Raw genomic sequence first — 115343 nt, forward strand, 5'->3', positions numbered from 1 at the left:
CGACATGGCCCATGCGATCTTCAGCGACGCGACCACGACCGCTCAGGAGCTCCAGAAAGCGGTAGACGCCTTCCTCGCCAACCCAAGTGCAGAAACCCAGGATGCCGCCAAGAAGGCGTGGCTGGCCGCTCGCGTTCCCTACATGCAGACCGAAGTGTTCCGTTTCGGCAACACCATCGTGGATGACTGGGAAGGCCAAGTGAACGCCTGGCCTCTGGACGAAGGCTTGATCGATTACGTCGACGCCGACTACCAGCATGCCCTGGGTAACCCGGCCGCCAGCGCCAACATCATCGCCAATACTGAAATCCAGGTTGGCGAAGACAAGGTCGACGTATCGGAAATCACCGGCGAACTGCTCGCGAGCTTGAATGAACTGGGCGGCTCGGAAGCAAACGTCGCCACGGGTTACCACGCGATCGAGTTCCTGCTTTGGGGCCAGGACCTCAACGGCACCGGACCAGGCGCGGGTGAGCGTCCATACACTGATTATGTCGAGGGTGACGGTTGCACCGGCGACCATTGCGACCGTCGTCGTACCTACCTCAAAGCAGTGACCGACTTGCTGGTCAGCGACCTGGAAGAAATGCAGGCCAACTGGGCACCGAACGTCAGTGACAATTACCGCGCTACGCTGGAAGGCGAGCCGGTCGAAAACGGCCTGCGCAAGATGCTTTTCGGCATGGGTAGCCTGTCCCTGGGCGAATTGGCAGGCGAGCGGATGAAGGTCGCGCTAGAAGCCAACTCGACCGAAGACGAGCACGATTGCTTCAGCGACAACACTCACAACTCGCACTACTACAACGGGCTGGGCATTCGTAACGTCTACCTCGGTGAGTACAAGAAAGTGGACGGCACCACATTGAGCGGTGCGAGCCTGTCCGAGCTGGTCGCGAAGGTTGACGCCGAGACAGACAAGACGCTGAAAGCGGACCTGGACGATACCCAGGCCAAGCTGCAGAAAATGGTCGACGCGGCAAACAATGGTCAGCATTTCGACCAGCTGATTGCAGCCGACAATACCGAAGGCCAGCAGCTGGTCCGTGACTCGATCGCCGCGCTGGTGAAGCAGACCGGTGCAATCGAGCAAGCGGCGGCCAAGTTGACCGTCAACGACTTGAGCCCAGACAGCGCTGATCACGAATTCTGATCATGCGCGACGGGAGCAGCATACTGCTCCCGTCCACGTTTTCGAACACATCCAGCAGGGCTTCCAATCCGGCGGCCTGTTATCCTCTCCCGCCTTTCTATGCCCGGTTTCACCCATGCGCTCCCTGATCCACTGCCTCGTACCCGCCCTCGCCTTGCTGCTGAGCGCCTGCGACCAGTCGGTCCACACGATGAGCGTAGAGCCCGGCGAAGTTAAATCCGGCGGCGAAGCCACATCACAACGAACGGACCGGCGCGCGTTTCTCATGCCTTCCGCGAATTTGTCTCCCGAAGGACGACTGGACTTCGCTGTTGGTAATAGTTTCTTCCGTAGCCCTTGGGTCATCGCTCCATCGACGACGACAGCCCGCGACGGCCTCGGTCCGCTGTTCAATACCAATGCCTGTGTGAACTGCCACATCAACGATGGCCGCGGGCATCCTCCTGGCGTGGACGCCGACAACGCCGTTTCGATGCTGGTACGCCTGTCGATACCGGCAACCGACGGTGACGAGCGCACGCTGCAAACCCTCGGTGTCGTTCCTGAGCCTACCTATGGCACACAGCTCCAGGATATGGCTGTGCCGGGCATCACGCCCGAAGGCCGCGTACGCTTCGATTGGAGCACTCGAACGATGCGCTTTGCCGATGGCCATGAAGTCGAGTTGCACGCGCCGACGTTACGAATCGATCGGCTTGGCTACGGCCCCATGCACCCAGAGACCCAATTTTCCGCCCGTATCGCGCCCCCCATGATCGGCCTCGGATTGCTGGAAGCGATTCCTGAAGAAGCCATCCTCGCCAACGCCGATCCGGAAGATCGCAATGGTGACGGTATATCGGGCAAACCCAATAGGGTTTGGGATTTCGCCGAGCAGCGTACGGTGCTCGGACGTTTTGGCTGGAAGGCAGGACAGCCGAGTCTCAATCAACAGAACGCTCATGCATTCGCCGGCGACATGGGCCTGACCACCAACCTGCTGCCAACCGATGACTGCACCGTGAATCAGCCAGACTGTCGCAAAGCCCCAAATGGCGGCGAACCGGAAGTCGCGGACAACATCCTAGCCAGCGTATTGTTCTACACGCGCAATGTGGCGGTGCCGCAGCGCCGTAACGTCAGCGAACCCCGAGTGCTGGCCGGCAAGACGCTTTTCCATGAGGCAGGTTGCGCCAGCTGCCACACGCCAAGCTTTACCACCGATAAGGACGCTGCCGTACCCGAACTTGCCAACCAAGTCATCTGGCCGTATACCGACCTGCTGTTGCATGACATGGGCGAAGCCCTCGCCGATGGCCGCAGCGAGTTTCAGGCGAGCGGTCGCGAATGGCGAACCCCGCCACTTTGGGGCATTGGCTTGACCGACACGGTCAGCGGCCGCACCGATTTTCTCCACGACGGCCGCGCGCGTACGTTGCTGGAAGCGATTTTATGGCACGACGGCGAAGCCAAATCCGCCCGTGACCACGTCCTCACTTTCGACGCTGAACAGCGCGCTGCGCTGCTTGCGTTTCTGAACTCGCTTTAAGGAGCCCACGAGATGTTCCGTCCCAAACTGCTACTGACCAGCATTGCCATTGCCCTAGGCGCTTGCTCGCCTCAGCCTCAGGACCCGCAAGCGGTCACCAGCGCCGCACTCGCCGAACAAGTCATCCTGCCGAGCTATAGCCGCTGGGTCGAAGCAGACCAAGACCTCGCACGAAGTGCTCTGGAGTACTGCTCGGGCAAACAGGATCTGGAAAGCGCGCGCAACGCGTTCCTGACCGCTCAACGTGCTTGGGCTGAATTGCAGCCATTACTGATTGGCCCTATCGCCGAAGGCAACCGCGCTTGGCAGGTGCAGTTCTGGCCGGACAAGAAAAACCTGGTCGCCCGTCAGGTCGAACAGCTGATACGCTCGGACAAGCCGATTACCGAAGCCTCGCTCGCCGACTCCAGCGTGGTCGTCCAAGGGCTCAGTGCATACGAGTACATCCTGTTCGACAGCAACGTCGAGCTGGCAAATGCCGAGACCAAAGCCAAGTATTGCCCACTGATCGAAGCTGTGGCCGCGCACCAGCGCAACCTCGCGGACGAGATCGTCGCAAATTGGAAGGCGAAGGACGGCATGCTCCATCAGATGAGTCACTTCCCGAACGAGCGTTATGCGGAATCGAGCGAGGCGATCTCCGACCTGTTCCGCGCCCAAGTGACAGCGCTGGATACGCTCAAGAAAAAGCTTGGTGCGCCTTTGGGGCGGCAGAGCAAGGGAATCCCGCAGCCCTATCAGGCAGAGGCATGGCGCAGTCATGCATCGCTTTCGAACATTGCTGGTAGCCTGGAAAGCTCGCGCCGGCTCTGGAGCGGCGTCGATGGCAAAGACCTGAAAAGCCTTCTCGGCGACGACAACAAAGCCCTCGCCGACCGAATCGACGCTGCTTACGCTGACGCCCAGAAAAAGCTGGACGCGCTCGACCCGCCATTGGACGCGCTGCTCAAGACGGATGCCGGTCGCGCAAAGCTCAATGAGTTCTACGACAGCCTGAATGTCGTCCATCGCCTTCACCAGCTGGAGCTGGCCAAGTCGCTGAACGTCCAGATCGGTTTCAACGCAAACGACGGTGACTAAACCATGAAGAAGCCCCCTCTCACTCGCTTGTTCGACATGCTGCTCGGTCGCCACAAAAAGCGCGGTCGGGCTTCTTCCATTCTGCTCTCCGCACGGGACGACGCCGACGGGAACCATTACGCCGTGGGCTTCCATCTCGATGGCAGCGAAGCGTTCTCTACGCAGGTACCGCTGCGCTGCCACGCCATCATCGAACATCCGACCGAACCGGTAGCCTTGTATTTCGCCCGGCGTCCGGGTCGTGAGAGCTACCTTATCGACCTTGTGAGCGGCGAACTCCTGCAAACGATCGCGAGTGAGCCGTACCGCCACTTCTATGGCCACGGTGTATTCCATGCCAGTGGCAATCACCTCTACGCGACGGAAAACGACACCAGCGACCCAGGTCGCGGCTTGCTAGGCGTGTATCGCTACGAAAATCGGCGTCTGACCCGTGAAGGCGAGATATCCACCCACGGTCTAGGCCCGCATGAAGTGTGCTGGATGCCGGATGGCGAAACGCTTGTGGTCGCCAATGGCGGTATACGCACCGAGGCCGAAAGCCGTATAGAGATGAATCTGGATGCTATGGAGCCGAGTCTCGTGCTAATGCGTCGGGACGGCGCGCTGGTCAGCAAGGAAACGCTGTCTCAAACCATGAACAGCATCCGCCACCTGGACGTCGCCGCCGACGGGACCATCGCGGCGTGTCAGCAATATATGGGTAATTCGGAAGACGTTGCTCCGTTGCTAGCACTCAAACGTCCTGGCGAAGCGTTCGCGCCCTTCCCTATCGCTGAGGAACAGCGCCGTACCATGGGCCAATACACGGCCAGCGTGGCGATCCATGGGGAACTTCGCCTGGTGGCTCTGACCGCGCCTCGGGGCAATCGCTTCTTTATCTGGGATATGGATAGCCACGCGTTGAAACTGGACGTTCACATGCCGGATTGCGCGGGCGTGGGTGCGGTGGACGACGGGTTTGTCGTCACTTCCGGACAAGGTCGTTGCCGTTTCTATGACTGTCGCCAAGAGAACCTCACCAGCCAACCTCTGCAATTACCTACCGGCTGGTGGGATAACCATCTGCGCTTGATCGCGCATTAGTGCGAGGCGGACCCCTGCGTCAGGCCGAAAACCAATAGCAGGAAATCCGCGCGGGGCACCTCGGCTACCGAAGGCGCCTTCACTGCGGCGGGCGGGCAAAGGCTTTCCCCAGGAGCCGCGCAGCTGACCACGGAAGGAAGCGGTTGCCGCCAAACCGCAGCCGCTAAGAGTGCGACAGCCAGTGCCATGACAACGAAAAGAGTTCTGGTCGTGATGCCGGTCATACCGCAGCCCGTGTACGTGGTGGATTGGTAAAAGTAGCTCAACCGTTCAGGTTCGCCAGCCAGGCTCGACAGGTGGTTTCTCGTCGGGTCGATATGGATATCTGCCAATCTGGAAACCACTCGAATCGCGCGTCAGCATGCAGGACGTTCATTGCAGTTTTACTGACGAGGCGCGCGATCGCTCACAGCGAACTAGCGCGCGTCACCCTATTCCATACCATGTGAAAAATAAGTCGTAGCGCAGCAGGACAATCACGAAATGGCAGGTCGTTCGTCGGCCAGTTCCACTCGGAATAAGCAGCCACCCGCGTCACTGGAGGTCAGCATCACGTGCCAGTTCTGGTTTTCACAGATGCGTTGCACCAATGAAAGCCCCAGGCCCAATCCTTCACCCCTGCGCTGATCACTGGCCCGCACGAAAGGTTGGAAAATCACCTCTCGTTGTCCCTCGGGGATGCCCGCGCCGCTGTCTTCGACGGAAAAGCCCGACGCGGAGACGACCAATCGTATGTGACCATGCTCGGTATAGTGCCACGCGTTACGCAGCAAATTGCCCATTACCGCACGCAGAAATGGCGCGTTATAGAACTCGCCCTGGGCCGCATAGCTTTCGTAGATGAACGTGAGCCCTTTGTTCTCGATAGGCTCTCGCCACTGTGCTGCCAGATCGTCCGCCAATGCGGACAACGTGACCTGAGGGGAGAGTTTCACGTTGTCGTGCTCGGTCCGCGCAAGCATGAGGAACGTCTGAACGAGCACCCGCATTTCTTCGCACGCACGCGCCATACGGACGATCTGTGCTTTTCCGCGAGCATCAAGAGATGGGTTTTCCAGCAATAGCTCGCAGGAGCTGGCCATTACCATCAAAGGTGTACGAAGCTCATGACTGACATCGCTGGTAAACAGCCGCTCGCGGATGAGAACGTTGCGCAAGCGCCCGAATGAATCGTCGAACGCAGCTGCCAGCTGCCCCACTTCATCCTGGGCATAATCCTTCGCGAGCGGCGGCGCTGGCGTCTGCAACTGATCCCGGTGAAGCACCTGCCCGGCGAGCCGGACTACAGGTGCCATGACATGGCGCGCGACCAGCCATCCCAATATCGCGGAAAGCGCCAGGCTGGCGATGAACCCGCAGAGCACAACGGCGAACAAGACCTGCTCGCGCTCTTCGTAGCCACTCTGATCCTGCATGAGCACATACTGACGACCGTCGACCCGATCGACAATCGCGTGGAACGCGCGGCCTTCCCGGAAGACCTCATGGAAGCCGGGCGAGAGACCTTTGACGTCATCAGGCAAGGCAAAATCGCCTTTGCCCCCATCGAAGTAAAAGATCTGGTCCATTTGCGGACGCGTCCGCCACTCGTCCATGTTGTCCATACGCAAGAGGCGATTGAGGTCACCGCCCAGCTCAGTAGTGATCAACCGTTCTTCGATGAGATGGACGATGTTGACGATGCCTACGGCAAACGAGCCCGCGACCAGTGCTGTGAGTAGTACGAACGCAATGACGATCCGGCGAGCAAGGCTTTGCTTAAACTCCACCGTCACTCTCCACCATGCGGTAGCCAAGCCCGTGAACGGTATGCAGGAGCGCGGTCGGGAACGGTTTGTCGATCACCTGACGAAGCTGATGCACGTGGCTGCGCAGGCTGTCGCTATCCGGGCAGTCATCACCCCATAACGCTTCTTCCAGCACTTCACGACGCACCACGTGCGGACTTTTCTGCATGAGAACGGCCAGTAATTTCAGCCCAACCGGGTTCAGCTTCAGGTGCTTCCCTGCGCGCGACACTTCCAACGTGTCCAGATCATAAGAAAGATCACCAAGTGCCAGAATGCGCTTACCACCGCCTTGCGCACGCCGTAAAACCGCCTCGATCCGCGCGGCAAGTTCAGATAATGCAAAGGGTTTGATCAGGTAATCGTCGGCACCGCTGCGAAACCCCTGTAGGCGGTCATCGAGCTGATCCCGTGCGGTAAGCATGATGACAGGTGTGTCACGGCGCGCCTCTTGGCGCAGTCGCTGACAAAGGGTGTACCCGTCGAGGCCAGGAAGCATGATATCCAGAACCAGCAGATCGTAATGCTCCGTAGCCGCCAAATGCAGGCCGGACAACCCGTCCTGGGCACAATCCACGCTGTAACCCTTGATGCTCAGGTAATCGAGCATGTTGGCCAGGATGTCCTTGTTGTCTTCAACCAGAAGAATGCGCATGTCTGTTTCTCCAACCGCTGCAAAATGATGGCACGCGGACGTATGGCTGCCGATCCTTTTGACGATTTTTTCATACCGCGTTCAACGGCGATCGCGTCACTAGGTATTTTCATCGCCCAAAAACGCAAGCGACGGGCGTCGACTTACATCATGCCGCCCATACCACCCATGCCGCCCATGTCAGGCATTGCAGGAGCCGGCTTGTCTTCAACGATCTCGGCGATCATCGCCTCGGTGGTGATCATCAGACCGCCAATCGAGGAAGCAGCTTGCAGAGCCGAACGGGTGACCTTGGCTGGGTCGAGAATACCCATCTCGATCATGTCGCCGTACTCGTCGGTCGAAGCGTTGAAGCCGTAGTTACCGGAACCTTGCTTGACCTTGTCGACGACGACGCTTGGCTCGCCACCAGCGTTGGCTACGATCTGGCGCAGAGGCGCTTCGACCGCACGGCGCAGCAGCGCGATACCGACGTTCTGGTCTTCGTTGACGCCCTTGAGGCCTTCGATCGCCTGCAGAGCACGAACCAGTGCAACGCCACCGCCAGGAACCACGCCTTCTTCGACCGCAGCACGGGTCGCGTGCAGGGCGTCTTCAACGCGGGCTTTCTTCTCTTTCATCTCGACTTCGGTGCCAGCACCGACCTTGATGACCGCAACGCCGCCAGCCAGTTTGGCCAGACGCTCTTGCAGCTTCTCACGGTCGTAGTCCGAAGAGGTCTCTTCGATCTGCTTGCGGATCTGGGCAACGCGCGACTCGATGTCGATCTGCTGGCCAGCGCCGTCGATGACGGTGGTGTTTTCCTTGTTCAGGACAACACGCTTGGCTTGACCCAGGTGCTCCAGAGTGGTGCTTTCCAGGCTCAGGCCGATCTCTTCGGAGATCACGGTACCGCCAGTCAGAACAGCGATGTCCTGCAGCATGGCTTTGCGGCGATCGCCGAAGCCAGGCGCCTTGACCGCAGCGACCTTGACGATGCCGCGCATGTTGTTGACGACCAGCGTAGCCAGCGCTTCGCCTTCGACGTCTTCAGCCACGATCAGCAGCGGACGGCCAGCCTTGGCAACGGCTTCCAGAACGGGCAGCAGTTCGCGGATGTTGGAGATCTTTTTGTCGACCAGCAACAGCAGCGGGCTGTCGAGCTCAGCAACCATGGTGTCAGGCTTGTTGATGAAGTAAGGGGACAGGTAGCCACGGTCGAACTGCATGCCTTCAACGACAGCCAGTTCGTTGTCCAGGCCGGTGCCTTCTTCAACGGTGATGACGCCTTCTTTGCCGACCTTTTCCATCGCTTCCGCGATGATCTGGCCGATGGACTCGTCGGAGTTGGCGGAGATGGTGCCAACCTGGGCGATAGCACGGCTGTCAGCGCAAGGCTTGGACAGGTTCTTCAGCTCGGCAACGACGGCGACGGTGGCCTTGTCGATACCGCGCTTCAGATCCATCGGGTTCATGCCGGCAGCGACGGCCTTCAGGCCTTCGTTGACGATGGCTTGAGCCAGAACGGTAGCAGTAGTGGTGCCGTCACCAGCGGCGTCGTTGGCCTTGGACGCAACGTCCTTGACCAGCTGCGCGCCCATGTTCTCGAAGCGATCTTTCAGCTCGATCTCTTTGGCAACGGAAACGCCGTCTTTGGTGATGGTCGGTGCGCCGAAGCTCTTTTCCAGAACGACGTTGCGGCCTTTCGGGCCGAGGGTCGCTTTGACCGCGTCAGCAAGAACGTTGACGCCGACAAGCATTTTCTTGCGAGCGGAATCGCCGAATTTGACTTCTTTAGATGCCATGTTGATAGATCCTCAATTCTTGAGATTAAACGGAGATTCGCGAGATCAGGCTTCGATGACAGCGAGGATTTCGTTCTCGCTCATCACCAGCAGGTCTTCGCCATCGACCTTGACGGTGTTGCTGCCCGAGTAAGGGCCAAACACGACCTGATCACCAACCTTGACCGCCAGTGCACGGACTTCACCGTTGTCCAGCACACGGCCGGTACCGACAGCAACGATTTCACCACGGTTAGGCTTTTCGGCAGCCGAACCTGGCAGAACGATACCGCCGGCGGTTTTGGTCTCTTCTTCGCTGCGACGAATGACGACGCGGTCATGCAGAGGACGAAGCTTCATTATCGGTCTCTCCCAACTTGAGTGTTCTACAGCCGGTGTGGCACCGGCGAGTGGTTGTTTCCGGCTGGGCCGGGTACGGCGCGCAATGCGAGCCGCGAAAATACAGCCTGTCGTATGACAGTAACCTTGCGGTGTCCGCTACATAAGGGCTGGACAAGCCATTTCAAGGGCACGGTTCAAAGTTTTTTTTACTTGCAAACGGCCTGCACGCGTCAGTTATCGCGCTTTTCATACTCGCCTTCGATAACGTTTGGTCGAGCGGGCCCGGAACGCATCTGCGCCTCGGGATCGTCACTGAAAGCACGCTGCCGGGCAGCCTGCTCGTGCACCCGCGAGCGCAAACGGTCGATGACGAGACCGCGGGTAATGGGCAGCAGACAGAACAAGCCGATGACATCGCTGATGAAGCCGGGCAGCATCAACAGCACGCCGCCGACTGCGACCATCAGCCCTTCGAGCATTTCACGGTCTGGGGTTTCGCCGCGTGCGAGTCGCTCACGCGCACGGAGCGCCGTGGTGACGCCAGCGACACGCAGGAGCATCGCCCCAAGAATGGCACTGCCAACGATGAGAAGCAGCGTCGCCAGAACGCCGATCATGCTGCCCACCTTGATGAGAACGGCCAGTTCGATCACCGGGAACAGCAGGAGAAGAATTAGGAATACACGCATCGAGGTTTCCTTCGGGAAACGGGAGTAGTGGAATTCCCTAGGTGACGGCGATGACCGCACAATTCAACCCCGCAGCGAAAGCAAGGCTGTAAATGAATGATTCCGTGCGGCGCGCGACAGATTGATAAATCTACGGCAAAAGCCCCGGCCGAACCGCTATCGGTTATGCCGAGGCAATACGCAGAAATCCGAGGGGAAGGACACGCCGCCAAGCGCCGCACCGCATATCGCAAGTGGGCGCTGGTAATTGAAGGCGGATTACCAGCCGACGCCGAACCCAATCAGATAGCGGGTCTCATCAAGCTCCCCATCAGATCCACCTTTCACCAAATCTCTCTCGGCGCGCATATTGAGCGAGGCCCAATCGGTAACCTTGTAGCGCAGCCCTGCCTCGGCATCGAGTGAGTAGTCGGCGGTGTTATCCAGTGGACGACCCAGTTCGCCATTAGTAAAGAACTCGAAGGTTTTACCTACCAGGAATCGGTTGTACTTCCACTTGCCAGCAACGGAATAGAAGTTGGACGCCTCACCATTGGAAAACTCGTATTTGTTCTGGTTAACGAGACCGGTGAGCGAGAAAGCGCCAAGCTCATTGTCCCAGAACTGATAACCCGGACCGGTACCCAGCGTCCGCTGTTTAGCGACGTCCTCGATTTTGTCGCGCTTGTAGTCAGCGCGGCCCTGCCAGAACCATTGCTCGGTAATGAAGCGGTCCAGCGCATAACCCAACGTGTAGTTGTCCGTTGTGGTTACGGTATCCGTGGATTCGCGGTTGTAGTCGAGGTTGCCGTTGTGGCGCCACAAGCCGTGACGGGCTTCGGTCATGAATTTGACGTTGTAATCATCCGTATCGGTATCAGCGCGCTTGTAGTCCAGCGCTACATCGACGTTACCTTTCCATAAGAAATCCTGCACCAAAGGACGCGGGCGCATGATCTGGGAAATGCTCGCCAACTCTACCGTTTGTGGCTCGGCGCCATTATGTAGGACGACCTTACCTTCATCGGCTTTGCCTAGCGTCTTCGTAACTTCGCCGCTACCGGGATGGTCACCGTTCTTGACCAGCAGTTCCTTATCCGTCTCGAGCGTCGCGACTTTGCCCCAGTCCACTGGAATAGAGCCGCCGTACTCGGTTTTGATCATCAGCTTACCGCCGTCGAGCAGGGTAACTTCGCCCGTCAAGCGGTCACCATTCTTCAGCCAAACCGTATCTGCGTAGGAATAGGAGATGGAAGATGCGGCGCACACGGCCGCGCAAAAAAGGGTTCTGGACAACGACATGCGTAGGACTCGTTCTCTTTCGCGGAAAAGAAGGCGACTCATTATCCGGGTCGCGCCGGGACTGACAATCGTTGACCGGTGTCCAAGTGCCAGGTTCAATAAACTGAACCTCAGCTGAACAGGTGATCGGTCTCCGGTCCTCTCCAAAACCGTGGCATTGCGCATGAAACAAGACGCTCACGCATCAGAGTCCCATTCGTCGGATACCGGCGAGATACGGCGTCAGGCGCTCTATTTGGCCCTCGCTGCAATCCCACTTGGAAAGGTCACCAGCTATGGCGAACTCGCTGATATAGCGGGGCTTGGTCGAGCCGCACGTTGGGTTGGACGCGAATTATCGCGGTTACCGGATGGTAGCAAGCTGCCTTGGCACCGTGTGGTCAGCGCCAGCGGTAGGCCAAGCCTTGCAGCTGGAACCCTTTCAGGTACCGAGCAGCGGGCGCGCCTGAGAGCGGAAGGTGTCACGTTTCGCAACGATCGACTCGACATGCGCCTGCACGGCTGGCGCCCAGGTGACCGCAGCGGTTAGAGTGCGCGCTTTGCTTGCCACCGCGTAACGTTCATGTCTCGTAAAACCTGGCGCGAAGCACTCGACGCTTATGCCAGCCCCGCAACACTGGCTTTGCTCTTGCTGGGCTTCGCGGCAGGGCTGCCTTACATGTTGGTCTTTTCCACGCTGTCCGTTTGGCTTCGCGAAGCGGGTGTTGCGCGCGATACGATCGGCTTCGCGAGCCTCATCGGATTGGCTTACGCCTTCAAATGGGTGTGGGCACCGATGCTCGATCAATGGCGCCTTCCCCTGCTAGGAAAACTCGGGCGTCGCCGTTCATGGCTCGTGCTTTCACAGCTTTGCGTCGCAGCGGGCCTGGTCGGCATGGCAACGATGGACCCGCACACCCACTTGACGTGGCTGATTGCGTTCGCCGTATTGGTGGCCTTCGCATCGGCAACGCAAGACATCGCAGTAGATGCGTACCGTCTGGAAATTGCAGACGATCGCCGCCAGGCAGCCCTAGCGGCGAGTTACATGAGCGGCTACCGGGTTGCAGCGTTATTGGCCACAGCGGGTGCGTTGTACTCAGCCGAATGGTTCGGCTCCACTTCGCAGACTTACGTGCCAGAAGCATGGGCGAATACCTATGTCGGCTTTGCCCTGCTGATGCTGCCAGGACTCATCACCACTTTATGGATGCGTGAGCCCCCCTCCCCGTCCCTCCCGCCTGCCATACCTCAACGATACGGCTTTCTCGTTCAGCTGCTTTCGGTGCTCGCGGTCATCACCTTGTTGGTATCGATTCCAACGATGATCATCCAGTACTACCAAAGCGACTTGATGCTCATGCTGCGAGGCGACCTCCCGCCCTACAGCCTGCTTTACAACGATCGGGCGTTTCTTCGAGCCTTGCTCTACACGACGCTTTGCTGCCTTTCCATCTCGGCACTGGCATGGGGCGGGCTTGGGCCGGTGCTTAAGACAGCAACCGCGAAGTATGGGCTGTTTCACCAGCTTCTTTCGGTCCTGTTGCTGATCATATTGCTGATATCGCTGCCAGCGATGGCCGCGCAGTTCTACGAAAGTGATCTGTTGCTGATGCTACAGGGGCAAGCGGCGTTCACCGACTTGCTCTACCACGACCGCGCCTTCCTCCGCGCTTTGCTCTATACGGTGCTCACCGCACTGTCCGTCTCGAGCTTGTTCTGGGGCGGGATGGCACCCGTGCTGACCCCCATCAACGATTTCATCGCGCGCTATCGCTGGCAGGCGCTGGTCCTGCTGGGACTGGTCGCAACCTATCGCATGTCCGATACGGTCATGGGTGTGATGGCGAACGTTTTCTATCTGGACATGGGGTTCACGAAAGACCAGATCGCAAGCGTAAGCAAGTTGTTCGGACTGGTCGTAACATTGCTCGGCGCCGGTGCCGGCGGACTCTTGATCGTGCGCTTCGGGATCATGCCGATTTTGTTCATCGGTGGCGTTGCGTCCGCGGCGACCAACTTGCTGTTCATGGTTTTGGCCGGCATGGGCACCAATCTCAGCATGCTGATCGTGACCATTTCTGCAGACAACTTCAGTTCAGGTTTGGCCACTTCGGCGTTCGTGGCGTACCTATCGAGCCTTACCAACTTGAAGTTTTCCGCAACGCAGTACGCCCTCCTCAGCTCGATCATGTTACTGCTGCCGCGGCTACTTGGTGGATACTCCGGCGTCATGGTCGAAAAGCTGGGATATGGGCCGTTCTTTCTCGTCACGGCCTTGCTGGGAATTCCCACATTGATCTTGATCCTCTGGCAGTGGCGCAACGACCGCGCCATGCCAGCGCCTGTTTCAGTCACCGAAGAAACAGGGCCTGCCGCGATCAGCGAGAGTCGTTGACCGACCCTCGCGACCATGCGGGTATTACTGCTGCTGGGCGCCCGGTAGCGGCTTGAGATTAACCTCTACGCGGCGGTTCTGTGCACGACCATCAGCTGTCGAATTGCTGGCAATCGGCTGGTCAGGACCGGCACCCCGGGTGCTCAAGCGCGTTCCATCCACGCCTTGCGCGGTCAGATAATTCGCAACGCTCTGCGCGCGACGCTGCGACAGATCCATATTGAGCTGACGCGAACCCGTGCTGTCTGTATAGCCGACGATCTCGATGCTGTTCTGGTTGAACTGCTTGAAGGACGTCGCAAGGTTGTTCAGCGGCGTATAGAAATTACCGGCGATATCAGCGGAGTTCGTGGCGAAGGTAATGTTGCCCGGCATGATCAGTTTGATGTCGTCGCCCTGGCGCTGCACTTCGACCCCGGTCCCCTCCATCTGCCGACGCAGTTCGGCTTCCTGACGGTCTGCGTAATAGCCGTAACCCGCACCCGCTGCACCTGCGACGGCAGCGCCGATCAGCGCACCTTTGCCACGGTTATTATGATCGATCGCGGCACCCGCGACAGCGCCCGCCAAAGCGCCAATTCCGCCGTACATGGCGGTGCGATTGCCTCCCTGGCTCTGTTGCGATTCGTACGGGTTGCCGCTGGATGCGCAACCAGCCATCAGCGCGGCCATGGTGCCAGTAAGGATCAGGCGGGAAAAAGTCTTCATTTACAGCTCCTGTCTATGCCCATCGGACGGGACTTTTTAAGTGGCGCGAGACCAAAATTCGGGCCTACGCGCCTGCACGCACAAACGGATTCTCGCGCATCTCATCACCCAGACGAGTCTCGGGACCATGCCCGGTGATGACCACGGCGTCCTCATCGAGGATATAAAGCCGCTTCTTGATGGACCGCTCGATCGTCGCATAGTCACCGCCCCAAAGATCGGTGCGGCCAATTCCACGACGGAACAGCGTATCCCCGGCGATCAGCAAACGCGCTTCGGGAAACCAGAAACTCATCGAACCCGGCGTATGGCCAGGCGTATGCAGCGCGACGCCGCAGCCGCATGCCAGCGCTTCGTCGTCTGCCAGTGGCAGATCCGGCGCTGGCACCGGTGTATAGGGGACGCCGAACATCTGGCATTGGGTTTCCAGGCCGTCCCAAAGGAAACGGTCCTCGGGATGCAGATGCAGACTTGCGCCGGTGAGCTCTTTGAGTCGACCCGACGCGAGAAAGTGATCGAGGTGCGCATGCGTGTGGATGATGCTCACCAACTTCAGGCCTAACGCCTCCAGCCTGGCGACGATCATCTCAGGCTCGCCGCCCGGGTCCACCACGATCGCCTTCTTGCTGATCGGGTCGCCAATCAATGTGCAATTGCACTGCAACGGTCCGACGGGGAACGTTTCACGGATCAGTTGGGAGGACGTCTGGTCCATCGGTAGGCCTTGCGGTAATGAGCAGAGCCGCCATGATGGACAGCGTGGTTCGCAGGATCAAGCCGGCTAAGAGCTTGTTCACGATCTAGCGAGCTAGAGCCAAAGGGTGGCGAAATGAGCTGAGGACGCGGAGTTTACGAGTGGTAAATGAGCAGTCCGAAGGTCATTTCAACCCCGTTTGGCCGACGCATAGCAGATCGTGAACAGGCTCTAGGGCCTGCTGGCGCTCCAACCAGCATTCGGCTGGGAATCATTACTCAAGACGATACGCCCACAGTTAGCGTCAGCCCATTGCTGAGCGGCCGCACGTAACGCCTCATTAGGCAGCGACGCGATTTCACCTCGAAGCATTAGCGGATACTCCGGCGCGAAGCCAGCCTGCACTGCCGCCCAGGCATCCTCCGCCTGACGCTGCCATCCCATGTCTGCCTGCATGCGCTCTTTCAGAGGCGCCACTCGTGTGGTCAGGTGTTCATCATCTACGCTCATGAACGTCGCCAGCTGAGCCTGGATGAATGCTTCCACATGGGCCAGCATCTGGTGACCGCCTGCTGATGGCGCCTGAATCGCAAACAGTATTCCGCCAAGCTGCCCAAAGCGACGATAGCCGCTGAACACCGCATACCCCAACTGCAACTCGATACGCATCCGATGATAGAAGTCTCCCTCTATCATTCTCGCGAGTAAGCGAAACGCAGCCTCGGATTGCGCACTTGCGTGATGGGGGCAGAACAGAAGGAGCGTGCTGTCTTCGTTTTCTCTAAGTCGAGACGTATACCAGCGCCGACCTCGCCCGGCCGGCGACGCCACGGGAGCAGGATCACCGTGGAAAGGGAATGCCGCCAGGCTGTCGAGCAAGCCCGAATGAGCGGTATCGGCGCTGCACAACAACATCGTCCAAGCGCCGTGCTCGGACGATGTTATCGCCCTGCTTTTGCCCTTTAGGATCTGAGGTAAATCAGCCAACAGACGACGAATGGGCATAGCGTCAACAGAGTCCGTCGTCTGCACGCTCATCCCCGTCTGAACAAGGCCAAGCGTCGCCTCCAGGATAGGCGGCAGCATTCGCGACCTTCCGATCAGGCGAAACTCCACTTCACCCGCCACCTCGCGCCGCTCAAGACGTACGCCGTGATACGCGGCACGCCAAGCCAACCGTTCGAAGTCACGCTCAGCATCTTCACTAGACCAGTTGACCGCCCCCTTCAGGAATAACACCGAGTGGTGCGGTGGCATATCCAGAGAAAGAGCCGGTGTCGGAGTGTTCGTCCGTATTAGTGAGCGAGCCTGACCGCTCACAACGGGGTAACTTCGATCTGACGGCAGCGCAGTGTGAAACCCGCTCGCCATGGCGCTTACCGTTGAAATCTTCGCGGCAAATGGAAAGCCTGCCGACGGCCAATCGGGCAGCGTTTCAGAGGAGCCCACCAACGTCAGCATCTGAGAGCATCTAGCCGACAGCGTCCGAGGGACCGCGGCATGCGCACTATCGTCCGAGCTCCAACCACTCTCCAGTGCCCGTCGAATGCGCAAAAGCGGCTCTTCGGTTATCTGCAAACGGCATGTTTTGGTCCTGTAATCCCGCAACGCTTGTTGTACGTCCTCGGATGAAAGCGCCTCGAACCACGTACGCACGACACTGGCGACATGCTCGGTACGTGTTTTCTCGGCATCAGGCGTCGGCATTTCGATGATTAAGATCGCCTGATCCAACCCACAATGCTGCCAGCGCACGTCCAGGCTCGAAATGAGTGCCCGACTACGCAAGTACTCGAGCAATCCGCCCATAAGAGGGCTCCTCAGGCGGTGTTCCAACGCACAGACCACTTGATGACTGGCGTTGGCGATGCCGTCGAACAAAATACCCACTGAGATACTCGGCGACGGTTGCTGTACCTGAAGACAAGGAATGCGCAGTGGCGTCAGTCTGGCCTTGCTCGATTTTGGCCTCGCTCCGTCGCCTGAGAAGTGCGCAAAGAACTCCCTCGCCAACTGTTTCTGCTCGTCCAAAGATTGCGGCCCAGCCATCACGAGTTCGATCATCGCTCGCGCTTGTCCGTCTCTTCGATAAAGGTGCAAAGCCTCCTGAAACATCGCCTGCTCGACGGGCAAGGTGTCACGATGCCCAGCATGAAAACGCGATGAAGGGTGGGGCTCACCCAACATTTCCGCCAATGCTGCGTCACGTTGCGTCATCGGGTCGGCCGACCTCGCCAGAAACTCAGCGTGCAGAACCTCACGCTCACCGCGCTGTGCATCGATCGATGGCAGCGCCCTGGTCAACAGATCTCGCAGGCGATCAAACGCTCCGATGAAAAACGCCGTAGGCACTTGGAAGAAGTAGTCGGTGTATGTCGCAGCGGTCGACGCGTTCACTTGACCGCCACAACGCTGGACATAGCGCATCAAGCCTTCTTCGCCTACGAAGCGGCCGCCGTCGAGAAACAACAGATGCTCCAGGAAATGCGCAAGGCCTGGGTATTCAGCCGGCTCGTCATTCGATCCTTGGTGGACTCGGACCCACGCAGCAGCGAGCGCCTCTCCAGGCAGATTCAGCAATCTGGCTCGAGCGTCTGGATAAGGTTCGAAAGCTAAAAATGCCATGAAGACACTTACGCCTTTTTTAAAAGTCGATCCCGACGCTCAACGTCAGGAAATCGCGATCAGCCCAGGTGTTGTAGCGTCCGCCAAAGAAGTTCGTGTAGGCCAGCGCCGCGCGGTAAGTGTTTTGATAACTCGCGTCCAAACCAATGGTCGCGGCCTTTGCCCCTTCGTTGAAGGAGCCGTTCGGACCAAAGCCTTTTACGTCGTGCGACCAGGCAACATTCGGTTTTAGCAGGACACGATCAACAATATCCGGGTAGTCCCACACGGCCTTTAGCCGGTATCCCCACGCATTGTCCGTAACGAAGCCTTCGTCTTCGCAGTAGCGCCCTGATGTCAGGCCAGGCTGGCAACCGCCGGAGGGAGCGGGCCCAGCGCCATAAACCGGGTCTCGACCATAGCGTGCATCGCCACCGAGCCCGCCGGTATGCACCCAAGCTACCTCGCCCTGAACCGTCAAGCGCTCGGCACCCATGACGTTGTCGAGTATCTGCTCGATGCCCGTCTGTACCTGCGTGGTCTCCTTACGGCGGTATCCTTTCAGCTCAGAGGCGACCTCGGCATCAAGTGGCGTAAGGCTACGGTCCGATAGCACCAACGCTGCATTCATGAGATCGGAAGCATTGAGCGCGACAGGAGCATTGGGTCGGTAGCTCAATTCACCGCGCCAGGTTGTTCCAGTTGCCATCTGCTTGCTGAAGCTCAGCCCGTACAGGCGAATATCTTCTGGATAATCGAGGTAATAACGGCTATCCGCTGCCACGGCTTCGACGCCTGCAGCATAGGCCGCGGCACCCGCAGTACGACCACCGATCACAGGGGAACGGCTATGGTAGTTGGCGACATAGGCACCGATGTCCATGTCCAACGGCGCAACGTAGTAGTGAAGCGCCCCGCCCCACTGTCCACTGTCACGAGCATTGCGAGACCCCGCCCGGGGAACGACGACACCGTCGCCGCCATCAACGGATGAAAGAACCCTCAGGTTCGAATCGCAACCGTCGGCGAGCAAATCCGATTGCGCGAAGAACGTGCCGCAGTTCTCCTGCACGGACTTGTCCCATTCCAGTTGATAGAAATACTCAACGGCCAGATTGTCCGAGAGATTCTGCGCGACATGGAAAAGATTGACCGGCAGCAGGCCGTCTTTTAGCGGCGTACCCGGGCGGCGATACGCCGACATGTCTAGCGGGTTGACGATGTTCAGCCCTCCGCCGATGAACATGCCCTCGCCCCAGTTGAGTACCTGTTTACCCAACCGAACCGAGCCGGGCTGATCACGCCATTGGTAGTTGTGATAGACGTAGGCATCTAACAACGCCACACCCGATGCCTGAGCTAGACGCTGCCGGCCCCTGTCGTCGATATCCGCGAACCGTCGGCTTTCATCCTTCTGCTCGAAGTCGTACCAGTACTTGCCCCGCACATAGAGGCCACTGTCGAGGTACCGGAGTTCTAACCCATGAATGCCGGTGAACCGCTTGGTAAAAGGCTCGCCCTGCTTGAAGTTGAGCCGACCATCATCGTTGGTGTCGGTGAATCCACGACCACCGTTGCTCGCGCCAATCAAGTCTTGATCAGGACGGGCTGTTCCCCAGCCAGACTCGATCGTAAGTGATGAGTCCAACTGCGCTTCGACAGCGCCGATGTTGAAGACGACAGCGTGCGCTTGGGGCATGAAGCTCACGGCCCCAATAGCCAGCGGTAGCAAGGCATATATCGAACGCCCGAGACGCCCAGCCTGACCGAAACGACTACCCTGCCCCATCTACACTCCTGGTCTGCAATGACCGCCTAGCGCAAGCGGCCTGGATTCTCAAAAGGTGTAGAGGATAGGGCTAAAGCGGCTGGGAGCAAAATTGGTGGAGCGTGAGTAGAGCTCGAGCTTTGGGAGGGTAGATCATCGGACCGGCAAGCCAGACAGAAATAAAGATTATTGGCCACGCTTCAACTGCGAAAATCAGAAGAAAAAAATCTCTAATTTTTTATTTTTTTCGTCAGCGACCACCGCCAAGCATCTATGCGAACAGCCTTCTAATTTCTCCGCATCAAAACTGCAAGACTTCGACTTTCTCCTCCACGCACGGCGTGTCTGGAAGATAGGATTTGATCAGTTCAAGGTTGGAAGCATATTCCTTCCTCTGACAAAACACATAGGTCCACCACGGAAGTATCTTTTTCTGATTCTCGTTGAACCATTCATACTCAAGGCTTATCAGGTGACGTGAGCGGTCGGCATATACTTTCTTTATCTCGCTCCAGTCATAAACGTTATGCCTATATAGGCTATGCATTTCTTGAAATTCCTTTGAGTTAGCCAGGCTCAGATAAAGCAGCCCCATACCACCAGGCCCGATCAATGCAAAAATAAAATTTGACGGGTCAAGAGCGATAAGAAACACGACTGCGATAGCGGCAATCACGGTCACGATTTTCAATAGAATCAGCCATCCCCTAGCCGGGGACTTCCATTCACATGTTTCAATTCCCTTCTCAGTCAAACGGTAGGCAAACTTTGTTTTTTGGTGCGTCGTTCCATAAAGGGCGGCGAAAAATATCGAGCAGAAGATGGAGCTCCAAGAGAGTTTTTCAAACAAAGGAGAACCATCATTTCTGAAAAACATAAGATAGCAAGCAAGAAACGCCACGACTGTCATGAATACGAACATGCCGTTGGCAATGGTCGTATTGTAAGACCTCGCTTTAATTTTCCACTCTAACAATGCCGGAAGACTGGAGTGCCGCCATCGGTGATGTGCAGGAAGATCGATAGCTTTATTCTTAGTAAAGAATCTAAGCGGCCTACGATAACTACTACTCATAAGAGTCATTACCCGAACTGGGGATATAAAGATCAAGAAACCGCGTACTTTTTGAAGAAAGTACCATATCTATATTTGGCTCCTTGCTGAAGGCGTTGCTTTTCAAATCAGCCTCGCCTGAAAAAGAATCTATATCGAGGCGAAACATATAACCGCGACCGTTTCCGCTCGCCAATACTGGCTCTGGATACTGAATCTCAAGCTCCAACATAGGCTGGCGTTGGTAAGCAATCCAGGTTTGCCACAAACGTTGCTGCGTCTGCGACTCATAGGAAACGTCTCCAGGAAGCGTACCGTTCGGGCGCTGAGTTGGAGGTTGGCCGAACTGTTCCGGCGGCACCCAATGGCCTTCAAGGAACTGGTTGTAGAAACCTTCCTCAATACCGCGCATCAGACCGTCCGAAAACCAGCCACTATCTACCATCGCTGGCTGCAACCTCACGACCGTACCGGAAAGCTCTGATGGCAACAGAAGCTGCAACCAAAAACCCGTATAGATGCGGGGGCCTCGATCGTAGTAGGGCAGACTGGTTGCTTTGGCCACCAAGCTGGGACGTAGACAGATCTCGCTTAGGGTACGTAGTTCGTCTTTGTGGTCGTCATCGCTATGCGTCCACGAAGGAGATTTTCCCCAACTACAGCGATACAACCAAAGACGCAATCCCTCACGCTTGTATTGGTTGGCAATCATGCTGGAGATGAGATAAATCACGCCGAGCAAGGCGATAATTATGGTGATGGGGTTAGACATAACCCAGGCGAAGCCGAACCAGAAACCTAAAGCACTTCCAATCAACTGGACGCCCGCCACTGTCGACATGAGGCCTAAAGTAATCTGCTTAGCCCGTAGAGCATAAAGCTCATCTGTGCCCGTGGATTTATCAATATCTTTAGAAACTTGCCAAGCCTCTACACCCGCAGCAATAGCGCCAAATGCCGTCATGCCCATCGTACGTAAAACTAGTTTACGAGCTAATAAGGATGCTTCAGCCTCACCCGCTTTTAGCCATGCTCTTACACCGGCTCTGGCGAGCTGAGTGGTGTTGTTACCAAGTGCTCGCTCTAGCGTCGCCCATTTATTCCAAGCCGGCACTACCCAAATTGCCATCAGCGCATTGGCTGTATAAGCGGCATTAGCCCCCACAGTACGTAGTTCATCAGCACTAAGAACTCCGTCACCTTTAGCCTTGTCTAGGCTATTGAGAAAATTCCACACGTTCAGTCCGGCAACCAATACCGGGAGGCTCCCGCCCAGTTCCTGATTGATCCACTGGCGACTCCGCGTGGCATAGCCAGTTGCGCTTTTCGCCTTGAGCTGTAGTTGATCGAGCAACTCGGATTGCCCCAATGTTGCCAGCCATGCATTTACCTGGCGGGCTTGCACCGTCGTTATGCGTGTCTCAGCAGCGATGGCACCCACCACCTGATTGGGCTTTTGTAGGTTAAGCACTTCCCGCTTTTGTTCCAGGCTCGCGAGTTGGATACGCGCCGAACGCTTGTCAGGGCCTTTGCCTGGCAACGTAAGCGTGCGCTGCAGGCCTTTGATGTTTCTTTCTAGCGAAGCGACCTCGGTCTGCCATCTGTGGTTTTTCTTCGCGAAATCCGAGTCCAGGACCAGCCGCGTCTGGGTCGAGATTTCCGTAGAAACCAGCACCTGCATGGCGCTGTAAGTGAAGATTCGCGTTTTAGGGGCGAACCGTTCGCTCAAAGCGGGTAACAAGGTAAAGGCGATCAGGTTCCAGCTGTTTTTTGCTTTCCCACCAACGACATCTCGCAACGTCTCCAACGCACGTTTTGCCGGCTCGGAAATGCTCTGATAAAGAGCACTGCTTTGGACGCTTGCCAGATCGAGCACAGACTTCAGTTCGTTGGCGCGACTGATTCCGCTGGTGGTATCGGACAACCCGCCATGAGCCTTACCACTCCCATCCCCCTGCCGCCCTTGATTATCGATAGTGCCGTGAGCGGTGAAATTGGCGGAAACCTTGTCGATCAGTTCGGACAGTTCTGTGTTGAAGTTGAACAATGCCAATCCAACTAATGTAGTGGGTCGCCCGTATTGCTTGCAAAGCAAGGCCTTACCTTTCTCGCTCCCGGCAAGTTGCCCGTAGAGACTAGCCATGGTTTCAAGAAGCTCGGTAGCCTGCCTCGGATGGCAAGGATCATAGGAGATGTCCTCCGCTTTGGGACTTAGGCGTTGAAGCCAAGCAATCAAGTCGTGCTCACTGCGCTGTATGTGGGCATTCAAGCGCTCTAGCTCGTCGTTTCGCTCTTGCAGGTAAGCCCAAGCCTTGTCGAACTCAACATCTTCACGCCATGTGCTCTTTTGGTGCCATTGCTCGACCATCGCCTGCCACTTCGTACCGGAAGGCGGCGAGCCCCATGACTTTTTGAACTGTCCACGTACTCGCTGAACGCTGAGGGATTTGATGCTCAGCATGGTGTCACTACCACTGTGGTGGCGTAGCTGCGCCTCAGCTTCGAGCAGCTCGTGAGCATCTTTTATGAAAGCCAGCTTGCGCGATGTATCGCTGGCAATCGAATGCGGCATGAAAGGCTCGAGGCGAACACCACACAAGTCCTGCACTAAAGCAGCACTGGTAATTTTATTGCGATGTTCCTCTTCTGCTGCGATGAGCTCCAGTCGGCGCCCCTGCAGGTTCAATGCGAGGTCATCGACATTTGCCAAAGGGTCGTCGAGCGCGACAAACAAGGCACTATCCTGGTCCGGCACACTGCCCAGTATCAGGGCTTGGTCGATGGATGGCTTGCAGGGGCGTGAAATATCATCACCGAACTGCGATGCGACCAAACATGTTTTGAAGGTAGGAGGCGGGCCTCCAGCGAGAACATCGGCAACGGCACTACCAAGATCTCGCAGCGGTGCTGCATGAGCAGCCTGAATTTGGTCGCAGTACTGCTGCAGATTCAATGCGCGCATCCAGCACTTGAGTTCCTGCGGGTTGCTGCGCATTTTCTCGCACAGGCGCCAGGTCCATTGGACTGGTGAATAGCAGATCAGCAACCGGCTACGACGTGGATAGAGCAAGTAAGGCTTTGTCTCGCCCGGATTATTACGTTCATCTTTGTTGAGCTGCGTGCTCCCCCACTGATGACGAGTGAATTGATGCCCCTGCACTTGGTACTCATGAAAGGTCTTGTCCGTTTCGTCCCAGACATAGAGCCAACCATCGCGAAGTTGGCGAAGCGTGTAACTACGGGTTTTCAAATCAGGAAGATGAACACTGGACCAGCCTTTGGGTAGCGGATTCGGCCCTTGTGCACGACCTCGCGCAGGAGACTCATCAATTGCGTAGCGAACTGGGTAGATCGCAATCTCGAGGGCCTTAAGTGGGCATTGACCACTTGCATTGGCAGGCTTGTTTTCAAAAGCCTGATTGCGCTGTGCTTTTTGTAGCTCTTTATTCGGGGTTGCCACGGTCATGGAAATCCTTTCCTTCAACTTGTCAGGCATCGTCATCCAAAGCCTGGATGCGCATTTCAGGAGACAGGCTTCGTGCCTTGGGAGTCTCTTCCAGCCAATATCGATAGGGGCTGTCGTGGCGCGTAGCGAAGTCTTCCCCCCAACATGCGCAACGCTCCAGCCAGATTGCGATGCAACGTTCGCTTACTAAACCCCAGGCGTATGCTTCCCGCAGGCGCCGCTCCATCCAAATGCCACGCTCCTGTTCTGATAAAGAAGTCAGTACCTCTGGATAATCACGGATAAGCCAGTCGTAAAGGCGCTCTTTGAAGCGCTGTTGGTATGCATTTTCCAGCGCATCCAATTGCGCACGAGTCAGATGATTTAGCTTTTCGAGCACGGCAGGGCTTTGGGTTTCGGGCCGGTATGCGCGCCTCGTAACCGATGCGGAGGGAGCCCAGCTGGGAGGAGGTACCGAAACATGCCATTCGCCAATCGGCCCGAGTAGATCGCGATAGGCGGAGCGTGGGTAACTGTCGAGCCAATGCGATGCCACCAATGGATCAGCGAAGCGGAACAGGCTATTGCTACCGGCATCATCGGTGACAGTAATGAAATGTCGAAGATGATCAGCCAGATCACCCAGCGATACCGTGCTGTATATCTGAGACGCTTGCTTTTGAAACTCTCGGCTACTTTGCAGCTCGCCCAGCAACTGCGAATACACTTCGACCTGCACCAGGATTGGTCCTAGCTCTCTGAGAGCATCCCAGCGTGAACCTACATAAATCGGCAAGACTTCAATTGGTTCTCCAAAGCTATAGAGCCAACGCAAAGCGTCTTGCCGCTGTACGCCATCGACCAATAAGAAATGCCCGCTCATTTCCGGGATACCGTTGGCCCAGCTTGCTCGCAGATTTCGCAGCGCGGCATGCCCCGAAGTAATGCCTGCCGCTGTGCTGGAATCAATAATTCCCCAGCCTTATCCGTATCCGCGGCCTCAACATGCCCCGGCAGAATCGGTGCGGCCCCCGCCCCTTTCCCCGGGCTGCCACCAGAGTTCACCTTGATAGTCGGGCCGACCATGGTGACACCGCTTGCATCGATCTTGATAAAGCTGCCGCTGGCTTTGAAGGTCAGTTCGCTGCCGGCTTCCAGGACGACTTTTAGGCCGCTGGAAAGGTGAATCTCATGACCGGCTTCAACGAACTGACCGGTGCCGATCTTGATGTGTTGGTTGGCGCCAATGGTGAGGTGGTCATCGTTGCGAATTTCGGTCTTACGATCACCATGGGTGGTGCGGTGCTCTTCGGCTTTGAACTCGCTGTAGCTGTTCGCCTCGACGGTGTCGTGACGCTCGTGGCCGACGCGGATCTTCTGGTCGTGCTCGATGTTTTCGTCCCAGTCCCGTTGGGCGTGGATGTGGATCTGCTCCTGCCCTGTGCGGTCTTCGATGCGCAGTTCGTTGTAGCCGCCACCGCCGGGGCTGGACAGGGTTTTGAAGACGCTGCGGGTCTTGTTCGCCGGCAGGTCATAGGGGACGGCGTGTTCCTTGTGATACAGGCAACCGGTGACCAGGGGTTGATCGGGATCGCCTTCGAGGAAAGTGACCAGTACCTCCATGCCGACCCGAGGGATCGCAATGCCGCCGTAGCGATCGCCGGCCCAACTGCTGGAGATGCGGAGCCAGCAACTGGTCTTGTCATCCGCCTGGCCATGGCGGTCCCAGTGGAACTGGACTTTGACTCGACCGTATTCGTCGCAATGGATTTCTTCGCCGGCTGGCCCTGTCACGACGGCGGTCTGGCTGCCGAGAACTTTGGGTTTTGCGTGACTCAGGGAAGGTCGAAAAGGGGCCTCCCAAGGGGTTGCGGTAAAACGGTTGCGATAGCCCTGGGTAAAGCCGTCAGAGGCTTGGGTGTCGCTGGTGATGGACTCTTCCAGTACCTGCGGTTGCTTGCCTTCGTGATGCAGTTCGGTGAGCAACCAGAGGTCGTTCCAGTCCTGCCGGGGGTGGTCCGCGAGTTCGAGGAAATGGCCGGCGACTAAACGCGGGCAATCGCTGCGGCCTTCGGCGAGACGATAGTCGTGACGGTGGCGTTCGAGGGCGCGTTGGCCGAGGTGTTTGCCGCGTTCGCGATCCACGAAGCGACCGGGGTAGTCGTAGTCTTCCAACAAAGGCAGATCGTTGCCTTTGGCGGTCGCTTCCATGAGGACGCGAGGCTTTTCAAAATCGTAGTCTCGGCGAACGACTTCGGAGGTGCGCGTTTCTAGGCGCAGCGCGAAGCGTTTAATGACCGGCTCGCTGGCGACAAGGCCGTTGTCCTGAAGATACGCTACCGGCTGGCCGAGTTTGGGAAACACCGTCTGGTCATCACCAAACACCAGCACGTGCCCTTGTTCGCTGTGCTGGAAGTGGTAGTGAATGCCTTCTTCTTCGCACAGACGCTGGACGAAATGCAGGTCTGTTTCGTCGTACTGCACGCAATAGTCGCGCGGCGGATAGACGACCGGACCCAGCTCGAAGCGGTGGGCGTCACCAAGAATGCCGTGATCGGCGAGCACACGTTCGATGATCTGCGGCGCGGTGAGGTGCTGAAAGATACGTTGGTTCGTGCGATGGGCGAGATACGCCAGACGCGGCACTACGGTGACGTGATAGCGGGTCAGGCGTTTGCTGGCGTCGCCTTGGGCGATGCGGTGGATCTGACCGTGGATGCCATTGCCTTGCGGTGTAAAAGATAGAAATGCGGATTGATGCAGCAGCGGTTCGAGATCAAGGTCAAGCCGCTCGCTGACCAGCGTTAGCTCGAACGCATAAGGTTGGCTGATGGCCTCGTGGCCGGTGAACTCGAGCACCTGAAAGTCGTGCTCGACTCCCGGCAAGGCAAGCGAAAAATGCCGATCATTGGCGACATCGAACATGTCCACGCCTCCCTGCGTGACCTTCGAAAGGTCGGCAGGATGGCGAAGCAAGTGATCGAGCTCAACCGTTGGCTTCGACAAACTTGAAGCCTGTCGCAGCCCGACGACATGTTCGGAATATTCGAGGTTACCGCCTGGGAACGCGGATGTGCTGGGGCAAAGCCGCGCAGAGGTTGCCGCGGTCGCGCAGTTTCGTACGGTCCGAGATGTTTGGCACCTGGGCGCGCTCTAGCGACTGAAGTCGCCCCTACCCATCGCATGACGGACTTAATGACCGTGTCAACGTGGCATTTGGCAGAGCGCGCTAAACGCTCATACGTCCACTCGTGAAGCAAATTGCGGGTAATAAAAAGCCCCGCTCGGCTTTCACCGGCGGGGCTTTTCACATCACTGACCTAGATCAGACCTTGCTGCGCTCGTAACGCTTACGGTCGTTCTCGTTCAGCATTTTCTTACGCAGACGGATCGACTTCGGCGTCACTTCTACCAGCTCGTCGTCAGCGATGAATTCCAGCGCCTGCTCGAGGGTGAAGCGGATCGGCGGAACCAGGGCAATGACTTCGTCTTTACCGGAGGCACGCATGTTATCGAGCTTCTTTCCCTTGGTAGGGTTGAGCACGAGGTCGTTGTCACGGCTGTTGATACCGCACAGCTGGCCTTCGTAGATCTCGTCGCCTGGGCCGAGGAACAGCTTGCCGCGGCTCTGAAGGGTTTCCAGCGAATAGGTCAACGCGGTACCGGTGGCCATGGAGACCAGCACGCCGTTCTGACGGTTGGAGACTTCGCCAGCCTTGATCGGGCCGTAGTGGCTGAAAGTCGAGGTCAGGATGCCGGTACCCGAGGTCAGGGTCAGGAAGTTGTTACGGAAGCCGATCAGACCGCGCGCAGGAATGGTGTACTCGAGACGAATACGGCCCTTGCCGTCGGGGATCATGTTGGTCAGATCGCCTTTACGCAGACCCATCTGCTCCATCACCGAGCCCTGATTCTGCTCTTCGATGTCGATGGTGACGTTCTCGTAAGGCTCTTGCTTCTCGCCGTCCTTCTCGATGATCACCACTTCCGGACGGCCAACGGCCAGCTCGAAACCTTCGCGGCGCATGTTCTCGATCAGAACGGAGAGGTGCAACTCACCACGACCGGAGACCTTGAACTTCTCAGGAGAGTCACCCTGCTCGACGCGCAGTGCCACGTTGTGCAGCAGCTCCTTGTCCAGGCGGTCCTTGATGTTGCGGCTGGTGACGAACTTGCCTTCTTTACCTGCGAACGGCGAGTCGTTGACCTGGAAGGTCATGCTTACGGTTGGCTGGTCGACGGTCAGCGCAGGCAGCGCTTCGACGTTTTGTGGGTCGCACAGGGTGTCGGAGATAAACAGCTCGTCCATGCCGCTGATGCAGACGATGTCGCCCGCTTGGGCTTCCTGCACTTCAACGCGCTGCAGCCCCGAGTGGCCCATGATCTTGAGAATACGACCGTTGCGCTTCTTGCCTTCGTCGTCGATCGCGGTGACCGGGCTGTTCGCCTTGATCTTGCCGCGGGCGATACGACCGATGCCGATGACGCCGAGGAAGCTGTTGTAGTCCAGCTGGGAGATCTGCATCTGGAACGGGCCGTCAGCATCGACGTTCGGCACCGGAACGTGGTCGACGATGGCCTGGAACAGGGCGTCCATGTTGTCGTCCATCTTCTCGTGGTCCATGCCGGCGATGCCGTTCAGGGCACTGGCGTAGACGATCGGGAAGTCGAGCTGCTCGTCGGTGGCGCCGAGGTTGTCGAACAGGTCGAAGATCTGGTCGATAACCCAATCAGGGCGCGCACCCGGACGGTCGATCTTGTTGACGACAACGATTGGACGCAGACCGGCCTTGAATGCCTTCTGGGTAACGAAGCGAGTCTGTGGCATCGGGCCGTCTTGGGCGTCGACAACCAGCAGTACGGAGTCGACCATCGACATCACGCGCTCGACTTCACCGCCGAAGTCGGCGTGGCCGGGGGTGTCGACGATGTTGATGTCGTAGCCATTCCATTTCAGGGCGGTGTTCTTCGCAAGAATGGTGATACCACGCTCTTTTTCCTGGTCGTTGGAGTCCATCACGCGCTCGTTCTCGAGCTCTTTACGGTCCAGGGTGCCGGACAGGCGCAGGAGCTTGTCGACGAGGGTGGTTTTGCCATGGTCGACGTGCGCGATGATGGCGATGTTGCGGAGATTCTCGATCACAGTCTTTTGTCTCGATTGAATGCCGGGTAATGCTATCCGGCGAAGATGAAACGGTGTCACGCCCCATTTTAGGGCGCAGAAATAGGCAAGTCGGTTTAACCGACAGGGTCGGGAGGGCGGTGGCGGATGCTTCCACCGAGCATCCCTGCGCGCTTAATACGGCCGATAGACACGAACATTCGCATGCCCTTCGTTCAACAAGTGATGAGCATGCAGGCGGCTCATGACACCTTTATCGCAGTACAGCAGGTACTGGCGGTTTTCATCCAGTTCCTTGAAGCGGCTATTGATCGCGTAGAACGGCAATACCTTCACCTCGACACCGCCTACTTCGAGCGGCGCGTCGTCGGTGGAATCCGGATGGCGGATATCCAACACGATCTGTCCTGGCAATGCCTCGCGCACCTCTTCGACTTGCAAGTCCTGGCCCAGCTCGTCGATGACCCGGTCGACGGTCACCCGACGAGCACGCTCCAGAGCGTTTTCGAGGATCGCCATATCGAAATGGGACTCTTCGTGCTCGATGCGGCCACGCTTGGCCCGAGTCGTCGGGTTCACCGAAATCACGCCACAGTACTCGGGCATATGTTTGGCGTACTCCGCCGTACCAATCGCGTAGGCGGTGTCGATGATGTCCTGCTTGTGACTGGCGACAAGCGGACGCAGCACGAGCATGTCGGTCGCCGCATCGATCACCGACAGGTTGGGCAATGTCTGGCTCGATACCTGGGAAATCGCCTCGCCGGTGACCAGGGCATCGATGTGCAAGTCTTCGGCGATGCGCGTTGCGGCACGAAGCATCATGCGTTTGAGCACGACACCCATCTGGCTGTTGTCGACCTTGTCCAGAATCTCCGCCACGACTTCTTCGAACGGCACACTAATGAAGAGCACGCGGTGCGAGCGACCGAATTTCTCCCAAAGGTGGTGCGCCACTTCCATGACACCCAGCTCGTGGGCACGGCCGCCAAGGTTAAAAAAGCAGTAATGCGTCAGCAGGCCGCGACGCATCATCTGGTAGGCCGCCACGGTAGAGTCGAAGCCGCCAGACATCAGAACCAAGGTCTGCTCGAGCGAACCCAGCGGATAGCCACCAATACCTTCGTGCTGACGATGAATGATGAACAAACGATCGTTGCGAATCTCCATGCGCACCTCGACTTCCGGGTGCTTCAGAGAGATACCAGCAGCTTCGAACTCGCGGCGCAGATGGCTGCCGACGTGGCGTTCGATATCCATGGAAGTGAAGCTGTGCTTGCCCGCACGCTTGCATTTGACGGCGAAAATCTTGCCGCGCAGTTGCTCACCGAAATGCGTCCGGCACTTGTCGAGCACATCGTCGAAGTCGCCCAGCGGGTACTCGTGCACTTCCAAAAAGTGCGCGATACCAGGCGTGCATTGCAGGCGTGCAATCAGCTCCTGCAGCCGCTTTGGTTCGGTCACACCCGTTTGAATTTCGAGATTGTCCCATTCACCCTGAACGTCGAGCGAAGGGTCAAGATCCTTCAGCACGGTGCGCACGTTCTTCGCCAACTGGCGGATGAACTGCTTGCGCACCGGCCGGCTTTTGATCGTGATTTCAGGGAAGACTTTAACGACAAGTTTCATGGGCGAACGAAGCGGCCTGGCCAGGGGCAAAACAAAGGGCGCGAATTATAGCGGAATTGTTCAAGCTTTAACCAAACAATCGATCTCCTCCATCAAAAGCACCTTTTTGGTGCGAACTTAATGCGCGCGCACCAAAACAATACACCTGCCACCCTTTCACACCCACGCTGATGGCCTACAAGCCGCGGGCTACAGGTGAGAATCCCATTCCGGGGCACTGGCATACAATTTGCTCCCTTGTGAGGCAGATAGTTCTGGCGGACCATCCGCCTGGCTTCAGGACATCTCAAGAACGTCGCAATGCCACGTCCCGACCCTTTTCGACGAGGCTCGCGCAACGCTTCGAGAGTTGCCCTTAAAGGCACTCATAGGGGCTCGAAAAGAAGCGACCCCGTTCAACTGGAGGACAACATGTCTAAGGCTGTTCAACTGATCAAAGACAATGACGTGAAGTGGGTTGACCTGCGCTTCACCGATACCAAGGGCAAGCAGCAGCATGTGACCATGCCGGCTCGCGACGCTCTGGACGAAGACTTCTTCGAGCACGGCAAGATGTTCGATGGCTCCTCCATCGCCGGCTGGAAAGGCATCGAAGCCTCTGACATGATCCTGATGCCAGACGACAGCACTGCTGTCATGGATCCCTTCACCGAAGAGCCTACGCTGATCCTGGTCTGCGACATCATCGAGCCTTCCACCATGCAGGCCTACGAGCGCGACCCTCGCGGTATCGCCAAGGCTGCCGAGGAATACCTGAAGTCCACCGGTATCGGTGACACCGTATTCGTTGGTCCTGAACCTGAGTTCTTCGTTTTCGACGAGGTGAAGTTCAAGTCCGACATCTCCGGCTCCATGTTCAAGATCTTCTCCGAACAGGCGTCCTGGAACACCGACGCTGACTTCGAAACCGGCAACAAAGGCCACCGCCCTGGCGTGAAAGGCGGCTACTTCCCGGTTCCGCCGGTCGATCACGACCACGAAATCCGTACTGCCATGTGCAACGCACTGGAAGAAATGGGCCTGACCGTCGAAGTTCACCACCACGAAGTGGCGACCGCTGGCCAGAACGAAATCGGCGTCAAGTTCAACACGCTGGTAGCCAAGGCTGACGAAACTCAGACCCTGAAGTACTGCGTGCACAACGTTGCCGATGCCTATGGCAAGACTGCGACCTTCATGCCGAAGCCTCTGTACGGCGACAACGGTTCGGGCATGCACGTCCACATGTCCATCTCCAAAGACGGCAAGAACACCTTCGCAGGCGAGGGTTACGCTGGCCTGTCCGATACCGCCCTGTTCTTCATCGGCGGCATCATCAAGCACGGTAAGGCCCTGAACGGCTTCACCAACCCGTCGACCAACTCCTACAAGCGTCTGGTTCCAGGCTTCGAAGCGCCGGTCATGCTGGCCTACTCGGCTCGTAACCGTTCCGCCTCGATCCGTATTCCTTACGTCTCCAGCCCGAAAGGCCGTCGTATCGAAGCGCGCTTCCCGGATCCGGCTGCCAACCCATACCTCGCCTTCGCAGCACTGCTGATGGCGGGCCTGGACGGCATCCAGAACAAGATCCACCCTGGCGATGCCGCCGACAAGAACCTGTACGATCTGCCGCCGGAAGAAGGCAAGAAGATCCCGCAGGTTTGCGGCAGCCTTAAAGAAGCCCTGGAAGAGCTGGACAAGGGCCGTGCGTTCCTGACCAAGGGCGGCGTCTTCACCGACGAGTTCATCGATGCCTACATCGAGCTGAAGTCCGAGGAAGAGATCAAGGTGCGCACCTTCGTGCACCCACTGGAATACGACCTGTACTACAGCGTCTAATCCAGGCCTGAAACGAGAAACGCCCCGACATGTCGGGGCGTTTTTTTTGGCCTCCCAGAACCGATTAACGACTCGCGATGGCTCACGTGGTCAGCAACTTCCCAATACCCGCGCATGCAGAACGGCCGTTTACCTTGAAACACTCAAGGGACTGGTCGCCAATGTGGACGGTATTCGAGTGTCGGACTTGTAGCCCATCACGATTTCTATTGTGGGGGGCAGGTCGGGCGGCAATACGCGGCGAGGCCATCCCCCATGCTTGGGAAAGAAGCTGATCGGGCATAGCCGCTATAGGATTGCGGCCCATCGCGGGCACGGCCCGCTTCCACATAGGGAGGTTTAGAGTTGTCTGTATAGCGTCGAGCGGCGCTTAGAACGCTATCTGCTAATTCGCGACCAACGCATGGTTCTCCGCATACTCACCGAGATCGCAGTCGCATCCTGCACCAATCTGTTGCTCACGACTAAAACGGAAGTCGACACCCACGCTAGATCCCCTCATCCCCCTGAAACTCTTCCGTCGCACGGGCCACCATCTGGCGCCAGTTCTCGCGCTCGTCAATCAGCATCTCAAGAGCTTCCTTCGCGGCAATGAACGCTTCGCGATAACCCGCATCGGTGACGTCGCCGACCGCATCGCCTTGAGATTGCACCTGCAGGAGCAGCGTTTCGAGTCTTGCTTCGTCGATGGCCATGTCGGTCTCCTATTCATGTCGTCGTCATGATCAGGAGACCGACGCCGCGCGCAGGCGGTTCAGCTCACTCGAATACCGGACGGAAGAAACTGCGTTCGTAGTGAAGGATGCAGCGGGTTTCCTCGGCATATCGGAAGGCTGCAATGCACGCTGCGTCGGCCATCGAGGCCGTGCGGTAGCGCTCGTATTCGGCAAACGACGGAAAGCTGAACATCGCCAGGGCGACATTATTCGCACCTTCGGACGGCAGAAAGTAGCCGTGGTGCTGCCCGCCAAACCGAGTGACCAGAGGGATCCACAGCTTCGCGTAGTGCTCGAATTCAGCAAGCTTGTACGGATCGAGCGTGTAACGCAGGTGGCAGGTGATCACAGCGCTTGCTCCGTGAACGTCAGACGATTGCCAAACGGGTCGGTGATGCTCATTTCGCGGTCGCCCCACGGCATGGTGTTCACGCTCGGGCGCGCGTTGCCGTATTGGCTCGCAAGCAACGACGCGCAATACGCGTCGATGTCCTTGCAGCCAATGCGAACCTGCGCCCCTGGGCACGCGTCCCCGTGGTGCTCGCTCAGATGCAACACGCAGTCGCCGCGGGCTACTTCCATATAAAGCGGTAGCTCCAGCTCGAAACGATGGGTCCAGCGAACCTCGAAGCCAAGAAATTCAATGTAGAACGCCCTTGCCTTCGCTTCATCGAAACTGCGCAGTACGGGTACGACGCCCCCTAGCCTGCCCGTCACTTCTCGACATCCATTACCCGGCGAATATCGTCAGCCAAGGCTTCGACACGGGCAAGATCGGTATCCCAGGAACACATGAAACGCGCGCTACCGCCGATAAAGGTATAAAAGCGCCAACCGCGCGCTTGCAGCGCTTCCAATGCGGCATCGGGCATTTGCAGAAAAACGCCGTTCGCCTCGACCGGGGACATCAACTCGACACCTGGGATGTCAGCCACGCGCGCAGCCAGGGTCTGTGCACAGTGGTTGGCGTGCCGGGCATGACGCAACCAGGCGTCGTCGGCCAACAACCCAACCCAGGGCGCCGAGAGGAAGCGCATCTTGGAGGCCAACTGCCCGGCCTGCTTGCAGCGGTAATCGAAGTCTTCCGCGAGCGCCTTATTGAAGAAAATGATGGCCTCGCCCACGGCCATACCGTTCTTGGTGCCGCCGAAGCAAAGCACGTCCACACCGGCTTTCCAGGTCATTTCTGCGGGCGTACAACCCAGAAACGCACAGGCGTTGGCGAAGCGAGCGCCGTCCATATGTAGATGCAAGCCGAGTTCACGACACACGTCAGCAATGGCGCGAACCTCATCCGGGCGGTAGACGGTACCGACTTCCGTCGCCTGCGTGAGGGTAACGACGCGCGGTTTCGGGAAATGAATGTCCTGGCGCTTGGTCGCGATCGCACGCACCGCCTCGGTGGTCAGCTTGCCATCTGGACTTTGCGCCACGAGCAGCTTCGAACCGTTGGAGAAAAACTCGGGCGCGCCGCATTCATCGGTTTCGACGTGGGCTGCTTCCGAACAGATGACGCTGTGGTAGCTCTGGCAAAGCGAAGCCAGCGCGAGCGAATTGGCCGCCGTGCCGTTGAATGCGAAAAAGACTTCGCAGTCGGTCTCGAAGATCTGCCGAAAACGATCCGCAGCGCGGGCCGTCCATTCATCGTCGCCGTATGCGCGGGCATGCCCCTGGTTTGCTTCCGCCATCGCAGCCCAAGCCTCGGGGCAAATACCCGAGTAGTTGTCACTGGCAAATTGTTGAGAGGCGTCGTACATGGCAGTTTCCTAAGGAGTTACGCGGCAAAGCGCTCTACTTTAGGCGCAACGCGAAACAGCGTCGAGCACGGCCGAAAAACAGCAGACTAAGGCGTAACATTGCCGCTTTGTTAAACGCCAATGCTCGTGGGTCGACGAGCACACGCTTAGTAGGCTACTCACCGCCGCCATCCGTGCGCTTGGGGCCACAGGCGAACTGGCGCATTCGGGGCGGAGGCGGAACTCATTGAAACCTCAGGCCTCACACAAACGAGCCCGACATAAGTTGGTCCCATCACATTGGAACAGGAAGAATTCATGCGCTATCTCAAGCTGATCACTGCCGGCGCCGCTTTGGCTTTCACCCTACCAGCGGCAGCCGACTGGACGCCTCAGGCGCGCTCCGCCTTCGTCCAGCAATGCGTCGCGGGTGCACAAGGCAGCCATGGTCAAGGGCAGTTGCAGGCCTACTGCGAGTGCGCAGCGGAGAAAGTCAGCGCGGAGTTCACCGAAGAAGAAATCAAGAACATGGGCAGCCAAGGCGCGTCCGATCCAGCGGTGCGTCAACGGTTGATGAACGCGTCGTCGAGCTGCAACGCGAATCTGAAGCGCTGACAGCGACATCGCACCCCGGTGAACGGCGCGTATCGCGCCTGCGGGTGCGTGACAACTCAAGCGATGCCCGCCCCCACGACGCACCCGCATGCGTTTCGAGCCTTGAAGCAGTGACCTGAAACATCGTTCATGCCAGCCATTCCAATGACATCACCCTGCAAGCGCCACACTGGGGCGGCAGACTTCAAACGCGATGCTGCGTTGGACCTGATCAAATGGCTGGCATTGATCACGATGCTCGTCGATCACATGCGCTACGCGCTGCCAGGCTTCGATTGGACCTATATCCCTGGGCGGCTGGCGTTCCCGCTCTTCTGCGTCGCGATCGCTGCCAATGTCGCTCGCCAGCAGCTTAGAGATGCACCTATATCGTGGCGCTATCTGGCGTGGATGTTCGTATTCGCGGCGGTCTCCGAATGGCCCTATCGGCTTCTCGTAGCGAACGCGCAAACGCTCAATATCATGCCGACACTTGTGCTCGGCTTGCTGATTACCCAGGCGGTGGCTCGCCCCCGCGGCTGGAGCCTGACGCTTGGCCTGCTTGCGCTCGCCGTCGGCCTCTATCTTGATGGGCAACTGCAATATGGCATTCCCGGCATGCTGCTGATCGTGGCCTGCTACGCCGCGCTGCGCCATTTCCAGGCGTGCTGGGTACTGCCCATCATGCTCTGCCTCACCGCGAACTACTGGCCTGACGTCTACGAGGCGGCGGCACGCAAGGAGGTGTCCGCATGGGTCGTTATCGCCATATGTGGATTGCCGCCAGTGGCCGGCATCTGGCTGCTAAGACGGCAGATCACCTGGACAATCCCCCCGGTCGGGCGTTGGGCCTACTTTTTCTATCCGGTCCACCTTGCGGCACTAGTTGGTCTCAGAACGCTGCTTACTTAGTTCTTCTCGCCGACATCATATATTCATCTTTTATTGCTAGAGCAACTTTCTTCCGGGATACGCACGGCCAAGAACTTTGCTTCCCGGTGCAACTTCGATAAAAAGCGCACTCTCACTCAAGAGACCAGAACTAACCGTGAAGCGCTTCCATCGAAGAGCATCCCCGCGCCAGCCAGCCAATTAAAGATCTGCAGATTAAGTGCGATCTGAACGCCCACCTGCAAAGTGTCACTTTTTAGACATCAAATCGTAATATCCTCAGGCGATGATTGCGGCCGCCTGACGCTTGCCGCGGAGCATCGATCCAGAGCGGCTCCGCGTTTTTAGCGACAAGATTAGTGATTTCGCACAAATGGATTCCTGCGCGATGAAACCGGTTTAAACCGGCATGACCGATTACCCCGCCGCTTGATCATCAAGTCGAAGCACAAAAGACTTTAAATCACATCCCGATCTTCAAGAGCGGGCGGCTAGTTACGTCCTGACTTTTTCCAACCAACTTCAAAAAGACTCATCGCGTTCATCTATTTGTCATTCTTTATGAAAATACTGGCGCCGCACATCAGCATACGAGTGCGTGACCGTTAGTTGCTTAGTTTGAGCATCAAGCACCACTTCGTGTTATTAAAATGGGGAGTTTCAAAATGAGAGTCGTATCCTTATCTTCCGCCATCAGCCTTGCGCTGCTGACGACCTTCAGCGTGACCGCCAACGCCGCCGTCGACCAAAAGCTGCTGGACATGCTCCGTGCCAACGGCTCCATCAACCAAGCTCAGCACGCCGAACTGACTGCCGACCTGGCGAATGAAACCAAAGCCGCCACTACCAGCGGCCAGGTCACTCGTGAAGAAATGAGCGCTCTCGAGAAGAAACTGGCTTGGGCTGCCAAAACTCAGTTCAAAGGCGACATTCGCCTGCGCCACGAGCGTGTAGACGTGGACGGCGAAGGCCGTGCGGAAGACCGGCAGCGCATCCGTGCACGCCTCGGTGCGTACAGTGAAGTCACGCCGCAGGTCGATGCTGGTATCCGCATCGCCACGGGCAGCAGCGACGATGGCCGCTCCACCAACCAGAGCCTGGACGGCTACTTCGAGAAGAAAGACCTGTGGCTGGACCAGGCTTATGTTGACTATCACCCGGACGCGCTCCCAGGCCTGAACTTGATCGGCGGCAAGATGAGCCAACCGTGGGAAAGCATGGGCGACATCATCTGGGACGGCGACCTCAATCCTGAAGGCGCAGCAGCCACCTACTCCCACGACCTGGGCGGTGCTGAACTCTTCGGTAGCACCGGTTACTACGTACTCGACGACGGCGTCGATGCCAACGGCGTTCAAACTCGCTACGACCTGAGCATGTACACCGGTCAGGCAGGCGTTAAATTCGGTTTGGGCGAAGCGGTGAAGCTGACCTTGGGCGGAAGCGTCTACGCGTTCAACAACGACAATGATGCGTCGAGCCTGAACGATGACGGCACCCTGACCGTATTCGAAGCGCTCGGTAACACCGAAGACGAATTCGAACTGTACGAAGCGTTCGCGAAAGCCGACATTACTGGCTTCGTCCTGCCGCTGTCGGTCTATGGCCAATACGTGAAGAACGACAAAGCCAGCGAATACGACACCGCCTGGTTGGCCGGTTTCAAAACCAAGTGGAATGCTCTGAGCTTCGATTACAACTATCGCGACGTTCAGCGTAACGGTGTTGTCAGCGCCCTGACCGACTCCGACTTCGGCGGTGGCACCACGGGTTCGCGCGGCCACAAGTTCAAGCTCGGTTACGCGCTCGACAAGAACATCGGTGTAGGTCTGACTTACCTGATGGCACAGTCCGACACCTACGGCCCGGAAACCGACGCAGACGTGAACACGCTGCAGGTCGATCTGGAAGCCAAGTTCTAAAATCTCGTCTTCCTGGATGAGCAGAACGACCGCCGCAAGGCGGTCGTTCTGTTTCTACTGCGCACCGCCACATCAATCCTTCTATTCCGCTTCTCCGCTCGCGGCCCGTTACGACATACAACGCCCTGCGTCTTCCAAGCCTCTCAACGACACCCCATGTCGCGAACGCGCATGTCGCAAAAACACTCTCTCGCGGCGTAAGCAGGCATCTAGTCCCCCTGTCGCAGACATACCATCGCCGCACATGGACCACGCCAATGTCGCGACATCTGTCAGCGCCAGGAGACCCCGATGTTCAGCAAAAACGACAAAATCCAGGGATACGACGACGCGCTGTTCGCGGCGATGAGCGAAGAGTCCCATCGCCAGGAAGATCACATCGAGCTGATCGCTTCCGAGAACTACACCAGCAAAAGGGTGATGGAAGCGCAGGGCAGTGACCTGACCAACAAATACGCCGAAGGCTATCCGGGCAAGCGTTACTACGGCGGTTGCGAGTTCGTCGACAAGGTCGAGGCGCTGGCCATTGAGCGTGCCAAGCAACTGTTTGGCGCCGATTACGCCAACGTGCAGCCACACTCGGGGTCGTCCGCGAATTCGGCGGTCTACTTAGCACTGCTGCAACCCGGCGATACCCTGCTCGGCATGAGCCTGGCACACGGCGGGCACCTGACCCACGGCGCCAAGGTCAGCAGCTCCGGCAAGCTCTATAACGCGGTTCAATATGGTTTGAACCCGGAAACCGGCCTGATCGATTACGAAGAAATCGAGCGCCTGGCCATCGAGCACAAGCCGAAAATGATCGTTGCGGGCTTTTCCGCTTACTCCAAGACGCTGGACTTCGCCCGCTTCCGTGCCATCGCAGACAAGGTCGGCGCACTGCTCTTCGTCGACATGGCGCACGTTGCGGGCCTGGTTGCCGCGGGCCTTTATCCGAACCCGATTCCATTTGCCGACGTGGTCACCACTACGACGCACAAGACACTGCGCGGCCCGCGTGGCGGTCTGATCCTGGCCAAGTCCAACGAAGAGATCGAGAAGAAGCTCAATTCCGCCGTCTTCCCCGGCGCCCAAGGCGGACCGCTGATGCACGTCATCGCCGGCAAGGCCGTGTGCTTCAAAGAGGCAATGGAACCCGGCTTCAAGGAATACCAGGCGCAAGTCATTCGTAACGCCCAGGCCATGGCGGGCGTATTCGTCTCGCGTGGTTACGACGTCGTATCCGGCGGCACCGACAACCACCTGTTCCTGCTCTCGCTGATCAAGCAGGGTTTGACGGGTAAAGATGCCGACGCAGCGCTTGGCCGCGCAGGCATCACGGTGAACAAGAACGCGGTTCCGAACGACCCTCAGTCGCCCTTCGTGACCTCGGGCATTCGTATCGGTACGCCAGCGATCACCACGCGCGGTTTGAAGGAGCAACAGAGCAGCGAGCTGGCCGGGTGGATCTGCGACATTCTCGACCACCTTGGCGATGCCGACGTGGAAGCACAAGTTGCCAAACAGATCGCCGGACTGTGCGCGGACTATCCGGTCTACCGTTGATTCAATCGACCGTACCCGCGGGTTTCACCTGCCCTACATGAAGGCACATGACCCGTAGGGCGGGTGCAACCCGCGATGGTCGCAGCACGATTCATGCGGGTTCCACCCGTTCTTACCCAGCCATTGCGGGCCGGGCAATCGTTTCAAGGAGCCACCATGCAGCGCTATTCCGGCTTCGGCCTGTTCAAGCATTCTTTCAGCCACCACGAGAACTGGCAGCGCATGTGGCGCAACCCGACGCCCAAAGCGGTGTATGACGTGGTCATCGTTGGCGCCGGCGGTCATGGGTTGGCAACGGCGTACTACCTGGCCAAGGTCCATGGCATTACCAACGTTGCAGTGATCGAAAAGGGTTGGCTTGGCGGCGGCAACACCGCGCGCAACACCACCATCGTGCGCTCCAATTACCTGCTGGACGAGTCGTCTGCACTGTACGAGCACGCGCTCAAGCTGTGGGAAGACCTGTCCCAGGACCTGAACTACAACGTGATGTTTTCCCAGCGTGGCTGCTACCACCTCTGCCACAACCTGCAGGACTTGCGTGATGCCGAACGCCTGGTGACTGCGAATATCCTCAACGGCATTCCCAACGAGCTGTTGGACACCCGCCAGGTCGCGGAAGAAATCCCTTATCTGGATTGCAGCCCGAACACGCGCTACCCCGTGCTTGGCGCCTCCGTTCAGCGCCGTGCGGGTAACGCCCGACATGACGCCGTGGCCTGGGGCTATGCCCGCGCCGCTGACGCCCTGGGCGTGGACCTGATCCAGCAGACCGAAGTCACCGGCTTTCGCAAGCAGGACGGCGTCGTGATCGGTGTCGAAACCAACAAGGGCTTCATCGGCGCCAAGCGCGTCGGCATGGTTGTCGCCGGCAACACCGGGCCATTGGCAGCCAAAGCGGGCTTCCGCCTGCCGGTCGAATCGCACCCGTTGCAGGCACTGGTTTCCGAGCCGATCAAGCCCATCATCGACAGCGTGATCATGTCCAACGCCGTGCACGGCTACATCAGCCAGTCGGACAAAGGCGATCTGGTCATCGGCGCCGGTATCGACGGCTGGGTCGGCTACGGCCAACGCGGTTCCTACCCGATCATCGAGCACACCGTGGAAGCCATCGCCGAGATGTTCCCGGTCCTGTCGCGCGTGCGCATGAACCGCCAGTGGGGCGGCATCGTCGACACCACGCCAGACGCTTGCCCAATCATCGGTACGACGCCGGTGAAGAACCTGTTCATCAACTGCGGTTGGGGTACCGGCGGCTTCAAGGCGACGCCGGGTTCCGGCCACGTCTTCGCCGCCACGTTGGCCAAAGGCGAGCCGCATCCGCTGGCCAAGCCGTTCTCCATCGAGCGCTTCCACACCGGCGCACTGGTGGATGAACACGGCGCTGCGGCGGTCGCGCACTGATCCAAACACACATTCGTAGGGTGGATAACGGCGCAGCCTTATCCACCGGAAGGCCCCAAGACGGAGCTTTCCGGCAAATCACCGCAACGGTGGATGGCTTCGTCCATCCACCCTACGCAGGTGCCGATATTCGCTAGGAGTCGAGACCATGCTGTACATCTTCTGTCCCCACTGCGGGGAATCGCGTTCCGAAGAAGAATTCGCGCCCGCAGGCCAGGCCCACATCGCCCGCCCGCTCGATCCTGCCGCCTGCAGCGATGCCGAATGGGGCGAATACATGTGGTTCCGTGACAACCCCCGCGGCCTGCGTCACGAGCTGTGGCTGCACGCGGCGGGCTGCCGCAAGTACTTCAATGCCACGCGCCACACGGTGAGCTACGAGATCGTCGAGACCTACAAGATCGGCGAAAAGCCAAGCTTTAGCGAAACGGTCGATGAACCCCAACCCCAGGCACAAGGAGCCACCGCATGAGCCAGATCAATCGCCTCGCCAGCGGTGGCCGCATCGATCGCAGCAAGCCACTGAGCTTCACCTTCAACGGGCAGAGCTATCAGGGCTATGCCGGCGACAGCCTCGCTGCTGCCCTGCTCGCCAATGGTGTCGACATCATTGGCCGCAGCTTCAAGTACTCACGTCCACGCGGCATCGTGGCCGCCGGTGCGGAAGAGCCGAACGCCATCCTGCAGATCGGCGCACGTGCCGACACCCAGGTACCGAACGTTCGCGCGACCCAGCAGGCGCTTTTCGGCGGTTTGGTCGCCAGCAGCACCAACGGCTGGCCGAACGTGAACAACGACCTGATGGGCATTCTTGGCAAGGTCGGCGGCAAGATGATGCCCCCCGGCTTTTACTACAAGACGTTCATGTACCCGCAAAACATGTGGCTGACGTACGAAAAGTACATCCGCAAGGCTGCAGGACTGGGACGCGCGCCGACCGAGAACGACCCAGATCTCTACGATCACATGAACCGCCATTGCGACGTACTCGTCGTCGGTGCCGGCCCGGCCGGACTCGCCTCGGCTTTGGCGGCAGCCCGCAGCGGCGCCCGCGTGATCCTGGCCGACGAAGGCGAAGAGTTCGGCGGCAGCCTGCTGGACACCCGTGAACAGTTGGATGGCATGCCCGCGGGCGAATGGGTCGCCAAGGTCGTCGCGGAACTCAAGACCTTCCCGGAAGTGGTGCTGCTGCCACGCTCCACGGTCAACGGCTACCACGACCACAACTTCCTGACCATCCACGAGCGCTGCACCGATCACCTTGGCGATACCGCCCCGATGGGCCCGTTCGCGCGCCCTGCTCGCCAGCGCCTGCACCGTGTCCGCGCCAAACGCGTGGTATTGGCCGTCGGTGCCCACGAACGTCCGCTGGTCTATGGCAACAACGACGTACCCGGCAACATGGTCGCGGGCGCCGTCTCGACCTACATCCGCCGCTATGGCGTCGCCCCAGGCAACAAGCTGGTCCTCGCGACCAACAATGACTACGCCTACAAGACCGCACTGGATTGGCTGGACGCGGGTTTGAAAGTCGTCGCGATTGCCGATGCACGTAGTAACCCGCGCGGCAGCTGGGTCGAAGAAGCGCGCTCGCGCGGCGTGCGTATTCTGACCGGCAGCTCGGTGATCGACGTTAAAGGCAGCAAGCACGTTGAAGCAGCGCGTATCGCGGCAATCGATCCACACGGATTCCGCGTCACCAGCCCAGGCGAATGGCTCGAATGCGATCTCATCGCCAGCTCCGGCGGCTATAGCCCAGTCGTGCACCTCGCCTCGCACCTGGGCGGCAAACCGACCTGGCAGGAAGACATTCTTGGCTTCGTGCCCGGCAACACGCTGGGCGTGCAGGCACGCGTTTGCGCGGGTGCCGTCAACGGTGTATTCCGCCTGGGCGATGTGCTGGCCGATGGTTTCGAAGCCGGTGCGAAAGCAGCCTCCGAAACCGGCTTCGGCGCGGTATCCGGCGAACTGCCGCGTACCGAGAAACGTATCGAGGAACCGACGCTCGCCCTCTTCCAGGTCCCACACGACAAGCCTACGGCGCGCGCACCGAAGCAATTCGTCGACCTGCAGAACGACGTCACCGCCGCCGGTATCGAGCTGGCCGTACGCGAGGGTTTCGAGTCGGTCGAGCACGTCAAGCGCTACACCGCGTTGGGCTTCGGCACCGATCAGGGCAAGCTCGGCAACATCAATGGCCTGGCCATCGCCGCACGCTGCCTGGGCGTGAACATCCCGCAGATGGGCACCACCATGTTCCGCCCGAACTACACGCCCGTGTCCTTCGGTGCCGTTGCCGGGCGTAACGCTGGCGCATTGTTCGAGCCCAAGCGCTACACCGCGCTGCAAGCCTGGCACGTGAAGCAAGGCGCCAAGTTCGAAGACGTCGGTCAGTGGAAGCGCCCCTGGTACTTCCCCAAGGCGGGCGAAGACTTGCATGCGGCCGTTGCCCGTGAGTGCAAGGCCGTGCGGGATAGCGTCGGTCTGCTCGATGCCTCGACCCTCGGCAAGATCGACATCCAGGGCCCGGATGCGCGCGAGTTCCTCAACCGTGTGTACACCAACGCCTGGACCAAACTGGACGTGGGCAAGGCGCGCTACGGTCTGATGTGCAAGGAAGACGGCATGGTCTTCGACGACGGCGTCACCGCCTGCCTCGCCGACAACCACTTCCTAATGACCACCACCACCGGCGGCGCGGCACGCGTACTGCAATGGCTGGAGCTCTATCACCAAACCGAATGGCCTGAGATGAAGGTGTATTTCACCTCAGTCACGGACCATTGGGCGACGTTGACGCTGTCCGGCCCCAACAGCCGCAAGCTGCTGTCGAAGGTGACCGATATCGACCTTTCGCCAGACGGCTTCGGCTTCATGACCTGGCAGGAAGGCAAGGTTGCAGGCGTACCGGCGCGCGTATTCCGCATCTCCTTCACGGGCGAACTGTCCTACGAGGTGAACATCCAGGCGGACTACGCCATGGGCGTCCTGGAAGCCATCGCCGAGGCGGGCCAGGAATTCAACCTGACGCCATACGGCACCGAGACGATGCACGTCCTGCGTGCGGAAAAAGGCTTCATCATCGTCGGCCAGGACACCGATTCCACCGTCACCCCGTTCGACCTGAACATGGGCTGGTGCGTTGGCAAGACCAAGCCGTTCTCGTTTATCGGCTGGCGCGGCATGAACCGCGAAGACACGCTGAAAGCAGGTCGTAAACAGCTGGTCGGCCTCAAGCCAGTCAATGCGAGCGACGTCCTTCCCGAAGGCGGCCAGGTCGTCTTCGAGCCGAACCATCCCAAGCCGATCCCCTCGGCGGGGCACGTGACCTCGAGCTACATGAGTTCCAGCCTCGGCCACGGCATCGCACTGGCGCTCATCAAGGGCGGCCTGGAGAGAATGGGGCAAAAGGTCTACGCCCCGACGCGCGATGGCCGCCTGATCGAGGCCGAAATCGTGAGCTCGGTTTTCTACGATCCAAAAGGTGAACGGCAGAACGTGGTGTAAGCACCCGCCCTTTACAGAATCCGTAGGGTGGAAAACGGCAGAGCCTTTTCCACCGTTCGAAGACACAGGACAGACGACATGACAGCAGCAAACGTCTACCAACAGCGCCCAGACGACAGCGTCAAAGCCGAATCCCCGTTGCATCACGCCGGCTTCAATGAATTGGCCGGCAAAGGCAAATCCGGCGCAGGTGTGACCCTGCGCGAGAAAAAGTTGCTCGCCCATCTCACCTTGCGCGGAGATAGCCGCGACCCCGCGTTCGCCGAAGGCGTGCACAACGCCTTGGGCCTCGAACTCCCCGCGGCCCTGAGCCTTTCCACCCGAGACCATGTCTCGCTGCAATGGATCGGCCCGGACGAATTTCTGCTCATCGCGCCCCGCGGTGAGGAATTTGCCATCGAACAAAAGCTGCGCCTGGCGCTGGGCGAGCAGCATATCCAGGTCGTCAACGTCAGTGGCGGCCAAACGATTCTCGAATTGAGCGGCCCAAAGGCGCGCGACGTGCTGATGAAGTCGACGAGCTATGACGTGCATCCGAATACCTTCCCGGTAGGCAAGGCGGTCGGCAGCGTGTTCGCGAAGACCCAGCTGTACATCCGCCATACCGGTGACGACACCTACGAACTGCTGGTGCGCCGCAGCTTCGCAGATTACATCTGGGCCTGGTTGCAGGATGCCAGCGGCGAGTACGGGTTGGCGGTGGAAGGCTGAGTAAATTCCTCTGTGGGAGCGGGCCATGCCCGCGATGAGCCCGCCAGATAGACATAGCGGGCATGGCCCGCTCCCACAGGAAACGCCACCGGCGCAACACCCAACTAGGAAACCTGGACATGAGCCGCACCCCCGACACCTGGATCCTCACCGCGCAATGCCCAAGTCTGCTGGGCACGGTGGACGTGGTCACGCGCTTCCTGTTCGAGCAAGGTTGCTATGTCACCGAGCACCACAGCTTCGATGATCGGCTCTCGAGCCGCTTCTTCATTCGCGTCGAATTTCGCGCCCCTGCCGGATTCGACGAGGATGGATTCCGCGACAAACTGGCCGAACAGGTCACGCCGTTCGACATGCAGACCGAACTCACACCGCCCGGCTACCGTGCCAAGGTGGTGATCATGGTCTCCAAGGCCGACCATTGCCTGAACGACCTGCTCTACCGCCAGCGCATCGGGCAATTGCCCATGGAGATCACCGCGGTCATTTCCAATCATCCGGATCTCGCGCATTTGGCTGAGTGGCACGGAATTCCTTACCACCATTTCCCACTCAATCCGAACGACAAGCCTGTTCAGGAACGCAAAGTGCTGCAGGTCGTCAAGGACACGGGGGCCGAGTTAGTGGTGCTTGCACGCTACATGCAGGTGCTGTCTGCCGATATGTGCAACCGGCTCGATGGCCGCGCAATCAACATTCACCATTCGCTGCTACCGGGCTTCAAGGGTGCCAAGCCCTATCACCAGGCGTATCAGAAGGGCGTGAAGCTGGTTGGCGCGACGGCACACTTCATCAATAACGATCTCGATGAAGGGCCGATCATCGCCCAGGGCGTCGAAAGCGTGGACCACGCGCATTACCCTGAGGATCTGGTCGCCAAGGGTCGCGATATCGAATGCCTGACACTGGCGCGGGCCGTGGGCTACTTTCTGGAAAGGCGGGTTTTCCTTAACGCTAATAGGACGGTGGTGCTTTAGGTCGGCGCCGTCTTGGATCGCCCACAAGCTGATCGCAGCCCGGTGGACTCCTACAAAAGCAGTCTCCCTGTAGGAGCCCATTCATGGGCGATCGCTCTTAACGCTCAAAAACTGCCACATAGATTTACCCACCAGCCGCGCCTTCGGTGGACGCAACAGACAAGCACGTAACTCCGCATACATCCCGCGCGGCACCCGCCTCGCGCTGTATCGACAACAACAAAGGAGAATCACATGTCTGACAATCGCGGCGTCGTCTACCTCGGCACAGGCAAGGTAGAAGTCCAGAAAATTGACTACCCGAAGATGCAGGACCCGCGCGGCAACAAGATCGAGCACGGTGTCATCCTCAAGGTCGTCTCCACCAACATTTGCGGCTCCGACCAACACATGGTCCGCGGCCGAACCACGGCCCAAGTCGGCCTCGTGCTCGGCCACGAGATCACCGGCGAAATCATCGAAAAAGGGCGTGACGTCGAGCGCCTGGCAATCGGCGATCTGGTCTCTGTTCCCTTTAACGTCGCCTGCGGACGCTGCCGGTCTTGCAAGGAACAGCACACGGGTGTCTGCCTGACCGTTAACCCGGCACGGGCGGGTGGCGCGTACGGTTACGTCGACATGGGCGACTGGACCGGGGGCCAGGCGGAATACGTGCTTGTGCCCTACGCCGATTTCAACCTGCTCAAGCTGCCGGATCGCGACAAGGCCATGGAGAAAATCCGCGACCTCACCTGCCTGTCGGACATTCTGCCCACCGGCTACCACGGCGCGGTCACCGCAGGCGTTGGCCCAGGCAGCACGGTCTATGTCGCCGGTGCCGGCCCAGTCGGTCTTGCCGCAGCCGCCTCCGCACGTTTGCTGGGCGCTGCCGTGGTGATCGTGGGTGATCTCAACCCGGCTCGCCTACAGCATGCGAAATCCCAAGGCTTCGAAGTGGTCGATCTGTCCCAAGACACACCGCTGCACGAGCAGATCGCAGGCCTGCTGGGCGAACCGGAAGTGGATTGCGCCGTCGATGCGGTGGGCTTCGAGGCCCGGGGGCATGGGCATACCGGTTCGCAAAGCGAAGCGCCCGCCACCGTGCTGAACTCACTGATGCAGGTCACCCGCGTCGCCGGCAAGATTGGCATTCCCGGCCTCTACGTCACCGAGGACCCAGGCGCCGTCGATGCTGCCGCCAAACAAGGTGCTTTGAGCGTTCGCTTCGGCCTCGGCTGGGCGAAATCTCACAGTTTCCACACCGGCCAGACTCCGACCATGAAGTACAACCGCCAGCTGATGCAGGCCATCATGTGGGACCGCATCAACATCGCTGATGTGGTGGGTGTGCAGGTCATCAGCCTGGACGAGGCGCCGCGTGGATACAGCGAGTTCGATTCGGGCGTTCCGAAGAAATTCGTCATCGATCCGCACAAGACGTTTAGCGCGGCTTGATACGGCTGGAAGCCTCAAGCTAATAGAGAATGCTTTTCTGTAGGAGCCCACTTGTGGGCGATCGCGTACCGCCAGGCAATGCGGTGTTGTCGGTTAGATCTGGATCGCCCACAAGCTGAGCGCAGCCCGGTGGGCTCCTACAGAGAGCAAGAACCGTGACCCCTCCTCTCCTTGCTACCCTGTGTCCTGAATACGAACAGGAGCGCACCATGTCTTTCGACCCCCGCATCTCCCTCATTACCGTCGGCGTATCGGATGTTCAGAGCAGTGCTGCCTTCTACGAACGCCTGGGCTGGAAACGATCGTCTGCCTCCCAAGAAGGGATCGTATTCATCAAGCTCAAGGGCATCGCCCTGGGATTGTTTTCCCGCGAGGAGTTGGCGAAGGACGCGCATCAAGATGGCAACGCAACACCGGGCACCTTCTCCGGCGTCACCCTCGCCCACAACCTGGAAAGCCCGGAAGCCGTCGATGCTGCCATGGCCCATGCCATTGCATCGGGCGCGACGCTTGTAAAAGCACCCGAGAAAACCTTCTGGGGCGGCTACTCCGGATACTTCGCCGATCCCGACGGGCACCTCTGGGAATTGGCCTATAACCCACTTTCACCGCTGGACGCCGACGGCCACATGACCTTGCCGGAATGAACGATCTTGCCGCCGGCCTCGGACTCGCTATGCTTGCCGCTCTCCCATAACGACAAATGGAGTCCCAATGCCCTACCTCATCGAAACCTTCGACAAACCCGGCAGCGCACAGCTGCGCGCGGACAACCGTCCGGACCATCTGGAGTTTCTACGTCAGAACGCCTCCCAACTGCTGGCCTGCGGTGCCAAGCTCGACGCCGACGGGGTGGCGACCGGCAGCGTGTACATCATCGACGTCGAGACAGAGGAAGAAGCCAAAGCCTTCCTGGCACAGGACCCATTTTCCAAGGTCGGCCTTCCTGGTGAGATCAAATCGACAAGCTGGCGTAAGGTAATTCTCGACGGCAAAGCCTACGTCTGAGACTCAACCCGGCAGCGTCCCCGCCTGATCCTTATGCAAATCCTTCCCGTCGCCCGACCAGACGAGGGGAAGGCCCGGTTTTGCGGCCGCTGTCCGAATCTGAGCGACCGCTGACCTTAACAAATGTCCGGATCGGCGCGAGGATGAGGCTCCCCAAAGGAGCCTCACATGACCGACTCTCGACCACCCCTTCCGCCGTTCGATCACGCCTCCGCCACCCAAAAAGTTCGCGCCGCTGAAGACGGCTGGAACGGCCGCAACCCGCACAAAGTGTCGCTCGCCTACAGCCAGGACAGCCGATGGCGAAACCGTAATGAGTTCTTCAGCGGGCGCGAGGCTATCGTGGATTTCCTCACCCGCAAATGGCAGCGCGAACAGGAGTACCGGCTGATCAAGGAGTTGTGGGCATTTACTGACGCCCGCATCGCGGTCCGCTTCGCCTACGAATGGCACGACGCCAACGGGCAGTGGTTTCGCGCCTATGGCAATGAGAATTGGGCATTCGACGAATACGGTCTGATGGTCGAACGCCACGCCAGCATCAATGATCTTGCGATTGCAGAAGCGGATCGCCTCTTCCATTGGCCACAAGGGCGCCGCCCGGACGATCATCCGTCGTTGAGTGAGTTGGGCCTATAGCCGACACTAATTTTTTGTAGGGGCGGCCGGGCAGCGATCTGCTTCAGTCGCCTTGGCGGCTAAAGCCGCCCCTACATTTACGTGCTCACATCTACTTTCGCCGTTACCCTCACCCACGCATCCAGAGCGCATGTCATGTCGTAATCACGACAACGTTGACGTTCCTAGAAAACCCCCAGTCGTTTTTGCATCGGGGCGCTCGAATGCCGAGGGATAAGCTGCCCCCAAAGCGTTGCCAACCGATGCGACGCGCCAAACCTGAGGGCAGCCTGATGACACCCGCCGAACTTCACGCCGACAGCATCGTCGTCGATGGTCTGATCATCGCCAAATGGGACCGCGAGCTTTTCGAAGACATGCGTAAAGGCGGCCTGACGATGGCCAACTGCACCGTGTCGGTCTGGGAAGGCTTCCAGCAGACGATGAACAGCATCGCCGACAAGCAGAAGCTCATCCGTGAAAACGGCGACTTGGTGATGCAGGTGCGCAACACCGCAGACATCCGCAAAGCCAAGGAGCTGGGCAAGACCGGCATCCTCTTCGGCTTCCAGAACGCACATGCCTACGAAGACCAGATTGGCTACGTGGAGCTCTTCAAGCAGCTCGGCGTGGGCATCGTGCAGATGTGCTACAACACCCAGAACCTCGTGGGCACTGGCTGCTATGAGCGTGATGGCGGGCTGTCCGGCTTCGGCCGCGAGATCGTCGCCGAGATGAACCGCGTCGGCGTCATGTGCGACCTGTCCCACGTCGGCAGCAAGACCAGCGAGGAAGTCATCCTCGAATCGAAGAAGCCAGTCACCTACTCCCACTGCCTGCCCTCCGGCCTCAAGGAACACCCGCGCAACAAGTCAGACGAAGAACTCAAGTTCATCGCCGACCACGGTGGCTTCGTCGGCGTGACCATGTTCACGCCATTCCTCGCCAAAGGGATCGACGCCACCATCGACGACTACGCCGAAGCCATCGAGTACGTGATGAACATCGTCGGTGAGGACTCCATCGGCATCGGAACCGACTTCACTCAGGGCCATGGTCAGGACTTCTTCGAATACCTGACCCACGACAAGGGCTACGCTCGCCGCCTGACCCGCTTCGGCAAGATCATCAACCCACTGGGCATCCGTACCGTGGGCGAATTCCCAAACCTCACCGAGACCTTGCTCAAGCGCGGCCACTCGGAGCGCACCGTGCGCAAGATCATGGGCGAGAACTGGGTGCGCATCCTCGCCGACGTCTGGGGCGAATAAACCGTAGGGTGGATGACGGCAGCGCCTCATCCACCGCCTCTACTGATGATCTGCGTGGATGGCTTCGGCCATCCACCCTACGACGCCTCGAACGTTTCCCGTAGGGCGGGTGCAACCCGCGCAACGCAAACAGCCGAACATTCGTAAACGCGGGTTTCACCCGCCCTACCTAGGATTGAACACATGGCCTCTCACGCCCCCGAAATGCCCATTCAGGTCGATGACGAAACTGGCGTCTGGACCACCGACGCCCTGCCGATGCTCTACGTCCCCCGGCACTTTTTCGTCAACAACCACATGGGCATCGAGGAAGTACTCGGCGCCGATAAATACGCCGAAATTCTCTATAAGGCCGGCTACAAATCCGCCTGGCACTGGTGCGAGAAAGAGGCCGAGTGCCATGGCATCGAAGGCGCGGCGGTGTTTGAGCACTACATGAAGCGCTTGTCGCAGCGCGGCTGGGGCCTGTTCGAAACGCAGAAACTCGATCTGGAGACTGGCTACGCGGAAGTGAAGCTCAAGCACTCCGCCTTTGTGTACGTGTACGGCAAGGTCAACCGCAAGGTGGATTACATGTTCACCGGCTGGTTCTCCGGTGCCATCGACCAGATCCTCGCCGCCAAGGGCAGCCCGATCCGCACCGTCAGCGTGCAGGAGTACAGCGGCTCCGAAGACGGGCATGACGAGGGTTTGTTCATCACCCGGCCGCTTTGATTCTCCACGGTGGATGGCTTCGGCCATCCACCCTACGAAAGAGCCTCCGGGCCCAGACAAAAACGTAGGGCGGGTGCAACCCGCGTACAGCGCTCCATCGAGTGCCGCCGCGGGTTTCACCCGCCCTACAAAAAACCGGATTAGACCTTGAGGTGGAAAACCTGCGGGGTTCCACCTCTGCGAATGAATAGGAAACGTAGCGAGCGAAGGGCAGGCAAGGCGGAGACGGGTGAGAAAAGCGGAGTTTACGTTTCGTAAATGAGCATTTTCGAATCCCGCCTCCAACGCAGCATGACCGAGCGCAGTAGTTTCCGGGGGGAAGGAAAATGGCTTTCGAAGCGCTGTTCCAGCCGATCCAGATCGGCAAGCTCACCATCCGTAACCGCGTGCTCTCGACCGCGCATGCCGAGGTGTATGCCACCGACGGCGGCATGACCACTGACCGCTACGTGAAGTATTACGAGGAAAAGGCCAAGGGCGGCATCGGCCTGGCTATCTGCGGCGGCTCCTCGGTTGTCGCCATCGATAGTCCCCAGCACTGGTGGAGCTCGGTGAACCTCTCCACCGATCGCATCATTCCGCACTTCCAGAATCTCGCCGACGCCATGCACAAGCACGGCGCCAAGATCATGATCCAGATTACTCACATGGGCCGTCGCTCACGCTGGGATGGCGGCCACTGGCCGACGCTGATGTCCCCGTCCGGCATTCGTGAGCCTGTGCACCGCGCCACCTGCAAGACCATCGAGCCGGAAGAGATTCAGCGGGTCATCGGCAATTTCGCGCAGGCCGCGCGCCGTGCGAAGGAAGGCGGACTGGACGGCGTCGAACTCTCTGCCGTGCACCAGCACATGATCGACCAGTTCTGGTCGCCGCGCGTGAACAAGCGTACCGATGAATGGGGCGGCAGCTTCGAGAACCGCATGCGTTTCGGCCTCGAAGTCCTCAAAGCCGTACGCGCCGAAGTGGGCGACGACTTTTGCGTCGGCATGCGCATCTGCGGCGACGAATTCCACCCGGACGGCCTCTCCCATGACGACATGAAAGAGATCGCCAAGTATTACGCCGACACCGGCATGCTCGACTTCATCGGCGTCGTGGGATCAGGGTGCGACACCCACAACACCCTGGCCAACGTCATCCCGAACATGAGCTACCCGCCAGAGCCCTTCCTGCACCTGGCGGCGGGCATCAAAGAAGTGGTCAACGTCCCAGTCCTGCACGCGCAGAACATCAAGGACCCGAACCAGGCCACCCGCATCCTCGAAGGCGGCTACGTCGACATGGTCGGCATGACTCGTGCGCACATCGCTGATCCGCACCTGATTGCCAAGATCAAGATGGGCCAGGTCGACCAGATCAAGCAGTGCGTCGGCGCCAACTACTGCATCGATCGTCAGTATCAGGGCCTGGACGTACTGTGCATCCAGAACGCTGCGACCAGCCGTGAGTACATGGGCCTGCCGCACATCATCGAGAAAACCAGCGGAGCGAAGCGCAAGGTCGTGATCGTCGGCGGCGGGCCTGCCGGTATGGAAGCGGCGCGGGTCAGCGCGGAGCGCGGCCACGACGTCACGCTGTTCGAAAAACAGGAGCAATTGGGCGGGCAGATCACCCTCGCCTCGAAGGCACCACAGCGTGACCAGATCGCTGGTATCACCCGTTGGTACCAACTGGAATTGACGCGCCTTGGCATCGACCTGCGCCTTGGGACGGCAGCCGACGTCGACACCATCAACGATCTGCGCGCAGACATCGTCATCCTCGCCAACGGCGGCCATCCGTTTACCGAGCAGGTCGAGCATTGGCACGCGGACGAAGGCCTGGTGGTGAGCAGTTGGGACATCCTCAGCGGCAAGGTCGCCCCCGGCAAGAACGTGCTGGTATACGACACCATCTGCGAATTCACCGGTATGTCGGTGGCGGATTTCCTCGCGGACAAGGGCAGCCAGGTCGAGATCGTCACCGACGACATCAAGCCGGGCGTCGCCATGGGCGGCACCACCTTCCCGACGTACTACCGCAGCCTGTATCCCAAGGAAGTGATCATGACCGGCGACATGATGCTGGAGAAGGTCTACGCCGAGGGCGACAAGAAGGTGGCGGTACTGGAGAACGAATACACCGGCACCCGCGAAGAGCGCGTGGTCGACCAGGTCGTCGTCGAGAACGGCGTGCGCCCGGACGAAGCGCTGTATTACGCGCTGAAGGAAGGCTCGCTCAATAAGGGCCAGATGGATATCGAAGCGCAGTTCGCGATCCAGCCGCAGCCGAGCCTGTCGGCACTGGATGGCAGGACGGGGAGCGATGGTTATCTGCTGTTCCGCATCGGTGACTGCGTGGCGCAGCGCAACGTGCATGCGGCGATCTATGACGCACTGCGGTTGTGTAAGGATTTTTGAATAGGCCAGCGATCTGGCTGAACGCACGCCGTACCTGTAGGAGCGAGCTTGCTCGCGATCAGGGATAACGCGGTATCACAGAGACACCGCATCGCCTCGATCGCCAGCAAGCTGGCTCCTACAAGAGGACCGTAGCGTGGGTTAGCCGTTAAATGTAACCCACCGATCAGAGCCCATAGAACACACCGGATGCGCATGGTCGCGTTCACGGTGGGTTACGCCGCAAAGCGGATAACCCGCCCTACGAGGGTAAGCGAATGCTACAAACCATCCTCCCTATCCTGCTTTTCGCGGCCCTGGCTCTTGCGATCCTCGGTGCGGCGAAGCGTTTCTCCATGTGGCGCCGCGGCCGGCCATCCCAGGTCGACTGGATCGGTGGCCTGCTGAAAATGCCACGCCGCTATCTGGTCGATTTGCACCATGTGGTCGAGCGCGACAAATACATGTCCAAGACCCATGTGGCCACTGCGGGCGGCTTCGTGCTGGCGGCACTACTGGCGATCCTTGTGCATGGCTTTGGCCTGCACAGTCGCATCCTCGGTTTCGCCCTGCTGGCGGCGACGGTTTGCATGTTCACCGGCGCCTTGTTCGTCGCCAAACGCCGTCGCAACCCGCCACCTCGGCTGTCGAAAGGCCCGTGGATGCGCCTACCGAAAAGCCTGCTGATGTTCTCGGTGAGCTTCTTCATCGCCACGCTGCCCGTGGCGGGCATCCTTCCCGCCGAGTTCGGTGGCTGGGTGCTTGCCGGCATTCTTTCCCTCGGCATCGCCTGGGGCGTGTCGGAAATGTTCTTCGGCATGACCTGGGGCGGACCAATGAAGCACGCCTTCGCCGGCGCCCTGCACCTGGCCTGGCACCGTCGCAGTGAACGGTTCTCCAGAAAAGACGGGCGTGGTGGCCGATCGACAGGTTTGAAAGCACTCGACCTCGACGATCCCAAGGCGCCACTGGGCGTCGAGAAACCCACCGACTTCACCTGGAACCAGCTGCTCGGCTTCGACGCCTGCGTGCAGTGCGGCAAATGCGAGGCGATGTGCCCGGCGTTTGCCGCTGGCCAGCCACTGAACCCGAAGAAGCTGATCCAGGACATGGTCATCGGCCTCGCCGGTGGCAGCGACGCCAAGTTCGCCGGCTCGCCCTACCCTGGCAAACCGCTAGGCGAACACAGCGGCGGCCCGCATCAACCGATCGTTTCGTTGCAGGGCAAGGCGCTGGTCGACGCGGAAACCCTGTGGTCATGCACCACCTGCCGTGCGTGTGTCGAGGAGTGCCCGATGATGATCGAGCACGTCGACGCCATCGTCGACATGCGCCGCCACCTAACGCTGGAGAAAGGCTCGACGCCGAACAAGGGCGCCGAAGTGCTGGAAAACCTCATCGCTACCGATAACCCCGGCGGCTTCGCACCGGGTGGCCGCCTGAACTGGGCAGCAGACCTGAATTTGCCGATCCTGGCGGAACAAGGCCACACGGATATCCTTTTCTGGGTAGGTGATGGCGCCTTCGACATGCGCAACCAGCGCACCCTGCGAGCGTTCGTGAAGATTCTCAAGGCCTCGGGCGTGGACTTCGCCGTCCTCGGTCTGGAAGAGCGTGACAGCGGCGATGTGGCCCGTCGGCTCGGCGACGAAGCCACCTTCCAGCAGCTGGCAAAACGCAACATTGCCACGCTCGACAAGTACCAGTTCCACACCATCGTCACCTGCGATCCCCACAGCTTTCACGTGCTGAAGAACGAATACGGCGCGCTGGGTGGCGACTATGAGGTGCTCCACCACAGCACGTACATTGAGCGGTTGATGAAGGCCGGTGTTTTGCAACTGGGCCAGCACAAAGGCGGAAGTGTCACCTACCACGACCCCTGCTACCTCGGCCGCTACAACGGCGAGTACGAGGCGCCGCGCGCCGTGCTCAAGGCTATCGGTATCGAGGTCAAGGAAATGGCCCGCTCGGGGTTCCGTTCACGCTGTTGCGGCGGCGGCGGCGGCGCGCCGATTACCGACATTCCCGGCAAACAGCGGATTCCCGACATGCGCATGGAAGACATCAAGGAAACCGGTGCCGAACTCGTGGCCGTCGGGTGCCCGCAATGCACGGTGATGCTCGAAGGCGTCGTCGAACCCCGCCCGCAGATCAAGGACATCGCCGAGCTCGTGGCCGAGGTGTTGATCGAAAGCGAAGCGCCGGCAAAGAAGCCAGCCGCGCGGCGTGAGTTGGCGGAGGTGCAGTGATGGGGCGTGTGATTTGTGAACATTCCCTGAGTGTTACGGCGTACGCGACATCGCGATCGCCCACAAGTGGGCTCCTACAGGGAGTACGCCCAGCGCAAGTCCGAGGAGGATCCCATCCGCTTTTCTGTAGGAGCCCACTTGTGGGCGATCACGATGGTGAAACTCACGCCAACGCCCCGGAAGAAACCTTATCGTCGCCACGCCTGCCCTTAGCCATGTCCAAATTTTCTCAGAACAACAAACTAACCGCCCTCCACCTGACGTCGCCGGAGCGCCCCACATGACTGACCTCATCCGCCGCGACCCCCGCGCCGAGTGGATCGCTCGCAACCGCCTGCATCCGCTGCATGCGGCGATGCAGCCCCAGCAAACCCAGTGGATGGGCCCCAATGGCCTCATCCGCAAGAATCCGCATGCCCTGGCCTCCGGTTTCATCGGCCCAGCGGGTATCAAACGTATCGATCGCAGCGGTGCACAACAAGGGACCGGCAAACGCCAGAGCACGAGCGTGGAGGTGCAATCGCCGCTGCATGTGGTCGAGCAACCGGCCTTCATCATTGCCGTCGTACCCGACATGGTGGGTGGCCGATTGGGCAGCCACGACAAAGACGTGCTTGGGCTCGCGCGAGGGCTGGCCGGTCAAGACGGAGCAGTCATGGCTGTCATCTTCGGCGAGCACAAAGAGCAGAGCTTCGATACGGCCGGCGTCGACCGCCTGCTCCAGATCGACGGCGACGAGTACGTCGGCTACTCGCCCGAGCAACGCGTACTGGCGCTACGGGCGCTGGAAAGCGAGTACTCGCCGCGTCACTGGCTGTTGCCCGATAGCCGCACGGGTGGCGGCGAGCTGGGCAGGCGCCTGGCATCGAGCCTCGGTGAACGGCCTGCAACACGTGTCTGGCAGATCAAGGATGGCCAGACGCTCGGGCGCGCAGGCGCAGGTCGCGAAGACATTGGGCAAGCCACGCCACGGCTGATTCTGGCAGCCCCCGAATGCGCAGAGCCCGTCAGCGAAACTCGCCATGAGGTACGCCAGGTAACGTTATCGGTGCACATTCCTCGTAACTTGCCACGCATAGAGGACCTGGGGTCGGTCGCGGTCGATCCGGCACAAATTCCCATGGCAGAAGCGGAGTTCATGCTTTCGGGCGGCAACGGCATCAAGGACTGGGATCTGTTCCACCGTGCCGCCATTGCGCTCGGCGCGACCGAGGGCGCCTCACGCGTCGCCGTGGATGATGGGCACATGCCGCGTGCGCGTCAGGTCGGTGCGACGGGCACCTGGGTAACCGCACGCGTGTACTTGGCCGTGGGTATCTCCGGCGCCGTCCAGCACCTTCAGGGCATCGGCGCCTGCGAGAAGGTCGTCGCCGTGAACAGGGACCCGAACTGCGACATGGTCAAGCGAGCTGACCTGGCGGTGATCGGCGACGCTGTGGAGATTCTTCAGGCGTTGATCGAGCGCGTCGAGGCTTATCGAAATGGCGCGAAACGCGATGCAGCGTGAGCGAATGACAATTTCAATCGGCAGATACCAAAAGCGATCGCCCATGAATGGGCTCTTACGAGAAACATGGCTTTTGTGAAGGAGCCCATTCATGAGCGATCAGCGCACCAGAGGCTGGAGAATGAACCATGGCTGAACTGAATGTAGTCGCGCTCGTCTCCATTGGCGCCCACCCTGCGTCAGGCAGACCCCGGCGTGCCGAGCAAGACGCCCGGGCGGTCGAGCTCGGCCTCGGCCTCAAGCACGTCAAGCTCGACGTGGTGCATGCAGGCGATCCTCAAGAGGATGCGCTGCGCGCCTATCTGGGCATGGGCCTCTCAGCGCTGACGGTATTGGAGCAAACCCACGAAACCGATGCATTACCCGCATTGGCCGAGCATCTGCAAATGGCCAACGCGCATCTGGTGCTGACGGGCGGGCAAGCCGAAACGGGCGAAGGCTCGGGCATGCTGCCTTATCTGCTGGCCGAGCGCCTCGGATGGCCGCTCATCGCAGGTTTGGCAGAAATCGAACACATCGAAAACGGCAGCGCGCAGGTGCTGCAAGCCTTGCCCCGCGGCCAGCGTCGCCGCCTCAAAGTGCGTTTGCCCTTCGTTGCCAGCGTCGACCAGGCGGCGCCCGCCCCCCGGCAGAGCGCATTCGGTCCGGCTCGTCGCGGCATGTTGACCCGCGAAGAAGTGGAGCTGGTGGATGACCCGCTCTACGCGACCGCACAATGGCAGCCTGCGCGACCCCGCCCTAAACGTCTCAAGGTCATCAAGGCCAAGACCGGCGCGGAGCGAATGAAAGCGGCGACGGCAAAAGCGTCGGGCGGCGGCGGCCAGGTGCTTGCAGGCGTATCGCCTAGAGACGGCGCCGAGGCTATCTTCAAACTGCTACACGATGAAGGCGTGATCCGCTGATCACCGAACCGATCGAAGGGGAGACAAAACAATGATGATTGCTGACTTGATCGACCAGGATGATTTCCGCGACCGCCTGGTAAGCCTCGGCTTCGAGCTGCCTCCAGGCATCTCCGCTGAGGACGCTTGCCAGCGCGTGGCGACCGGCATGTGCGCCGATCGGGCTCGGGTTCTGCGCAAGATGATCGAAGACCTACTTTCTGGATCGGCCACATTGCTGCCGGCCGTGCGGGAAGCGATCAATCGGGATTTGTTGCCGGCGTTGTTGACAGCGCGGTAAGCCCCCCAACATTTCGAAGAGCGATCGCCCATAAATGGGCTCCTACAATGAGCCCAGGTAGGAGCCCATTTATGGGCGATCGCTCTTAAGCAAACACACTAAGACCTGACTACAACCGCACACTCGCAAACGTCGACTCGCCCTGGGCGCTATCGAGCGCAAGCCGTGCGGACGAGCGGTGATCCGTATCAGGTGAAGCTGGAATCAACGCCACGACGTTGTTCACGTGCTGCCCCGCCCGCTCGTCTCGCGGAGGCACGCCGAAGAATTCGCGGTAGCACTTGGAGAAATGCGGCGTCGACACGAAGCCGCATACCGAGGCGACCTCGATGATCGACATCGACGTTTGCTTGAGCAGTTGCCGCGCACGGATCAGGCGCAGCTTGAGGTAGTAACGCGAAGGCGAACAATGCAGGTACTTCTGGAACAAGCGCTCCAGCTGCCGCCTTGATACATCGACGTAGGTCGCGAGCTCATCCAGATCGATAGGCTCTTCGAGATTGGCCTCCATCAAGGCGACGATTTCCTGCAACTTCGGCTGATTGGTGCCCAGCATGTGTTTGAGCGGCACGCGCTGGTGATCCTGCTCGTTACGAATGCGTTCGTAGACGAACATTTCGGAAATGGCCGCAGACAGCTCGTGTCCATGATCGCGGGCGATCAAGTGCAGCATCATGTCCATCGGCGCCGTGCCGCCGGAGCAGGTATAGCGGTTACGGTCGATGGAGAATAAACGGGTCGTCATCGCCACACGAGGGAACGCCTCCTGCATTGCCGCCAGGCATTCCCAATGGACACTGCAATCGTAGCCGTCGAGCAGCCCAGCCTTCGCCAGCGCCCAGCTTCCGGTGCAAACGGCACCGATCCGCCGACCATGGCGGGCCTGCAACTGCAGCCACGACGTATGCTCGCGGCTGACCGCGTTCTGGATGCCCACTCCGCCACAGACGAGCACGATATCCAGCGTAGGCGCATCAGCGAACTTCACGTCCGGGGTAATTTGCAGGCCATCACTGGCTTTCACGGGGCGACCGTCCGGGCTGAGCGTGACCCAGCGGAACAGTTCACGCCCTGACAATTGGTTTGCCATACGCAGCGGTTCGACCGCCGATGCCAGAGACATCAGCGTGAAATTATCCAGCAGTAAAAAACCGATGGATTTGACTGCCGCTCCCTTGATCGGGGTCTCGCTGGAGTTCGTCATGGTTTCTCCTCACGCGCAGGCTGCCTTGGTCGAGGCATGTCTTGATGCCGGAAGTCTTGGCTTCCGATTGTGAGAAGAAAAGGAGCAAAGGTCGTGCCGGCATTGAACGATCGTTCAATAAAAAAAAGAACCCCTCTAGATCGCGGGGTTTCAGCGGTTCAGCCGCGCGAATCGCGTAGCGAGCCAGTGAAAGAACCTGTGAAATGTGGGGTGTACGGTAGCAGCGGGTCTGGCCTGTAACACCTTTTCAATACAACGCAACGCACCAAAAATAAGCAGCCTGCACTGAATCGCATCGCAGGCCCGGTGTTATCCGACTGGAGGTTCCCCAGGCTCTGTGGGAGCGGGCCATGCCCTAAGCATCGCGTAACTCCATCGCGGGCATGGCCCGCTCCCACGGAAAAGAGGTAGGCCGGACTGATTACGCAGGGTTACCCACCCTGCAAAGCTGCCTGGAACGGCGTAGGAAAATGGGGAACCTCCCGCTTTTGAAGCTCACCTTGCTCTTCGCGGGAGCGGGCCATGCCCGCGATGTAGTTTCGACTCCACTAAGGTGACGCCTGGCTAACGCCCAGAGCAGCCGACTCAACACTCGATCGTGTTGACCGCAAGCCCGCCACGAGAAGTTTCCTTGTATTTGTCATGCATGTCGGCGCCGGTGTCGCGCATCGTGCGGATCACCCGGTCGAGCGAAATGAAGTGTTCTCCATCACCTCGAAGCGCCATCTGGGCCGCGTTGATCGCCTTGACCGAGGCGATGGCGTTCCGCTCGATGCAAGGCACCTGAACCAAACCGCCGACCGGGTCGCAGGTCAGCCCGAGGTTATGTTCCAGACCGATCTCAGCGGCGTTTTCCCATTGCTCTGGCGTCGCGCCAAGCACGGCCGCCAGCCCGCCCGCGGCCATGGCGCAGGCCGACCCGACCTCGCCCTGGCAGCCAACTTCGGCACCGGAGATCGACGCGTTCTTCTTGCACAGGATGCCGACCGCCGCAGCTCCGAGGAAAAACGTCACTACATCGTCCTCGCTCGCGTCAGGGTTGAACTTCATGTAGTAGTGCAGCACCGCGGGGACGATACCCGCAGCGCCATTGGTGGGCGCGGTCACCATGCGTCCGCCTGCGGCGTTTTCTTCGTTGACGGCTAGCGCGAACAAGTTCACCCACTCCATCGCGCTCAGGGTCGAGCCGATGACATTGGGTCGGCCAATCTCCTGCAGGCTTTGATGCAGACGGGCAGCGCGACGCCGAACGTTCAACCCACCGGGAAGAATGCCCTCATGGCGCAGCCCGTTATGGACGCAGTCTCGCATCGCTTGCCAGATGGCGAGTAGGCCTGAGCGGATATCCGCATCGGTTCGCCAGATACGCTCATTGGCCAACATCAATTCGGGCACGCTCAACTGATGTGTGCGGCAGAGCTGCAAAAGCTCGGCGGCCGAATTGAAGTCATAAGGCAGGACCGTGGTATCGGCATCGAGTCGGCCGCTCGCCGCTTGTTCTTCATCTACGACGAACCCGCCGCCGACGGAATAGAACGTATCGCGATACAAGGACGATGCGCCTTCGAAGGCCGTCAACGTCATCGCATTCGGGTGATACGGAAGGTTCTCATCGAGCAGCAGCATGTCGCGCGCCCAAACGAACTCGATCGAATCCCCTCCGCCCAGCGGCAATACCTGGTCGGCAAGTACCGCCTCGATTCGCGGCGTGATTGTCGAAGGATCGATCCGATCCGGCCACTCGCCCATCAGCCCCATCACAACCGCACGGTCAGTACCATGCCCGACACCCGTGGCTGACAACGAGCCGTAGAGACGCACCTCGACGCGCGTCGTTCGTGAAAGCAGTCTGCGTTCGCGCAAAGCGCCGGCAAAGAGCGCCGCCGCACGCATCGGACCCACCGTGTGTGAGCTCGACGGACCGATCCCGATTTTGAACAGATCGAAAACACTAATTGCCATATCGCTCTCCTCGGCCACGCAAGGCCGACTACTAGGCACATCATCGGCCCAAGGCTTCCGATCCGGGGGTTTCGTTCCGACTTGCTCATGCCCAAATACGCCGTGTCACCGGTGCAATGAGCGGCTACCAACGTTGGGCAACCACGATAACCCAGCAGCGATCAGAAAAAGTCTGATTTCGATGAAGAAAATCAAGCATAAAAAGGCGAATTCGGCGCACAAAACAGGAGAAAACCGAGAAAAACTCAATTTTTTTCATTCCGTGCAATCCCGCGTCAGCACTAGGCTAAGGCCGTCTCATGGCATGCCAATCCTGAACCCTTACCATCGTCCACGGTCCAAGATCGGGTCCATTTCTGGTAAAGTGCGCTCCGCGTTGAACGAGTGGAACGCGTAATTTAGTCAACAGAAATAGGATATTTGGCGCAATTTGGCGCCTAAAAACGACGCTAACGCGTAAGGCTCGATTTGATGTCGTCACCCAACACGTGTGGGTCGTAAACCGACAATTACCGAGCCGCCAAGCCTATATCGTTAAGTCAGCCGATTGGTCGCTGTCAGACATCCGAGCTGACACCGGGGTCCCCGCCCCGCACCGATAAACTATAAGCAGGCTGCTTCCCGTGTTGGGGAGTACCTCATAAGAATAATGTTCGGACGCATCGATGCTTCCGCCTGAAGCAGAAAGGCTCCTAAAGAAAGGGCTCTTGCACTGCCAGAGGACTTAACAGCGGTTTGCATAAGAAGAACGCCATGTGAACGCATGTTGGCCATGTCGACAGGGAGGACAGTGTCCCGCTTTTGGACTGTCCATCGGACTTCGTTCCCCCCGACCGCAAGGCCGCATCGTCTGCAGCGTGGCAATCAATAACGGCGAAAGCACCGAAGGCCTCATAGGGTTCGTGGCATGTCATCCATCTGGATGCCCACACCTGGCCTGACGTCTACGAAGGGGAACCGTCCCAATGCAGTCTGGAAAGATCGTGGTGCAAAACCTGTACAAGGTTTTCGGAGAGCACCCAGAGCAAGCGCTCGAAATGGTCAAACAGGGCAAGTCCAAGGATGAAGTACTTGCGGAAAAAGGCGCCATCGTCGGCGTGAGCGATGTGTCCTTCAGCGTTCAGGAAGGCGAGATATTCGTTCTGATGGGCCTGTCCGGCTCTGGCAAATCCACGCTGATCCGCCTCATCAATCGTCTGGTCGAACCCACCGCAGGCGATGTCTTCATCGACGGCCAGAACGTCGCGAAACTTCCTAAAGACCAACTCATCGACCTGCGTCGTCGCGACATGAGCATGGTGTTTCAATCCTTCGCCTTGATGCCCTCCCGTACGGTGCTCGACAACGCAGCGTTTGGCCTGGAAGTCGCCGGCAAGAGCAAGAAGGACCGCGAAGCGCGGGCCATGGAAGTCCTCAAACAGGTCGGGCTCGACACCTTTGCCGATAAATACCCCCGAGAGCTCTCCGGTGGCATGCAGCAGCGTGTCGGCCTCGCCCGTGCGCTGGCGGTGGACCCATCCATGATCATCATGGACGAAGCGTTCTCCGCACTCGATCCGCTCAAGCGCCGCGAGATGCAGGATGTGCTGCTGGACCTGCAAACGAAGTCTCGCCGTACCATCATCTTCGTCTCCCACGACATCGAAGAAGCGATGCGTATCGGCACCCGCATCGGCATCATGGAAGGCGGCAAGCTGATCCAGGTTGGCACACCGCAGGAGCTGATCGATAACCCCGCCAACGACTACGTCCGCAACTTCTTCGACACCGTCGACACCAGCCGCTACCTCACCGCGGGCCAACTCAAGGCCGATAGCGTTCCGCTCTATGTTCACAACGGCAGCGCTCCGGATGCCCAGACCGTATGCAAGGAACTGCAAGAGCAGGACAAGCACTACGCGTTCATCGTCGATGAAGACAATAAGTTCCAAGGCTCCATCAGCCTGGAGAAGATCGCGCTCATGGTCGAGAACGGTGAGAACTGCGAGTTGACCCCGCAGGTCCTCAAGCAGATCGATCCGGTTCAAGAGGATGCCCCGCTGGATCAGGTCATCAACCGACTCGTGGATAACGAAGGCCCCATCCCGGTGGTCGACGAACAGGGCCAATACGCCGGCGCCATCAGCAAGGGCCGCCTACTGAGCCGACTGCAGGGAGAATGATATGAACGAAAAAAGAATCGACCTGGGTAGCTGGGTCAATGACGCGGTCCAGTACCTGCTGGACAACTACAGTGGCGTATTCGAGAGCATCGGTAACGGTGTCGCCTACCTGTCGGAGGCTGTCGAATCGCTGCTCATGTGGCCACCGGCATGGCTGCTGATCGCCATCTTCGTCGCGCTGGGCCTCTGGCGGCTCGGTATCAAGTTCGCAATCTTCACCGCAGTGGCGTTCATCCTGATCGTTCTGAGCGGATTCTGGGATCAAACGGTGGTCACCCTCGGGCTCACCTTCTCCGCGACGCTGATCAGCCTTGCGATCGGCATCCCGCTAGGGATCTGGGGCGCGCGCAGTGATCGCGTGTCCTACGTGATCCGTCCGATCCTCGACTTCATGCAGACGATGCCCGCCTTCGTCTATTTGATTCCGGCTGCGATGCTCTTTGGCCTGGGTCGCGTGCCTGGCATCTTCGCCACCGTCATCTTCGCCATGCCACCTGCGGTGCGCCTTACCACGCTCGGCATCCGCCAGGTAAACAAAGAGATCGTCGAAGCTGGCGAATCCTTTGGCTGTAACAGCCGCCAGCTGTTGTTCAAGGTGCAGTTGCCCAATGCAATGCCGTCAATCATGGCCGGCGTAAATCAGACCATCATGATGGCGCTTTCGATGGTGATCATCGCTTCCATGGTCGGCGCTGGCGGACTGGGTAACGACGTTCTGGCCAGCATTCAGCGACTGGACATCGGCCTGGGCTTCGAGAGCGGCATGGCCGTGGTACTGCTGGCCATCATCCTCGACCGCATCACCGAAAGCTTCGGTACGCCTCAGAAAACCTCCGGTTTCGCACGCCTTGCCGCACTCTTCGGTAGCAAGCGCGAACAGAACGCCGTACCGACTCCGCCCGCACAATAATTCAGCCGTTCAAGGAAGCGAATCGATGAAGTACCTGAAGACATTGGCCGGCACGACGTTGATGTGCTCTGCACTGGCCAACGGCGCGTGGGCGCAAGAGCCTGCATCGTGCCAGAAGGTAAGCTTTGCCGAGATCGGCTGGGCGGACATTGCCGCCACCACAGGCGTGGCAATGGCCCTGACCGAAGGCCTGGGCTACAAGCCGAGCAAGACCATGGTGTCCGTGCCCATCGCCTTCACGGGCGTGAAAAGCAAGCAGATCAATGTATTCCTGGGCTACTGGTCGCCCTCGATGGACACGGTGATCGAGCCGTTCACCAAGGATGGCGCGGTCAAGGTGCTCGAAAAAGCCAACCTCGAGGGCGCCAAGTACACCCTAGCCGTACCAACGTATGCCGCTGAGCAGGGCCTGAAGACGTTTCAGGACATCGCTAAATTCAAGGATCAGCTTGGCGGCAAGATCTACGGTATCGAACCCGGTAACGATGGTAACTTGCTGATTGAAGGCATGATCAAGGAAGACCAGTTCGGCCTTGGCGACTTCAAGATGGTCGAGTCCAGCGAAGCCGGCATGCTCGTCCAGGTTCAACGCGCCGTACGTAAGAAAGAGCCCGTCGTGTTTCTAGGCTGGGCTCCTCACCCGATGAACACCCAGATGGACATGACCTACCTTTCCGGTGGCGATGATGTGTTTGGCCCAGACTACGGCGCAGCCAAGGTCTACACCGTCATCCACAAGGACTACGAGTCCACCTGCGCCAACGTCGGCAAACTGCTAAACAACCTGCAGTTCAACGTCGAAATGGAAAGCCAGCTGATGGAGAGCGTCCTCGACAAGAAGGACCCCGTCACCGTCGCCAAGGCCTACATCAAGCAAAACCCTGCCGTGCTGGACCATTGGTTGGACGGCGTCACTACCTTCGATGGGCAAGACGGCGCAGCTGCCGTCAAGAAGTTCGTCGGCCTCTGAACCATCCCTTCTGCCGAAGCCCGTACGCGCGGGCTTCGGGCCTCTTCAGGAGATAAGCATAGCGGCCGGATCCGGCTTTTCTTCCTAGAGAGCTGGGCGCAATTCAGCCGCAAGGAACACACCTACATGGAGCGATACGCATGAGCCTATTCAAGCAATTCTTCACTTGCCTCGGTGCTGCGACCTTTGCCCTGGGCATGTCTGCAAGCATGGCCGCGGACAAACCGGAACTGAAAATCGGCTTCGTCAATGGCTGGGATGACAGCGTGGCAACCACCAACGTCGCGGCCCAGATCATCCAGGAGAAGCTCGGCTACCCCGTCAAGCTGCAACCCGTCGAAGCCGCCATCATGTGGCAAGGCGTCTCCCGCGGCGACCTGGATGCCACCTTGTCCGCCTGGTTGCCGGCGACTCACGGTGAATACTATGCGCGTCTCAAGGACAAGGTCGAGGTGCTGGGAACCAACTACGACGGCGCTAAGATCGGCCTAGTGGTTCCCGGGTACGTCAAAGCCAAGAGCATTGATGAGCTGAATGAATACAGCTCTGAATTTGGCGGCCAGATCACCGGCATCGACGCTGGCGCCGGCGTGATGCGCCGCGCGGAAGACGCGATCAAGCAATACGATCTCAATCTACGCCTGATGCCGAGCTCCGGCCCGGCCATGACCGTTGCGCTGACGCGTGCGATCAATGCTGAAAAGCCGATCGTGGTCACGAGCTGGATTCCTCACTGGATGTTCGCCAAGTGGAATCTGCGTTTCCTAGAAGACCCGAAGAACGTCTTCGGCGACGCCGAGCACGTCGACAGTGTTGCCAACCCTGGCTTGAACAAGAAGGCTCCAGAAGTGGCCGCCTTCCTGAAGAAGTTCAGCTGGAACGCGGAAGAGATCGGCTCGGTCATGCTCGCCATCACCGAAGGCGCACAGCCTGAGCAGGCTGCCAAGGACTGGATTGCCAAGAATCCAGAGCGCGTCGAAGAGTGGCTGAAGTAACCACTCACACCATGTGATACCCAAAGGGCGCCCCTTCGGCTATGAAAGCCACCGGGAAGAGGCGCCCTTTTTGTGTTTTTGTCGGCTCTTCGAGTCGGTTCAGACAAGCACCACCCCTCCCGCAATGACAAAAAGGACGTGTGATCTTATGAACCTGATCTCCCCTCTCATGAAATACGCCAGCGCAGCGGCGTTAGCCCTTGGCCTTTCAGCGGCGCACGCCGCGGATAAGCCAGAAGTCCGCATCGGTTTCAACAGCGGCTGGGACGACAGTGTCGCGACGAGCAACGTGGCGGCACAAGTCATTCAGGAACGACTGGGTTACCCAGTCAAAATGCAACCCGTGGAAGCTGCCATCATGTGGCAGGGTGTCGCCCGCGGCGACCTCGACGTGGCCCTCACTGCCTGGCTGCCTGCGACGCACGGCGAGTACTACAAGCGCTTCAAGGACAGCATCGAGACCCTCGGCACGAACTACGATGGCGCCAAAATCGGCCTGGTCGTACCGGAGTACTTTGAAGCGAAATCGATCGAAGATCTGAACAAATACAAATCCGAACTCAACGGGCAGATCACCGGCATCGACGCCGGAGCCGGCATCATGCGCCGCACCGAAGACGCCCTAAAGGAATACGACCTCGACCTCAAGCTGATGCCGAGTTCAGGCCCCGCAATGACCGTCGCGCTCTCGCGCGCCATCAGCGCCAAGAAGCCAATCGTTGTCACCGGATGGATTCCGCACTGGAAGTTTGCCAAATGGGACCTTCGCTTCCTGGATGACCCGAAAAAGGTCTTCGGTGATGCCGAGCGGGTCGATACGATCGCCAATCCGGCGCTCGCGAAGAAGGCCCCGGAAGTCGCGGCTTTCCTAAAGAAATTCCAGTGGAAATCCGAAGAGATCGGCGCCGTGATGCTGGCCATCAACGAAGGTGCTCAACCTGAGCAGGCCGCAAAGGACTGGATCGCCAAGAATCCCGAACGCGTCGAAGAATGGCTGAAATAGGCCCTCTGGCGTGTGTAGTAAAACGGCCCTCCGGGGCCGTTTTTTATTGGGCAAGAAGCCTGTTCCCCTGTTGTAGGAGCGGCATACGCAAGCAAGCACGCATGTTTCGCACAGCCCCCTATGGGAGCGAGCTTTATATCAACCCGATTTCACCTGCTTAACTCCATCGCGGGTATGACTGGCCGCAGCCCGGCCCGCGGGTGCCAAAGTGCATCAAGCCAAAGGCGCCTTCAGCCGATACCCCACCCCCACCTCAGTCATGATCAACGCAGGTGCCGCCGGGTCATCGCCAAGCTTCTGTCGTAGCCTTCCGACGACGATTCGCAGGTAATGCGTATGTTCCACATGCGTCGGGCCCCATACCTCGCGAAGCAGTTGCTGCTGCGTCACGAGTCGGCCGGCATGCGCCGCAAGCATGGCCAGTACGGCGTATTCCTTGCGGGTGAGCGCGATGGGCATTTCATTCAACGTAACCTGCCGATAGGCAAGGTCGACCCGTAGCCCATCGACTTCTACAGCCGACAGCGCTGCATTGGGCGCCGGTGACGCTCTCAGCAACGCCCTCACTCGCGCGAGTAGCTCCTGAACGCCGAACGGCTTGGTGACATAGTCATTGGCGCCCGCATCGAGCGCTCTTACCTTCTCGCCCTCTCCTGCGCGCACGGATAGCATCAACACCGGCACTGGCGACCACTCCCGCAAACGCGTGAGCACAGCATGCCCATCCTGGTCCGGCAGACCGATATCGAGAATCACGAGATCTGGCCCGTTCAATGCTGCCTGCTCCAGCCCCCCTTCCCCCGATTCCGCTTCGATAACCTGGTAATTCTGAGAGGCAAGGCTGATGCGCAAAAACTTACGGATCGCCGCTTCATCGTCGATCACAAGAATGCGTTTAACGTCACTCACAGCCGGTGCTCCCTTCTTCACTTTCCCCCACAGGCTGCTCATCAACCGGAAGATGCAAGGTGATGCACGTCCCCTGCCCCGACGCAGGCATCACGCTCACCTGGCCGCCATGCGCCACGACCATACCCTTGCAGATCGAAAGCCCCAGACCTGTACCTTGTCCGCCTCGGTCACCGCGGGCGGCGGTATAGAACATGTCGAAAATCCTGTCTTGATCCGCTTCCGGAATACCCGGCCCCTGGTCGCAAATGGCGAATCCTACCTCGTCTTCCGCCACGAAAATCCGCGCCTCGATGGTGCCGTTCACGGGGGAAAAACGAATGGCGTTTTCGATCACATTGACCAACGCCTGCTCGATAAGGGCCGCCTGGACGTAAACCAAAGGCAACGCGACAGGCACTTCGGTTTTCAACTGTAACGAGCCCAACAGGGGGGTTAGCCGCTGCAAAGCGGCTGCCAGTAAATCACTGGGTGTGACCCAGTCACGTTCGAGATGCAGTGCTCCCTGGCCGAGACGGGTCATGTCGAGCAGGTTCTGGATGTAACGATCGAGCCGCTCGGTTTCCAGCCGGGTATCCCTCAACAGCTCTTGCCGTTCCGACGACGGAAGGCGCTCGTCCAGCAAAGCCAGGGTATCGATCGCCCCCCGCAGAACGGTTAATGGCGTCCGTAAATCATGGGATACACTGGCCAACAAAGCGCTCCGCAGCTGTTCTGCCGCCGCCCGGATGCGCTCGTCAGCCAGCGCCTGCGTCAGCTGAATGCGGGCGACTGCCAATGAGAACGTGTGCAACGAAGATTCGACGACACAGCGCAGGCGGTCATCGAGACGCGCGGCGGAAAGGCTGCGCACGCCGAGCAAAGCGAGCGGTTCCTCCGAGGATGACACCGGCCACCACCACCAATGAGGATGCGGCAGGTTATGGCTGTCGTACCCGCCTGGTTTGCCATGCGTCCACGCCCAGCAGGCCGTGATACGTTCGAGCTCGGTAAGCGCATCGACATTTCCAGCCAAGGCCTGCACGGTCCCGGCCTCCACGCGCACAAGCCGCAGCGCCACGCCCTCCGGCCCCAATCGTTGACCGAGCAACTGCAGCAACGTAGCGAGATCCGTTGCTGAAGCCAGCCTTTCAGAAAACCTCAACAACGCCTGGGTTTCTCGTTGTGCGGCCTGTAATTGCACGTACTGACGCTTGTGCCGTGCGGCTAAATCGCCCGTCAGGACGGCAACCAACAGGAAAAACAGTAGCGTCAGGAGATCCTGCTCGCGGTGAATGAACACGGACCCATGCGGCGGCAGGAATTGAAAACCGTAGATGACGAACGAGAGGCCAGCACAGAGCAACGCTGGTCCCTTGCTGCTGCGAATCGCGACCAACAGGACCGCAACCAGAAAAACTAGCGAGATATTGGGCAGGTCGAGAAAGCGCGACACCACGAGCGCAATGAGCGCAGCGACACCCGCGGCGGCAGCCGCCATCGCGTAATTCCGCTTCGTGCTGATTACGTCATCACCCGGCTGAACCGACGACCGTTCCGCACCGTGCTCCTGCCGCATGTACCCACTCCTGCTGCCGTTAGACGCTCATCACTTTGCCGTAAAAAAGTGATGAGCGCGGACGAAACGCCGTAAAGAAGCCGTAAAAGCTGACCTCTCCAGCACCTGGAATTAGCTGAAATTCGATATATCTGCATCCGCATCGGGCAACGCTGTTGGGCGGCCCTATCGTTTTTGAAAGGAGATTCCAGGTGAGTGCCTCGTCTGCCGCTGGTAAACCGCAGTCCCATTTCGCGCTTGTGCTCGCCGCGGCCGGCGTCGTCTATGGCGATATCGGTACCAGCCCTTTGTATAGCCTCAAGGAAATCTTCTCACCGCACTACGGCGTATCTATCGATCACAACAATGTCCTTGGCATCCTTTCGCTGATTTTCTGGTCCCTGACGATCGTCGTGACAATCAAGTATGTCGCGTTGATTCTACGCGCCGACAACGGCGGCGAAGGCGGCATCATGGCCCTGACCGCGCTGGCGCAGCGCGCCGCTCGTGCTAGACCTCGCCTGCGGGCAACGCTGGTAGCCCTGGGGCTTTTCGGCGCCGCCTTGTTCTACGGCGACAGCATGCTCACCCCTGCCGTATCGGTCGTCTCGGCAGTGGAAGGGATCGAGGTCGCCTTCCCTTCCATCGAACATTGGGTCGTGCCCGTATCATTGATCCTGCTGGTTGGCCTGTTCGCCATCCAGCGACACGGTACTGCCCGAATCGGCTACCTGTTCGGGCCCGTCATGGTCATCTGGTTCACGACGCTAGGCGCACTCGGCATCCACGGGATCGTCCAGCGTCCGGAGGTCCTGCAGGCACTCAACCCCTACTGGAGTGCGCTGTTCTTCGTGGAGCACCCGCTGCTCGGCGTGCTGGTCATGGGCGCCGTCGTGCTGACCATCACGGGGGCGGAGGCGCTGTACGCGGACATGGGGCACTTTGGCCGCCGTCCAATCACACATGCGTGGCTTTTTCTGGCCTTCCCCGGACTGATCCTCAACTACTTCGGGCAGGGCGCGCTATTGCTGCAAGACGCGACTGCAGCACGCAATCCGTTCTATCTGCTAGCACCAGACTGGGGACTGGTTCCGTTGATCGGCCTTTCCACGCTAGCCACCATCATCGCTTCGCAGGCGGTCATCACTGGTGCCTATTCGATCACCCAACAGGCCATCCAACTGGGCTACGTACCCCGAATGCAAATAACGCATACCTCGGACGTCGAACGTGGTCAGATCTACATTCCGGTTATGAATGCATTGCTGATGGTCGGCGTGGTGTTGCTCGTAGTGGGCTTCCAATCGTCCAGCGGATTGGCCGAAGCGTACGGGGTCGCTGTCACCGGCACGATGCTCGTCACGACCATCCTCGTCGCCTCGGTCGTGTTGTTGCATTGGAAATGGCGCTGGTATCTGGCGGTGCCGTTGCTCTCACTGTTTCTATTGCTGGACTTGCTTTTCTTCGCGTCGAACGTACCGAAGATCGCCGCGGGAGGCGCTGTGCCCCTTATCGTCGGCGCGGTACTTTTCTTGCTGATGACGACCTGGAAGCGCGGCCGCCAACTGGTACTGGAGCGCCTGGACGGGCACGCGCTACCGTTGGGCCACTTCATCGAAAGCATTGCGCTGCAGCCGCCCATCCGCGTCTCGGGCACGGCGGTGTTCCTCAACAGCCGCGCGGACACCGTCCCCCATGCCCTTCTCCACAACTTGCTGCACAACCAAGTGCTGCATGAACGGGTGCTGCTGCTCACGGTGCAGTATGCAGACCGTCCACGAGTGCCGGTCGAGGAGCGTTACGAACTGGAAACCTTCGGCCAGGGGTTCCATCGTCTGACGCTGCGCTTCGGCTTCAAGGACGAACCCAACGTGCCCCAGTCCCTGGCGCTGTTGAAGGAGCGCGGTTTGGAATGTGCGCCCATGACGACCACCTATTTCCTCAGCCGCGAAACGGTTATCCCGTCCAAGCGACTCGGCATGGCGCTGTGGCGCGAAAAGCTGTTCGCTGTGCTGGTCAAGAATTCCGGCGGCAGCCTCGCCTTCTTCCACCTCCCGGTGAACCGGGTCATCGAGCTTGGCACGCAAGTGGAAATCTAAGCGCGGAACGAACCACGCAACCCCGGCTCCATAGGCTATGAACAACACCCTTCACACCCTGACGCTGATCCAGGCTACACCCGACCGCGAACGGGCGCTGGCCGCGCACCTCGAACTCATCCGCGAGCAGGCGCGCCAGGCCCCAGGTTGCCTAGATTTTCAGGTACTGCGCGATGCTGACAACGCTCGCCGCTGGGTCATCCACGAAACCTGGCGCAGCGCCGCGGATCTCGACAACCATCTGCTCACGCCGTACATGCAGGATTTCTTCAACGAACTGGCCAAGTTGGTGGACGATATCGACACCCGCCTGCTGCTGGCGCCCTTCGATGCGCAACCCGCTGAGGATGATCCTGTCCCCTGAGAATACGGCTCCGAATCGAACCGGTCGGCATATCACCGGAATCCTGCCGACCGACCTGCGGTCCAGACGAATAGAAGCCTGCGCCGTACCAGGCGCAGGCACTACTTCGACAGGAGGCCACCATGCAACAAACGACCATCACTGCCGAACAAGCGCGCGACAATGCGATGCACGCGTCCAATGGCGTGGACCAGATGCTGGCGACCATCAGCCGGGAAATCGACATCCTCTCCAAAGCCGGACGACGGTCATCCACGCACAGCTTCTCGAAGGAAAACGTCAGCGACGACGAGCTGCGCCAGACCTTGGACGAGATGATCAATCGCGGCTTTTCGGTAGATCGCCAAGCCAACATCAATGGCGACCTGTGGACGGTACGGCTGACCTGGTGAGGCGAACGACATCCGTCTCGGTTCGCTCCTGCTAGATAGCCAAACCGGTGCAATACCTGCCGGCGGCGTCAGAACGCCGCCACCAGCCCATCTTTGCGTGGGTCCGTGCCGCCGACGTAACCATCGGCGGTGCGCTGAATAATCTGGGCGCCCCCGAACGCGAACATCCCACTCAGCTCCTGCACCTTAATGTCGTGGCCTAGAGCCTGGAGCGCGGCCACCGTTTCAGGGTCGAACTGCGGCTCGACGGACACCGTTTTGCCTCCCTCGAGGCGCCAGCGTGGGGCGTTCGCCGCCGCCTGCGGATTTTGCTTGTAACGCAGGATGCGCAGCATCAACTGCAGGTGTCCCTGCGCCTGCATCGGGCCGCCCATGAGCCCGAACGCCATGAGTGGGGACCCGTCCATGTGTGTCACGAAGCCTGGAATGATCGTATGGAACGGCCGCTTTCGCGGCGCAACCACGTTCACATGCTCGGGATCGAGGGAAAACCCCGCGCCACGGTTTTGCAGGCTGATGCCCGTTCCTGGCACGACCACGCCGGAGCCGAACCCCATGTAGTTGGACTGGATGAACGACACCATCATGCCGTCGGCGTCCGCCGCGCACAGGTAGACGGTACCGCCCGGTTTCGGCGAGCCATGACCGGGATCGCCCGCAGTCTCTTCAATGAGCCCAGCGCGCTCGGCGAGATACGCCGGGTCCAGCAGATGCTGCGCCAGTACACGCATATGGTCTTGGTCGGTGATGTGATGACGCAGGTCCGCCAAGCCCAGCTTCATGGCTTCGAGCACGGTATGCAGCGTCTCGGGACTGTCTACCGAATGCTCGCCAATGCCGACGGCTTCGAGTATCCCAAGAGCCGACAACGTCGCGATGCCTTGCCCGTTCGGAGGCAGCTCGTGCACTTGAGCTCCGGCAAACGGTACGGAGAGCGTCTCCACCCAATCGACCGTGTGCGCGGCAAGATCTGCAAGGCTCAACACCGCGCCATGGCGCGCGGCATCCGCTGCCATTGCGTCGGCAAGTGCCCCCTTGTAGAAGGCCTGGCCCTTGCTTTGCGCGATCGCCGTCAGGGTCCGAGCGTGATCGGGCAATTGAATGTGCTGCCCAGCGCGCGGGGGTTGACCATCGAACAGGAAGCAGTCAGCGAAACCGGGTTGATCCTTGAGCAGTGCCGCGCCTTGCCGCCACTGCTGGGCAATGATCGGCGTCACCTGGTAGCCATCCCGCGCATAGCGTATGGCGGGCTCGGCAAGCGTTTCGAAGGGCAGCTTGCCGTAACGCTCGGACAGCGCAACCCAGGCCGAGACGGCGCCAGGCACGGTGACGGCATTCCAGCCGCGTTGAGGCATCGCGTCTTGCCCGGAAAAATGTTCGGGCGTCCACTGCTCGGGCGCCCGGCCAGAGGCATTCAGGCCTTGCAGACGTTCACCATCCCAGATGATCGCGAACGCATCGCTGCCGATGCCGCAACCGGTCGGCTCGACCACGGTCAGCACCATCGCCGCAGCGATCGCCGCATCCGCTGCGCTGCCGCCACGCCGGAGCATTTCCAAGCCCGCCTGGGCAGCCAGCGGTTGCGAAGCGGCTACCATGTTTCTCCCCATCACCGGCGAACGCGCCGACGCGTACGGTTGCGTGTAATCCAGATCGTCGAACATGACTTCCCCTTTTTGGCGAAGGACCGGGCTACAGCCCATCCAAAGATTCGTATCCGTGCCCGAAGGCAGGCGTAGTTTTAGGATTTGGGGTCGAGCGCATCGCGCAGCCCATCCCCCAGCAAGTTGAAAGAAAGCACGGTGATGTAGATGGCCAGGCCCGGCACGATGGACATCCACGGTGCCTGCTCGAGGAAGTTCTTCGCCGTGGTGAGCATCGACCCCCAGGAGGGCTGCGGGGCTTGTTGCCCGAGCCCGAGAAACGACAGGCTGGCCTCCGCCAGAATCGCCGATGCGATGGTCAACGTGGCCTGCACCACCAGCGGTGACTGCACGTTGGGCAGCACATAGCGCAGGATGATCCACCGGTGCGGCAGACCGATTGCCCGCGCGCCTTCCAGGTAATCCTCGTGCCGCACGGCCAGCACCTGTCCTCGTGTCAGGCGCACGAAGATTGGCATCGCCGACAAGCCGATGGCGATCATCGCGTTGCCCAGGCTTGGCCCCAGAAAGGCCCCCAGCGCAATGGCGAGCACGAGAAACGGGCAGGACAGCAGCGCATCGGTGACGCGGGACACCAACGCATCCAGCCAGCCGCCGAAATACCCGGCAAGCAGTCCCAGCGGCACGCCGATCAGCATCGCGATACTGACCGAAACCACTCCCGCCAACAGCGAACTGCGCGTCCCCCAGATAAGCCGGGACAGCAGGTCGCGGCCCAGCTCATCGGTACCGAGCCAGAATTCGGCGGAAGGCGGTTTGCGCACGGACAGGAAGTTCGCCTTCAACGGGTCGTGCGGGGAAATCCACGGAGCGAGAATAGCCACGGCCACGAAAAGCAGCAGGCAGATTGCGCCGATCACCGCGCCTTTGTTGGCCAAGAAGCGCTGCAGTACACGGTACTTGCGCGGCGCCTGCACGCCGATGACGGAAGGCTGTAGCGCAGCATTCATGTCGCAGTCCTCAAGCGGGGATTGATGAGGCGATACAGCACGTCAGCCAGGAGGTTGAGCAGGATGAAACCGATCGCCACGCAAAGCACCACGCCCTGCACGACCGCGTAGTCACGGTTGAAGACCGAGTCCACGATCATCTTGCCGAAGCCCGGGATGCTGAACACCTGTTCGGTCAGCACCGCACCGCCGAGCAACTCGCCGAACAGCAGCGTAGTCAGGGTGACGATGGGCATTAGCGCATTGCGAAAGGCGTGCTTAAGCACGACCACACGGGCATACAACCCCTTGGCTTTGGCGGTCCGCACGTAGTCCGAGCGCAGCACTTCCAGCATCGCATTGCGGGTGTGCCGCATGAGCGTGCCGGCCAGCGCCGTGCCGAGCACGAACGCCGGCAGGAGCAGCGTGCGCAGCGCCTGCCAAGGGTCGTCCGTGAACGATACGTACCCCGAGGCCGGCAGCCATTGCAGCTTCACCGAGAAGATCAGGATCAACGTGATACCGAGCCAGAAATTGGGAATCGAGATGCCCGACAGCGCGGCAACACTGGTGGCGTAGTCCACCGCCGTCCCCTTGCGCACGGCAGCGATGATCCCGGCCGGTACGCCCATCACGAGCGCAATGCACATTGCCAGCAGGGAAAGCTGGAACGTTACGGGTAGCTTGGAGCCGATCAACTCGGTCACCGGCTGCTCGGTGCGCAGCGACATGCCCAGATCCCCGGTCAGGGCATTGCCGACCCAGTTCAGGTATTGCGTCGGCAATGGATCGTCCAGTCGGTACTTCGCCCGCAGGTACTCCAGTACCGCCGGATCACGCTCCTCGCCGGCCATGGCGAGCACGGGGTCGCCCGGTAGCAGCTTCTGCAAGGTAAAGACGAACAGCGACACCAGGATCAGCGTCGGTATCGCGCCGATCAGTCGGCTTAAGATGAATCGCATCATGGGGCCTCCCAAGGCCCGCCGTAAGACGGGCCACCCTGCTTACTGGAGCCTGAGATCGTTCAGCCGGATCAGGCCGTCTGGATGCGGTACGAACCCCTGTAGCTTCGCGGTCATCGCGATGATGCGTGGGTCGAAGTAGAGGTAGATGAGGGGCAGCTCATCGGCAATGATTGCCATCGCCTCGCGATACAATTCCTTGCGCCGGGACTCGTCATTCACCGAACGTGCCTCGTTAAGGAGCTCATCCACCTTGGCGTTGCAGTAGCGGCCGTCGTTCTGCGTGCCCTTGCAGGTCACGAACTGGTGGATGTTGCCATCCGGATCTGGCCGGCCGGACCAGGGAAACAGGCTCGCCTGGTAGTTGCCGGCTTGCTGTTCGCTGAGCAGCGTCGCCATTTCGGTCGTTTGCAGACTCACCTGGAAGCCGCCCTCTGCTGCCATCGCCTGGACGATCTGCCCCACCTGCTGGCCAATGGGATTGTTCGCCACGGTGAGCTGCACGTTCAGCGGCGTCTTCACCCCAGCCTCGGCCAACAATGCCTGGCTACGTGCGGGGTCGCGCTCATGCATGGTCAATGCGTCGTCGTGGTAGGGGCTGCTCATGGCGAAGGGTTGGTTCGTCGGCGCATAGAGACCTTCGAACACGACCTGATTGATGGCGTTGCGGTCCAGCGTCAACTCGAACGCCTGCCGTACACGCTTGTCCTGCCCGAGCGGATTCTTTGCCCGGTCGCCATGATTGGTGTTGATGTAGATCTGCGCGAACCCGAGGCCCGGCGTGTTGAAGAGCTGCAGGCGGCTGTCGCTCTCCACACTTTTCACGTCGCTTGGCGCAGTACGCTCGATCACGTCCAGATCGCCTGAACGCAGGTTCGCCAGGCGAACGGAGGTATCCGGAATAGGCAGGTAGATCACTTTGTCGAAGTGATAGGCGTCCTTGTTCCAGTAACCCTCGAACCGCGTGAGCACGATGCGATCCTGCTGGACCCGCTGCTCGAACGCGTAGGGCCCGGAGCAGATCGGCGTGTAGCTCCCCTCCGTGGCGAAGGCTTTGGGCGAAAGCATCATGCCGGCGCGGTCCGACAACTGTGAGATCAGCGTGGCATCGGGCGCCTTGAGTTTGAGCGCCACGGTCATTGGATCGATGACCTCGACAGTGTCGATCGAGGCCAACTCGCTCTTGCGCAACGATTCCGGCAGCGTGCGTGCGCGGTCGAGATTGGCTTTCACTGCTGCGGCGTCGAACGGCTCGCCATCGTGAAAGGTCACCCCGTCGCGTAGCGAGAGTGTCAGCGTCTTCTCGTCGTCGCTCCAGCTCCACTCGGTGGCCAGCCGTGGCTCGAAGGTCAATTTCGGAGTGACTTCGACCAGTTTGTCGCACAGGCCGGCGTACACGATGCGCCCGGCGTATGTCCGGGAACGGTGCGGATCGAGTACGTCCGGATCGTCTTGAAGGCCAATGCGCAATACGCTCTGGCTTTGGCCGAACGAGGGTGCCGCAAGCATGAGGAGCAGTGCTCCTGCGGTCATTCTGAAGATATTCACGACGATTCTCCCAGGGCTAGTTCGAATGGCTGTTGAACAGATGCAGGCGCTTGCGCAAAGCGGGCATGGGCGCGGGCGCAAGCAAGCGGTCCCCGCCGGCGTTGGCGATTTCCTGCCAGAAATGGCAAGCCACGCGCCGGGCGCCGCCCACCTCCTCGAACGCGGGCGCGACCTCACGGCACAACGCGCGTGCATGCGGGCAGCGGGTGTGGAAGCGGCAACCAGACGGTGGTGCGGTCGGGCTCGGCATGTCGCCGCCGAGCAGTGTCCGAGGACGACGTTGTGAGGGATGGCTCACCGGCACGGCGGCCATCAACGCCTGCGTGTAGGGGTGCAGCGGCGCGTCGAACAGGTCATCCACCGGCGCCAGTTCGACGATTTCGCCGAGGTACATCACTGCGACGCGGTCGCTCATGTGGCGGATGACCGAAAGCCCGTGGGCGACGATGACCAGGGTCAGCTCGAAGCGCGTCTTCAGGTCTTCCAGCAGATTGACCACCTGAGCTTGTACCGAAACGTCCAGCGCCGAAACCGGCTCGTCACCGAGAATCAGTTTCGGCCCCGATGCCAGGGCTCTCGCGATCCCAATACGCTGGCGCTGACCGCCGGAGAACTCGTGGGGATAGCGTGACGCGAGTTCCGGCGCCAGGCCTACGGTTCTGAGCAGTTCGACGACCCGCTCCTGGCGCTCGCGCCGGTTTTGCTGGCCGTGCAACCAGATCGGCTCGCCAACGATGGCCTCGACGCTCATGCGTGGGTTCAGCGACGAGAACGGATCCTGGAAGATGATCTGCAATTCGCGGCGAATCTGATTGAGCCGCGCTGGCGGCAGGTTGCCGAGGTTGCGCCCTTCGTAAAACACATCGCCGGCGGTTGGCGACAACAGGTTCACCAACAGACGTCCGAGAGTCGACTTGCCGGAGCCGGACTCGCCGACCAGCGCCAAGGTCTCACCGCGGCGCACGCTCAGCGATACGTCGTTCACCGCCTGTACCGTCGGGCTGCTGCGACCGATCAGGCGACGCGTGCCGCCGAAATGCTTGCGAAGACCGATCCCCTCGAGAATCGGCACCTCGCGAGCCAGGGTAATGGAAGGGTCGCGGCTCATGCTGAAACTCCCACGTGATTTTCCAGAGGCGCGCGAATGCAGGCGGCGTCATGTCCGGCCGCGAGTGCGGACAACGGTGGCCGTGCCGCCCGACAGGGCGCGATAGCGAACGGGCAACGTGTGGCAAAGCGGCAGCCTTCCGGCATTTCTGCAGGCGTCGGTACACGCCCGCCGATGGTCGATAGCCGACCTTCGCGTGGCCCGGAAGACGGCATCGATCCCATCAGTCCAATGGTGTAGGGGTGCTGGGGGTCGTCGAAGATGGCGTTCACTGATGCATGTTCGACGACGCGGCCGGCATACATCACCGCGACGTCATTGGCGACCTCCGCCACGACGCCGAGGTCGTGAGTGATGAGCATCACCGCCGTACCGCTCTCACGTTGCAGCTCGGCGATCAGCGCGAGGATCTGCGCCTGGATGGTCACGTCGAGCGCCGTTGTCGGCTCATCCGCGATGATCAGGGCGGGATCGTTGGCCAGCGCCATGGCGATCATGGCGCGCTGGCGCATGCCACCCGAAAGCTCGTGCGGATAGGCCGCGAGCCGCTGCTGCGCCGCAGGAATACGCACGCGATCGAGCATCTCCAGCGCCCGACGACGGGCGTTGTCGGCGGACACCTTCTGGTGCCGTACAACACTTTCTGCGATCTGCTCACCAATGGTGAACGCCGGGTTCAATGACGTCATTGGCTCCTGAAAGATCATCGCCACACGATTTCCACGCAGGTCCAGGCGACGACGTTCGTTCATATCCAGCAGCGACTCACCCAACAGGGTCAGCGCCTGCGCATCCACCCGCGCCGTCGCGGGCAAGAGGCCCATCAGGGCCAACGAGCTCACGCTCTTTCCGCAACCGGACTCGCCGACGACCGCGAGCGTCTGCCCAGCGCGAATGGAAAAGGACAACCCGTCGACCACGTTGGCCGGCGCACCAGCGAACCGCACCGTCAGGTCACGGACATCGAGCACAAGATCGTTCATAGGCCGCTATCCACCTCGGTATTGATGACGTTCTGCAGCGCGCGTTGTAGCGCCCGCAGGTGCCCGCGCATGGCTTCGGCGGCCCGGGCGGGGTCGCGTTGCTCGATGGCGCCGATGATGTCGTCGTGGTCATCGCCGTAGCCGTCCAGACGGTCTTGATTGCGGGCGCGCTGGCGTAGATCGCGCCAACCTGGGTCCCGGCGAATGGCGTCGAGGACTTCGAAGATATCCAGTAGCAGTCGGTTACCGGCCGCCTCCGCGATGCAGCGATGCAGCGCGCCGTCCCACAGCTCGAGGCTTTCGGCATCGGTCGGCTCGGTGTCCTGCTGTCGGGCGGTGCGTTCCACCATCCGGCGCAGCATCGCGATCTGCTCACGGCTGGCCCGCACGGCGGCCAAGGCCGCGAGTGACGGCTCGAGGTGCAAACGCGCTTCCATCACTTCGGCATAGTTGGTGCGATTGGCGAGGCGGGAAACATTCAACGCGGCACTGGGCGGTGTAGGGCCGACGAAGGTGCCCTTACCCTGCCTGCGCCAGACCTGCCCTTCGGCTTCAAGCACAGCCAGCGCCCGGCGTACGGAACGTCGGCTAACGCCGAAATCGGTGGCAAGGTCACGTTCTGGAGGTAGGGGTCGCTGCGGGAACGAGGCCTGCTGCACCACCAACTGGCGCAAAGCATCCAATGCCACTTGCGACGAATCGCCTGCCGGCGAGTCGGCTTCGAACCTTTGCATCGCGGTACTCCTGAAGCGCCCCCTACAGACGCGCATTCACGCGATAGCAGGGACTGTTCTTGGTGGAAGTAGCGATAGCAATGGTGATGCCAATTGGGATTGGTTCACCTTATTCGCCTAACAAGCGAAGCAGCGAATTGGTTGACGTGCATGATTGAAAGGAAGAATTTCGCGCAGTCGCACGTTGCTCGTTCGGCGATACCGGGCAATGGTTCACCGTTGGCCGAACCAATTTCTTTCAGGTTTCACATACCGTGCGATCGAAGTGCGTCATCGCACGATGATAGTGCGCGCCCGCCACAAAAAAGCCGGCTACTAAGGCCGGCTTGGGACTCGGTCAAACACGCATCAATGGAACAGCTCGGCGATGAACACCGCGCCGATGAAGGTGCCGAAGCCTGCAGTCAGGGACACCAGCACGATACGCCATCCAAGACGGCGGAACGCAGGAATGTCCTTGGCAATGGAAAGACCCGCAAACGCCAGCATCGGGGTGATCACCGCCATGATGCCGACGGCGTTGGCCGCTTCGGTGATTTGCGGTGAGAGCGGGCACCAGGGCGAGGTCATGTACATGGCCACCAACGATACCCAACACACGGCCGGCACTTTGCGGCGGAACAGCTGGCACAGCAGCTCACCAATAAAGGCAGAAGCGATCATCACGGCGACGCCAAGGAAGGCCGCCGGTGACAGCACGTTCGCGGCGACGTAGTTAGCCAGCAGGGCCAACGCACCGGCAGCGAACCAGGCACTGAAACGGCCGCCCCAGCCCAGCTCCACCGGCTCGTCCACGACGTCTTCGGTGACGGCGCTGCTGGCGTTGGATGCCTTCGTCGTGCGACCGATCAGCGGCTCCAGCACTCGATAGCCCCAAATGGCGAGCGGCAGCGAAATGAACAGCGTGAAGTAGGTGCCAAGCGTGGTGGTGATGAGGTTCGCGGCGGCGGCGAGCGCCATCACTTCCTTGGCCACTTCCGGCGTCTGCTGCGCTGCGACAGCGCCCGCTGCGGCCGCCATGATGCTGCCCGAGCCGATACCCGCGCCCATCGCCAGTGAATACGGATGGAAGATGTTCAAGCTGGCGATGAAGCCCGCGACCACGGCCATGAACACCGCGCCGATCAGCGTGCCGGTCAAGTACTCCGCCAGCACGCCACGGCCTTCCGGGGAATCCATGCCGAAGCGCTCACCAATGATCGCAAGGCTGGGCTCGCGTCCGACGGAGAACGTGGCGCCGACGGCTTCACGCTTAATACCCAAGAGCAGCGCGACGGGAAGACCCAACATGATGGTGCCGACGAAGTGCCCCAGTTCCTGAAAGGCCAACGCCCAACCGGCGGCGACCACGGTAGGTAGCGAGCCGCCGACTACCAGGCCGAGTTTGGCGATAAATACCAGCAGCGCGTATTGCAGGATGGTGGCCGAACGGACTTGTGCGGCGCGACTGACCGCCAGCGGCGCTGGCATACGCTTGTAGGCGAGACCGATACCCGCGCCCAACAACAGCGCCCATATCATGGGTAGCAAGACCACCTTGCCAGGTCCGAGCGGAATGCTGATGGAGCCGATGAGCTCCGCGATCAGCAGCACGACCGCTGCCCAGAAATAAAGCTTCACGGTGTCGCTAACGGCACTGTCCTGGCCCATGGCCAATGTTGGATGCGCGCTCATTCTTCCCCCTGCGGCCCGTAGCATGGGCTCGGTTTAGTTATATCGGCAGTTCGCGAGTCAGTGCTCGCTGGGCAGAATCAAAGCTCCCGCCTGTTGGCGTGATGCGTGCCATTCAGCCCCGCCTCTAAGGGCGAATCGCTTAACGAGTGGCACAGCAGGAGAGCAAACCCAGCGACCTTTGGTGTGAGGTAGGACGTGGCGCCGTGGCTGATCAGGCCGGAGTATGGACAGCGCCTTCGTGTCTCTCCAATAATCGATCCGGCATTTTCTGTTGCGTTAAACAGAACACTGATCGAGGGTTGCAGGTATGCGCGCTATCCATGAACAACGTCTTCACTACTTCGTCGAAGCGGTCCGCCTGGGCAGCGTACGCGCCGCTGCGGATGCCTTGGATATCGCGCCATCCGCGGTCAGTCGCCAGATCGCCCAGGTCGAAGCCGAGCTCGGAGTCGATCTGATCGAGCGGCATCGCCGTGGCGTTACCCCCACCGAGGAAGGCCGACTGGTGCTGGAATACTTTCGCCTGCGCCAGACCCAGCTCGATGGACTGCTGGATGCCATCTCAGACCTGCAGGGGCTGCGGACAGGGACCGTCACTCTGGCGATCGGCGAAGGATTCATCGATGACCTGTCACTGACGCTGGGCGATTTTTCCGCGCGGCATCCGGAGATCGAGCTGCGGGTCAACGTGGTCGGCACCAACGAAGTGATCCGCGAGGTCACCGAAGACGAAGCGCACATCGGCCTGGTGTTCAACCCGCCGAAACATCCCAGCCTGCGAACGCATGTCAGCCGCCCACAGCCTCTATACGCGCTGGTCGCGCCAGATCATCCGCTGTCCCAGACGCCCGATACGCAAATCACGCTGCAGGCATTGAGTGAGCACCGCCTCGCCCTTCCGGACATTTCCTACGGTATTCGCCAGATGGTCGAGGCTGTGGTGCACCGTTCTGGGGTGCGGCTCCAGCCCACGCTGACATGCAACACCTTCACTGTCAGCAAGCGCTATGCCCAACAGGGCGGCGTCACGCTATTACCGGCCTTTGCCGCAGCCCATGAAATTCAAAGCGGCACGTTGAAAGCCATACCGTTGGCGGACAAGGGGTTCGCCGGCCCGCACGCCGAGCTGATCACGCGCCTGGGAAGACGCCTCAGCCGCGCGGCGGATGAATTGTTGACGAACATGACCCAGCGAATGACGGCGTTTCGGGGATAAGGAGGCGCTTTGGCAAAGGCGTCATCCTTCAACATCGCGGGCGGCTAAAGAGGATCATCACCCGCCCCCCCTACAGTCATGAGCGATGTGCATCGGCATCCCTGCTCGCTGTAGGGGCGGCTTCAGCCGCGAAATCGCATCGCGGGCATGGCCCGCTCCCACAGGATGATTCTCCTATCGTGGGAGCGGGCCATGCCCGTGATTGACCTTCGAAGGCGCCACAATTACCGAACCGACAACTCCTGCCGTACCAGCTCAGCCCATAACCGCACGCCAGGCTCGATGACCGCATCATTGAAGTCATAGAACGGGTTGTGCAGCGGCGCCGAAGGCTGCTCGCCATCCACGCCTAGCCATAGGTACGCACCAGGCCGAGCCTGCAGCATGAAGGCGAAATCTTCGGACGCCATCGAGGGTGGAATGCTGCCGATGGTCTGCGCCTCACCGAAGACCGATACGGCCGCCTGTAGCGCGCGCGCAGCCTGTTCAGGATGGTTCTGCGTCACCGGATAACCCTGCGTGTAATCCAGCTGCGCCTTCACGCCCTGTCCGGCCGATGCATGTGCCACGATCTCGCCCATCAACGACTCGACCTGCGCCCGCACCGCACCATCCAGGCAACGCACGGTGCCTTTCAGGCGAGCGACTTCGGGGATCACGTTGATCGCCTCGCCCGCCTCGACCATGGTCACGCTAACCACGGCAGACGCCAGCGGCGAGATCCGCCGCGCGACGATGGTTTGCAGCTGCAGGATCAGGTCCGCCGCGGCGACGATCGGATCGAGCCCGCGATCTGGCATGGCCGCGTGGCAGCCCTTACCGGTCAGGGTGATCTCGAAGGTATCCAACGAAGCCATCATCGCGCCCGGATTGACCGCGACTTTTCCGGCAGGCAATCCCGGCCAGTTATGCAGGCCGTAGATGGCCTGCATGGGAAAGCGCTCGAACAGGCCATCGTCGATCATCTTCTGCGCGCCACCGAGGTTTTCCTCGGCGGGCTGGAAGACGAAGTAGACCGTCCCGATAAAATCCCGGTTTTCGCTCAGGTAGCGTGCGGTCGCCAACAAGATCGCCGTATGCCCGTCGTGGCCGCAGGCGTGCATGCAACCTTTTGCCGTCGAACGATGGTCGCTCTCGCCCAGCTCCTGAATCGGTAGCGCATCCATATCCGCACGCAGGCCAATGGACGGGCCATCGCCCGTGCGCAGAACGCCCACCACCCCGGTACCGCCCAAGCCACGATGGACCTCGAGCCCAAAGCCTTCCAGCAACTGTGCGACGCGCGCGGAGGTCTGGTGCTCGACGAAGCCCAGTTCAGGATTCGCGTGGAACTCACGACGCCACATTCGGGCGTCGTTCAACAGCGATTCGGAAATACCCATGTTCACTCCAGGCTCGCACCGTAGCCAAAACCGGCCACCGGCGTCGCGGCCGTCTCGACCCATACACTCTTGACCTCGCTGTATTCACGCAAGGCGTCCAGGCCCGACGAGCGGCCATAGCCGCTCTCGCCGTAACCGCCGAATGGCGAGCTGACGTGAATCGTCTTGTAGCCATTGACCCAGAACGTACCAGCGCGAACGGCCCGTGCAACGCGATGAGCGCGGCCAACATCACGTGTCCAGACTGCACCAGCGAGGCCGAAGCGGCTGTCATTGGCGATGCGGATAGCGTCGGCTTCATCTTTGAACGGAATGGCAACGACCACGGGACCGAAGATTTCTTCTTGCGCACAGGCCAGCGCGTTGTCACCCGCTAATACCGTCGGATTCACGTAGTAGCCAGCGCCTGCGGGCAGCGGCTCGACGCCGTTTTCCACGTGCTTGGCACCATCGCCGAGCGCGGCTTCGACCATGCGCTTCACATGGGTGTACTGCTTGGCGTTATGGATCGGGCCGATCTGGGTTTCTGGATCGGACGGATCGCCCACCTTGAACTGGCTGGCCGCGCGCGCCACTGCCTGGATGAAGCGCTCGTAGACGGACTCCTGCACCAGCAAACGCGAGCCCGATACGCAGCTCTGCCCGGCACCGGAGAAAATCGCGGCCTGCGCGCCCTTCACGGCGAGGTCCAGGTCTGCGTCGTCGAAGACGATATTGGCTGACTTGCCGCCCAGCTCCAGTACCACTGGAATGCAGCGCTGTGCGGCGGCCGCGGCGATGTGGCGTCCGGTCGCGGGCGAGCCGACGAAGACGACCTTGCGGATATCAGCCTTCGCGATGACCTGCTGGCCCACAGTGTGGCCGTAGCCCGCGAGGACGTTGACCAAGCCTTTCGGCGCACCCGCGCGCTCAACCAGCACACCGAGCAGCAGCGACGTGACCGGGGTCAGCTCGGAAGGCTTGAGGATCACCGCGTTACCGGCTGTGATCGCCGGCGCGATCTGCCAGCCGCCGGTGAAGATCGGCGCGTTCCACGGAGTGATCTGCAACACGGTACCCAGTGGTTCATAGGTCACGTAATTGAGGTGTGTAGTCGGCACCGGAATGACTTCGCCGTGCAGCTTGTCGGCCCAGCCGGCGTAGTACTCGAACATCTCCGCGACCTTGATCACCTCGACACGGGCATCACGGATCGGCTTGTTGGACGTCACCGATTCCAGCACCGCCAGCGTTTCGGCCTCTTCGCGGATCAACGCGCCGATGCGGTAGATAATTCGCCCGCGCGCCTGCGCCGTCAGTGCGTTCCATTCGACGCGGGCCCGCTTCGCAGCGTCATCGGCCAGGGTGACGACGGACGCGTCCGCGTCCGGGTATTCATAGGCGACGCTGTCGTCATGGGCGTTACGGACGGTGATGGACTCGCCCTTACCGTCGACGAAGCGGCCATCGACATAGCTCGCCACCTGATTCCGGTCACCCCAGAACTCTTTCAGCAGTGCCAGTACCTGATCATTGTTCATCCGTCATTCCCCCTTGCCGAACAGCTGTTCGTCAGTGCGCTGCACGATGCAGCAGAAATCGTCGCTATCCGGTAGCGTCTCGGCGCTGGCGGCCCAGGCCTCAGCAGTAGCGGCCGCCAGCGGTAGATCGAGGCCGAGTTCGGCGATCAGATCCTTGGCGAGGCCGACATCCTTGCGCATCAGGCCCATGGTGAAGCCGGAGTTGTAGGCTTTGTTCAGCACCCAGGTCGGGAACATGCCCTGGCTGGCCCCGCTACGACCCGAACCGGCATTAATGCCTTCGATGAGTTTCTCGGGAGAGACGCCGGCCTTGGCCGCCATGGAAACCGCTTCCGCGGTGGTGATGAGATGCGCAGCCGCCAACAGGTTGTTGGCGATCTTGGCGATGTTGCCGGCACCGACGTCACCGACGTGCACGCGAGTGGTACTCATGGCTTCCAGTACGGGCATGACCTTGGTCAGCGCTTCTTCACAACCACCGATGACCATGGTCATGGTGCCAGCGGCTGCACCTGCCGGACCGCCTGAAACGGGCGCGTCGAGGAAATCGGCGCCGTTCTCGGCGAAGACGGCGGCCACCTTGCGGCTGGTATCCGGTGTGGACGTCGTGGTGTCTACGATGACCGCACCGGCCTTGACCAGCCTCGCCAGGCCTTTCTCACCCAGGCAAACGGCTTCGACATGCTCGGCCTTGGGCAGCGACAGCACGATCACTTCGCAACGGGCGGCGAGATCTTGCAGCCCCTCGGCAAGACTCACGCCCTCTGCAGCAACGCGACTACGCGCCAGTTCGGAAGGGTCCAGTCCAATTACGCTCACACCCTTGCGTGCCAGCGTAATCGCCATGTTCCCACCCATGTTGCCAAGTCCGATGACGCCTACGTTCAACCCCATGACCTTCCCCCCGGATCGGTGATCACCGCACGTCCAGAGAGGGCGTGCGTTCTTCGACCGAGTATGGGGAGGCTCAGGCATCACCTCCAATAAAGGATTCGGACTTTTTTGTTGCGTGGATGGCAACGCTGATCGTTGCCGATACCGACCAATGTTTCGTGAATTGAAGCCCTAGGTTCAATGGTCAGAAGGGTTCCTCGAAGGGCAGGCGCTCTGCACCTGTAGGAGCCAGCCGGGCTGCGACCAGTATGATGGCGATCGATTTTGTAATACGGGTTACACCCGCACTACGACCGGCCTTGAGCTGAGACGCCCGGGATGCATTGCGCATCCCGGTTTTTGCGTCGGCGTTAAGCCTGCTTAGACGAGCCCAGCCTTCAGCGCTGCGGCAAGCTCATCGAGGCGATCTGCGGACAGACCGGAGACGTTGATACGTCCGCTGCCGACTAAATACACACCGGAGGTTTCACGTATGCGCAGGACGTACTCCGGTGTCATGCCTAGGCTCGAGAACATGCCCTTTTGTACGGCCAAACTCTGGAACGGCTCGAACGCGTCGATCGCTTTCAGCGCATCGCACAGGCCATTACGCAAGCTGTTGATGCGCTCGCACATCTCGTTAAGCTCGGCGAGCCAGCTTGCTTTCAAGGCACCGTCGCCAAGAATATGCGTGACGATCTGCCCCCCATGGGACGGAGGCATCGACCACAGGCTGCGCGCGCTGTCGATCACTTGTGAGCGAACGGCGGCCAGCGTCTTGGTGCTGTCGCTGCTGATCAGCAACGCGCCGGTGCGCTCGCGGTAGATGCCGAAGTTCTTCGAGCAGGAAACGCTGGCCAGCACTTCCGGCAACGCATCGCAGAACAACCGCAGCGACCACGCATCTTCATCGAGACCGTCGCCAAAGCCCTGGTACGCCATGTCGAACAAGGGCAGGACGCCCTTGGCTTTCACCGCGTCGAGAATGGCGTGCCACTGTTCGCGGGTCGGGTCGATTCCTGTGGGGTTGTGGCAGCACGCGTGCAACAGAACGGCATCGCCCGTATTCAGCTCGGAAATACCGGCCAACAGCGCTTCAAGATTGAAGGTGCCATCCTCTCGCAAATGCGCGCAGGTGCTGACATTGAGCCCGACACGCTCGAAGATCGGCTGGTGAATCGGCCAGGTCGGTACGCCCACCAACACCGTTTTCACCGCAGTACGGGTCAGGAACTCCGCCATCAGCCGTAGTCCACCCGTACCACCGGGGGTCTGGATCGCAGCGTAACGCTCACCCACGAGAGACGCAGCAGAGGCGCCAAGCGCGATGGGAACGATGGCGTTTTCGAAACCAGGAACGCCCGCCGTACTGACATACGCCTTGCTACTCTCGTTTTCCAGCAACCAGGCCTCGGCAGCTTTGACTGATTTCAGTACAGGCGTGCGGCCTTGCGGATCTTTGTAAATGCCCACGCCCAGGTCCATCTTGCTGGCGCGGGTATCGTTGGCATACAGCGCGACAAGGCCGAGGATAGGGTCGTCTGGCAACTGCGCCAGGTGATCGAAAACAGGCATGGTTGGCTCTCAGATGAATGCGTTCATTTAGGAGTGGCGGGAACTGGCGCAATGGTAACGCCAAGAGCCGCATGGTGCGCTAACCGAATAAGCATCGCCAGTCTTTGGGGTGGGGCAAACGGTGGTGGTACCGCCATGCACCGGAAGCAGGACGTCGCGCTGTGGTAGGGGCGACTTTAGTCGCCTTGGCGGCTAAAGCGGTTCGCCGCCCGGCCGCCCCTACAGAAAGCACAGGGCGCGACTGCCGTAGGACGGGTGCCAACCCGCAGCTTTGTTGTGCATCACAGACATCATCGCGGGCATGACCCGCTCCCACAAAGGTGGCGGCGTGGCTGATCTATCCAGAGTGGGCATGATGACCGGGCGGCGGTTTAGCTCAGTGATAAGTGAAACGGCAGCTCGATGCGGAACGTCGCACCTTCATTAGGTTGGCTGCGTACGGTGATCCGCCCACCGTGCGCCTTGACGATTTGGTCGGCGATGAACAGGCCGAGCCCGAGACCGGCCACCTGGGCCGTACTCGACGCCCGCTCGAATTGGCTGAAGATGCGACGCTGGTCCTCGGCGGAAATGCCGACACCGTTGTCCTGCACCTCAAGCCAGGCGAATCCTTCGCTGGTCCCGGCACGGACCATCACCGGTTTGCCATGCCCGTAGCGCAGGGCATTGGTCAGCAGGTTCGCCAGGACCTGCTCGATCCGAAACTCATCCCACATCCCCATAATCGGCGACTGGATTTCGCGGACGACTTCGTTGCCTGACTGTTCGAACTGTGCGGCGAAATTGTCCAGCACCTTTTCCACCAGGTCGGCGAGGTTCAGCGCGGTCGCGCGAATGGACAGCTTGCCGGTACGAATACGGCTTATGTCGAGCATGTCGTCGATCAAACGCATGAGCCGGCGAATCTGCCGCTCGTCCTTTTCCACCATGGCGTGCAGGCGGTCCAGGGCGAAGGCATCGAGATTGCCTTTCTCCAGATACAAGCGCCGCAGCTGCACTTCGAGGATCAGCGTATTGAGCGGCGTCTTCAGTTCATGGGAAACCACTGACATGAAGTCGTCGCGCATGCGGATTGCCCGCTGCAGCTCGCTTTGCGTCGTGCGCAGGTCGACAAGCAGCTGCTCCTGCTCCTGACGGCTACGTTCGAGTTCGCCCAACTGGGTCTTGAGCAGCTTGCGCTGTCGCCACAGTTCGACGAAGACGTTGACCTTGCTACGCACGGTATGTGCGTCCAGCGGTTTTTGCAGGAAATCGACCGCCCCGGATTCGTAACCTTTGAACGCGTAGTTCTGCTCGCGCCCTGCAGCGCTGACGAAAACGATGGGAATGTGCCGGGTCCGCTCGGCGCCGCGCATCATTTCTGCTAGCTGGAAGCCGTCCATGCCGGGCATCTGCACATCGAGGATCGCAAGGGCGAACTCGTGGCGAAGCAGGAGCTCCAGCGCCTCCTCGCCCGACTCGGCCTGGAAGACCTCCGTGACATCGCTACGCACCAGCGCTTCGAGCGCCAGCAGGTTTTCTGGCAGGTCATCGACGATCAGCAGTTTGGCGGGCTCTATCGTGGGATACATGGGTCAACAATCCAGTTGCAACAGCAATTCACGTAATCCCGCCAGCGGCAGGACATGATGGGGGGTGAACAACGCCAGCGCCGAGCGCGGCATGGTATCGACCTGGGCTTCCGCCGGATCTTGAACGAGCGCCAAACCGCCCTGTTCGGCAATGTGGCGCAAACCAGCGGCGCCATCAGCATTAGCCCCGGTCAACAATACTCCGGCCAGGGCCGGGCCCCAGGTATCCGCCGCGCTTTCAAACAGTGCATCGATGGCAGGCCGGGAAAAATGTACTCGCGGATCAATGCTCAGCGAAAAATGCCGATTGGTTTCGACCAATAGATGATAGCCGGGTGGTGCGAAATACAAGCAGCCGGACTCTATCGGCATCTTGTCGTTCGCTTCCTTCACGCGCAGGGCCAGCTTGCGATCGAAGATCACCGCCAGCTGGCTCGCCACGCCTTCCGGTATGTGCTGCACCACGATCAGCGGCAACCCGTAATCAGTGGGAAAACCCTCCAGCAGCACGCTGAGCGCATCAAGGCCTCCGGCGGACACGCCAATCACCACGGCCTCGACACGCGCGTATGGACGGTGGATGTGTTCGTTGTTCATCGCTTGCGGAAGATCCTTTCGGCGCGCGCAATGGGTTCGAACGCGCCCGCGTGCTGCCCGAAATCGAGGCTCTCCTTGCTGCCAAGCCCCAAGAAGCCACGGTGACCGAGCGACTCATGAAACAATCCGACCGCGCGGTCCTGCAGCCCCCGGTTGAAGTAGATCAGGACATTGCGACAAGAGATGAATTGGGTCTCCGCAAAGACGCTATCGGTGGCGAGGCTGTGATCGGCAAAGGTCACCCGTTCGCGTAGACGCTTGTCCATGAGCACGGCATCGTAGGCGGCCGTGTAGTAGTCGGAAAAACTGTGCTTGCCCCCAGAACGTTGATAGTTCTCGGTAAACAAGCGAACGCTGTCCGTGGCGTAGACACCCTGCCGGGCTTTTTCCAGCGAGCGCGGATTGATGTCGGTCGCGTAGATGTGCGCCCGCGACAGCAACCCCTCCTCCTCGAGCAGGATGGCCATCGAATACACCTCTTCGCCGGTGCTACAACCGGCAATCCAGATGTTCAGCGAAGGATAGGTGCGCAACAGCGGCACCACCTGCTCACGCAACGCCCGGTAGTACTCCGGGTCGCGAAACATTTCGCTTACCGGGATCGTCAGGTACTGCAACACCGCCATGAACGTGTCGGGTTCGTGCAGCACCCGACCTTGGAGTTCCGACACGCTATGGCACTCCAGCGCCCGTACCGCCTGCACGACGCGGCGCTTCATGGACGCCATCGCGTAGTCGCGAAAGTCGTAGCTGTAGCGCAGGTAGATGGCCTCGATCAGTAACTTCAGTTCGATCTCGAGCACGGGTTCAGCCATGTTCAATCACCCCCTGCGAACGTCGACAAGGCGCGGTTGCATCCGACCCACGTATTGGCCGTGCGCCCCAATCAAAACACTTCCAACTTCGGCAACCAGACGCGGATGAGCGAGAACAAACGATCCAGATCGATCGGCTTGGCCAGGTAGTCATTGGCCCCGGCCCGCAGGCAACGGTCCTGATCGTCCTTCATGGCTTTGGCCGTGACGGCGATGATCGGCAGCCGCTTGAAGCGAGGGTCCTTGCGAATGCGCTCGGTCGCCTCATAACCATCCATCTCCGGCATCATGATATCCATCAGCACGAGATCGATCGTCGGCTCTTGATCCAGCTTTTCCAGCGCCTCGATACCGTTGCGGGCGATTTCGACCCCGGCGCCCTTGTGCTCCAGCGCACTCGTGAGCGCGAAAATATTTCGCACATCGTCGTCCACCAACAGGATACGCCGGCCCTCGAATGCACGGTCGCGGTTGCGCACGGTCTTGAGCATGCGCTGGCGCTCCAGCGGCATGTCGGCTTCCACCTTGTGCAAGAACAGCGTGACCTCGTCCAGCAGACGCTCCGGCGAGCGGGCACCCTTGATGATGATCGAGCGGGAATACTTGAGCAGCTCCGCCTCTTCGTCACGGCTGAGGTTGCGCCCGGTATAGACGATCACCGGCGGGAAGGAGCAGATGTCCTCCTCGGTCATACGCGCCAGTAACTGACTGCCATCCATGTCCGGGAGCTTGAGGTCGATGATCATGCAATCGAACACGGTGTCCCGAAGCTGATCCAGGGCCAGGCCACCCAGGCCGACCGCGACGATTTCGATGTCGTCGTCCTCGATCAGGCGGGAAATGCTCTCGCGCTGGAGGTCGTCGTCCTCCACCACCAGTACGCGTTTCACCTTTTGCTCCAGCTTCGACTCCAGGCGCGCGAACACGCTCTTGAGATCGTCGCGGCTCACCGGCTTCATGGCATAGCCGACAGCGCCCATGTGCAGCGCTGTCTCGCGACGATCCTCGACGGAGCAAATATGAACGGGTATGTGGCGGGTGCGCGCGTTCTCTTTCAAGCGCTCCAACACGGTCAGGCCCGAATGATCCGGTAGGCGCATGTCCAGCAGGATGGCATCCGGCAGATGACTTTCCGCCAGGCTGAAGCCTTCGTCGGCGCCGTGTGCAACGAGGCAGTTGTAGTTCAGCTCGTGCGCAAGATCGTAAAGAATCTTCGCGAATTGCGGTTCGTCTTCGATGATCAGCACGCAGCGCCCGCTTGCAGACATACGCTCGCGGTCATCATCGAACGGCGGCAACGCTGCAGGCGGCTCGGCAACGGCAGAAGCGGGTGGCATCTTCGGCAACGCCGACTGGCGTGGTTCTGGCCGTGCCGCCGACACCACGGCAGCCGGTGCCGCCGGCTCGCTCGCGTCCACGAAGCGTTGCGGCAGCGCGAGGCTGAAGCGACTGCCCTTGCCGACCTCACTGGATACAGTAAGTGTCGCACCCAGGCGATGAGCGAATTCGCGAGAAATCGACAACCCGAGCCCAGTGCCGCCATAGCGGCGATTGGTCGTGCCGTCCGCCTGCCGGAACGCCTCGAAGACGACGTCCTGCTGCTCCTGCGGAATACCGATGCCAGTGTCCTGCACATGGAACGCGATGTGTCCTTCCGCGGCAGGCTCGATCTGCAAGCGGACCTCGCCGGCATCCGTAAATTTGATGGCGTTGGAGAGCAGGTTCTTGAGGATCTGCTCAAGGCGCTGAATGTCAGTCTGGATGGTCGGTGGCAACCCATCGGCGATCTGAATGACCAGATCCAGCGATTTCTGACCGGCCAATGGCGTGAACAGCCCGTTCAGGTTGTCGGCCAGCCGCACAAGGCTTGCGTCCTCGAGCACGAGTTCGAGTTTGCCTGCTTCGACCTTCGACAGGTCGAGGATGTCGTTGATCAGGGTCAGCAGATCGTTGCCGGCTGAATAGATCGAACTGGCGAACTTCACCTGCTCTTCGGTCAGGTTGCCGTCGTCGTTGTCGGCTAGGAGCTTGGCGAGGATCAATGAGCTGTTGAGCGGCGTCCGCAGCTCGTGGGACATGTTGGCGAGGAACTCGGACTTGTAGCGGCTTGCGCGTTGTAGCTCCTCGGCCCGCGCTTCGAGCATGCGCTGCGCTTCGCCTAGATCACGGTTGCGCGTGTCGAGTTCGTCACGATGATTCGCCAGGGCGAGTGCCTGCTCGGACAACTGCTCGTTGGTCTGCTCGAGCTCCGCCTGCTGCGCCTCCAGGTTCGCCTGGGATTCCCTGAGCGCGCTGGATTGCTCTTCGAGCTCCTCGTTGGCGCTGCGCAACTCTTCCTGCTGGACCTGCAACTCCTCGTTCAGTGCCTGGGTTTCGGACAGGGCCGTCTGCAACTTTTGCCGGTAGTTGGCGCCGCTGATGGCCGCGCCGATGTTCCCGGCCAGCAGCCGCATCAGTTCGCGATCCTGTGACTCCAGCGGCCGCAGAAAGCCCAGCTCGATGACACCCATCAGCTCGTTGCCATCGATGATGGGCAGGATCAGCACGGCGTGGGCGTCGCTTTCGCCGACCGCCGAACTGACCTGCAGGTAGTTCGCGGGAAGGTTTTCCAGCGCCATTGGCCGACGCTCCGACGCCGCTTGGCCGATGAGCCCCTGACCAAATTCCAGATGCTCGCGGCGCAACAGCTGTGCCTCATCGAACGCATAGGTAGCGACTCGCCGCAGCCGCCCATTCTCGACGGTATACAGCGCGCCAACGGCGACCTGAATCTGCTGGGCGAGGAAGTCGAGCGTGCGATTGCCGACCTCTTCGATGGTGAGCTGGCCAATGAGGTGTTCGGCAAGGGATGCTTCGGCGGTTTGGTACCAGCTCTGCCGCTGTAGCTCTTGCGCGTTAGCGGCTTCCTTTTGCAGCGAGGTGTTGAACGCTGCAGATAGTGTCAACAGCTCGTGCCGCCCACGGTAGGCGATCAATACGTTCAGCAGGAAAATGACTGCAATGAAAATCCCGACGGCGAGTACGGTCATCCACTCGGCAAAATCGACCCGCGCTGCGCGTAGACGCTCCTCTTCATGCAGGAACTGGTTGAACTTGGCGCGCATTTCGTCCATCGAGCGCTTGCCGACCTGCGAGCGAACGTCCTGAACGAATGAAAGATCATCGATGGCGCGCTTTGCCTTCACGCGCTCGGCATGCGCGCGCCATTGATCGTGAGCCGACTTTATCTGGCGTAGCGTTGCCACTTGCTGTGGATTGTCTCCGACCAGCTCGATCAACCCACCAAACTCACCGTCCAGTCGTTGGACCGCGCGATCGTAAGGCTCGAGGAATACTGGATCGTCGCCAACTAGATAGCCGCGCATGCCGGTTTCCATGTCGATCAGTAGCTTGAAGACACCGTTGCCCTGACTGATCACGCGGTCGGAATGCTCGACATCGCGGGAGACCGAAAGCAGGTAATAGATGATGCAAACGAAGAAACCGATCGTCACCAGACCTACCGCGACTGGGACTGCAATGTTACGAGCGAGTATTCGCCGGAAGCGTTCTTCCTCGATGACCGTCTTGTCGGGCATGCTTTTCCCTAAACAATATGAGGGTATAAAAGAGCCGGCGAGGATATACCAATCTGTAGCCGTGAGGAGAATTAGATGGTGAAGGCCACCTGCAAGATAGACGCGTCCCTCCTACAGGTGGTTTTACCTTGGCAGCCGCACGCGCTAGCGGCGAGCGATGATCCAGACCGCGTGGATGATCCCCGGGATGTAGCCGCAGATGGTCAGCAAGATGTTCAGCCAGAAATGCAGGCCAAGCCCGACCTGGAGGAACACGCCCAGCGGCGGAAGGATGATGGCGAAAATGATCCGAATCAGATCCATGAGAAACGTCTCCTGAAAGGTTGGCATTGATGCCGGCTCATCAAAGACCGCAGCCCGATGAGAAGGGTTCCAGCACCTCGTTTGAGCACGTCAAACCCGCCATGGACTTTCAGTCTTTACGCATTTAACGACCCCGCCCATGCGCCCGAATGATATGGTTTCTCGTTTCCAAAAGACCCAGGCTGTTCCAACGGAGTTGCATACGTGAGAAGAACCGCATTGTTTACCCTGCTCGCTCTGGCGATCGCAGGCTGCAGCACACCATCGTCGCAGCAGGACACCCTGAACGTCGTTCAACCACAGGGCACCGTCGCCGTAAAGAAAGACCCGCAGAAAATCGTCAGCTTCGACTTCGGCAGCGTGGACACATTGGCGGCGCTGGGCGCGGGTCAACGCGTCGTCGGCGCAGCCGACAACCCGCCCCCCTATCTCCAACCGAATGGCCTGCAACTCGCGCCGGTCGGTTCCTTGAAAGCCCCGAACCTGGACGCCGTTCGGGCACTTTCGCCGGATCTCATCTTGGTGACTGGACGCCAAGGCGACGACGCGCAGAGGCTGGCCGGCATTGCACCGACGCTGGACATGAGCACCGGCCCGGATTACCTCGCCAGCGTGAAGCAGCACATCACGACCCTAGGCGAACTGGTGGGACGTCAGGAGCAGGCCAAGACGGCATTGGTGGACCTGCAGAAAAGCGTCGATGAAGTCCGCGCCCAAGTCGCAAAATCCGGCAAGAAAGCCATCGTGCTAACGCACAACGAGGGGCGCTTCTCCGCCAACGAGCAGCCGGTGATCTATTCGGTCCTGCAGGCCCCGCGCGCGCTACCCGCACCTGCCCCACGAGCGCCCGGCGCGCCGCGGCCAAAACCACAGCCGATGACGCTGGAGCAGATTGCAGCGGCTCAGCCGGACATCATTTTCATCGTGGACCGCAGTGCGGCGATCGGTGGGAAGCCTCTGGATATCGCATCGCTCAATGGCTCTGCGCTACTGAAGACGCCGGCGGCAAAGCACAACGACGTGTTCTATCTTGACCCGCCGCTCTGGTATCTCTCCGGTGGTGGCCTGCAGAGCCTGATGTTGCAGATCGAGCAGATCGCGCAGTCTTACTGAGACGGCGCGGTCGCCGGCCCTTGATGTCCTTCGGCGACCAGGGGCTGATCCGGCGCGTTGCGACCGTTGCGCAACGGAATGTCGACCCGCGTACGCGGCAGGCATTCCGGATAACGCTGCGCGATGAAATTGATGAGCCCTTCACGCATGTGGCAGCGCAGGTCGAACGCGTTCGGCCCACCACGCGCGCTGACCAGCACGCGGATCTGAATGTTGTGCTCGGTCATCTCCAACATCTGCACGACACAAACGCGGCCATTCCATAGCGGTGACGCCTCGGCCAGACGCTGAGCCTCTTCGCGTAGCGGCTCCATTGGCAGATGGTAGTCGGCATACAGGATGACCGTGCCGAGCAGGTCTTTATCGCGTTTGGTCCAGTTTTCAAACGGATTCTCGACAAAGTACGTGATCGGCAACACGAGCCGACGCAAATCCCAAATCCGGATCACGACGAACGTCAGCGTCAGCTCCTCCACCCATCCCCATTCGCCTTCGACAATCACGGCATCGTTCAGCTGGATAGGCTGCGTGAGCGCAATCTGAATGCCGGCGATGAGATTCCCCAGCACCTTTTGTGCGGCGAACCCCAGGATGACCCCGATGATGCCTGCGGACGCCAGAATGCTCGCCCCCAATTGCCGAACCTTGTCGAACACCATGAGCATCGACGCCACGGCCAGGACCACGATGAGAAAATTGATGAGCTTGCGGAGTACCGTGATCTGCGTGTGGACCTTGCGTGCGGTGAAATCCTCGTCGTTGAACTGATAGCGCTCGCTGAGCATGCGCTCGGTACTGTTCACACCGTAGATGAGCACAGCGGCAACGCTGGCGATCAGTAGCAGGCTTGTCAGGCTGCGCAACACGTCGCCCATTTCCTGCGAAGTCACGAACAGCGGGAAGAGTGAAAACAGCAGAAATACGGGGGCCAACGCAGCCAGACAGCGCAGGAAAAACGGCATGACGAAGCGTTCGAAGAGCGACGTGCGCTTCTCGGACCAACGATCCACCAAATGCACGAAGCGCTTGGCGACCCGGATCAGCAACCAGACGGACAACAGCAGCACGGCCACGTGCGCTAAGGGAATCAGAGTAACCCGCCAGCCAATCGACGCCGGCAGGAGCAGGTAGAGCGCAAACGCAGCGCCATAGACCCACAAGATGCAAACGACGGGGACGTGCCCGGCTTTGCTGGTCGCATAAAACAAATTCAAACGGCCGCTTTGCAACCGCATCAATCTCAGGTGGATAAAGGTCAGGACGCTGCTGACCCCAAGAGTAATACCCAGTACGCAGGCGCTGAGAATCCACGCTGGAAAGGTTTCGATGCCATGGATGATGTAATCGATCATTCAGTGCCTCTGAGCTGTCCTTCGACGGGCGCACATTGGTGACGGCCGCGGCACGACCAGCCACACGGCGCACGGTGACGGTTACCGAACTTACGACAGAAGCACCGCGGCAGGGTTCGTCGCCACCCCCAGGCGAACCCTCTATCTAGAGCGGCTCTCCCCAACGAAAAAGGGAACCGCGAACGGTTCCCTTGTCGATGATGGGGCGCCAGCCTGGGAGGCGACGCCCTGCCTATGCACTCACGGTAGTGCGTAAGTGATCACGTAGTCGCCGGTCGGCGTCTCCATGAAGTGGTGCCCGGTGGCGACGATCATCAAGTACTGCTTGCCGTTCGCTTCGTACACCAGAGGGTTGGCCTGGCCGCCCGCAGGCAGTACATCTTGCCAAACGGTCTTGCCGGTCTCCATGTCGATCGCCCGGATGAGGTCGTCCGTGGCGGCCGCGATGAAGACCAACCCGCCCGCCGTCACAACCGAACCACCATTGTTGGGCGTACCGATGTCGATCGGCAGGCCAGACTTGATGCCCCAGGGGCCGTTGCTACGCGCAGTGCCCAGCGGACGATCCCAGATGGTCTTGCCGGACTTGAGATCGATGGCACGGATACCACCGTATGGCGGCTGGACGCACAACAGCCCGGTCTGCTTGAGGCGCCAGCCCGCATTGACGTTCATCGCGTATGGCGTGCCTTCCTGCGGATCCCCGGCGCCTTCGGCACCCCCTCGATCGGCGGCCAATTCTTCACGGGGACGCCAGCCAAGCTCGTTCGCTTTCTCGCGCGGGACGAATTCGTTGTAGTTGGGCATGTCATTGTAGTTCGCAATGATCACGCCACGACGCGTGTCGACGGCCACGCTCCCCCAGTCCGACCCGCCGTTGTAACCGGTGTATTCGATCCACGGCTGATCGGCTGTCGGTGGCGTGTAGATCCCTTCGTAGCTGGCCTGGCGGAACTGGATACGGCAGGCCAGTTGGTCGAACGGCGACATCCCCCACGCATCTTTCTCGGTCAGCTCAGGCTGACGCAGCGTGTGGTACTTGGAGTACGGCTGCGTTGGCGAGCGCTGCTCGGGCTCAGCGCCACCTTGCGGGGCGGGCCGCTCTTCGATATCGAAGAGGGTTTCACCCGTGCGGCGATCGAATACATACATCTCGCCCTGCTTCGTCGGCAGCAGCACCGCCGGGACTGGGCCCTGATCCGTCGGAAAGTCGAGCAGCGTCGGCTGCGAGCCGAGGTCGTAATCCCACACATCTTTGTGCGTGGTCTGGAACTTCCACACCGGACGACCGGTTTCGACGTTCAACGCGACGAGTGCCACGCTCCAGTCGTTTTCGGCTTCGGTCCGCGAACTGCTCCAGTAATCGGCAGCGGAGTTACCCATGGGCAAATAGACGAGCCCGAGGTTGTTATCGCCCACGGCCGTCGTCCACATGTTCGGCGAACCGCGCGTGTAGGTCTCGCCGTCTTTCAGCGGCTCGGTGCGGTCCGGATTACCCGCGTCCCACGCCCAGCGCAACTCACCCGTCACGGCATCGAAACCCTTGATGACACCCGACGGTGGATAGCGACGCTGACCATCGAGCACCTGATGACCGGTCACGACGACATTGCGCACGATCGTGGGGGCAGAGTTGATCGAGACATAACCGGCTGGCGCGACGCCCATGCCTTCCTTGATGTCGACCTGGCCGTTATTGCCGAAGTCGGCGCAGGGCTTGCCCGTTTCGGCGTCGACCGCAAGGATTCTGCCGTCCAACGTGCCAGAGAAGATCCGCGTACGGCAGGTCATGGCATCCCCTGCCGGTGCACTAGCAGACGCGGACTCGTCCGCCGGAACATTGGGACGGTCTTCAGGCACCTCGTAATAGCTCACACCTCGGCAAGCCGCCGTGTAGGGAATGGCGTCTTCCGGCACCTTCGGATCGTAGCGCCAGCGTTCCTTGCCTGTGCCTGCGTCCAGGGAAATGAGGATGTTGCGCGAGGTACACAAGTAGACATTCTGGCCGATCTTCAATGGCGTGGTTTCCGCGCCCCAGCGGTGATCGAGTACGTCGCCAGTGCGGTACTCCCACGCTTTCTTCAATTCACCGACATTGTCACGGTTGATTTGGTCTAGCGGGGAATAACGGGTCGCCGCTGCATTGCGGCCGTATGCCGACCAATCAGCGTCTGCGGGGTTGTCCGCGACTTGAGCATCGCCGACATCCGTTTCCAGCGAAGCGTCGCCAGCGGTGGGCAGCGTGCCGGGATTCGTGTAGCCATAGGGGACGAATGCAAGGCCTCCCGCGACGACCAGGACCAGGCAAAGGACTGCCGCACAGGCGCGTGTGGCCCCTTTCGCGTAGCCCAGACGTGGCGCGACGAGCGCGAACACGATAGCCAGGATTAAGATGAGGTCGAGGCGCGGAATCCAGCGCCAATAATTCAAACCGGATTCCCAGGCGCTCCAAATGACGGTGCCGATGAACACCAGCACGAACCAGAACGTGGCGCCTCGCTTTCGCTGCGTGAGCTGCATTCCGGATATCAGTAAGCCGATACCGACGATCAAGTAGTACCAAGACCCTCCGAGAAATGCGAGGTAGGCGCCGCCAGCGCCGAGCACGAGTCCCGTGAGTAAAAGTACAAGCCCGAATATGAAGAGCACCGTGTCGAAATGCCGTCCCCGACCATCAGATCGACTCATTATCCTTCCTTAAATTATGTGTATTTATTTCGAAGAACTCAGAAGTCCGATTTGTGACGGAGTTGGAAGTTCAGCTTATTTAAGGAACAGCCCGTTGCGCTCGCCCCCCTACTGGGCACTTTCGCGCTTGCGGGATCAATTTCGTGCATGCCTACGGGGAACAGGAGCGATATCCGAGCTTTGTAGGTTTATCTAAAAGGCACGCGCGCCAAAGGAGCCAAGACACACACCTGTTTGATTTTCATTGAAAATCAATTACTTAAATAATTTTATAGCGATCGATTGCAAACGATCTCTTAGAAAAAGTCGAAGTGGCACGCCTGGTGCAAAGTGATCCCCATCCAGTTTCGGGGACCTTGGTACAGGCAGGCCGGGGATTCCCCTCTTTTATGCGAATGAATGGGCCGCTCTTGAAGCGGCCCATTTTTGTTTAAGCCGCGGGTACGCCCGCCCAATGTGGATCGCGCATTCACACGTACGGTGAGGGGCTCAGCTAACGGAGCGGCTCTGCGGTGATCGTCAGGCGCCAGCCATCAGGATCATTGGGTTCGATGGTGTCGATGACTTGTAGATGTCCCGCCAACGGCACCAGCAATACCCGAACGTCAGACCCGACGGGGCGAACGAGCCAGGAAAAACGCTCATTACCACTTACGTCACCGCTAAAAGAGCTCCGAAGCGATGCTCTGGCAAGTACGAAGCTGACCGCGCCATCCTGCACGTTGCGGCGTAGATCGTGCGGCGGGCGGTCTAGGAGCAAAGACAAACTCAAGCGGCTTTGCGCGACCATGGGCGTCACTTGCAAGACCCGCGAAGGCATAGCGATGGCGTCTTCGGAGGGATTGACGATGCGGCCGATCATGAGGCCAATGACCACGCCAAAAAACACCAGCGAAAGCAGCCAGACCGACGCCCGTCGCAGGCGCGCCTTGCGCTCGAGCATCGCATCGTTGAACTCGTCGTCGCGTTCGGCCAATGTCGGCTGCCTTACAGGGAGTGAAACGGGGGAGAAGCCGCACCGCAAGACGCGGGCGTGATGCCACTGACTTTAACATGGCCTGCCGGGCCGTCAGGCGTGGGGTAGAATCGCGGGCTGACTCAACGGGCTGAATCATGTTCAACGTCATTCTCTTCCAACCGGAAATTCCACCCAACACGGGTAACATCATCCGGCTGTGCGCCAACACCGGCTGTGCGCTTCATCTTATCGAGCCACTCGGTTTCGACGTCGACGACAAACGCCTGCGGCGCGCCGGCCTGGATTATCACGAGTACGCCACCCTTCGACGCCACCCCGACCTTGCCAGTTGCCTGGCGTATCTAGGCTTGGATATCCCGCCAGGGGCGGAGGGGCCGCGGCTGTTCGCACTGACGACGAAGGGCTCGCACCCTCATCACCAGGTCCACTATCGAGCGGGCGATACGTTCCTGTTCGGCCCAGAGAGCCGTGGATTGCCGCAAGACGTTCGCGAAAGTTTGCCGCCGGAACAACGTCTGCGCCTGCCGATGCGACCTGACTGCCGCAGCCTCAATCTGTCCAACACCGTGGCCGTGGTCGTCTACGAAGCTTGGCGTCAACACGATTTCGCTGGGGGTGCCTAGCTAACGGTGCCTAGCCGGCCGCACCTCGCCGGCCACACCACTACAAACGTTGGCGTGGCCGCCGGCCACCTCGCTGAGCAGTCGCGCTGAACCATCGTTTTCACAGGTTCGTCGTAATTAGGGCCTGTCGCTAATTCTTCGCGACGGCGACAGCCCACTACAACGGCCGGCGATGACGACATGATGAGTGCAATTCGATTCAAGCCCTACAAGGGTCCCTCGGGGGGTTGGGGTTCCGCCTACTCCGTCACCAACATTCTCTTTCGCGAAGGTGCGCCAATCGAAGGCACCGCCGCGCTCTTCAAACAGAACCGTCCGATCTCCGGCTTCGCCTGTGTCAGCTGCGCCTGGGCCAAGCCCGGCGAAACGCGCCCGCTAGAATTTTGTGAAAACGGTGCGAAAGCCACGGCGTGGGAGGTAACGTCGCACCGCTGCGATGCCGAGTTTTTCGCGCGGCACCGTGTTGCAGAACTGTTGAACTGGAGCGATTACGACCTGGAGCAGCAGGGTCGCCTGACCCAGCCCATGCGCTGGGACGCCGCGACCGACCGCTACGTACCGGTAGATTGGCAACAAGCGCTACAGGATATCGGCTCGCGACTGGCCACGCTGGGCGATCCCAATCAGGCCGTGTTTTACGCGTCCGGCCGCGCGTCGCTGGAAGCGTCGTACATGTGGGCGTTGTACGCGCGCCTCTATGGCACGAACAATTTGCCGGACAGTTCCAACATGTGCCACGAAAGCACGTCGGTCGCGCTGCCCGAAAGTATCGGCATTCCGGTAGGCACTGTCACGCTGGACGATTTCGATAAAACCGACGGTTTTCTCTTCTTCGGCCAGAACACCGGCAGCAATAGCCCACGCATGCTGCATGAGCTGCAGCATGCCCGTAAGCGGGGCGCACCGATCATCACCTTCAATCCGCTGCGCGAGCGCGGCCTGGAGCGCTTCGTCAATCCGCAATCGCCAACGGAGATGGTGACTGGGGCCGAAACCGTCATTAGCACGCAGTATCACCAGGTCTCGATCGGTGGCGACACCGCAGCCATCGCGGGCATCTGCAAAGCCTTGTTCGAGCTGGACGACGAGGCTAAGGCATCGGGCCAACCCCGCGTTCTCGATGTCAACTTCATTGAAGAACACACCCATGGGTTCGACGCGTTCGAACAGCGAATCCGCGCTTACACCTGGGGCGCGCTGGAAAAACGCAGCGGTCTCACGCGCGGCGCGATGGAGGCCACCGCACATGTGTACGCCCGTTGCGAGCGCGTGATCGGCGTGTACGGCATGGGGCTGACTCAACATCGCCATGGCGTGCAGAACGTACAAATGGTGGTCAACCTGCTCTTGATGCGCGGCAACATGGGCAAGCCTGGGGCAGGCGTATGCCCCGTACGTGGGCATTCGAACGTACAGGGGCAACGTACGGTGGGCATCACCGAAAAAGCAGCCCAAGTACCGGCGGACAATCTACGCCAGCAGTACGGCTTCGAGCCGCCTGCAGAGAACGGCGTGAACACCGTCGAAGCCTGTGAGGGCGTCGTTGCTGGGCACATCAAGGCGTTCCTGTCACTGGGGGGAAACTTCGTCCGGGCCGCACCCGACACCTACCAGCTCGAGCCTGCCTGGAAGAATCTGGACCTTACGGTGCAGATTGTCACCAAGCTCAACCGCAGCTGCCTCGTGCACGGGCGGACGGCTTATATCCTGCCCTGCCTCGGACGCACCGAGGTAGATGTACAGAACGGCATCGAGCAGCAGCACACCACCGAGGACAGCACTAGCTGCATCCGCGCCTGGCGGGGCGTTGCCAAACCAGCGAGTGAGCACCTGCGCTCGGAGCCATGGATCATCGCGGAACTCGCCAAGGCGACGCTGCCGAACCCACAAACACCGCCGTGGGACGCTTGGGTTGCGGACTACTCGCAGATACGCGATGCGATCGCGGGGACCTATCCCGAGACGTTTCATGACTTCAACGTCCGGATGCTCGAACCGGGAGGTTTCCATCGCCCCTTGGGCGCCAGCGAGCGCAAATGGACGACCGAAACCGGCAAAGCCAACTTCATCGCACCAAAGACCCTGTCGGTGGACGACGACATCGAACCGTCGGCTGAGCGGCGCGACGTGCTCAACCTCATGACGATTCGCAGTAACGACCAGTTCAATACGACGGTTTACGGCTACGACGACCGCTTCCGGGGCATCCTCGGCACGCGCTCGGTGATCCTGCTGCATCGCAACGACATGGCACGTTTCGAGCTGAACGAAGGGGATCTGGTGCAGGCCTGTACGGCAGCCAACGATGGCATTCACCGGGAAGTCGGCCCCCTGCGCGTCACGCCGTACGACATACCCGAAGGCTGCTGTGCAGGGTACTACCCGGAACTGAACCCCCTGGTCCCGCTTTGGCACCATGCAGAAAAAGCAAAGGTGCCAGCGGCGAAATCGATACCAATCACCTTGCGCAAGACGATTGCCGTAGCGGTTGAAAAGACACCTGTCGAACCCATACCGCCGCACGCTGTAAATGGTTGAAGGCGCTCACCACTCTCTGTAGGAGCCCACTTGTGGGCGATCAGCGTTTTGCCAGGCGACATCGCATCGTCGGCAAGATCGCGATCGCCCATAAATGGGCTCCTACAGAAAAGCTTCATGCGTACGTGAAATGGCCGATTTCAAACACATAGCCTGAACCGCACCTACAAAAAAGCGCCCACATGGGGCGCTTTTCTGAGCCATCCGAAAACCTTACGCCGTCGGCGTTTGGCCTTCCGCAGCCTGCATGCGCTGCATTTCCTGCGCATACAGGGCGTCGAAGTTCACCGGCGAGAGCATCAACGCCGGGAACGAGCCGCGGACGACTAGACTGTCTAGCGTTTCACGCGCATACGGGAACAGGATGTTCGGGCAGAAGGCGCCCAGGGTGTGGCTCATCGATGCCGCATCTAGGCCCTTGATCAGGAAGATGCCGGCCTGCTGTACCTCAGCGATGAACGCAGTCTCTTCGCCCGTCTTGACGGTCACCGACAGCGTCAGCACGACCTCGTGGAAGTCGCCTTCCAGCGCCTTCTGCTTGGTGTTCAGATCCAGCGCGACATTCGGCGCCCACTCCTGACGGAAGATCTCCGGGCTTTTCGGAGCCTCGAAGGACAGATCGCGCACATAGATGCGTTGAAGGGAGAATTGAGGCCCTTGAGCCTGTTCGTTGCCTGCTTGCTCAGCCATGACGAATCCTTTTGATGATATTCAGATACAGGAAACGCGGCGCCACCGAGGTGTCAGCCGCGTAGCAATGTGTCCAGCTTGCCCGCTCGCTCGAGTGCGAACAGGTCATCGCATCCACCGACGTGTCGATCGCCGATCCAAATCTGTGGGACCGATGTGCGTCCCGCCTTCTGAGCCATCTCCGCCCGTAAATCGGGTCGCGAGTCGACTGCAATTTCCTCGTAAGGCACGCTTTTGCTGTCGAGCAAACGTTTGGCCCGAATGCAGTAGGGGCACCAGGCGGTCGTATAGATGACGATCGAAGACATGTTCACTTCACCACGGGCAAGTTATCTGCACGCCAGGTGGACATTCCGCCGGAAAGCCTGGCGACCGTATGACCTGCCTTCTTCAATTCCTGGCAGGCGCTTCCCGAATGCTGACCGGACGCGTCCACCACGATGATGGTCTTGCCCTTGTATTTGTCGAGCTCGGAAATGCGGTTGACCAGCTTGTCCTGAGGGATGTTCACTGCACCGGCCACACGACCCGTCGCGAATTCCTTGGCCGGGCGGATATCCACCACGACCCCTTGATCGGCATTGACCAGGGAAGTCAGTTGGCCTGACGTCAGCGCACGCCCCGCGCGGCGCATCTCGTTGAACAGCAGGGCAATGAGTAGAACGAAGAACAAACCAACGAGAAGATAGTGGTTGGTTGCGAACTCAAGAAACTTGGCGACCATCAGGTTTTTCCAGGAAATAAAAATGCTGGGAGCGGATGCCGCTTCTGTTCGCGGTGCGACGAAATGGCAACAGGGGCCGGAGTATACACAGGCATACGGGCCCGCTGAACCACAAGCGAGACACGCAGTCCATAGAGACGGTCCAGAGCCCGCCACCGCCGCATATGCTGCCTTCGTTGCCGCTTACGGCATCGACCTAGAAGGTTCGTGCGCCGCTCCCGCCGGGGGTCGACGGTGACGCTGGTCGCTCCAGCCATTAACATGCGCCCTTGCCCTGCCTGCCGGTGCAGATCGACAGGCCTACACTTTTCAGCCAAGAGTCCGATTTTATGACAGCCACGCCCAAACCCCTGGTCCTGATGATTCTGGATGGTGTCGGTCACAGCGAAACGCCGGAGCACAACGCCGTGTTCGCCGCGAAGAAGCCGGTACTCGATCGACTCATGGCGACTCAGCCAAACGGCTTGATCTCGGGCAGCGGAATGGATGTCGGCCTGCCGGACGGCCAGATGGGCAACTCGGAAGTGGGCCACATGAACCTCGGCGCGGGCCGCGTCGTTTACCAGGATTTCACGCGAATCACCAAAGCGATTCGCGACGGCGAGTTCTTCGATAACGCCGTCATCGGCGCGGCGGTCGACAAAGCCGTCGCGAACGGTAAAGCCGTGCACATCATGGGGCTGCTTTCCGATGGTGGCGTACACAGTCACCAGGATCATCTGATGGCGATGATCGAGCTGGCCGCTCGCCGCGGCGCCGAGCACATCTATCTGCACGCCTTCCTCGACGGTCGCGACACCGCGCCAAAGAGCGCCAAGGCTTCCCTCGAATTGGCCGACAGCACCTTCGCACGGCTCGGCAAGGGCCGCACCGCATCGCTGATCGGTCGGTACTTCGCGATGGACCGTGACAACCGCTGGGACCGCGTGCAGCAGGCATACGAGCTGATCTGCGACGGCAAAGGCGCATTCAATGTGGCGAGTGCCGTGGAAGGACTGCAAGCCGCCTACAATCGCGATGAAAGCGACGAATTCGTCAAGGCGACCACCGTGGGCACGCCGGTGCAGATCGAGGATGGCGACGCCCTGGTGTTCATGAACTTCCGCGCCGATCGCGCCCGCGAGCTGTCGCGCTGCTTTGTCGAGGACGACTTCGACGGCTTCGCCCGGGCACGCCAACCCAAGCTGGGCGGCTACGTCATGCTGACTCAGTACGCGGCAAGCATTCCCGCGCCTTGCGCCTTCCCGCCCTCCACGCTCCATAACGTGCTCGGTGAATACCTGGCAAAGAACGGCAAGACTCAGCTGCGCATCGCTGAGACCGAAAAATACGCGCACGTGACGTTCTTCTTTTCCGGTGGTCGCGAAGAACCCTACGAGGGCGAAGAGCGCATTCTCATTCCGTCGCCGAAAGTCGCCACCTACGACCTGCAGCCGGAAATGAACGCACCTGAAGTGACGGACCGCATCGTCGACGCCATCGAGCATCAGCGCTTCGACGTCATCATCGTCAACTACGCTAACGGGGACATGGTCGGACATACCGGCGTGTTCTCCGCAGCCGTTGCTGCGGTCGAGTGCCTGGACACCTGCATCGGGCGTATCACCGAGGCGCTAGAGAAGGTGGGCGGCGAGGCCTTGATCACGGCGGACCATGGCAACGTCGAGCAGATGGAAGATGAAAGCACCGGCCAAGCGCATACGGCGCACACCACCGAGCCCGTGCCCTTCATCTATGTCGGTAAGCGCAACCTGCGTATCCGTGAAGGCGGCATTCTCGCGGACGTCGCGCCCACCATGTTGACCCTGATGGGCCTGCCGATTCCCGAAGAGATGACCGGCACGTCCATCGTGGAATTGCAGTAGAGTCGTTCCGTCGCGCCAAGTGAAAAAGCGTCGCGAACGCTTTCACTTGGCCGCGACAGCTTGTAGCTTATCGCTGCCCTTCCCGAGACGCCGCCCGCCTAGATGCTTCGTATCCTGACCACCCTCCTGCTGGCTTGCCTGCTCGGATCTGCCCATGCCGACCAGCGCGCTGAAACGCGACAGCAGCTGGAATCCGCGCGCAAAGACATCGCCGAACTGAAAAAACTGCTGGGTGAGCTGCAGCAGGAAAAATCCTCCGTGCAAAAGCAGCTCAAGCAAAGCGAAACCGAGATGGGCAACCTGCAAAAGCAGGTCGATGATCTGGAGGGCCAGCTGGACAAAGGTCATACCGAACTGGAAAGGCTCGACGGCGAGAAAAAAAAACTCCAGCAGTCGCGCATTGAGCAACAACGGTTGATCGGTATCCAGGCCCGTGCGGCTTACCAGAGTGGCGGCCGCCAGGAATACCTGAAAATGCTGCTCAACCAGCAGGACCCCGAACAGTTCTCGCGCACGCTGACGTACTACGACTACCTCAGCAAGGCGCGCTTCGAGCAGATCAATACGTTCAACGAGACCATCCGCCAGCTGGCCAACGTCGAACGCGAAATCGAAACGCAGCAGGAACGCCTCTCCGAGCAAAAAGACATGCTTGCCAGCCGCAAAGAGGAACTGGCCCGCGTCCATGACGAGCGCAAGCAGGCCTTGGCCAAGCTCAACACGGACCTCGCCGCCCGCGATAAGCGCCTGAAGGCCCGCCAGGATGAGCAGGCACAGCTCAATCAGGTGCTCAAGACCATCGAAGAAACGCTCGCTCGCCAGGCACGCGAGGCTGAAGAAGCTCGCCAGCGGGCGCTCGCCGAAGCGCGCCGTCAACAGCAGGAACAGCAGGCCGACACGTCTTCCTCACTCCGTAAGCCAATCCCGAGCGGCCCGGTCGTTTCCAGTTCGGGTAGCTACGGCGGTCCGTTCAGCAGCGCTCGCGGGAAACTGCCATGGCCGGTTGATGGTCGATTGATTGCCCGGTTCGGCTCTCAGCGTGGGGATGACTCGCGCAGCAAATGGGACGGCGTACTCATCGGAGCGACGGAAGGCAGCACCGTACGCGCCATCCACGGCGGTCGTGTGGTGTTTGCGGACTGGCTACGCGGCGCAGGCCAATTGGTAATTCTCGATCACGGCAATGGTTATTTGAGCCTCTACGGTCACAATCAACGTTTATTGAAAAGCGCCGGCGACATCGTCAAAGCCGGCGAGCCGATCGCGACCGTCGGCAATAGCGGCGGACAGGACCAGTCCGCGTTGTATTTCGCCATCCGCCAACAGGGCCGCGCGAGCGATCCTGTCCAATGGTGTCGTGCGCAGGGATAGCGCATACCTGATTAACTGGAGTCCAACATGCCCCACGTGCGCCACTTGTTCCGTTCCACCCCACTCGTTCTTGCGCTGACCTTCAGCGCAACCGGGGGCGCTTGGGCACAGCAAACCCAGCAACCACCCCAGACGATCGCGCCAGCGCCGGAAGAAGTACCGGCTACTACGACGAAAGCGCCGCTGCCGCTGGAGGAGCTGCGCACGTTTGCCGAGGTGCTGGACCGCATTAAAGCGGCGTATGTCGAGCCAGTGGACGACAAGACGCTGCTCGAGAACGCGATCAAAGGCATGCTCGATAACCTGGATCCCCATTCGGCTTATCTGGGTGCCGATGAGTTCAAGGAACTCCAGGAAAGCACTAGCGGCGAATTTGGTGGGCTCGGCATCGAAGTGGGCACCGAAGACGGCTACCTCAAGGTCGTCTCCCCCATCGATGACACCCCGGCTTCCAAAGCTGGTATCGAAGCGGGCGACGTGATCCTTGAAGTCGATGGCAAGCCCACGAAGGGCCTTTCAATGATGAGCGCGGTGGACTTGATGCGCGGAGAGCCCGGCAGCAAGGTCCGCTTGCTGTTGAGCCGCGGCGGCGGCAAGCCCTTCGAACGCACGCTCACACGTGCAGTGATCAAGGTACGCAGCGTCCGCAGCGAAATGCTGGAGAAAGGCTACGGCTACCTGCGTATCAGCCAGTTCCAGGTGAACACCGGGGAAGAAGTGGGCAAGGCGCTGGATCAGTTGCGCAAGGACAACGGCCGCAAGCTGGATGGCCTGGTGCTCGATCTGCGCAACAACCCGGGCGGCGTACTGCAGTCCGCGGTCGAAGTGACTGACCACTTCCTCAAGAAAGGTTTGATCGTCTACACCGAAGGACGCCTGCCGAATTCCGAGCTGCGTTTTTCAGCTGATCCGAAGGACGCCAGCGAAGGCGTGCCACTCGTAGTCTTGATTAACGGCGGCAGTGCCTCGGCAGCGGAAATCGTCGCTGGCGCCCTGCAGGATCACAAGCGCGGCGTGCTCATGGGGACGGACAGCTTCGGCAAGGGCTCGGTCCAAACGGTATTGCCGCTGAACGGCGACCGCGCGCTCAAGCTCACGACGGCCCTGTATTTCACACCTAATGGACGCTCTATCCAGGCGCAAGGCATCACGCCGGACATCGACGTGCCACGCGCACGCCTGACCCGCGAGAAAGACTCCGAAAGCCTGCGCGAAGCCGATCTGCAGCGTCACCTCGGCAACGGCAATGGCGCGCCCGATCGTCAACGCAGCGCGACCCCTGCGCCATCACGTCCGCAGGACGAGGATTACCAGCTGAGCCAGGCGCTGAACCTGCTCAAGGGTCTGAACGTTACTCGCGGCGAATGATTCGCCGCGATGCCCTGCGTTGGCTTGCGGGAATGGCGGCGCTAGGCGCATTGCCGATAAGGGCAACGCAAGCCGAGTCGCGACCGCGCCTGACACTCATCATCGACGACCTGGGTCAGACACCTGCGCGCGACCAGCAGATTCTGGAGCTGCCCGGCCCCGTCGTGATGTCGATCCTGCCGGATACACCGCACGCGACCGAACTTAGCCGGAAAGCGTACCGGGCCGGCAAACAGATCCTGCTGCACCTGCCTATGGATCCGGCCGGCGGGCCATTTGCCTGGCATCCTGGGATGCCGATTCCCGAACTCGAAAAGCGCCTGAATGCAGCACTAAACGCCGTGCCGGGCGCTGAGGGCATCAACAACCATATGGGCAGCCGCATGACTTCGCAGCGCGAAGCGATGGCTTGGCTGATGCAAGATTTGCAGCGGCGCCACCTGTTCTTTGTCGATAGTCGCACCAGTAGCGCGACCGTCGCTGCCGCCGAAGCACAACGTGCGGGACTGGCATCGCTGTCGCGGGACGTCTTTCTCGACGACGACATGCATCCCGAGGCGATCGCCAAGCAATACGCCTATGGCTTGGCGCTGGCGCGCAAACAGGGGTCAGTGGTCATGATCGGGCACCCGCATCCCGCCACGATCAGTGTTTTGCAACGCGAGCTACCACGATTGAAGGAACAGGGCATCGACTGGATCAGCGCCGACATGATGATCGCCGTGCGCCACAATCTCGCCATGCCCGCCCACGGTATGAACGGGCGCTATCGGTAGGCGGTTTGGGGCTTGGATCCCGCCTGTCAGGTATTAACTAAGAGATATAGGGCGCTTGTTCGAACGCATCGCGAGCATCGCTCGCTCCCATATTCGTTCTCGGTGGCGACTCAGCGGGGAGGACAAGCTCATCTATCTCGTGGGAGCGGGCCACGTCCGCGATAGGCTTGGCCTTTACACCGAGCATCGAACAAACGAGCACCCGCTCGGCGTCCCGCCTTCACTGACCGAAATACGGGCTCGCCAAACGGTTCATCGTGCCGTCTTTGCGCATGGTGTCGAGTGCGGTTTGGAGTCGCTCTACGACTTCATTGGGCGTGTTGGGGTTCAGCGCAAGATATTGCTCAGTACCCGCCTCTGCCACCAGCGCAACCTGTAGCCCTTTGACCCCTTCCAACGACGCGTAGTACCGGAAGACCGGGTCATTCGTCGCCCACAGGTCGATCTCACCCTCGAGCAACTTGCGAATGTTTTCCTGATCCCGAAGCGATTCGGTATAGGGAACACCGTTCTTGTCCAGAAACGCAGCCGAGGAACTGCTCTTGTAGGCGCCAACCTTGTACTGCTTGGCGGCTTCCAGATCCTTGACGGTAATCGACTTACCGGGCGCCGCGACAAGCACGCGCTCAGTGCTAGAGAGCGGCCCGACCCACTTGAACAGCGGCTTGCGCGACTCGTTGATCGTGGTGGAAAAAATGCCGTAGTTGGGCATTTCGAGCACAAGGCTGTAGATGCGATCCCATGGGAAACGCAACGACAGGTCGTAGCCAATATTGGCGCGCTTGAACATCTCGCGAACGACTTCCGCGTTGACGCCGCGAATGTTCTCGTCCCGGGCGAAGTTCTTTTCGTCCGCGGACATGTTGAAAGGTGGGAAATTCTCCGTCAGCAACACTACCCGGTACCCTGCCGGCAGCTCGGCATGGGCGAACGCAGCCATGCTGAACAGACCAAGAAACAAGGCGCTCTTAAGGGTTTTCCACATGCTCTAGCTCCTGTCCGTGGAAGCGCAATCGCGTCCGGCTCATCAAGCGACGAGGCATCCACGGTATGTATCGTCGACTGCCTTGATAAACCACTATTCGCCGACGCCGAAATGCGAAGGCGATCACACCAAAAGCAGCTTTCGTACCAGAAAACGATGACAAATACACCGCGATACACAAGTGGTGTTTCTTTACCAACATGCGCCCGAATAGCGCGTCGAACAGAGGGTCACGCGCGTACAGACGATGACCATGACGATGACTGAACGGCAAAAGCGTATCCCGCTTAAACCGCCAATGGCCGAACAATGTCCATGCTGTGTCAGATAAAGGCGTAGCCGGTCACACCGACCCGGCATGACCGCTTCCAGAAACGCGCAAAACCTGCGCGACGCGCTAGCGAACGATGATGCCCCGACTGGCCATGTAGGCTTTGGCTTCGGGCACGGTGTGCTGGCCGAAATGGAAAATGCTGGCCGCTAATACCGCGTCGGCGCGCCCCTCGAGGATGCCATCGGCCAGATGTTGGAGATTGCCGACGCCCCCTGACGCGATCACCGGTATCCCGACCGCTTCGCTCACCGCCCGGGTCACGCCGAGATCGAAGCCGCTCTTCATGCCATCTTGGTCCATGCTCGTCAGCAGGATTTCGCCCGCGCCGAGCGCCGCCATCTTCTTCGACCACTCGACAGCATCCAGGCCGGTCGGCTTGCGACCGCCGTGCGTGAAGATTTCCCAGCGGAGCGCTTCACCCGGGCCCGATACCTGTTTTGCGTCGATCGCCACGACAATGCATTGGGAGCCGAAACGCTGCGCGGCTTCACCAACGAACTCAGGATTGAAGACCGCAGCAGTGTTGATCGAGACCTTATCCGCGCCTGCGTTGAGCAGATTGCGAATATCTTCGACCGTTCGCACGCCGCCGCCAACGGTGAGCGGGATGAACACCTGGCTCGCCATGCGCTCGACTGTATGCAGCGTCGTATCGCGCCCTTCATGGCTAGCCGTGATGTCGAGAAAGGTAATTTCGTCCGCACCCTGCTCGTCGTAGCGGCGCGCAATCTCCACCGGGTCGCCGGCATCGCGAATGTTTTCGAACTTGACGCCCTTGACCACACGGCCGTTCTCGACGTCCAGGCAAGGGATGATGCGTTTGGCTAAGGCCATAATCTGTTCACTCGCACGCAGTTGGGGGCGTCAGACGGGCTTGAATGCCAAGTCGCACAGCGCCTGTGCTTCCGCCACATCAAGCGTTCCCTCGTAGATGGCGCGCCCAGTGATTGCCCCAATGATGCCCGGCTCACCGGCATCCAGAAGTGCCTGGATATCCCCGATGTGGTGGATACCGCCCGAAGCAATCACAGGAATGCGGCTGGCCCGTGCCAAGGCGACGGTTGCCGGAATATTGCAACCCTGCATCATGCCGTCCTTGGCGATGTCGGTATACACGATGGCGGATACGCCATCGGCTTCGAAACGCTTGGCCAAATCGGTCGCCTGAACGCTGCTCACTTCGGCCCAGCCATCGGTGGCGACGAAGCCATCCTTCGCGTCCAGACCAACGATCACCTTGCCAGGGAAGGCGCGGCAGGCTTCGGCTACGAACGCCGGCTCCTTAACTGCCTTGGTGCCGATGATCACGTAGCTCACGCCGGCCTTGACGTAGTGCTCGATCGTCTCCAGCGAACGAATGCCGCCGCCGATCTGAATGGGCAACTGCGGATAACGCTTGGCGATGGCGGTGACGACTTCGCCGTTCACCGGCTGGCCTTCGAAGG

The 115343-nt window shown here is 60.0% G+C and carries 93 protein-coding genes (2 of these 93 cut by a window edge); 43 read left to right on the top strand and 50 right to left on the bottom strand.

The window, feature by feature from the left end:
• The 4 genes from IEY47_RS02970 to IEY47_RS02985 form a co-directional block, all read left to right on the top strand.
• A protein-coding gene (locus tag IEY47_RS02970) for an imelysin family protein (protein WP_188981638.1) crosses the window boundary here: on the top strand, window positions 1–1150 show its 3' portion. 194 nt of this gene lie to the left of the window's left edge; only the last 1150 of its 1344 coding nucleotides appear in the window; its start codon lies off the left edge, out of view; it ends in the stop codon at window positions 1148–1150.
• Window positions 1151–1265: 115 nt separating this feature from the next.
• Window positions 1266–2678 (top strand): di-heme oxidoreductase family protein, encoded by a 1413-nt coding sequence (locus tag IEY47_RS02975; protein ID WP_188981639.1) that lies wholly within the window; start codon window positions 1266–1268, stop codon window positions 2676–2678.
• A gap of 12 nt (window positions 2679–2690) precedes the next feature.
• A complete protein-coding gene (locus tag IEY47_RS02980; RefSeq protein WP_188981640.1) occupies window positions 2691–3758 on the top strand; it encodes an imelysin family protein in 1068 nt (355 codons plus the stop codon).
• Window positions 3759–3794: 36 nt separating this feature from the next.
• Window positions 3795–4844: a DUF1513 domain-containing protein gene (locus tag IEY47_RS02985; protein ID WP_229779160.1), complete on the top strand. Its 1050-nt coding sequence runs from the start codon at window positions 3795–3797 to the stop codon at window positions 4842–4844.
• A gap of 476 nt (window positions 4845–5320) precedes the next feature.
• Here IEY47_RS02985 and IEY47_RS02990 read toward each other — a convergent pair whose 3' ends face one another.
• The 6 genes from IEY47_RS02990 to IEY47_RS03015 all read right to left on the bottom strand — a co-directional run bounded on the left by IEY47_RS02990 (window position 5321) and on the right by IEY47_RS03015 (window position 11361).
• Entirely contained in the window at window positions 5321–6613 is a 1293-nt protein-coding gene (locus IEY47_RS02990; protein ID WP_188981642.1) for a sensor histidine kinase, read from the bottom strand.
• A complete protein-coding gene (locus IEY47_RS02995) occupies window positions 6603–7286 on the bottom strand; it encodes a response regulator transcription factor (protein ID WP_188981643.1) in 684 nt (227 codons plus the stop codon). Before IEY47_RS02995 ends, IEY47_RS02990 begins: the two co-directional genes overlap by 11 nt.
• A 143-nt stretch (window positions 7287–7429) precedes the next feature.
• Entirely contained in the window at window positions 7430–9070 is a 1641-nt protein-coding gene (gene groL, locus IEY47_RS03000) for a chaperonin GroEL (protein ID WP_188981644.1), read from the bottom strand.
• Window positions 9071–9115: 45 nt separating this feature from the next.
• Window positions 9116–9409, bottom strand: coding sequence for a co-chaperone GroES (locus tag IEY47_RS03005; protein WP_188981645.1), 294 nt, complete (start codon window positions 9407–9409; stop codon window positions 9116–9118).
• Window positions 9410–9621: 212 nt separating this feature from the next.
• A complete protein-coding gene (locus IEY47_RS03010; RefSeq protein WP_188981646.1) occupies window positions 9622–10080 on the bottom strand; it encodes an FxsA family protein in 459 nt (152 codons plus the stop codon).
• Between the two features lie 258 nt (window positions 10081–10338).
• A complete protein-coding gene (locus IEY47_RS03015) occupies window positions 10339–11361 on the bottom strand; it encodes a DUF481 domain-containing protein (protein ID WP_188981647.1) in 1023 nt (340 codons plus the stop codon).
• Between the two features lie 163 nt (window positions 11362–11524).
• Between IEY47_RS03015 and IEY47_RS03020 the strand changes: the two genes are divergently transcribed.
• Both IEY47_RS03020 and IEY47_RS03025 read left to right on the top strand, forming a co-directional pair.
• Window positions 11525–11890, top strand: coding sequence for an MGMT family protein (locus IEY47_RS03020; protein WP_188981648.1), 366 nt, complete (start codon window positions 11525–11527; stop codon window positions 11888–11890).
• A gap of 33 nt (window positions 11891–11923) precedes the next feature.
• Window positions 11924–13738 (top strand): AmpG family muropeptide MFS transporter, encoded by a 1815-nt coding sequence (locus IEY47_RS03025; protein ID WP_188981649.1) that lies wholly within the window; start codon window positions 11924–11926, stop codon window positions 13736–13738.
• Between the two features lie 24 nt (window positions 13739–13762).
• On the opposite strand, the gene IEY47_RS03030 is transcribed toward IEY47_RS03025, so the two are convergent.
• The 10 genes from IEY47_RS03030 to thiI form a co-directional block, all read right to left on the bottom strand.
• A complete protein-coding gene (locus IEY47_RS03030; protein WP_188981650.1) occupies window positions 13763–14446 on the bottom strand; it encodes a YiaD family glycine zipper/OmpA-like lipoprotein in 684 nt (227 codons plus the stop codon).
• 64 nt (window positions 14447–14510) lie between these two features.
• Entirely contained in the window at window positions 14511–15161 is a 651-nt protein-coding gene (locus IEY47_RS03035; RefSeq protein ID WP_188981651.1) for an MBL fold metallo-hydrolase, read from the bottom strand.
• Between the two features lie 210 nt (window positions 15162–15371).
• Window positions 15372–17765 (bottom strand): pyrroloquinoline quinone biosynthesis protein PqqF, encoded by a 2394-nt coding sequence (gene pqqF / locus IEY47_RS03040; protein ID WP_188981652.1) that lies wholly within the window; start codon window positions 17763–17765, stop codon window positions 15372–15374.
• Between the two features lie 19 nt (window positions 17766–17784).
• Window positions 17785–19533 (bottom strand): DUF1302 domain-containing protein, encoded by a 1749-nt coding sequence (locus IEY47_RS03045; RefSeq protein ID WP_188981653.1) that lies wholly within the window; start codon window positions 19531–19533, stop codon window positions 17785–17787.
• A 280-nt stretch (window positions 19534–19813) separates the two neighbouring features.
• Window positions 19814–20587, bottom strand: a complete 774-nt coding sequence (locus IEY47_RS03050; RefSeq protein ID WP_188981654.1) for a hypothetical protein — start codon at window positions 20585–20587, stop codon at window positions 19814–19816.
• On the bottom strand, window positions 20580–24032 hold the full coding sequence (locus IEY47_RS03055) for a T6SS effector BTH_I2691 family protein (RefSeq protein WP_188981655.1): 3453 nt from the start codon (window positions 24030–24032) through the stop codon (window positions 20580–20582). Before IEY47_RS03055 ends, IEY47_RS03050 begins: the two co-directional genes overlap by 8 nt.
• Before the next feature lie 22 nt (window positions 24033–24054).
• The gene (locus tag IEY47_RS03060) at window positions 24055–24894 is read right to left on the bottom strand and encodes a DUF4123 domain-containing protein (RefSeq protein WP_188981656.1); all 840 of its coding nucleotides are present in this window, start codon (window positions 24892–24894) and stop codon (window positions 24055–24057) included.
• Window positions 24891–26936, bottom strand: coding sequence for a type VI secretion system Vgr family protein (locus IEY47_RS03065; RefSeq protein ID WP_188981789.1), 2046 nt, complete (start codon window positions 26934–26936; stop codon window positions 24891–24893). Before IEY47_RS03065 ends, IEY47_RS03060 begins: the two co-directional genes overlap by 4 nt.
• Before the next feature lie 400 nt (window positions 26937–27336).
• Complete coding sequence (gene typA / locus IEY47_RS03070) at window positions 27337–29154, bottom strand: translational GTPase TypA (protein WP_188981657.1); 1818 nt, start codon at window positions 29152–29154, stop codon at window positions 27337–27339.
• 153 nt (window positions 29155–29307) lie between these two features.
• The gene (gene thiI, locus IEY47_RS03075) at window positions 29308–30762 is read right to left on the bottom strand and encodes a tRNA uracil 4-sulfurtransferase ThiI (protein ID WP_188981658.1); all 1455 of its coding nucleotides are present in this window, start codon (window positions 30760–30762) and stop codon (window positions 29308–29310) included.
• A 411-nt stretch (window positions 30763–31173) separates the two neighbouring features.
• Between thiI and glnA the strand changes: the two genes are divergently transcribed.
• Window positions 31174–32580, top strand: coding sequence for a glutamate--ammonia ligase (gene glnA / locus IEY47_RS03080; protein ID WP_188981659.1), 1407 nt, complete (start codon window positions 31174–31176; stop codon window positions 32578–32580).
• Window positions 32581–33068: 488 nt separating this feature from the next.
• On the opposite strand, the gene IEY47_RS03085 is transcribed toward glnA, so the two are convergent.
• From IEY47_RS03085 to IEY47_RS03100, 4 genes are all read right to left on the bottom strand, one after another.
• Complete coding sequence (locus IEY47_RS03085; protein WP_188981660.1) at window positions 33069–33275, bottom strand: hypothetical protein; 207 nt, start codon at window positions 33273–33275, stop codon at window positions 33069–33071.
• A gap of 64 nt (window positions 33276–33339) precedes the next feature.
• Window positions 33340–33645, bottom strand: a complete 306-nt coding sequence (locus tag IEY47_RS03090; RefSeq protein WP_188981661.1) for an NIPSNAP family protein — start codon at window positions 33643–33645, stop codon at window positions 33340–33342.
• The gene (locus IEY47_RS03095) at window positions 33642–34013 is read right to left on the bottom strand and encodes a glyoxalase superfamily protein (RefSeq protein ID WP_188981662.1); all 372 of its coding nucleotides are present in this window, start codon (window positions 34011–34013) and stop codon (window positions 33642–33644) included. Before IEY47_RS03095 ends, IEY47_RS03090 begins: the two co-directional genes overlap by 4 nt.
• On the bottom strand, window positions 34010–35053 hold the full coding sequence (locus tag IEY47_RS03100; protein WP_188981663.1) for a threonine aldolase family protein: 1044 nt from the start codon (window positions 35051–35053) through the stop codon (window positions 34010–34012). The genes IEY47_RS03095 and IEY47_RS03100 overlap by 4 nt, the downstream gene beginning before the upstream one ends.
• Window positions 35054–35350: 297 nt before the next feature.
• On the opposite strand from IEY47_RS03100, the gene IEY47_RS03105 reads away from it, so the two are divergent.
• From IEY47_RS03105 to IEY47_RS03200, 20 genes are all read left to right on the top strand, one after another.
• Entirely contained in the window at window positions 35351–35647 is a 297-nt protein-coding gene (locus tag IEY47_RS03105) for a hypothetical protein (protein WP_188981664.1), read from the top strand.
• Window positions 35648–35776: 129 nt separating this feature from the next.
• The gene (locus tag IEY47_RS03110; RefSeq protein ID WP_229779135.1) at window positions 35777–36538 is read left to right on the top strand and encodes a TraX family protein; all 762 of its coding nucleotides are present in this window, start codon (window positions 35777–35779) and stop codon (window positions 36536–36538) included.
• A 644-nt stretch (window positions 36539–37182) separates the two neighbouring features.
• Entirely contained in the window at window positions 37183–38439 is a 1257-nt protein-coding gene (locus IEY47_RS03115) for a putative porin (RefSeq protein WP_188981665.1), read from the top strand.
• 291 nt (window positions 38440–38730) lie between these two features.
• The gene (gene glyA, locus IEY47_RS03120) at window positions 38731–39984 is read left to right on the top strand and encodes a serine hydroxymethyltransferase (RefSeq protein ID WP_188981666.1); all 1254 of its coding nucleotides are present in this window, start codon (window positions 38731–38733) and stop codon (window positions 39982–39984) included.
• A 156-nt stretch (window positions 39985–40140) separates the two neighbouring features.
• Entirely contained in the window at window positions 40141–41391 is a 1251-nt protein-coding gene (locus tag IEY47_RS03125; protein WP_188981667.1) for a sarcosine oxidase subunit beta family protein, read from the top strand.
• A gap of 148 nt (window positions 41392–41539) precedes the next feature.
• Entirely contained in the window at window positions 41540–41863 is a 324-nt protein-coding gene (locus IEY47_RS03130) for a sarcosine oxidase subunit delta (RefSeq protein ID WP_188981668.1), read from the top strand.
• Entirely contained in the window at window positions 41860–44898 is a 3039-nt protein-coding gene (locus tag IEY47_RS03135) for a sarcosine oxidase subunit alpha (RefSeq protein ID WP_188981669.1), read from the top strand. The genes IEY47_RS03130 and IEY47_RS03135 overlap by 4 nt, the downstream gene beginning before the upstream one ends.
• A gap of 78 nt (window positions 44899–44976) precedes the next feature.
• Entirely contained in the window at window positions 44977–45609 is a 633-nt protein-coding gene (locus tag IEY47_RS03140) for a sarcosine oxidase subunit gamma (protein WP_188981670.1), read from the top strand.
• Between the two features lie 119 nt (window positions 45610–45728).
• A complete protein-coding gene (gene purU / locus IEY47_RS03145) occupies window positions 45729–46586 on the top strand; it encodes a formyltetrahydrofolate deformylase (RefSeq protein ID WP_188981671.1) in 858 nt (285 codons plus the stop codon).
• Window positions 46587–46820: 234 nt separating this feature from the next.
• A complete protein-coding gene (gene fdhA / locus IEY47_RS03150; RefSeq protein ID WP_188981672.1) occupies window positions 46821–48020 on the top strand; it encodes a formaldehyde dehydrogenase, glutathione-independent in 1200 nt (399 codons plus the stop codon).
• A gap of 209 nt (window positions 48021–48229) precedes the next feature.
• Window positions 48230–48667: a VOC family protein gene (locus IEY47_RS03155; protein WP_188981673.1), complete on the top strand. Its 438-nt coding sequence runs from the start codon at window positions 48230–48232 to the stop codon at window positions 48665–48667.
• Window positions 48668–48734: 67 nt separating this feature from the next.
• A complete protein-coding gene (locus tag IEY47_RS03160) occupies window positions 48735–49028 on the top strand; it encodes a YciI family protein (protein ID WP_188981674.1) in 294 nt (97 codons plus the stop codon).
• Window positions 49029–49196: 168 nt separating this feature from the next.
• Window positions 49197–49667, top strand: coding sequence for a nuclear transport factor 2 family protein (locus IEY47_RS03165; RefSeq protein WP_188981675.1), 471 nt, complete (start codon window positions 49197–49199; stop codon window positions 49665–49667).
• Window positions 49668–49939: 272 nt separating this feature from the next.
• Entirely contained in the window at window positions 49940–50917 is a 978-nt protein-coding gene (locus IEY47_RS03170) for a dipeptidase (protein WP_188981676.1), read from the top strand.
• 183 nt (window positions 50918–51100) lie between these two features.
• Window positions 51101–51631 (top strand): DUF5943 domain-containing protein, encoded by a 531-nt coding sequence (locus IEY47_RS03175; protein WP_188981677.1) that lies wholly within the window; start codon window positions 51101–51103, stop codon window positions 51629–51631.
• Between the two features lie 326 nt (window positions 51632–51957).
• Window positions 51958–54033 carry a dimethylglycine demethylation protein DgcA gene (dgcA, locus tag IEY47_RS03180; protein ID WP_188981678.1) on the top strand — a complete coding sequence of 692 codons (2076 nt, stop codon included), beginning with the start codon at window positions 51958–51960 and terminating at the stop codon, window positions 54031–54033.
• Window positions 54034–54290: 257 nt separating this feature from the next.
• Window positions 54291–56264, top strand: a complete 1974-nt coding sequence (dgcB, locus tag IEY47_RS03185) for a dimethylglycine demethylation protein DgcB (protein WP_188981679.1) — start codon at window positions 54291–54293, stop codon at window positions 56262–56264.
• Window positions 56265–56544: 280 nt separating this feature from the next.
• Window positions 56545–57771, top strand: a complete 1227-nt coding sequence (gene etfA / locus IEY47_RS03190) for an electron transfer flavoprotein subunit alpha (protein WP_188981680.1) — start codon at window positions 56545–56547, stop codon at window positions 57769–57771.
• 128 nt (window positions 57772–57899) lie between these two features.
• Window positions 57900–58673 (top strand): electron transfer flavoprotein subunit beta, encoded by a 774-nt coding sequence (gene etfB / locus IEY47_RS03195; protein ID WP_188981681.1) that lies wholly within the window; start codon window positions 57900–57902, stop codon window positions 58671–58673.
• A gap of 31 nt (window positions 58674–58704) precedes the next feature.
• The gene (locus tag IEY47_RS03200; RefSeq protein ID WP_188981682.1) at window positions 58705–58953 is read left to right on the top strand and encodes a hypothetical protein; all 249 of its coding nucleotides are present in this window, start codon (window positions 58705–58707) and stop codon (window positions 58951–58953) included.
• 109 nt (window positions 58954–59062) lie between these two features.
• Here IEY47_RS03200 and gbdR read toward each other — a convergent pair whose 3' ends face one another.
• Together gbdR and IEY47_RS03210 are read right to left on the bottom strand one after the other, a co-directional pair.
• The gene (gene gbdR, locus IEY47_RS03205) at window positions 59063–60157 is read right to left on the bottom strand and encodes a choline metabolism transcriptional regulator GbdR (protein WP_188981683.1); all 1095 of its coding nucleotides are present in this window, start codon (window positions 60155–60157) and stop codon (window positions 59063–59065) included.
• 585 nt (window positions 60158–60742) lie between these two features.
• Complete coding sequence (locus IEY47_RS03210) at window positions 60743–62119, bottom strand: L-serine ammonia-lyase (protein WP_188981684.1); 1377 nt, start codon at window positions 62117–62119, stop codon at window positions 60743–60745.
• Window positions 62120–63084: 965 nt separating this feature from the next.
• Between IEY47_RS03210 and IEY47_RS03215 the strand changes: the two genes are divergently transcribed.
• From IEY47_RS03215 to IEY47_RS03235, 5 genes are all read left to right on the top strand, one after another.
• Window positions 63085–64281 (top strand): quaternary amine ABC transporter ATP-binding protein, encoded by a 1197-nt coding sequence (locus tag IEY47_RS03215; protein ID WP_188981685.1) that lies wholly within the window; start codon window positions 63085–63087, stop codon window positions 64279–64281.
• Window position 64282: 1 nt separating this feature from the next.
• Window positions 64283–65191, top strand: a complete 909-nt coding sequence (locus IEY47_RS03220) for an ABC transporter permease (RefSeq protein ID WP_188981686.1) — start codon at window positions 64283–64285, stop codon at window positions 65189–65191.
• A gap of 25 nt (window positions 65192–65216) precedes the next feature.
• Entirely contained in the window at window positions 65217–66161 is a 945-nt protein-coding gene (locus IEY47_RS03225; protein ID WP_188981687.1) for a choline ABC transporter substrate-binding protein, read from the top strand.
• 140 nt (window positions 66162–66301) lie between these two features.
• Window positions 66302–67156: a glycine betaine ABC transporter substrate-binding protein gene (locus IEY47_RS03230; RefSeq protein ID WP_188981688.1), complete on the top strand. Its 855-nt coding sequence runs from the start codon at window positions 66302–66304 to the stop codon at window positions 67154–67156.
• Between the two features lie 148 nt (window positions 67157–67304).
• Window positions 67305–68159, top strand: coding sequence for a glycine betaine ABC transporter substrate-binding protein (locus IEY47_RS03235; protein ID WP_229779137.1), 855 nt, complete (start codon window positions 67305–67307; stop codon window positions 68157–68159).
• Window positions 68160–68372: 213 nt separating this feature from the next.
• Here the strand turns inward: IEY47_RS03235 and IEY47_RS03240 are convergent, their stop codons facing one another.
• Entirely contained in the window at window positions 68373–69068 is a 696-nt protein-coding gene (locus IEY47_RS03240; protein WP_229779138.1) for a response regulator, read from the bottom strand.
• Complete coding sequence (locus IEY47_RS03245) at window positions 69061–70626, bottom strand: sensor histidine kinase (protein ID WP_188981690.1); 1566 nt, start codon at window positions 70624–70626, stop codon at window positions 69061–69063. Before IEY47_RS03245 ends, IEY47_RS03240 begins: the two co-directional genes overlap by 8 nt.
• 191 nt (window positions 70627–70817) lie before the next feature.
• On the opposite strand from IEY47_RS03245, the gene IEY47_RS03250 reads away from it, so the two are divergent.
• The 3 genes from IEY47_RS03250 (at window position 70818) to IEY47_RS03260 (ending at window position 73460) form a co-directional block, all read left to right on the top strand.
• Window positions 70818–72704, top strand: a complete 1887-nt coding sequence (locus tag IEY47_RS03250; RefSeq protein ID WP_188981691.1) for a potassium transporter Kup — start codon at window positions 70818–70820, stop codon at window positions 72702–72704.
• A 37-nt stretch (window positions 72705–72741) separates the two neighbouring features.
• Entirely contained in the window at window positions 72742–73068 is a 327-nt protein-coding gene (locus IEY47_RS03255; protein WP_188981692.1) for a putative quinol monooxygenase, read from the top strand.
• Window positions 73069–73190: 122 nt separating this feature from the next.
• Window positions 73191–73460 carry a hypothetical protein gene (locus IEY47_RS03260; RefSeq protein ID WP_188981693.1) on the top strand — a complete coding sequence of 90 codons (270 nt, stop codon included), beginning with the start codon at window positions 73191–73193 and terminating at the stop codon, window positions 73458–73460.
• A gap of 68 nt (window positions 73461–73528) precedes the next feature.
• Here the strand turns inward: IEY47_RS03260 and IEY47_RS03265 are convergent, their stop codons facing one another.
• The 8 genes from IEY47_RS03265 to IEY47_RS03300 form a co-directional block, all read right to left on the bottom strand.
• Complete coding sequence (locus tag IEY47_RS03265) at window positions 73529–75124, bottom strand: gamma-glutamyltransferase family protein (RefSeq protein ID WP_188981694.1); 1596 nt, start codon at window positions 75122–75124, stop codon at window positions 73529–73531.
• A gap of 77 nt (window positions 75125–75201) precedes the next feature.
• Window positions 75202–76074: an ABC transporter permease gene (locus IEY47_RS03270; RefSeq protein WP_188981695.1), complete on the bottom strand. Its 873-nt coding sequence runs from the start codon at window positions 76072–76074 to the stop codon at window positions 75202–75204.
• Entirely contained in the window at window positions 76071–77018 is a 948-nt protein-coding gene (locus IEY47_RS03275; protein ID WP_188981696.1) for an ABC transporter permease, read from the bottom strand. The genes IEY47_RS03270 and IEY47_RS03275 overlap by 4 nt, the downstream gene beginning before the upstream one ends.
• A 39-nt stretch (window positions 77019–77057) precedes the next feature.
• Entirely contained in the window at window positions 77058–78548 is a 1491-nt protein-coding gene (locus IEY47_RS03280; RefSeq protein ID WP_373293510.1) for an ABC transporter substrate-binding protein, read from the bottom strand.
• A gap of 31 nt (window positions 78549–78579) precedes the next feature.
• Window positions 78580–79671: an ABC transporter ATP-binding protein gene (locus IEY47_RS03285; protein ID WP_188981698.1), complete on the bottom strand. Its 1092-nt coding sequence runs from the start codon at window positions 79669–79671 to the stop codon at window positions 78580–78582.
• Window positions 79668–80654 (bottom strand): ABC transporter ATP-binding protein, encoded by a 987-nt coding sequence (locus tag IEY47_RS03290; protein WP_188981699.1) that lies wholly within the window; start codon window positions 80652–80654, stop codon window positions 79668–79670. Before IEY47_RS03290 ends, IEY47_RS03285 begins: the two co-directional genes overlap by 4 nt.
• Window positions 80651–81388, bottom strand: coding sequence for a FadR/GntR family transcriptional regulator (locus IEY47_RS03295; RefSeq protein ID WP_188981700.1), 738 nt, complete (start codon window positions 81386–81388; stop codon window positions 80651–80653). The genes IEY47_RS03290 and IEY47_RS03295 overlap by 4 nt, the downstream gene beginning before the upstream one ends.
• 348 nt (window positions 81389–81736) lie before the next feature.
• Window positions 81737–83062 carry a DUF3100 domain-containing protein gene (locus tag IEY47_RS03300; protein WP_188981701.1) on the bottom strand — a complete coding sequence of 442 codons (1326 nt, stop codon included), beginning with the start codon at window positions 83060–83062 and terminating at the stop codon, window positions 81737–81739.
• 307 nt (window positions 83063–83369) lie between these two features.
• Here IEY47_RS03300 and IEY47_RS03305 point away from each other — a divergent pair, with 307 nt between their 5' ends.
• Complete coding sequence (locus tag IEY47_RS03305; protein WP_188981702.1) at window positions 83370–84278, top strand: LysR family transcriptional regulator; 909 nt, start codon at window positions 83370–83372, stop codon at window positions 84276–84278.
• Between the two features lie 224 nt (window positions 84279–84502).
• Here the strand turns inward: IEY47_RS03305 and IEY47_RS03310 are convergent, their stop codons facing one another.
• The 9 genes from IEY47_RS03310 to IEY47_RS03350 form a co-directional block, all read right to left on the bottom strand.
• A complete protein-coding gene (locus IEY47_RS03310; RefSeq protein ID WP_188981703.1) occupies window positions 84503–85660 on the bottom strand; it encodes a M20 aminoacylase family protein in 1158 nt (385 codons plus the stop codon).
• A gap of 2 nt (window positions 85661–85662) precedes the next feature.
• Window positions 85663–87180 carry an aldehyde dehydrogenase family protein gene (locus IEY47_RS03315; protein WP_188981704.1) on the bottom strand — a complete coding sequence of 506 codons (1518 nt, stop codon included), beginning with the start codon at window positions 87178–87180 and terminating at the stop codon, window positions 85663–85665.
• Window positions 87181–87183: 3 nt separating this feature from the next.
• On the bottom strand, window positions 87184–88074 hold the full coding sequence (locus tag IEY47_RS03320) for an NAD(P)-dependent oxidoreductase (RefSeq protein ID WP_229779139.1): 891 nt from the start codon (window positions 88072–88074) through the stop codon (window positions 87184–87186).
• A gap of 360 nt (window positions 88075–88434) precedes the next feature.
• The gene (locus IEY47_RS03325) at window positions 88435–89628 is read right to left on the bottom strand and encodes an amino acid aminotransferase (RefSeq protein WP_188981706.1); all 1194 of its coding nucleotides are present in this window, start codon (window positions 89626–89628) and stop codon (window positions 88435–88437) included.
• A gap of 371 nt (window positions 89629–89999) precedes the next feature.
• Window positions 90000–91199, bottom strand: coding sequence for a hybrid sensor histidine kinase/response regulator (locus IEY47_RS03330; protein ID WP_188981707.1), 1200 nt, complete (start codon window positions 91197–91199; stop codon window positions 90000–90002).
• Between the two features lie 3 nt (window positions 91200–91202).
• Complete coding sequence (locus IEY47_RS03335; RefSeq protein ID WP_188981708.1) at window positions 91203–91796, bottom strand: chemotaxis protein CheB; 594 nt, start codon at window positions 91794–91796, stop codon at window positions 91203–91205.
• On the bottom strand, window positions 91793–92611 hold the full coding sequence (locus IEY47_RS03340; RefSeq protein ID WP_188981709.1) for a CheR family methyltransferase: 819 nt from the start codon (window positions 92609–92611) through the stop codon (window positions 91793–91795). Before IEY47_RS03340 ends, IEY47_RS03335 begins: the two co-directional genes overlap by 4 nt.
• Before the next feature lie 71 nt (window positions 92612–92682).
• Complete coding sequence (locus IEY47_RS03345) at window positions 92683–96189, bottom strand: response regulator (RefSeq protein WP_188981710.1); 3507 nt, start codon at window positions 96187–96189, stop codon at window positions 92683–92685.
• A gap of 144 nt (window positions 96190–96333) precedes the next feature.
• The gene (locus IEY47_RS03350; protein ID WP_188981711.1) at window positions 96334–96492 is read right to left on the bottom strand and encodes a YqaE/Pmp3 family membrane protein; all 159 of its coding nucleotides are present in this window, start codon (window positions 96490–96492) and stop codon (window positions 96334–96336) included.
• Window positions 96493–96696: 204 nt separating this feature from the next.
• Between IEY47_RS03350 and IEY47_RS03355 the strand changes: the two genes are divergently transcribed.
• Window positions 96697–97605, top strand: a complete 909-nt coding sequence (locus IEY47_RS03355; protein ID WP_188981712.1) for an ABC transporter substrate-binding protein — start codon at window positions 96697–96699, stop codon at window positions 97603–97605.
• Here IEY47_RS03355 and IEY47_RS03360 read toward each other — a convergent pair.
• From IEY47_RS03360 to IEY47_RS03370, 3 genes are all read right to left on the bottom strand, one after another.
• Window positions 97599–98957: a mechanosensitive ion channel family protein gene (locus IEY47_RS03360; protein ID WP_188981713.1), complete on the bottom strand. Its 1359-nt coding sequence runs from the start codon at window positions 98955–98957 to the stop codon at window positions 97599–97601. The genes IEY47_RS03355 and IEY47_RS03360 overlap by 7 nt on opposite strands.
• A gap of 240 nt (window positions 98958–99197) precedes the next feature.
• Window positions 99198–101645, bottom strand: a complete 2448-nt coding sequence (locus IEY47_RS03365; protein ID WP_188981714.1) for a membrane-bound PQQ-dependent dehydrogenase, glucose/quinate/shikimate family — start codon at window positions 101643–101645, stop codon at window positions 99198–99200.
• 493 nt (window positions 101646–102138) lie between these two features.
• On the bottom strand, window positions 102139–102621 hold the full coding sequence (locus IEY47_RS03370; RefSeq protein ID WP_188981715.1) for a hypothetical protein: 483 nt from the start codon (window positions 102619–102621) through the stop codon (window positions 102139–102141).
• Window positions 102622–102758: 137 nt separating this feature from the next.
• On the opposite strand from IEY47_RS03370, the gene IEY47_RS03375 reads away from it, so the two are divergent.
• Together IEY47_RS03375 and IEY47_RS03380 are read left to right on the top strand one after the other, a co-directional pair.
• Complete coding sequence (locus IEY47_RS03375; protein ID WP_188981716.1) at window positions 102759–103247, top strand: tRNA (cytidine(34)-2'-O)-methyltransferase; 489 nt, start codon at window positions 102759–102761, stop codon at window positions 103245–103247.
• Window positions 103248–103430: 183 nt separating this feature from the next.
• Window positions 103431–105785: an FdhF/YdeP family oxidoreductase gene (locus IEY47_RS03380; RefSeq protein ID WP_188981792.1), complete on the top strand. Its 2355-nt coding sequence runs from the start codon at window positions 103431–103433 to the stop codon at window positions 105783–105785.
• Window positions 105786–105998: 213 nt separating this feature from the next.
• Here the strand turns inward: IEY47_RS03380 and secB are convergent, their stop codons facing one another.
• The 3 genes from secB to IEY47_RS03395 are packed head-to-tail and all read right to left on the bottom strand — an operon-like array spanning window position 105999 to window position 107199.
• The gene (gene secB, locus IEY47_RS03385; protein ID WP_188981717.1) at window positions 105999–106475 is read right to left on the bottom strand and encodes a protein-export chaperone SecB; all 477 of its coding nucleotides are present in this window, start codon (window positions 106473–106475) and stop codon (window positions 105999–106001) included.
• 53 nt (window positions 106476–106528) lie between these two features.
• Window positions 106529–106783, bottom strand: a complete 255-nt coding sequence (grxC, locus tag IEY47_RS03390; protein ID WP_188981718.1) for a glutaredoxin 3 — start codon at window positions 106781–106783, stop codon at window positions 106529–106531.
• A gap of 2 nt (window positions 106784–106785) precedes the next feature.
• A complete protein-coding gene (locus IEY47_RS03395; RefSeq protein WP_188981719.1) occupies window positions 106786–107199 on the bottom strand; it encodes a rhodanese-like domain-containing protein in 414 nt (137 codons plus the stop codon).
• A gap of 329 nt (window positions 107200–107528) precedes the next feature.
• Between IEY47_RS03395 and gpmI the strand changes: the two genes are divergently transcribed.
• The 4 genes from gpmI to IEY47_RS03415 all read left to right on the top strand — a co-directional run bounded on the left by gpmI (window position 107529) and on the right by IEY47_RS03415 (window position 112579).
• Window positions 107529–109064: a 2,3-bisphosphoglycerate-independent phosphoglycerate mutase gene (gene gpmI, locus IEY47_RS03400; RefSeq protein WP_188981720.1), complete on the top strand. Its 1536-nt coding sequence runs from the start codon at window positions 107529–107531 to the stop codon at window positions 109062–109064.
• 102 nt (window positions 109065–109166) lie between these two features.
• Window positions 109167–110435: a murein hydrolase activator EnvC family protein gene (locus IEY47_RS03405; protein ID WP_188981721.1), complete on the top strand. Its 1269-nt coding sequence runs from the start codon at window positions 109167–109169 to the stop codon at window positions 110433–110435.
• A gap of 27 nt (window positions 110436–110462) precedes the next feature.
• On the top strand, window positions 110463–111803 hold the full coding sequence (locus IEY47_RS03410; protein WP_188981722.1) for a S41 family peptidase: 1341 nt from the start codon (window positions 110463–110465) through the stop codon (window positions 111801–111803).
• A complete protein-coding gene (locus IEY47_RS03415; protein WP_188981723.1) occupies window positions 111800–112579 on the top strand; it encodes a divergent polysaccharide deacetylase family protein in 780 nt (259 codons plus the stop codon). Before IEY47_RS03410 ends, IEY47_RS03415 begins: the two co-directional genes overlap by 4 nt.
• Before the next feature lie 220 nt (window positions 112580–112799).
• Here IEY47_RS03415 and IEY47_RS03420 read toward each other — a convergent pair whose 3' ends face one another.
• The 3 genes from IEY47_RS03420 to hisA form a co-directional block, all read right to left on the bottom strand.
• On the bottom strand, window positions 112800–113564 hold the full coding sequence (locus IEY47_RS03420) for a substrate-binding periplasmic protein (protein WP_188981724.1): 765 nt from the start codon (window positions 113562–113564) through the stop codon (window positions 112800–112802).
• 397 nt (window positions 113565–113961) lie between these two features.
• Window positions 113962–114732 (bottom strand): imidazole glycerol phosphate synthase subunit HisF, encoded by a 771-nt coding sequence (gene hisF, locus IEY47_RS03425; RefSeq protein ID WP_188981725.1) that lies wholly within the window; start codon window positions 114730–114732, stop codon window positions 113962–113964.
• Between the two features lie 30 nt (window positions 114733–114762).
• On the bottom strand, window positions 114763–115343 hold the 3' portion of the coding sequence (gene hisA / locus IEY47_RS03430; protein WP_188981726.1) for a 1-(5-phosphoribosyl)-5-[(5-phosphoribosylamino)methylideneamino]imidazole-4-carboxamide isomerase. Its footprint extends 163 nt past the window's final position; 581 of the gene's 744 nt are visible here — the last part of the coding sequence; its start codon lies beyond the right edge, outside the window; it ends in the stop codon at window positions 114763–114765.

It is taken from the genome of Pseudomonas matsuisoli, from assembly GCF_014647635.1.
GTDB classification, from domain to species: Bacteria; Pseudomonadota; Gammaproteobacteria; order Pseudomonadales; family Pseudomonadaceae; genus Pseudomonas_P; species Pseudomonas_P matsuisoli.

Bases quoted from the DNA above. Each gene is read 5' to 3' on its own strand.
- IEY47_RS02975 (WP_188981639.1), top strand. From the start codon at position 1,266: ATGCGCTCCCTGATCCACTGCCTCGTACCCGCCCTCGCCTTGCTGCTG.
- IEY47_RS02980 (WP_188981640.1), top strand. From the start codon at position 2,691: ATGTTCCGTCCCAAACTGCTACTGACCAGCATTGCCATTGCCCTAGGC.
- IEY47_RS02985 (WP_229779160.1), top strand. From the start codon at position 3,795: ATGCTGCTCGGTCGCCACAAAAAGCGCGGTCGGGCTTCTTCCATTCTG.
- IEY47_RS02995 (WP_188981643.1), bottom strand. From the start codon at position 7,286: ATGCGCATTCTTCTGGTTGAAGACAACAAGGACATCCTGGCCAACATG.
- groL (WP_188981644.1), bottom strand. From the start codon at position 9,070: ATGGCATCTAAAGAAGTCAAATTCGGCGATTCCGCTCGCAAGAAAATG.
- IEY47_RS03005 (WP_188981645.1), bottom strand. From the start codon at position 9,409: ATGAAGCTTCGTCCTCTGCATGACCGCGTCGTCATTCGTCGCAGCGAA.
- IEY47_RS03010 (WP_188981646.1), bottom strand. From the start codon at position 10,080: ATGCGTGTATTCCTAATTCTTCTCCTGCTGTTCCCGGTGATCGAACTG.
- IEY47_RS03015 (WP_188981647.1), bottom strand. From the start codon at position 11,361: ATGTCGTTGTCCAGAACCCTTTTTTGCGCGGCCGTGTGCGCCGCATCT.
- IEY47_RS03020 (WP_188981648.1), top strand. From the start codon at position 11,525: ATGAAACAAGACGCTCACGCATCAGAGTCCCATTCGTCGGATACCGGC.
- IEY47_RS03025 (WP_188981649.1), top strand. From the start codon at position 11,924: ATGTCTCGTAAAACCTGGCGCGAAGCACTCGACGCTTATGCCAGCCCC.
- IEY47_RS03030 (WP_188981650.1), bottom strand. From the start codon at position 14,446: ATGAAGACTTTTTCCCGCCTGATCCTTACTGGCACCATGGCCGCGCTG.
- IEY47_RS03035 (WP_188981651.1), bottom strand. From the start codon at position 15,161: ATGGACCAGACGTCCTCCCAACTGATCCGTGAAACGTTCCCCGTCGGA.
- pqqF (WP_188981652.1), bottom strand. From the start codon at position 17,765: ATGGCATTTTTAGCTTTCGAACCTTATCCAGACGCTCGAGCCAGATTG.
- IEY47_RS03045 (WP_188981653.1), bottom strand. From the start codon at position 19,533: ATGGGGCAGGGTAGTCGTTTCGGTCAGGCTGGGCGTCTCGGGCGTTCG.
- IEY47_RS03050 (WP_188981654.1), bottom strand. From the start codon at position 20,587: ATGAGTAGTAGTTATCGTAGGCCGCTTAGATTCTTTACTAAGAATAAA.
- IEY47_RS03055 (WP_188981655.1), bottom strand. From the start codon at position 24,032: ATGACCGTGGCAACCCCGAATAAAGAGCTACAAAAAGCACAGCGCAAT.
- IEY47_RS03060 (WP_188981656.1), bottom strand. From the start codon at position 24,894: ATGAGCGGGCATTTCTTATTGGTCGATGGCGTACAGCGGCAAGACGCT.
- IEY47_RS03065 (WP_188981789.1), bottom strand. From the start codon at position 26,936: ATGTTCGATGTCGCCAATGATCGGCATTTTTCGCTTGCCTTGCCGGGA.
- thiI (WP_188981658.1), bottom strand. From the start codon at position 30,762: ATGAAACTTGTCGTTAAAGTCTTCCCTGAAATCACGATCAAAAGCCGG.
- glnA (WP_188981659.1), top strand. From the start codon at position 31,174: ATGTCTAAGGCTGTTCAACTGATCAAAGACAATGACGTGAAGTGGGTT.
- IEY47_RS03085 (WP_188981660.1), bottom strand. From the start codon at position 33,275: ATGGCCATCGACGAAGCAAGACTCGAAACGCTGCTCCTGCAGGTGCAA.
- IEY47_RS03100 (WP_188981663.1), bottom strand. From the start codon at position 35,053: ATGTACGACGCCTCTCAACAATTTGCCAGTGACAACTACTCGGGTATT.
- IEY47_RS03105 (WP_188981664.1), top strand. From the start codon at position 35,351: ATGCGCTATCTCAAGCTGATCACTGCCGGCGCCGCTTTGGCTTTCACC.
- IEY47_RS03110 (WP_229779135.1), top strand. From the start codon at position 35,777: ATGCCAGCCATTCCAATGACATCACCCTGCAAGCGCCACACTGGGGCG.
- IEY47_RS03115 (WP_188981665.1), top strand. From the start codon at position 37,183: ATGAGAGTCGTATCCTTATCTTCCGCCATCAGCCTTGCGCTGCTGACG.
- glyA (WP_188981666.1), top strand. From the start codon at position 38,731: ATGTTCAGCAAAAACGACAAAATCCAGGGATACGACGACGCGCTGTTC.
- IEY47_RS03125 (WP_188981667.1), top strand. From the start codon at position 40,141: ATGCAGCGCTATTCCGGCTTCGGCCTGTTCAAGCATTCTTTCAGCCAC.
- IEY47_RS03130 (WP_188981668.1), top strand. From the start codon at position 41,540: ATGCTGTACATCTTCTGTCCCCACTGCGGGGAATCGCGTTCCGAAGAA.
- IEY47_RS03135 (WP_188981669.1), top strand. From the start codon at position 41,860: ATGAGCCAGATCAATCGCCTCGCCAGCGGTGGCCGCATCGATCGCAGC.
- IEY47_RS03140 (WP_188981670.1), top strand. From the start codon at position 44,977: ATGACAGCAGCAAACGTCTACCAACAGCGCCCAGACGACAGCGTCAAA.
- purU (WP_188981671.1), top strand. From the start codon at position 45,729: ATGAGCCGCACCCCCGACACCTGGATCCTCACCGCGCAATGCCCAAGT.
- fdhA (WP_188981672.1), top strand. From the start codon at position 46,821: ATGTCTGACAATCGCGGCGTCGTCTACCTCGGCACAGGCAAGGTAGAA.
- IEY47_RS03155 (WP_188981673.1), top strand. From the start codon at position 48,230: ATGTCTTTCGACCCCCGCATCTCCCTCATTACCGTCGGCGTATCGGAT.
- IEY47_RS03160 (WP_188981674.1), top strand. From the start codon at position 48,735: ATGCCCTACCTCATCGAAACCTTCGACAAACCCGGCAGCGCACAGCTG.
- IEY47_RS03165 (WP_188981675.1), top strand. From the start codon at position 49,197: ATGACCGACTCTCGACCACCCCTTCCGCCGTTCGATCACGCCTCCGCC.
- IEY47_RS03170 (WP_188981676.1), top strand. From the start codon at position 49,940: ATGACACCCGCCGAACTTCACGCCGACAGCATCGTCGTCGATGGTCTG.
- IEY47_RS03175 (WP_188981677.1), top strand. From the start codon at position 51,101: ATGGCCTCTCACGCCCCCGAAATGCCCATTCAGGTCGATGACGAAACT.
- dgcA (WP_188981678.1), top strand. From the start codon at position 51,958: ATGGCTTTCGAAGCGCTGTTCCAGCCGATCCAGATCGGCAAGCTCACC.
- dgcB (WP_188981679.1), top strand. From the start codon at position 54,291: ATGCTACAAACCATCCTCCCTATCCTGCTTTTCGCGGCCCTGGCTCTT.
- etfA (WP_188981680.1), top strand. From the start codon at position 56,545: ATGACTGACCTCATCCGCCGCGACCCCCGCGCCGAGTGGATCGCTCGC.
- etfB (WP_188981681.1), top strand. From the start codon at position 57,900: ATGGCTGAACTGAATGTAGTCGCGCTCGTCTCCATTGGCGCCCACCCT.
- IEY47_RS03200 (WP_188981682.1), top strand. From the start codon at position 58,705: ATGATGATTGCTGACTTGATCGACCAGGATGATTTCCGCGACCGCCTG.
- gbdR (WP_188981683.1), bottom strand. From the start codon at position 60,157: ATGACGAACTCCAGCGAGACCCCGATCAAGGGAGCGGCAGTCAAATCC.
- IEY47_RS03210 (WP_188981684.1), bottom strand. From the start codon at position 62,119: ATGGCAATTAGTGTTTTCGATCTGTTCAAAATCGGGATCGGTCCGTCG.
- IEY47_RS03215 (WP_188981685.1), top strand. From the start codon at position 63,085: ATGCAGTCTGGAAAGATCGTGGTGCAAAACCTGTACAAGGTTTTCGGA.
- IEY47_RS03220 (WP_188981686.1), top strand. From the start codon at position 64,283: ATGAACGAAAAAAGAATCGACCTGGGTAGCTGGGTCAATGACGCGGTC.
- IEY47_RS03225 (WP_188981687.1), top strand. From the start codon at position 65,217: ATGAAGTACCTGAAGACATTGGCCGGCACGACGTTGATGTGCTCTGCA.
- IEY47_RS03230 (WP_188981688.1), top strand. From the start codon at position 66,302: ATGAGCCTATTCAAGCAATTCTTCACTTGCCTCGGTGCTGCGACCTTT.
- IEY47_RS03235 (WP_229779137.1), top strand. From the start codon at position 67,305: ATGAACCTGATCTCCCCTCTCATGAAATACGCCAGCGCAGCGGCGTTA.
- IEY47_RS03245 (WP_188981690.1), bottom strand. From the start codon at position 70,626: ATGCGGCAGGAGCACGGTGCGGAACGGTCGTCGGTTCAGCCGGGTGAT.
- IEY47_RS03255 (WP_188981692.1), top strand. From the start codon at position 72,742: ATGAACAACACCCTTCACACCCTGACGCTGATCCAGGCTACACCCGAC.
- IEY47_RS03260 (WP_188981693.1), top strand. From the start codon at position 73,191: ATGCAACAAACGACCATCACTGCCGAACAAGCGCGCGACAATGCGATG.
- IEY47_RS03265 (WP_188981694.1), bottom strand. From the start codon at position 75,124: ATGTTCGACGATCTGGATTACACGCAACCGTACGCGTCGGCGCGTTCG.
- IEY47_RS03270 (WP_188981695.1), bottom strand. From the start codon at position 76,074: ATGAATGCTGCGCTACAGCCTTCCGTCATCGGCGTGCAGGCGCCGCGC.
- IEY47_RS03275 (WP_188981696.1), bottom strand. From the start codon at position 77,018: ATGATGCGATTCATCTTAAGCCGACTGATCGGCGCGATACCGACGCTG.
- IEY47_RS03280 (WP_373293510.1), bottom strand. From the start codon at position 78,548: ATGACCGCAGGAGCACTGCTCCTCATGCTTGCGGCACCCTCGTTCGGC.
- IEY47_RS03285 (WP_188981698.1), bottom strand. From the start codon at position 79,671: ATGAGCCGCGACCCTTCCATTACCCTGGCTCGCGAGGTGCCGATTCTC.
- IEY47_RS03290 (WP_188981699.1), bottom strand. From the start codon at position 80,654: ATGAACGATCTTGTGCTCGATGTCCGTGACCTGACGGTGCGGTTCGCT.
- IEY47_RS03295 (WP_188981700.1), bottom strand. From the start codon at position 81,388: ATGCAAAGGTTCGAAGCCGACTCGCCGGCAGGCGATTCGTCGCAAGTG.
- IEY47_RS03300 (WP_188981701.1), bottom strand. From the start codon at position 83,062: ATGAGCGCGCATCCAACATTGGCCATGGGCCAGGACAGTGCCGTTAGC.
- IEY47_RS03305 (WP_188981702.1), top strand. From the start codon at position 83,370: ATGCGCGCTATCCATGAACAACGTCTTCACTACTTCGTCGAAGCGGTC.
- IEY47_RS03310 (WP_188981703.1), bottom strand. From the start codon at position 85,660: ATGGGTATTTCCGAATCGCTGTTGAACGACGCCCGAATGTGGCGTCGT.
- IEY47_RS03315 (WP_188981704.1), bottom strand. From the start codon at position 87,180: ATGAACAATGATCAGGTACTGGCACTGCTGAAAGAGTTCTGGGGTGAC.
- IEY47_RS03320 (WP_229779139.1), bottom strand. From the start codon at position 88,074: ATGGGGTTGAACGTAGGCGTCATCGGACTTGGCAACATGGGTGGGAAC.
- IEY47_RS03325 (WP_188981706.1), bottom strand. From the start codon at position 89,628: ATGCCTGTTTTCGATCACCTGGCGCAGTTGCCAGACGACCCTATCCTC.
- IEY47_RS03330 (WP_188981707.1), bottom strand. From the start codon at position 91,199: ATGTATCCCACGATAGAGCCCGCCAAACTGCTGATCGTCGATGACCTG.
- IEY47_RS03335 (WP_188981708.1), bottom strand. From the start codon at position 91,796: ATGAACAACGAACACATCCACCGTCCATACGCGCGTGTCGAGGCCGTG.
- IEY47_RS03340 (WP_188981709.1), bottom strand. From the start codon at position 92,611: ATGGCTGAACCCGTGCTCGAGATCGAACTGAAGTTACTGATCGAGGCC.
- IEY47_RS03345 (WP_188981710.1), bottom strand. From the start codon at position 96,189: ATGCCCGACAAGACGGTCATCGAGGAAGAACGCTTCCGGCGAATACTC.
- IEY47_RS03350 (WP_188981711.1), bottom strand. From the start codon at position 96,492: ATGGATCTGATTCGGATCATTTTCGCCATCATCCTTCCGCCGCTGGGC.
- IEY47_RS03360 (WP_188981713.1), bottom strand. From the start codon at position 98,957: ATGATCGATTACATCATCCATGGCATCGAAACCTTTCCAGCGTGGATT.
- IEY47_RS03365 (WP_188981714.1), bottom strand. From the start codon at position 101,645: ATGAGTCGATCTGATGGTCGGGGACGGCATTTCGACACGGTGCTCTTC.
- IEY47_RS03375 (WP_188981716.1), top strand. From the start codon at position 102,759: ATGTTCAACGTCATTCTCTTCCAACCGGAAATTCCACCCAACACGGGT.
- IEY47_RS03380 (WP_188981792.1), top strand. From the start codon at position 103,431: ATGAGTGCAATTCGATTCAAGCCCTACAAGGGTCCCTCGGGGGGTTGG.
- secB (WP_188981717.1), bottom strand. From the start codon at position 106,475: ATGGCTGAGCAAGCAGGCAACGAACAGGCTCAAGGGCCTCAATTCTCC.
- grxC (WP_188981718.1), bottom strand. From the start codon at position 106,783: ATGTCTTCGATCGTCATCTATACGACCGCCTGGTGCCCCTACTGCATT.
- IEY47_RS03395 (WP_188981719.1), bottom strand. From the start codon at position 107,199: ATGGTCGCCAAGTTTCTTGAGTTCGCAACCAACCACTATCTTCTCGTT.
- gpmI (WP_188981720.1), top strand. From the start codon at position 107,529: ATGACAGCCACGCCCAAACCCCTGGTCCTGATGATTCTGGATGGTGTC.
- IEY47_RS03405 (WP_188981721.1), top strand. From the start codon at position 109,167: ATGCTTCGTATCCTGACCACCCTCCTGCTGGCTTGCCTGCTCGGATCT.
- IEY47_RS03410 (WP_188981722.1), top strand. From the start codon at position 110,463: ATGCCCCACGTGCGCCACTTGTTCCGTTCCACCCCACTCGTTCTTGCG.
- IEY47_RS03415 (WP_188981723.1), top strand. From the start codon at position 111,800: ATGATTCGCCGCGATGCCCTGCGTTGGCTTGCGGGAATGGCGGCGCTA.
- IEY47_RS03420 (WP_188981724.1), bottom strand. From the start codon at position 113,564: ATGTGGAAAACCCTTAAGAGCGCCTTGTTTCTTGGTCTGTTCAGCATG.
- hisF (WP_188981725.1), bottom strand. From the start codon at position 114,732: ATGGCCTTAGCCAAACGCATCATCCCTTGCCTGGACGTCGAGAACGGC.